This window comes from Pseudomonas sp. FG98, from assembly GCF_057808595.1.
In genome coordinates this window covers 1-113,794 of record NZ_JBMDIJ010000010.1, presented here as the reverse complement: position 1 = coordinate 113,794, position 113,794 = coordinate 1, and the positions used below count along the sequence as shown (strand labels likewise).

Genomic DNA, 113,794 nt, shown 5'->3' with positions numbered 1-113,794 from the left:
TGCTGGTGGGGAACAGCGAACCGTCGTGGATCGACAGGTTTTCCAGACGGTGATGCCGGCCGAGGCTGTCGCAGACGCTCTGTTCCGGGTCTTTGCCCATGGCGCAGCCACCCATCACATGGGCGCTGCCCAGGCGCGTGAGGAACGGTTCGAGGCTGAGTGCGTCGATCATGTCCCGTGCTTCGGCAAGGCTGCGGGCAGGGCGGCTAGCGGCATGCAGGGGCAGAACGCTTTCTGCACCGGCGGCAAACTGAATTTCCGCCATGCTGTGAAATGCCCGGCGCACACCCTCCCAGGCGTAGGCCGACACCGGGTAGTCCAGCACCGGCGAGCCATCGTCGCGCAATTCCACGCTGCCGCCACGGCTATCCGGGTGAAAGCCGTCGCGCAGCAGGGCCAGCATCACGTGGGTATGGGGCAGGTCGGCCATGCGCAGGGCGTTGTCCTCGCCGAAGCCGCCGAGCAGGGTGGCGGCCAGGGCCGGGTGCAGCGGCGGTACCTCCAGCTTGTAGCCCATGGGGCCACTGACGCCGTTGCGCCATTGGAAGTGGTCGCTGTAGATCGATTGCGGCGCGCCATAGAACGGGTTGACCGGCTCGGCGAAGCGCGCGGCGCTGAAGTTGACCAGGTGCAGGAAGGTGCGTTTGCCCACGTGCCCCTGCGGGTCCGGCACCTTCGAACGCAGCAGCAGGGCCGGGCTGTTGATGCCGCCGCCGGCCAGCACGTAGTGTCGCGCGCGGACGCGGATGCGGCGACCGGTCGGCGCCACGCAGTGTTTGTCCATGGCCACGCAATGCAGCTCGCCAATGCGCTGCCCGTCGTGCTCCAGACGCTCGGCGCGGGCCAGGTAGAGCAGTTCGCCGCCTTGTTCCAGGGCCGCCGGAATGCTGGTCACCAGCATCGATTGCTTGGCGTTCACCGGGCAGCCCATGCCGCAATAGCCGAGGTTCCAGCACCCGCGGACATTGCGCGGGATCACCTTCCAGTCCAGTCCCAGGGCCTCGCAGCCGCGGCGCAGCACATCATTGTTGGCATTGGGCGGCAGTTGCCATGGGGCGATGCCCAGGCGTTGCTCCATGCGTTCGAACCAGGGTGCGAGATCTTCCACGCCGTGACCTTCGACCCCGTGCTCTTTGGCCCAGTGACGCAGGGTCGGCTCCGGGGTACGGAAGCTGGAGGTCCAGTTGATCAGCGTGGTGCCACCTACGGCGCGGCCCTGGAGGATGGTGATGGCGCCGTCCTTGCTCAGGCGGCCGATGCCTTCCTGGTAGAGGCTGGCGTAGGCCTCGTTTTCCAGCATTTTGAAGTCGCTGCTGGTCTTCAGCGGACCTTCTTCGATCAGCAGCACGCGGAAGCCGGCAGCGCTGAGGATTTCCGCACTGGTGGCACCTCCGGCGCCGCTGCCGATGATGGCGATATCGGTTTCCAGGCTCAGGTCCTGGTCCAGGGTCGAGGCGTCGCGGGCTTTCCAGCCGCGGGCGAGGCCGTCGCGAAACAGGTCGGGTACGGGCATGGTCGGACTCTTGTTCAGATTTTCGGCGGACCGGGATAACCGCAGGCGCCCCAGGAGGCGGGCAGGCTGTACCAGGCCATCAGCAGCAGTTGCAGCAGCGAGGCATGGCCCTGGCGCAGCAGGTTCAACGAGCTGTCACTCCAGCGCAGGAGAAAGGCTTCGATGCGCTGAGCGGATGCCTGCTCCCAACTGCCCCAGACGCCGGTCAGTGGGCCGCGGGTGAAGGGCAGGGCGAGCACGTCGAAGAGTTGCCGGGTCAGCTTGAGCATCTCCGGGGACAGGCTGGCCAGGGCTTCATCGAGGCGGGCGAGCACGGCCTCGACGGGGGCACTGGTCCCGGCCAGCACCACCGGCGTCACCGCCCGGAGCATGGGCAGGTCGCCGTCGCGCAGGATGCGAAAGCCGTTGGCTGGCGTCTCGGCGCTACAACCGACCAGGCTGGCGCCACCGAGAAACAGCGTGGCGCCGAGACTGAACTTGAGCAGGCCGCGGCGGTTCAGCGCGGCGGCTTCGGGCAGGCGTGTTGTCATTGTTGTGGGCCTGTGCAGCGATCAGCGGATAAAGAAGCGGTACACCAGTTGTTGCAGACGCTTGCCGTAGGGCGGGTAGATCAATCGCGCCAGGTTCAGCCGTTGCTTGGCCAGCACGCCCTTGGCCTGGCTGAATGTCTGGAAACCCTCGAAACCGTGGTAATGGCCCATGCCGGACGGGCCGACGCCGCCGAACGGCAGATCGTCCTGGGCCACGTGCAGCAAGGTGTCGTTGAGGCAGGCGCCGCCGGAATGGGTGTTGTCCAGCACCAGGCGCTGTTCGCCGCGCTCGTAGCCGAAGTAGTACAGGGCCAGCGGACGCGGGCGCTGGTTGATGTAGGCGATGGCGTCGTCGATCTGTTCGTAGGGCACCACCGGCAGCAGCGGGCCGAAGATTTCGTCCTGCATCACCTGCATGGCGTCGCCGACGTTCTCCAGGACCAGCGGTGGCAGGCGGCGGTCTGGCGGGGTTTCGTCCGGGTACAGGCTGGTGATCCGCGCGCCCTGGCGGCGGGCGTCGTCGAGATAGCCGTTGAGCCGGGCCAGGTGGCGCGGGCTGATGATCGCGGTGTAGTCGGGGTTGTCGGTGATCCGTGGATAAAAGCGCCGTACCGCCTCGCGGTAGGCATCGATGAAGCCGGGAATGCGTTCGCGCGGTACCAGCACGTAATCGGGGGCGACGCAGGTCTGACCGGCGTTGAGGGTCTTGCCGAAGGCGATGCGCTCGGCGGCATCGGCCAGGGGTACGCTGTTCGAGACGATGGCCGGGGATTTGCCGCCGAGTTCCAGGGTCACCGGGGTCAGGTTGTCGGCGGCGGCGCGCATCACCTTGCGGCCGATGCTGGTGGCGCCGGTAAACAGCAGGTGATCGAACGGCAGGCTGGAGAAGGCTTCGCCGACCTCGGCCTCGCCGAGGACCACGCAGACCATGTCGGTAGGGAACACCGACTCCAGCAGCGACTTGAGCAGTTGGCCGGTGGCCGGGGTGGTTTCGCTGAGCTTGAGCATCACCCGGTTGCCGGCGGCGAGGGCGCCGGTCAGCGGGCCGATGGCGAGGAACAGCGGGTAGTTCCACGGCACGATGACCCCGACCACGCCCAGCGGCTGGTACTGCACCCGTGCGCTGGCGGGCTGGAAGGCCAGGCCGACGCTGCGGCGCCTGGGTTTCATCCAGCGCGCCAGGTGTTTTTCCGCGTGGGCCAGGCCCTGGACGCTGGGCAGCAGTTCGGCGAGGCGGGTTTCATCGGCGCTGCGGCCGTTGAAATCCTGATCGATGGCAGCGGCCAGTTCGTCCTGGCGGGCGACCAGGGCCTGGCGCAGGGCCTTGAGCCACTGTCGGCGCTGGGCCAGAGGCGGCATGGGCAGGCGGTTGAAGGCGTCGCGCTGTGCGGCGAACAGGGTGTCGAGCCAGTCCAGCTGGGACATCGGGACCTCCATGATTTGTTGTTTCGGCTAGAGCATATACTCTAAACCTGATTTTGTATGGGCTTCCAAGGCCTCATCGCTGGCAAGCCAGCTCCCACAGGGATCCGCGGACCCTGTGGGAGCTGGCTTGCCAGCGATGAATCCCCCCACGACTCCCATGGATGCAACCCACCCCCCAACGCCGTAAGATCAAGCAATCATTTCAGGCTCATGTATTTGGAGCTGAGTCATGGCCCCGCGCATCAAGACCCGCGAGCGCATCGTGCAAAACAGCCTGGAGCTGTTCAACCAGCAGGGCGAACGCAGTGTCAGCACCAACCACATCGCTGCGCACATGGAGATTTCGCCGGGCAACCTGTACTACCACTTCGCCAACAAGCAGGAAATCATTGCCGAGTTGTTCAGTCAGTATGAGGAACAGGTGGAAAGTTTCCTGCATCCGCCCAAAGGCCGTCTGGCCACGGTCGAGGACAAGCGCTTCTACCTGAAGGCGATCCTCGCGGCGATGTGGAACTACCGTTTCCTGCACCGCGACCTGGAGCATCTGCTCGACAGCGACCCGGAGCTGGCCGCGCGCTACCGGCGGTTTTCCCAGCGCTGCCTGCTCAAGGGCCAGGCCATCTACGAAGGTTTCGTCGAGGCCGGGATCCTGGAGATGAATGCGGTGCAACTCGAGTCGCTGACCCTCAACACCTGGATCGTCCTGACTTCCTGGGTGCGCTTTCTCTGCACCACCCGGGAAAATTCCGCGCACCTGAGTGAAGAAGCCATCAAGCGTGGTGTCTACCAGGTACTGGTGCTGGAGCTTGGCTACCTCACCGCCACCGCCCGCCCGGCGGTGGACGCGCTGTGTGAAGAATTCTACGTACCGCTGCAGCAGGCGCTGGAGCAGTAGCGTGCCCTTTCAATCGATATGGAGACTGTCATGCCCCTCGCGCAACTGATTGCACCCCAGCAACTGGCGGAGCGCCTCGGCGACCCGAAGCTGGTGATTCTCGATTGTCGTTTTGCCCTGGAGGACGTTGACTACGGTCAGCGCAGCTACGCCGAGGGGCATATTGCCGGGGCGCACTTCGCCGATCTGGAGCGCGATCTCAGCGGGCCGGTGGTCAAGGGCGTGACCGGGCGCCATCCGCTGCCGCAGCCGGGGCGCCTGATCGAGCGCCTGCAGCAGTGGGGTATCAGCAACGACAGCGATATCGTGCTGTACGACGACGGTCCCGGCGCGTTCGCCGCCCGCGCCTGGTGGTTGCTGGCCTGGTTGGGCAAGCGCAGCGGGGTGTCGATCCTCGATGGCGGCCTCAAGGCCTGGCATGCCGCAGGCCTGCCGTTGAGCCTGGACCCGGCGGAGCGCCGTGAAGGCCATTTCAGCGGCAAGCCGGATCCGGCCCTGCTGGTCAGCGCCGAGAAACTGCGCGAGCGCCTTGGCGACCCGGCCCTGACCTTGCTCGATGCTCGCGCCCTGCCGCGTTTCCGCGGGGAAGTCGAGCCGATCGACCCGGTGGCCGGGCATATCCCCGGTGCGCAGTGCGCGGCGTTCACCGACAACCTTGGTACCGACGGGCGCTTCCTGTCGGCCGATCAGCTCAAGGCGCGTTTCCAGGCCTTGCTGGGTGAGCGCAAGCCGCAGGAACTGGTGGCCTATTGTGGTTCTGGCGTCACCGCCTGCCACAACCTGTTCGCCCTGAGCCTGGCCGGCTACCCACTGGCGCCGCTGTACGCCGGCTCGTGGAGCGAGTGGATCACCGACCCGCAGCGCCAGGTCGCGACTGGCGACTGATCAACCCTGCCGCGCCAGCCACTCGGGAATCCGCCGTTCCAGGTAGTAACCCGGCTGGCGCAGGCTGCCATCGACGAAGCCGACATGACCGCCATGGGCGTGCAGTTCCAGGGTGGTGCTACTCGCCAGCTCTCTTGCCTCGGGCAGGCTGTGGCTGAACACGAAGGGGTCGTCGCTGGACTGGATGATCAGGGTCGGCGTGCGGTTCTCGCCCAGGTAATAGCGGCTGGACGAGCGCTTGTAGTAGTCGTGGACATCGCTGAAACCGTTGAGCGGCGCGGTAAAGCGGTTATCGAAATCCCAGAAGGTGCGCAGGTTGGTTAAGGGGCCGAGGCGGGACAGGGTTTCCAGGCCTTCATGATGGCCGCGCTGGAGAAAGTCCTCCTGCTTGGTCTTCACATAGCTGACCATCGCCTTGATGAAGTGCGCCTGGTACACCCGGGAAAAGCCCTGGCCTATGCGGTCGGCGCACTGGTCCAGGCGAAATGGCACCGACACCGCCACGGCGCCCTGCAACTGGCTGGCCGACCCGGCTTCGCCCAGGTGCTTGAGCAGCACATTACCCCCCAGTGAATAGCCCACGGCATACAGCGGCGCCGCTGGCCGCTGCGCGCGCAGGTGGGCGACCACTTCCGCCAGGTCTTCGCTGGCGCCGGAGTGATAGCTGCGCGGCAGCAGGTTCGGCTCGCCGGAGCAGCCGCGCCAGTTCACCGCCACGCTGGCCCAGCCCCGCGCCTGCAAGGCATGTTGCAGGCCGAGCACGTAATGGGATGAGGACGAGCCGGTCAGCCCGTGCAGCACCAGGACCAGCGGTGTGTCGTTGCGATGCGGGCCACTCCAGTCAAGATCGAGAAAGTCGCCGTCGGCCAGCCACAAGCGTTCGCGCTGGTGATCCAGCGGTACCGATTTGCGCCAAAGGGGACCCCAGAGGGTTTGCAGGTGGGGATTGCGCAAGCCCGTTGCGGGCTTGAAGGAGGACTTGGACATCATGGCGTTACCTGGGAGTGCGCGGCAGCTCTAACCAGCAGTGTAAGTGCTGGTTGCAGCGGCTGCCGCGCCGTATGACGGACAGATGACGATCAGCCGCGTTCCCACAGTGCGTAATGCACCTGGCCGGCTTTCTTTTCCCGGTGCAGGCGCCAGTTGCCCGGCAGGTTCAGGGACGATGGCGCGCTTTCGCTCTCGATGTAGATCCACGAATGCGCGGCCAGCCAGCCGCCGTTTTCCAGCAGCTCGCAGGCTTGCGGGAGCAGGTCCTGGTGGAAGGGCGGATCGAGGAAGACCACGTCGAACTGTTGTTTCGCTTCACCTTGCAGGTAGCGCAGCACGTCGCTCTGCACCACCTGACCACGCGGGCAGCGCAGCACTTCGAGGTTGTTTCTCAGGCTGGAAATGGCCGCCGGGTTGCTGTCCACGGCAACGGCATCGCCGGCACCGCGGGACAGGGCTTCCAGGTACAGGGCGCCGCTGCCGGTGAAGGCATCCAGCACCTTGGCCCCTTCGATATAGGGCGCGAGCCAGTTGAACAGGGTTTCCCGCACCCGGTCCGGCGTCGGGCGCAGGCCGGGGGCGTCGGGGAAGCTCAGGCGACGGCTGCGCCATTCGCCGGCGATGATGCGCAACTGGCCTTGGCCCGCTTGCGGCTTGGATGGACTGGCCATTAATGCTCCGGTACACCGAGCGGCTGCTCGGCGGGTTTGGCGAGGGGCGGTGGCAGCGGCTGCTGCGGCACGGTCGGCCCTGCGGTAACGATCACCAGCTTGTCCGCGGACAGGTGGCGATTCAGCGCATCCCGGACCTGCTCGACGGTCAGTTCCTGGGATTGGCGCATGTAGTCTTCAAGGTAGGTCAGCGGCAGATTATAGAAGCCGATGGCCCCCAGTTGGCCAACGATGCTCGCATTGCTGGCGTTGGACAGCGGGAAGCTGCCGGCCAGTTCACGCTTGGCGTCGTCCAGCTCCTGCTGGGTCGGGCCGCTTTTCAGGTAGTCGCGCAGCAGGTCCTGGACCAGCTTCAGGGTGCCTTCGCTGAGTTCGGCACGGGTCTGCAGGTTGATCATGAACGGCCCGCGCGCCTGCATCGGCACGAAGGTGGAGTACACGCCGTAGGTCAGGCCGCGCTTCTCGCGGACTTCGCTCATCAGACGGGTACCGAAGGCACCACCGCCGAGAATCTGGTTGCCCAGGGACAGCGCGGCGTAGTCCGGGTCGTTGCGGTCGATGCCCAGTTGCGCCAGCAGCAGGTGGGTCTGCTTGGACGGGAAGTCGATATGGCTAGGGCCCGCCTTGGGCTCGATCGGTTGCTCGACTTTGGCCAGCGCCGGGCCTTTCGGCAGCGCGGCGGAAACCTGGGCGGCGATGGCTTCGGCGTCCTTGCGGCTGAGGTCGCCGACCAGGGCGATCACCGTGTTGCCGGCGGCATAGGCCTTGGCGTGGAAGGCGCGCAGCTGTTCGACGGTGATCGGCGGGATGCTCTCGGCGGTGCCGTCGGCCGGGTGACCATACGGGTGCTTGCCATACAGGCGTTCGAACAGTTGCAGGCTGGCCAGCTTGCCGGGGTTCTGCTTCTGGTATTCGAAGCCGGCGAGGATCTGGTTCTTGATCCGGGCCATGGCGTCGGCGGGGAAGGTCGGCTTGCCGACCACTTCGGCGAACAGTTTCAGCGCCGGCTCGCGCTTGTCGGCAACGCTCAGGCTGCGCAGCGAGGCCACTGCCATGTCGCGGTAGGCGCCGTTGCCGAAGTCCGCGCCGAGGCCCTCGAAGCCCTGGGCGATGGCGTTGACGTCCTTGCCGGCCACGCCTTCGTTGAGCATGGCGTTGGTCAGCGAGGCGACACCGGGCAGGTTGTCGTCATGGCTGCTGCCGGCGGCGAAGGTCAGGCGCAGGTCGAACATCGGCAGCTCGTGGGCCTCGACGAACAGCACGCGGGCGCCTTCGGCGGTGTTCCAGGTCTGGATGTTCAGGGTGCGGTGGCTTGGCGGCGCCTTGCCTTCCAGTTCGGCGAGGGACTGCAGGGTGTTGGCGGGCTTGGTCTCGGCGGCGTGCAGCGGGCCGACGAGGGCGAAGGCCAGGACAGTGGCAGCGAACAAGCGGGTGGACGGCAGGATCATTTCGCCGGCTCCTCGGGCAGTACATGGGCAACGCTCAGGCGTTCACGGGTGAAGTAGGTGCGCGCGGCGTTCTGGATATCCGCCGGGGTCACGCTCTTCAGTTCGTCCAGTTCGTTGTCGATCAGTTTCCACGACAGGCCGACGGTCTCCAGTTGGCCGATGGTGGTGGCCTGGCTGCTGATGGAGTCGCGGTCGTAGACCAGGCCGGCGATGACCTGGGCGCGCACGCGTTCCAGTTCCTCGGCGCTTGGCGGCGTGGTTTTCAGCTCATCCAGGAGTTTCCAGATACCGGCTTCCACTTCGGCCAGGGTCTTTTTCTTCTGGGTGTTCGGCGTGGCCGAGAGCACGAACAGGCTGTCGCCGCGGGCGAACGGGTCGTAGCGGCTGGAAGCGCCGGCCACCAGTTCTTCGCCGCGCTCCAGGCGGCTGGCCATGCGTGCGCTGTAGCCGCCGTCGAGCAGGGCGGAGATCAGGCGCAGGGCGTGGACTTCTCGCGGGTTCTTGGCGGTGGCCAGGCCCGGTACGTTGAAGCCGAAGATCAGGCTCGGCAACTGGGTGCGCACATGCACGGTGAGCTGGCGCAGGCCCGGCTCGGCCAGTTCCAGCGGCAGCTTGCTCGGTGGCAGGGTGCGTTTGGGGATCTTGGCGAACCAGCGTTCGGCCAGCTTGCGCACTTCGTCCACGGTGACGTCGCCTACTACCACCAGGGTGGCGTTGTTCGGTGCGTACCAGGATTCGTACCAGTGGCGCAGTTCCTCGACCTTCATGCGCTGCAGGTCGGCCATCCAGCCGATGGTCGGGGTGTGGTAGCCGCTGGCCGGGTAGGCCATCGCCTTGAACAGCTCGAAGGCCTTGGCGCCGGGGTTGTCGTCGGTGCGCAGGCGGCGCTCTTCCTTGATCACCTCGATTTCGCGGCTGAACTCGTCGGCCGGCAGGCGCAGGCTGGCCATGCGGTCGGCTTCGAGTTCCAGGGCGACGTTCAGGCGGTCGCGGGCCAGCACCTGGTAGTAGGCGGTGTAGTCGTCGCTGGTGAAGGCGTTTTCCTCGGCACCGAGGTCGCGCAGGATGCGCGAGGCCTCGCCGGGGCCGAGTTTCTCGCTGCCCTTGAACATCATGTGTTCGAGGGCGTGGGAGAGGCCGGTCTGGCCCGGGGTTTCATAGCTGGAGCCGACCTTGTACCAGACCTGGGACACCACCACCGGGGCGCGATGGTCTTCGCGCACGACCACTTTCAGGCCGTTGTCGAGGATGAATTCATGGGTGGGTTGCGGGTCGGCGGCGAAGGCCGCGAGGGGCATGCAGATCGTGCCGAGCAGCAGGCCAGCGGCACGGCGGGCTAGAGCATTCATCAATGATTCAACCTGTTGGGCTGCCCGCTTGGCCTTAGCGTCGGCGGGCTAGGAGGTGCTAGGATACTGATCCGGTTGCCTGGCGACCATGCCTGTCGAGGATGTCGCCGCAAAGGCTCCCCCGACAAAATAGACGACGCGCACGAACGAGCCGGCTTCAAAGGAGTCTGTTCTGCGTTACAAAAGAATTCCGAGTGCGCCGCACTGGCGCATCGCCACCCTGAGATAGCCGTCTTCCATGTTTGGTTCCAACGACGACAAAAAAACGCCGGGCGCGCCCGGTGAAAAGAAAGGCCTGTTCGGCTGGCTGCGCAAGAAGCCCCAGCAACCTGTTGTCGAACAGCCTGAAACCCAAGCCCCAGAGCCTTCCGAACCCGCGCCTGCGGTAGTCGTGGAAGCGCCGCTCGCCGTCGCCCCGCAGGTCGCTCCCGAGCCGGTAGCGCCGGTTGTTATCGAGCCGCCAGCTGCGCCGGTATCCAGCCTGGTCCTGCCGGTGCCGGAAGAGCCGGTTGCGCTGGTTCCGGACCTGGAACCAGTAGCGCCGCCGGCGATTCCCGAGCTGCCTGTCGCTGTCGCCCAACCTGCCGTCGAACCTGCCCCGGTGGTCGAGCCTGCGCCGATCGCTCCGGTTGTCGTGGCCGAGCCGGTCATTGCAGCTCCGGTTCCTGCCCCCGCCCCCGCCCCGGCTCCTGTCGAAGAGGCCAAGACCGGCTTCTTCGCCCGTCTCAAGCAAGGCCTGTCGAAGACCAGCGCCAGCATTGGCGAGGGCATGGCCAGCCTGTTCCTCGGCAAGAAGGCCATCGACGACGACCTGCTCGATGAAATCGAAACCCGCCTGCTGACCGCCGACGTCGGCGTAGAGGCTACTTCGCTGATCGTGCAGAACCTGACCCAGAAGGTCGCGCGCAAGCAACTGGCCGATGCCGACGCCTTGTACAAATCCCTGCAGGACGAGCTGGCCGGCCTGCTCAAGCCGGTCGAGCAGCCGCTGCGCATCCAGTCGCAGAACAAGCCGTTCGTGATCCTCGTGGTCGGCGTCAACGGTGCGGGCAAGACCACCACCATCGGCAAGCTGGCGAAGAAGCTCCAGCTCGAAGGCAAGAAGGTCATGCTGGCCGCCGGTGACACCTTCCGCGCAGCGGCGGTGGAGCAGTTGCAGGTGTGGGGCGAGCGCAATCACATCCCGGTCATCGCCCAGCACACCGGTGCCGATTCGGCCTCGGTGATCTTCGACGCCGTGCAGGCCGCCAAGGCCCGTGGCATCGATGTGCTGATCGCCGATACCGCCGGTCGCCTGCACACCAAGGACAACCTGATGGAAGAGCTGAAGAAGGTCCGTCGGGTCATCGGCAAGCTCGATGCTGATGCACCGCACGAGGTCCTGCTGGTCCTCGATGCCGGCACCGGCCAGAACGCCATCAACCAGGCCAAGCATTTCAACCAGAGCGTCGAACTGACCGGCCTGGCCCTGACCAAGCTGGACGGCACCGCCAAGGGCGGGGTGATCTTCGCCCTGGCCAAGCAGTTCGGCCTGCCCATTCGCTATATTGGCGTAGGGGAAGGGATCGACGATCTGCGTCCGTTCGAGGCGGAGCCCTTCGTTAAAGCACTGTTTGCCGAGCAGGAGCATCCATGATCCGATTCGAACAGGTCGCCAAGCGCTATCCGAATGGTCACGTTGGCCTGCATGAGCTGAGTTTTCGGGTGCGCCGGGGCGAATTTCTGTTCGTGACCGGTCACTCCGGGGCCGGCAAGAGCACCCTGCTGCGCCTGTTGCTGGCGATGGAACGACCGACCAGCGGCAAGCTGCTGCTGGCCGGGCAGGACCTGGGCCAGATCAGCAATGCGCAGATTCCGTTCCTGCGCCGGCAGATCGGTGTGGTGTTCCAGAACCACCAGTTGCTGTTCGATCGCACCGTGTTCAACAACGTCGCCTTGCCACTGCAGATCCTCGGCCTGTCCAAGGTCGAGATCGCCAAGCGGGTCGATTCGGCGCTGGAGCGCGTGGCCCTGTCGGACAAGGCCCAGTTGTTCCCCGGCGACCTGTCCACCGGCCAGCAGCAGCGCGTCGGTATTGCCCGCGCCATCGTCCATCGTCCGGCCCTGCTGCTGGCGGACGAACCTACCGGTAACCTCGACCCGCGCCTGGCTGCGGAGATCATGGGTGTTTTCGAAGATATCAACCGCCTGGGCACCAGCGTGCTGATCGCCAGCCACGACTTGGCCCTGATCGCGCGTATGCGCCATCGCATGCTGACGCTGCAGCGCGGTCGCCTGATCGGCGATGGGGAGGCCGGGCAATGAGTGCGACACGTAGTCCCAAAGTATCCGAGCGGGTGGCGCCGAAGGCCGCCGATCCGCAGCCAGAGAAGAAAAAGAAGGGCGGCGACGAAGACGACGGCCCGGATTTTCGCACCCTGCTGCACGCCTGGCTGGAAAGTCATCGCTCCAGCCTGATGGACAGCTTGCGCCGCCTGGGCAAGCAGCCGATCGGCAGTTTCTTCACCTGCCTGGTGATGGCAGTGGCCTTGAGCCTGCCCATGGGCTTGTCGCTGATCCTCAGCAATATCGAGCGCCTTGGTGGTTCGTGGCAGCGGGCCGCGCAGATTTCCGTGTACCTGAAGCTGGATGCCAGCGTCCGTGACGGTGAGGGGCTGCGCGATCAGATCAAGGCCTTGCCGGGCGTGGCTGATGCCGAATATGTCAGCCGCGAGCAGGCACTGAGCGAGTTCCAGCAACAGTCCGGTCTCGGCGAAGCACTGCGCGAACTGCCGGAAAACCCGCTGCCTGGCGTGGTGGTGGTGACCCCGGCCGAAGTCGACAAGCCGGCACTGGAGGCCTTGCGCCAGCGTTTGTCGGAGTTGCCACGGGTCGAGCAGGCCCAGCTCGACCTGGTCTGGGTCGAGCGTCTGGCGGCGATCCTCAAGCTGGGTGACCGTTTCGTCTTCGGCCTGACGGTGCTGCTGGTGTCGGCCCTGTTGCTGGTGATTGGTAACACGATACGTCTGCATATCGAGAACCGTCGCACCGAGATCGAAGTGATCAAGCTGGTTGGCGGTACCGACAGTTATGTGCGTCGCCCCTTCCTATATATGGGCGCGCTGTACGGTTTTGGTGCGGGGATCCTGTCCTGGGGAGTACTGGCGTTCGGCTTGAACTGGCTGAACGACGCGGTGGTCGACCTGTCAGGACTGTATGGCAGCGATTTCGCCCTGGCTGGCGTGCCCTCTGCCGATGGTCTGTCGCTCTTGCTTGGTGCAGTGCTGTTAGGGTATATCGGTGCATGGATCGCGGTGGCCCGTCACCTGAGTGAGCTGGCGCCACGATAGTGTCTTTTTGCTGGTATTGACTATGTTGGGTTTTTGGGGAACTTGTTTCGCGGTTCCCGGTCAATGTTGGCAGTGCCTACGGGCACGAGTTCAGTGAGTCGGAGGTTTTTTCGTATGACCACTTCGTTGCAACCTGCTTACGCCCTGGTCCCGGGTGCAAACCTCGAGGCCTACGTGCACACGGTGAACAGCATTCCACTGCTGACCGCCGAGCAGGAGCGTGAACTGGCCGAGAGTCTCTACTATGAGCAGAACCTTGAGTCCGCTCGGCAAATGGTGCTTGCGCACCTGCGCTTCGTTGTACATATCGCCCGCAGCTACGCCGGCTACGGGCTGGCCCAGGCCGACCTGATCCAGGAAGGCAACGTAGGCCTGATGAAGGCGGTAAAACGCTTCAACCCGGAAATGGGCGTGCGTCTGGTGTCCTTCGCGGTGCACTGGATCAAGGCCGAGATCCACGAGTTCATCCTGCGCAACTGGCGCATCGTCAAGGTTGCGACCACCAAGGCCCAGCGCAAGCTGTTCTTCAACCTGCGCAGCCAGAAAAAACGTCTGGCCTGGCTGAACAACGACGAAGTTCATCGCGTCGCTGAGAGCCTGGGTGTGGAGCCGCGGGAAGTCCGCGAGATGGAAAGCCGCCTGACCGGCCAGGACATGGCCTTCGACCCGGCCTCCGAAGCCGACGACGACAGTGCTTTCCAGTCGCCGGCCAACTACCTGGAAGACCACCGCTACGACCCGGCTCGCCAACTGGAAGACGCCGATTGGAGCGACAGCTCGTCGAACAACCTGCACGAAGCTCTGCAGGGCCTGGACGAACGTAGCCGCGACATCCTCTACCAGCGCTGGCTGGCCGAGGAAAAGGCCACCTTGCATGACCTGGCGGCCAAGTACAGTGTCTCGGCGGAGCGCATTCGTCAGCTGGAGAAGAATGCGATGAACAAGGTGAAAGCCCTGATCGCCGCTTGATCGCTCCGGTAGCTGAAAACAGAAAACCCGACTCGCAAGGTCGGGTTTTTTATTGGCCGCAATTTATGGATTTGAGAACACTTGTGGGAGCGAGCTTGCTCGCGAAGGACCGCGACAGCGGTCCCAGATTGGTTTGTCCGGATTTGCGGCCGCTGCGCGCCCGTTCGCGAGCAAGCTCGCTCCCACAAGGATGTGGTTTATCTCGAAGTGTTCAACTGCTCCAGATAGCTATCCCCACCCAACTGGCTCATCTGCTGCCGAATCCACCCGGCCCGCCGCGCCACATAGCTGCTTGGCCGACTGGCACTCCAGTTCCTCGGATTGGGCAATACCGCCGCGAGCAGGCTGGCCTGTTGCCGGGTCAACCGGCTCGCATCCACGCCAAAGTGATGCCGCGCCGCCGCCTGGGCGCCGAACACGCCTTCATCCCACTCGGCACTGTTCAGGTAGACCTCGAGAATCCGCTCCTTCGACCACAGCAGCTCGATCAGCCCGGTAAACCACACCTCCAATCCCTTGCGCAGCCAGCTACGGCCGGACCAGAGAAACTGGTTCTTCGCCACCTGCTGGCTCAAGGTGCTGGCCCCGCGAATGGTTCCGCCCCGCTCGTTATGGGCCAGGGCGGCCTGGATGGCGGTGAAGTCGAAGCCCCAGTGGCTGGCGAACTTCTGGTCCTCGCCGGCAATCACCGCGACCTTGAGGTCATCGGAGATCTTCTCCCACGGCTCCCAGTCGCGCTGCAGGTCGATAGGCTCGCCGTCGATCCACGACTCGACCTTGCGCTCCACCATCAACGCCGTGCCCGGCGGTGGTACCCAGCGGAAGATCAGCACCAGCACGACGCTGCCAGCGGCGAACCAGAGCGCTGCACGAAACAGGCGGCGGAGAACGAGTGACAGCATGATGATGGCTTGGCCGCGGCGGATGAGCGGGCCATTATACAGACCCGTGTCTTTCAGGAGTTCTTCGCATGCTTCGCAGCTTTCTCTTGCTCGCGGCCTTCTTCGGCTTCACCGGCGTCGCCCTCGGCGCTTTTGCTGCCCATGGCCTGAAGGCCCGCCTCAGCGCCGAGTACCTGGCGATCTTCCACACCGGCGTCACCTACCAGTTGATCCACGCCCTGGCCCTGTTCGGCGTCGCCATCCTCAGCGTGCACCTGCCCGGCCGCCTGACCTCCTGGGCCGGCAGCCTGTTCGTCGTCGGCATCCTGCTGTTCTCCGGCAGCCTGTACATCCTCACCCTGAGCGGCATCGGCAAGCTCGGCATCATCACCCCGATCGGCGGCCTGGCATTCCTTGGCGGCTGGCTGTGCCTGGCCCTGGCGGCCTGGCGGATGGGCTGACTCGCGGGTCGAAAATCGTGACGAATGGTGTCGACCGGCCTTGGGTTCGGGCGCGGATCGGCGCTAGAATGCGGGCCCCTGAAAACAATGGCGGCCGTGCGCATGCGCATTCAACTGAACGGTGAACCTTACGAATTGCCCGACGGCGAGAGCGTCGCGGCCCTGCTGGGCCGGCTCGACCTGACCGGTCGCCGGGTGGCGGTCGAACTGAACCTGGACATCGTGCCGCGCAGCCAGCACGACAGCACCGCTCTCGCCGAGGGTGACCAGGTCGAGGTGGTCCACGCCATTGGCGGCGGCTAGAAAGCAGCCGTTGGCCACCCGCAAGTCCCTCCCCCCACAAGAGGATCAACGATGAGCAACGTTCGTAGCGACAAGCCCTTCACCCTGGCCGGCCGTACCTTCCAGTCGCGCCTGCTGGTCGGCACCGGCAAGTACCGTGACATGGAAGAAACCCGCCTGGCCATCGAGGCTTCGGGTGCCGAGATCGTCACCGTCGCCGTGCGCCGGACCAACATCGGCCAGAACCCGGGCGAGCCGAACCTGCTCGACGTACTGCCGCCAGACCGCTACACCATCCTGCCCAACACCGCCGGCTGCTATGACGCGGTCGAAGCCGTGCGCACCTGCCGCCTGGCCCGTGAGCTGCTGGATGGCCACAACCTGGTCAAGCTGGAAGTCCTGGCCGACCAGAAGACCCTGTTCCCCAACGTGATCGAGACCCTCAAGGCCGCCGAAGTGCTGGTCAAGGACGGTTTCGACGTGATGGTCTACACCAGCGACGACCCGATCATCGCCCGCCAGCTGGCCGAAGCCGGCTGCATCGCGGTCATGCCGCTGGCCGGCCTGATCGGCACCGGCCTGGGGATCTGCAACCCGTACAACCTGCAGATCATCCTCGAAGAAGCCAAGGTCCCGGTGCTGGTGGATGCCGGTGTCGGTACTGCCTCCGACGCCACCATCGCCATGGAGCTGGGTTGCGAAGCGGTGCTGATGAACTCGGCCATCGCCCACGCCCAGCAGCCGATCATGATGGCCGAAGCGATGAAGCACGCGATCATCGCCGGTCGCATGGCCTACCTCGCCGGGCGCATGCCGAAAAAACTCTATGCCAGCGCCTCGTCGCCGCTGGATGGCCTGATCAAGTAAGAGTCCCAGATGACCGAATCGCAAGAAACGCCTGTCAACGAAGAAGGCGAAGAGCGCCAGCACCGCCGCATCAAGAGTTTCGTGATGCGCGCCGGGCGCATGACCGAAGGCCAGCAACGCGGCCTGGAGCAGGGCGGCCCGCTGTACATCCTCAAGCTGGCCGACAGCCCGGTGGACTATGACCAGGTGTTCGGCCGCTCGGCACCGCGCACCCTGGAAATCGGTTTCGGCATGGGCCACTCGCTGCTGGAGATGGCCGCCGCTGCTCCGGAGCAGGACTTCATCGGTGTCGAAGTGCACCGTCCGGGCGTGGGTGCGCTGCTCAACGGCGTGCTGACCCAGGGCCTGAAGAACCTGCGGGTATATGACTGCGATGCCATCGAGGTGCTGAACAAGTGCGTCGCCGACGGCAGCCTGGACCGCCTGATGCTGTTCTTCCCCGATCCGTGGCACAAGAGCCGCCACCACAAGCGTCGTATCGTCCAGCCGGAGTTCGCCGAGCTGGTGCGACGCAAGCTGAAGGTGGGTGGCGTGTTCCATATGGCTACCGACTGGGAGCCCTATGCCGAGTACATGCTGGAAGTGATGAATGCTGCGCCGGGTTACCGCAACCAGGCGGCGGATGGCACCTATGTGCCGCGTCCTGAAGAGCGCCCGATCACCAAGTTCGAACGCCGCGGCGAGCGGCTGGGGCATGGGGTGTGGGATCTGAAGTACGAGAAGCTGGCTGATTGATCCGGCGATTCTGAGGGCCCTATCGCTGGCAATGCCAGCTCCCACAGGGACTGAGTCGAACACAGATCTTGTGGTCGGCAGAGAACCTTGTGGGAGCTGGCGTTGCCAGCGATAGGGCCCTCAAATCTTACCCCCGCCTATCAGCCACCACGCCGATCAACACCAGCACCACCAGCAGCACCGGGGCCAGCGCATAGTTGTTGAACTGGCTCAATCCCCTCACCACCCACGGGGTGGCATAGATCAGCGCAGCGCCGCTGCCGATCAGCACCAGCAGCGCCATGAACGGCACGCGCAGGGCGCCGGCCAGGTTGCCGAGGCGGCCCTCTACCCAGCTTTTGATATCCGTGCCGAACAGCACCAGCAGGCAGCCCACCAGCGCCAGCGAGATTTCCGAAAGGTTGCTGCGGCTCCAGCGGGAGATGGTCGAGAGCAGGTCGAGTACCAGGTCCATGCGCTTTCCTTAGGTCAAGAAGTACTGCAACAGGTCGTTGAGGAACAGCTGGCCCCGTGGTGTGGCGACCAGCCGCGTCGGTTCGACTTGCAAAAGCCCCTTTTGTTCGGCCTCGCGACGCGCCTCTTTCAGTTGCTCTATCGGCAGCCCGGTGCGGCGGCTGAATAGCGCCGCGTCGACACCTTCAGTCAGGCGCAGGGCGTTCATCAGGAACTCGAACGGCAGTTCGTCCACCGGCAGCAGCTTTTCTCCGGCCTTGAAGGCCTTGTCCGGGTTCAGGTAGTCCTTGGGCAGACGGGTCTTCCAGGTACGCAGGATGCGTCCGTCCGGGTGGCTGAGCTTGCCGTGGGCGCCGGCACCGATGCCGATGAAGTCACCGAAGCTCCAGTAATTCAGATTGTGTCGCGCCGACCGGCCCGGCTGGGCATAGGCGGAGATCTCGTACTGGCGATAACCGTGGCGGGCCATCAGCGCCTGTCCGGCCTCCTGGATATCCCAGAGGATGTCGTCCTCCGGCAGCTCCGGCGGCTGGTTCCAGAACACCGTGTTCGGCTCCAGGGTCAGCTGGTACCAGGACAGGTGGGTCGGGCCGAGATCGATGGCCTGTTGCAGGTCGCCCAGGGCTTCTTCCAGGGTCTGGTCCGGCAGGCCGTGCATCAGGTCGAGGTTGAAGTTGTCGAACCCGGCATTGCGCGCCATGTCCGCAGCACGAATCGCCTCGTCACCATTGTGGATACGGCCAAGCGCCTCCAGCTTGCTCTGCTGGAAGCTCTGGATGCCGATCGACAGGCGATTGATCCCCAACTGGCGGTAGGCCTTGAACTTCTCCTGCTCGAAGGTCCCGGGGTTGGCTTCCAGGGTGATCTCGATATCGCTGGCGAACGGGATGCGCTGCTCGACCCCGGCCAGCAGCCGGCCCAGGGCCCTGGCGCTGAACAGGCTCGGGGTACCGCCGCCGAAGAAGATCGTGCTGATCGGCCGGCCGTAGACTGCCGGCAGTTCCTGGTCGAGGTCGGCCAGCAGGGCGTCGACATAGGCCTCTTCAGGCAGGTTGGCGCTGGCGGTGTGGGAGTTGAAGTCGCAGTACGGGCATTTGCGCACGCACCACGGGATATGGATGTACAGCGCCAGGGGCGGTAGCTGCGGGAGTGCCGCCCGTGGTGCTTGAGTGGTGAAGCCTGCCTCGTCCATGTGCAGTGGCTGGGCCGGCGATTGTTCGGTCATGCCAGGCCCAGACGTTGACGCAGCAGGCTCATTGCACGGGCGCGGTGACTCAATTGGTTCTTGTCTGCCGGGGCCAGTTCGGCGCTCGAGCAGTTGGTTTCCGGTACCCAGAACAGCGGGTCGTAGCCGAAGCCGTGTTCGCCGCTGGCCTCGGTGAGGATGCGCCCGTGCCACAGGCCTTCGCAGAGGATCGGCAGAGGATCGTCGGCGTGCCGCACCAGGGCCAGTACGCAGACGAACTGGGCGCCGCGCTCGGCTTCCGGCACGTCCTTCAGCGCTTCGAGCAGCTTGGCGTTGTTCGCTGCATCACCCTTGCCGTCGGCATAGCGCGCGGAGTAGATGCCCGGCGCGCCGCCGAGGAAGTCCACGGCCAGGCCCGAGTCGTCGGCCAGCGCCGGCAGGCCGGAGATGCGTGCCGCATTACGCGCCTTGAGGATGGCGTTCTCGACGAACGACAGGCCGGTTTCTTCCGGCTCGACGCTGCTGAATTCACCGATGGAACGCAGTTGCACGGTGTCACCGAGCATGGCCTGCAGTTCCTTGAGTTTGCCGGCGTTGTGGCTGGCCAATACGAGTTGCTGGATATTCATCATTCGCCTGGGAATACGGTTTGAGTGAAGCTGAAGCTGTTATTGGTCTCGCCGGAGCCGACGCTGATCGCGAAGGTGCGGTTTTCTTCCTGTTCTACCGGGAACTGGGCCAGGTAGTACACGGCGCCCTGATCGGTGACCTGCTTGAACGACAGGTTGCTCTGCCGGCTGGTCAGGTCGGAAACGGTGCCGCTGACATTGGCCACGGCGGGTTTGCCGCCCTTGAGCACGGTGATGTTGATCACGCCCTGGTTCTTGCTGCGGACCAGCCCGGCGGCCTGGGCCGTGGCCGGCTGGACGAAGGTGGAGTTGAACACGCTGTAATGCACGGTGATGTCGCCGAACACTTCCTTGCGCTCCGGCTTGGCGGCATCGGCGGCCAGTGCCGGCACGGCCAGGCACAGGCTGAACAACAACAGGGCTAAGCGACGCATGATCCTATCCTCCGGGTTGACGATGGGTTACACCGCGACCTTGTGCTCCTGCAGGCCGGGGCTGCTGACGCGATAAATGCCGATTTCACCTAGAAGATTAGGCCACAGGCGCCCACCCCATCCGTTACGGTGACGATTGTCCACCGCCAGGCGGTTGAGCACCTGGGCGCGACGCTCGCTGCACAGCGCCTCGAAGTCCTCGAAGGTGCAGAAGTGGATGTTCGGCGTGTTGTACCAGGTATACGGCATGAAGTCGGAAACCGGCATGCGACCCTTGGTCGCCAGATACCATCGGCAGCGCCAGTGGCCGAAGTTGGGGAAGGTGATGATGCACTGGCGGCCTACCCGCAGCATCTCGTCGAGGATGCGGTCCGGGTACTCGACCGCCTGCAGGGCCTGGGTCATGACCACCACGTCGAAACTGTTGCTGGCGAAGTTGCCCAGGCCTTTGTCGAGGTCCTGCTCGATGACGTTGACGCCCTTGGCCACGCACTCGGCGATGTTGTCGGCGTCGATCTCCAGGCCATAGCCGGTGACCTGCTTGGTGTCGCGCAGCGAGGCCAGCAGTTCGCCGTTACCGCAGCCCAGGTCGAGGACGCGGCTGCCGGCGGGGATCCAGTCCTGGATGATTTCCAAATCGGCTCTCATGGGGTCCTCAGCAGGCAATGCGTTTCATGTAGTTGGTGAAGCCCTGGATGTAGCGCGGCGTCGGGATCAGGAAGGCGTCGTGGCCGTAGGGCGAGTCGATGTCCAGGTAGCAGACGTTCTTGCGTGCGGCGATCAGCGCGTCGACGATTTCCCGCGAGCGGGCCGGGGAGAAGCGCCAGTCGGTGGTGAACGACATCACGCAGTAGTCCGCCGTGACATGGGCCAGGCTCGCCGCCAGGTCGCCGCCGTGGCGGGCGGCCGGGTCGTAGTAGTCCAGCGCCTTGGTCATCAGCAGGTAGGTGTTGGCGTCGAAACGTCCGGAGAATTCTTCGCCCTGGTAGCGCAGGTAGCTTTCGACCTGGAACTCGACGCTGTGGAAGTCGTAGTTGAGCTTGTCGCTCTTCAGCTCGCGGCCGAATTTCTCGCCCATGGAGTCATCGGACAGGTAGGTGATATGCCCGACCATGCGCGCCAGCATCAGACCGCGCTTGGGGATCACGCCCTGGTCCTGGAACGAGCCGCCGTGGAATTCCGGGTCGGTGAGAATGGCCTGGCGGGCCACCTCGTTGAAGGCGATGTTCTGCGCCGACAGCTTGGGCGCCGAGGCGATGTCCACGCAGTGGCGCACCCGGTCCGGGTAGGTGATGGTCCATTGCAGCGCCTGCATGCCGCCGAGGCTGCCGCCGACCACGGCCGCCCACTGCTGGATGCCCAGGCGATCGGCCAGGCGTGCCTGGCTGTGCACCCAGTCTTCCACGGTCAGCACCGGGAAGTCGGCGCCGTAGGGCTTGCCGGTGGCCGGATTGACGCTGCTCGGGCCGGTGCTGCCGTTGCAGCCGCCGAGGTTGTTCAGGCTGACCACGAAGAAGCGGTTGGTATCGATTGGCTTGCCCGGGCCGATGCAGCTGTCCCACCAGCCCGGCTTGCGGTCTTCCGGCGTGTGATAGCCGGCGGCATGGTGGTGGCCGGACAGCGCGTGGCAGATCAGCACGGCGTTGCTGGCCGCGCTGTTGAGCGTGCCGTAGGTTTCGTAGATCAGTTCGTAGGCGGCCAGCGAACGGCCACAGGCGAGGGCCAGCGGTTCATCGAACCGGGCAATTTGCGGTGTAACCAGACCGACGGAATCTTCGGGAAGGACAGTGGACATCGACCCTGCTCACGCGTGAATGACGCGTCAGTCTAAAGAGGGCCATCCCCAGCGGCAAGCAAAGGCTCGCCGCCGGGGAAGAGGGGCTTCAGATCATCCGCCACAGCTCTGGAGGCATGCTGGCGTACTCGGCCAGCTTGGGCATCAGGAACGACTGGATCAGCTGGATCGCGATGAAAGCGAAGATCGGCGAGATGTCCATGCCGCCCAGGTTGGGCACGATGCGGCGGAAGGGTGCCAGCACCGGTTCGCTGATCTGCCAGGCCAGCTCGGCGGCCGGGTTGTGGCTGTTGGGCGCAACCCAGGAGACGATCACCATGATGATCATGGCGAACCAGAAGATCTTCAGGAACAGCGAGGTGACACCCAAGATCGCCCACAGCAGCAGGTGGAGGATGTCGCCGAAGGTGCCATAGATCAGCATCAGTACGAGGGCCATCAGCAACGCCTGGAGTACCACGGCCAGCAGCAGGGACGAGGTGTCGAGGCCGCCGATGCTCGGAACGATGCGGCGAATGGGTTTGAGCAGCGGCTGGGTGGCGCGCACCACGAACTGGCTCAGCGGGTTATAGAAGTCGGCACGGACCATCTGCAGGATGAACCGCATCAGGACCACCGCCAGGTACAGGCTGACCAGGGTTTGCACCACGAAGATCGCGGCGCCGGACAATCCACTCATTTGTTTCTCCTTAGTTGCCCAGTTGTTCGGCCATTTCCGCCGAGCGATGTGCCGCAGCACCCAGTGCCTTCTCGACCAGGGCTTCGAAGCCGTTAGCCTGGAAGGACTTGATCGCCGCTTCCGTGGTGCCGTTGGGCGAGGTCACGCGGCGGCGCAGCTCGGCGGCATCGACATCGCTGGACACGGCCATATGGGCGGCGCCGAGAGCGGTTTGCAGAGTCAGTTTCGAGGCGGTCTCGCGGGGCAGGCCGAGTTTCTCGCCGGCCGCGGTCATGGCTTCGATCAGCAGGAAGAAATACGCCGGGCCGCTGCCGGAGACGGCGGTAACCGCGTCCAGCTGGGCTTCGCTATCCAGCCACAGGGCGATGCCCACCGCCGACAGCAGTTGCTCGGCCTGCTGGCGCTGTTCGGCGCTGACTTCGCCGGTAGCGTACAGGCCGCTGACGCCCTGGCGCAGGAGTGCCGGGGTATTGGGCATGCAACGTACGATCGGCTGGGCGCCGAGCCAGTTGTTCATGCTCGCGCAGGTGATGCCGGCGGCGATCGAGACCACCAGCTGGCCCGGTTTCAGGCTCGGCTTGAGGGCTTCGCAGACGGCTTTCATTGCCTGCGGCTTGACCGACAGCACCACCACGTCGGCGCCTTCGATGGCGTCGGCATTGTTTTCGAACATGGCGATGCCGTACTCGGCGTGGATCTTCGCCCGTTGCTCGGCGCCCGGGTCGCTGGCGCGGATCTGCGCGGCTTCCAGGCCCTGGGCGCGCAGGCCGCCGATCAGGCTGGCGGCCATGTTGCCGGCGCCGATAAAGGCAATACGAGTCTTGCTCATGTCAGGTCCTTGATAGAAGAAGAGGAAAGAAGCATGGATCAGGCCTGGCCGTAGTCGCGGGCGCCGAACAGCGCGGTGCCGATGCGGACCCAGGTCGCGCCCTGAGCGATGGCGCTTTCCAGGTCATGGCTCATGCCCATGGACAGGGTGTCGAGGCCGAGTCCCAGGCTGTCCTGCAGCTCGCGCACGCGGGCGAAGGCGGCATCCTGGGCAGCGCGGTCGTCAGTCGGCTCGGGAATCGCCATCAGGCCACGCAGGCGCACGTTTGGCAGTGCGGCAATGGCCTGGGCCAGGGCCGGCAGTTCTTCTGCGGTGCAGCCGGACTTGCTGGCCTCGCCGCTGACGTTGACCTGCAGGCACAGGTTCAGCGGCGCCAGGTGCGCCGGGCGCTGTTCCGAGAGGCGTTGTGCGATTTTCAGTCGGTCCACCGAATGTACCCAGTCGAAGTGCTCGGCAATGGCGCGAGTCTTGTTCGACTGAATGGGGCCGATGAAGTGCCAGGTCAAGGGCAGGTCGGTCAATTCGGCCTGTTTGCCCAGGGCTTCCTGGAGATAGTTCTCGCCGACATCGCGGACTCCGGCAGCGAAGGCTTCGCGCACGGCGTCGGCGGGCTTGGTCTTGCTCACGGCGAGCAGCTGGATATCCGCCGGGTTACGGCCGGCTGCGGTGGCGGCGGCCTGGATGCGGGCGGCGAGGGTGGAAAGGTTGTCGGCAATGGTGGACATGGAATGAATGCCAGCAGCTTTTGGGTCCGGGGCATTCTACCCGCTTGGCGGGGTTTGGGGAGGTATGGCGTCAGGCCGGGTGGCAAGGTGCTACAGACGGCCTCATCGCTGGCAATGCCAGCTCCCACAGGGTTCGGCGGTGTACTCGATACCTGTGGGAGCCGGCGTTGCCGGCGATGGCGTCGGTCCAGACGATAGAAGCTTCGGGGGATCAGCGCTTGGCCAGGCGCAACTGCTGTTGCTGTTGCGGCAACACCCGCTTGGCCACCACGTAGTGCTTCTGCCAGTACGGCTTGTTCAGCGTATCGATGGTCACGTTCTTGCCCGTGCGCGGGGCATGGATGAAGCGATCGTTGCCGAGGTAGATAGCCACATGGTTGACCCGGCGGCTGCGGATATTGAAGAACAGCAGGTCACCCGGCTTGAGGTCGCTGCGGGCGACCTTGACCCCATGGTCGCCGTTGGCCATGGCGTTGGAGGTGCGCGGCAGGTCGACATCGTCGATGTCGTTGAAGGCGTACTTCACCAGCCCGCTGCAGTCGAAGCCCTTGCCCGGCGTGCTGCCGCCCCAGCGATAGGGCGTGCCCAACTGGTTGACGGCGCGGCTGAGCACGTTGCTGCTCTGGCTCGCCGGCATCTGTGCGACGGCCTGCTTTGCAGCGGCATTGGTGACCCGGCGGGAAGCATGGAGCTTGCCGGAGCTACTCTTGTTCGAGCGGACTGCGGTGGCGTTGGCGGTGTATCCAACATAACCGTTGGGAAGACGTTGCTCACGATTGGTGGCGTGGGCGGCCAGGGGTATCAATAGGCAAATAGTCAGCCATGTCTTGAAAAAAGAATGCATTAGGCAAGGCTCTTATGGGTGTTGGCGCGCAACTTTATAACAGCTTTCTGGTCAATTTCTGATCCGCTGGTCGTCTCGGAACTGTCATACGTCGGTAAGTTCCAAAAAAGTCACATCGTTTTTAGATATTTTTTTCCTAACCCGTCGAGGCTATGAATGAACGGTTATCAAAATGCAGGACGCCCCGATACCCACAGCAAGGTCATTGGCTACCTGCTGTGGATCTTCGGTTTTCTCGGGGCGCATCGCTTCTACTACGGCAAGCCTGTCACCGGCACCATCTGGTTCTTTACCCTGGGATTGCTGGGCATCGGCTGGATCATCGACCTGTTCCTGATCCCGGCCATGGACCGTGAAGCCGACCTGCGTTTTCACGATGGTCCGATCAATTACAGCGTCACCTGGCTGCTGCTGACCTTCCTCGGTGTGTTCGGGGTACACCGGATGTTCATGGGCAAGTGGATCACCGGCGTGATCTACCTGTTCACCGGCGGTCTGTTCGTGGTCGGAGTGCTGTACGACTTCTGGACGCTGAACACGCAGATCTCGATGAAGAACGCGCAAGAGCGCTACTGAAGCAAAAAGGCCCTGATTCTCATCAGGGCCTTTTCATTTGCGGCGGGGGTTACTGACGGGTCTGGCGTTGCTGCAACAGCAGGTTGTTGAAACCGCTGCCAGCCAGTTGCTTCTGCGCCACGGTCAGCTGTTCGCGGTTGCTGAACGGACCGACCAGCACCCGGTACCAGGTCTCTTCCTTCACCGTACCGGACTCCACCTGCACCGACTGACCGAGCAGGATGATCTGTGCCCGGACCTTGTCCGCATCCGCCTGTTTGCGGAACGAGCCGGCCTGCAGATAGAACTGCGTGGTGGCGGCCGGCTTGATCACTGGTGGCGCGGGTGGCGGGACTTCGCCGTTGAGCGCGGCCTGGGCACGGGCGGTGTCGATCTTCGCCGCTTCTGCCGGGGTCACCGGAGGCTGCGCCGGTACCGGCGGGGTTTTCTCCGGTACGGCTTCCGGCGGCACGATCACCTCCGATTCCGGTAGCAGGGTGTAGAAGTCGTATTTCGGCTTCACCGGTTGCTGCGGGCTGGGCGGCGTCTTGTTTGCCTCGGCGATCTTCTCGGCCTTCTGCTGCTCCGGTTTTTCCCGTTTCACGTCCTCGCGACCCGGTTCCAGCTTCATCAGAAAGACGATGAAGGCACCGATGGTGAGGCCGGCCGCCAGCCACATCCAGCCCGGAATCGGCGCCTTGGCCGCGGGCTGGTTGCGGCTGGCGCCGCGCTTGGGAGCAGGTTTTTTCTTGGCAGCCAACTTACATGCGCTCCAGGGTTTCCAGGCCCAGCAGTTCCAGGCCCTGTTTCAGGGTGCGGCCGGTCAGGGCAGCCAGGCGCAGGCGGCTTTGCTGTTGTTCCGGGGTGTCCGCGGCGAGGATCGGGCAGTTTTCGTAGAAGCTGGAGAACAGGCCGGCAACGTCGTACAGGTAGCTGCACAGGATGTGCGGGGTGCCTTTTTCGGCGACGTTGTTGAGGATCTCGGCGAACTGCGCCAGGCGCGCGGCCAGGTCCTGTTCCTGCTGGGCTTGCAGGACGATCTGGCCGTCGACTTCGCTGAAGTCCTTGCCCAGCTTGCGGAACACGCCGGCAACGCGGGTGTAGGCGTAGAGCAGGTAAGGCGCGGTGTTGCCTTCGAAGTTGAGCATCAGGTCGAAGTTGAAGCTGTAGTCGCTGGTGCGGTGCTTGGACAGGTCGGCGTATTTCACCGCGCCGATGCCCACCACCTTGGCGATGGCGCGCAGGTCGTCTTCCGGCAGCTCCGGGTTCTTTTCTTTCACCAGCGTATAGGCGCGTTCCTTGGCTTCGGTCAGCAGGTCGATCAGCTTCACGGTGCCGCCATCGCGGGTCTTGAACGGACGGCCGTCGGCGCCGTTCATGGTGCCGAAGCCCATGTGCTCGGTCTGCATCGGGTGAGTGATGAAGCCGGCACGACGGGCTACCTCGAACACTTGCTGGAAGTGCAGGGCCTGGCGCTGGTCGACGAAGTACAGGGCGCGGTCGGCATGCAGCACGTTGCTGCGGTAGCGCACGGCAGCCAGGTCGGTGGTGGCGTAGAGATAGCCGCCATCGGCCTTCTGTACGATCACCGGCAGCGGCTCGCCGTCGGCGGTCTTGAATTCTTCGAGGAACACGCACTGGGCGCCGTTGCTCTCGACCAGCAGGCCCTTGGCCTTGAGGTCGCTGACCACGTTGGCCAGGTCGTCGTTGTAGGCGCTCTCGCCCATGACGTCGGCCATGGTCAGCTTGACGTTGAGCAGTTCGTAGGTCTTCTGGCAGTGCGACAGCGAGATGTCCTTGAAGCGGGTCCACAGGGTCATGCACTCGGCATCGCCGGCCTGCAGCTTGACCACCAGGCCGCGGGCGCGGTCGGCGAACTCGGTGGATTCGTCGAAGCGCTTCTTCGCCGCGCGGTAGAAGTTCTCCAGGTCGGACAGCTCGTCGCTGGTGATCGGGTTCTCTTCCAGGTAGGCCAGCAGCATGCCGAACTGGGTGCCCCAGTCGCCGACGTGGTTCTGTCGGATCACTTCGTCGCCGAGGAACTCCAGGACCCGCGCCACGGCGTCACCGATGATGGTCGAGCGCAGGTGGCCGACGTGCATTTCCTTGGCCAGGTTCGGCGCGGACAGGTCGATGACCACCTTCTGCGCGGCACCGGCCTTGTGCACGCCGAGCTTGGCGTCGGCCAGGGCGGCATCCAGGCGCGAGGCCAGGGCCTGGGTGTTCTGGAAGAAGTTGAGGAAGCCCGGGCCGGCGATCTCGACCTTGCTCACCTGCGGGTCGGCCGGCAGTGCGGCGATGATCTTCTCGGCCAGGTCGCGTGGCTTCAGGCCAGCCGGCTTGGCCAGCATCATGGCGATGTTGCTGGCGAAATCGCCGTGGGTCTTGTCCCGGGCGTTCTCCACCTGGATCGCCGGCGCCAGCCCTTCAGGCAGCACACCGTCGGCGGTGAGTTGGGTCAGGGCTTGCTGGATGAGCTGGCGAATGGTGTCTTTCATGGGATTCTCTTTCGACCGCAAGCGCGGTGGCGCTTCGAGGCGCAGGTGGAAAAACTGGGCATTATCCGTTGCCGGGCGCGGGTTGCCAACCTTTTGGGGCCGGGGTCAGTACAGGTCCACCGGGTCCACATCGAGGGACCAGCGCACCTGGCGACCGCTGGGCAGCCCCTCCAACACTAGCAGCCACGCGGCGATCAGCCGGTGCAGCGGCGCACGCGCATTGGCCTGCAAGAGCAGTTGGGCGCGGAAGCGTCCGGCGCGGCGTTCCATCGGTGCCGGTACCGGGCCGAGCAATTCGATGCCATGCAGACCCTGTTCGGCGAGCAATCGTTCGGCGGCCGAGCAGGCTTCGTCGAGAAAACTTTCCGCCTGGCCCGGCTTGTGCGCCTCGGCGCGCAGCAGGGCGAGGTGGGCGAAGGGCGGCAGGCCGGCGGCGCGGCGCTCGCTCAGGGCCTGCTCGGCGAAGGCGAAGTAACCCTGTTCGGTGAGCTGCACCAATAAAGGATGGTCGGCCAGGTGGGTCTGGATGATCACCTTGCCTGGCTCCTCGGCGCGTCCGGCGCGGCCGGCAACCTGGACGATCAGTTGGGCCATGCGTTCGCTGGCGCGGAAGTCGCCGGAGAACAGCCCGCCATCGGCATCGAGGATGGCCACCAGGGTCACCCGCGGGAAATGGTGGCCCTTGGCGAGCATCTGCGTGCCTACCAGAATGCACGGTTGGCCGCGCTGGATGGTGGCGAACAACTGGTTCATCGCGTCCTTGCGCGAGGTGCTGTCGCGGTCCACGCGCAGCACCGGATAGTCCGGGAACAGGATGCTCAGGCGCTCCTCGGCGCGCTCGGTGCCGGCGCCGACCGGGCGCAGGTCGACATGGTTGCACTGCGGGCACTGGCGCGGCGTGCGTTCGTCATAGCCGCAGTGATGGCAGCGCAGCTCGCCAGAGCGCTGGTGCACGGTCATCCGCGCGTCGCAGCGCGGGCATTCGGACAGCCAGCCGCAATCGTGGCAGAGCAGGGTGGGGGCGAAGCCGCGGCGGTTGAGGAATACCAGTACCTGCTGACCGGCGGCGAGGGTCTGGCCGATGGCCTGTTGCATCGGGCCGCTGATACCGCTGTCCAGGGGCCGACTTTTCACGTCCAGGCGCAGGAAGCGCGGGGCTTGGGCGCCACCGGCGCGGTGATTGAGGCGCAGCAGGCCATAGCGGCCGGAATGGGCGTTGTGCAGGCTTTCCAGGGAGGGTGTCGCCGAGCCCAGCAGAATCGGGATGTTCTCTTGCCGCGCGCGCACCAGGGCCAGGTCGCGAGCGTGATAGCGCAAGCCTTCCTGCTGTTTATAGGAGCCGTCGTGTTCCTCGTCGATGATGATCAGGCCCGGGTTCTTCATCGGCGTGAACAGCGCCGAACGGGTGCCGATGATGATATCGGCCTCGCCATCGCGGGCAGCGAGCCAGGCGTCGAGGCGCTCGCGATCGTTGACTGCGGAATGCAGCAAGGCGATGCGCGCATTGAAGCGCTGCTCGAAGCGAGCCAGGGTCTGCGGGCCGAGATTGATCTCCGGGATCAGGATCAGCGCCTGCTTGCCGGCTTCGAGGGTTTCGCGGATCAGTTGCAGGTAGACCTCGGTCTTGCCGCTGCCGGTGACCCCGGCCAGCAGAAAGGCATGGAACGCACCAAAACCGGCGCGCACGGCATGGAAGGCAGCGCGCTGTTCATCGTTGAGTGGCAGTTCTGGTTGCGCCAGCCAGTGTTCGTGGCGCGCTTGCGGGGCGTGGCGGCGGACCTCCACCTGCACCAGCTCCTTGGCCAGCAGCAGGTCGAGGCTGTCTTTGCTCAAGCCGAGCTTGCCGAGCAGGCCGTGGGCCACGCCATGGGGATGCTGGGCCAGGGTGGCCAGGGCTTCGCGCTGGCGCGGTGCGCGGGCGATGCGTGGGTCGTCGAAGCGCGCGTTCGGCGCAATCTGCCAGAAGCGCTCCTGGCGCGCTTCGGCCGGTTCGCCCTGGCGCAGCAGCACCGGCAGCGCCCAGCTCAGGGTGTCGCCGAGGCTGTGCTGGTAGTACTGGGCCGTCCACAGGCACAGCTTGAACAGCGCCGCCGGCAGTGGCGACACCGGGTCGAGCAGGGCGATCGCCGGCTTCAGCTTGTCCGCCGGGACTTCACTGTGTTCGGCCACCTCCACGAGGATGCCGATCATCTCCCGACGGCCGAATGGCACGCGCACGCGCATGCCCGGTGTCAGCGCCTGGCGGGCCATGCTCGCGGTGGCCCTGTAGTCGAACAGCCGGCGCAGGGGCGAAGGCAGGGCAAGGCGAAGGATGACGTCGGACACGCGCAGTTTTCTCTGTAGGGATGATTCCAGGTGCCGGCGAGCCTAGCAGACGACGGTCGGTGCGAGCGACAACTTGCGTTGATGCTCGCCTCTGGTATTATTCGCCGCCTAATTACGTGCGGTATTCAACAATGGTGTTGGGTGGCGGCACGTCAGTCGAGGAGTTTCACCATGAAACCTGATGTTCACCCGAATTACGAAGTAGTCGCAGTGACCTGCTCCTGCGGCAACAAGTTCGAAACCCGTTCCACTTTCGCCAAGCCGATGCCGATCGACGTGTGCAACGAATGCCACCCGTTCTACACCGGTAAGCAGAAAGTCCTGGACACCGGCGGCCGCGTACAGAAGTTCGCCGACCGTTTCGGCATGTTCGGCGCCAAGAAGTAAGTTTGCGCGTGGGTTTACCCGCGTTGCTGAAGAAAGCGTCCCTTGTGGGCGCTTTTTTTATGGCCGCGATTTGGCACCTGCCGGCGCAAGCCTTCTGCCCGGTACCCAGCGGGCTCACCACGGTGAAGGTGCAGCATGTGGTGGATGGCGACACCTTGCGCCTCGTCGACGGTCGCAGTGTTCGCCTGATTGGCATCAACACCCCGGAAATCGGGCGCCGTGGCAAGCGCAGCGAGCCTCTGGCCGAGACCGCCCGTCGGCGGCTGGCGGCGCTGGTTCGGGAGAATGGCGGGCGTGTCGGCTTGCGCATCGGCCGTGAAAGCCACGACAGATACGGCCGCACCCTGGCCCAGGTGTACGGGCGCTCTGGCGACAATCTGTCGGCCCGACTGTTGCGCGAAGGGCTGGGCTATCGCGTGGCGGTGGCGCCGAACGTCAGCCTGGTGGCGTGTCAGCGCCAGGCCGAAAGGGCTGCACGCAAGGCCAGGCTAGGTCTCTGGAGCAGTTCGCGGGTGCCGGCGGCGCGGGATCTGCGCCGTCCCGGGTTTGCTCTGGTCAGCGGCAGGGTCAGCGCTATCCAGCGCAATCGCGGCGGCATCCGCATCGAACTTGACGGCTCCCTGGTGGTTCAGGTGCCGGCAAGGTTGCAGCGCGGGTTTTCGCCTTCCTTTACCTCCGGTCTCAAGGCGCGCCGCATCGAAGTACGTGGCTGGGTGCTGGATCGTTCTCGCCAATCTGCGCTGAAACCCGGTGAAAAACGCTGGTTGCTGACGCTTACCGACACGAGCATGCTGGAGAAGGTCGACAGCTAAAAAATTGTGAACATTTTTTATTGTCGATTGTACACACTGAAAGCCTTGAACTACGCGGGTCTTGGCTGAAAGTCGTAGGTTAAAGGCCTTGACACAAGTGACCGGGCAGTCTTGTCGGCCCATTGCTCTTTGCGTATCCTCGGCGGTCCGTCAGAACAGTAAACAAGCGGAATGCCCACCATGTCAGACCTGAAAACTGCCGCTCTCGAATATCATGCTCAGCCTCGTCCGGGGAAACTGAGCGTCGAGCTCACCAAACCAACCGCAACCGCACGTGACCTGGCGCTGGCCTACAGCCCGGGCGTCGCCGAGCCGGTGCGTGAAATTGGTCGCGATCCTGAGCTGGCATACCAATACACCGGCAAGGGCAACCTGGTCGCAGTGATCTCCGACGGTACCGCCATTCTTGGCCTGGGTAACCTCGGCCCACTGGCGTCCAAGCCGGTCATGGAAGGCAAGGGTGTTCTGTTCAAGCGCTTCGCCGGTATCGACGTATTCGACATCGAAGTCGACTCGGAAAGCCCACAGGCCTTCATCGACACCGTCAAGCGTATCTCCATCACCTTCGGTGGCATCAACCTGGAAGACATCAAGGCGCCTGAGTGCTTTGAGATCGAGCGCGCCCTGATCGAACAGTGCGACATCCCGGTCTTCCACGATGACCAGCACGGTACCGCGATCGTTACCGCCGCCGGCATGATCAACGCCCTGGAAATCGCTGGCAAAACCCTCGGCGACGCCAAGATCGTCTGCCTGGGCGCTGGCGCCGCAGCCATCTCCTGCATGAAGCTGCTGGTGAGCATGGGTGCCAAGGTCGAAAACATCTTCATGATCGACCGTTCCGGCGTGATCCACGCTGGCCGTGACGACCTGAACCAGTACAAGGCTGTGTTCGCCCACGCTACCGACAAGCGCACCCTGGCCGACGCCCTGGACGGTGCCGACGTGTTCGTCGGTCTGTCCGGCCCGAACCTGCTGAGCGCTGAAGGCCTGAACTCCATGGCCGCCAACCCGATCGTGTTCGCCTGCTCCAACCCTGATCCGGAAATCTCGCCAGAGCTGGCTCACGCCACTCGCAGCGACGTGATCATGGCTACCGGTCGTTCCGACTACCCGAACCAGGTCAACAACGTACTGGGCTTCCCGTTCATCTTCCGTGGTGCCCTGGACGTTCGCGCCAAGCGCATCAACGAAGAAATGAAGATCGCCGCCGCCAACGCCCTGAAAGACCTGGCCAAGCTGCCGGTTCCCAAGGAAGTCTGCGAGGCCTACGGCGTCGACGCGCTGGAATACGGCCGTGGCTACATCATTCCGAAGCCGCTGGACCCACGCCTGCTGAACGTGGTTTCCGATGCCGTGGCCAAGGCCGCCATCGAATCCGGCGTAGCGACCCTGCCGTATCCGAAGCACTACCCGCTGAACAGCGTGGATGAAGTGTTCAACGGCTGATCCGCTGAAGCAACACTAAAAAGCCCCGGCTCGTGAGAGTCGGGGCTTTTTTATTGGGCGGGGCTTTTTATGGTGTTCTTCAGGGCTCTATCGCTGCATGGGTATCTACACATCTCTGCCATGTTCAACGCGGTCCCTGTAGGAGCGGATTTACCGGAACGCCGGACCGCCACGATTGGGCGCGAAGCGGCCATAAAACCGGTGCTATCGGTGTGTCAGAAAGACCTGGAACTCAGGTTTTACGACGGCTTCGCCGCCGATCGCGGATAAATCCGCTCCCACAGGTACGCGGGACCCTGTCGTTTCGTGTTTGATCTGAAGTTGTGTAGATACCCATGCCTATCGCTGGCAAGCCAGCCCACAGGGGCCTGTGGCTGGCCTAGAACCCTGTGGGAGCCGGCGTTGCCGGCGATGAGGCCGGCACTCCCGGTGCAAGTCTCTGGATCAGAACAGATCCATCGGCGCCGCCTCATCCGCTGGCAGCGGGCTGCCAGGCGCTGCGCCATTGCCCATCTCGTTCACCGAAGGCGGCGTGTCCTCGGCCTTGAACAGTTCGAAGTAGGCATTCGGCGTGCTCGGCGTGGCCGCACGGCCGCTGACCGGATCGATGCGCAGGCTGAGGATGCCTTCCGGCTCCGGCAAGCGGTGCTCCGGCTTGTCCTTGAGTGCCGCACCCATGAAGTTCATCCAGGTCGGCAGCGACACGGTACCGCCGTACTCGCGGCGGCCCAGAGTCTCGGGCTGGTCGAAGCCGGTCCACACCGTGGTCACGTAGTCGGCGTTGTAGCCGGAGAACCAGGCGTCCTTGGATTCGTTGGTGGTCCCGGTCTTGCCCGCCAGGTCATTGCGGCCCAGGGCCATGGCCCGGCGGCCGGTACCGCGCTTGATCACGTCTTCCAGCATGCTGGTGAGGATGTAGCTGGTCCGCCCGTCGATGATGCGCTCGGCGATGACCGGGGCCTGGGGCTGCGTCGCAGCTGCCTGCTGACCGTCGATGGTGATCGGCTGCTCCTGCGGCGCGGCGATACCACCCTGGGCCTCGTGGCCGGTCGGCGTGCGCGGCGGGTTGGCGGTGAACAGGGTCTCGCCGTTACGGCTCTCGATGCGCTCGATCAGGTACGGATTGATCTTGTAGCCGCCGTTGGCGAAGGCGCTCCAGCCGGTGGCGATCTCCATCGGCGTCAGGGTCGCGGTGCCCAGTGCCAGGGACAGGTTGCGCGGCAGGTCCTGCTTGTTGAAGCCGAACCTGGCGATGTAGTCGATGGTGCTGTCCACGCCCATGCTTTGCAGCAGGCGGATCGACACCAGGTTGCGCGACTTGTACAGCGCCTCGCGCATGCGGATCGGGCCGAGGAAGGTGTTGGTGTCGTTCTTCGGCCGCCAGACCTTGTCCAGGTACTCGTCGACGAACACGATCGGCGCATCGTTGACCAGGCTGGCGGCGGTGTAGCCGTTGTCCAGCGCGGCACTGTAGACGAACGGCTTGAAGCTCGAGCCCGGCTGGCGCTTGGCCTGGGTGGCGCGGTTGTAGTTGCTCTGTTCGAAGGAGAAGCCGCCGACCAGGGCGCGGATCGCCCCGGTGTTCGGGTCGAGGGTCACCAGTGCGCTCTGCGCTCCCGGTACCTGGCTGAAGGCCAGACTGCCGTCATCCTTGCGTCGCAGCCGGATCAGGTCGCCGACCTGCGCCACATCGCTGGCCTGCTGCGGAGCGCGCCCCTGGCTGTTGGTGTTGAGGAAGGGGCGGGCCCACTTCATGGTGTCCCAGGCGACGCTGGCGTCTTCGCCGCTGCGGGTCAGCACGCGCAGGCCGCTCTTGTCGACCTGGGTGACGATGGCCGGTTCCAGGCCGCCCAGGGTGCGCTGCTTGGCCAGTTCCTGCAGCCAGGCCGCGCGGGTCTTGCCCGGCAGGCGCGATTCAGGGCCGCGGTAGCCGTGGCGCTGGTCGTATTCGGTGAGGCCGTCGAGCACCGCCTTGTTGGCGATTTCCTGCAGGTTGCTCGGAACCGTCGTAGTCACGCGGAAGCCTTCGGTGTAGGCATCGCTGCCATAGCGACCGACCATCTCGGCGCGAGCCATTTCGGCGATGTACGGCGCGTTCACTTCCGGCGTCGGCACGTGGTAGCTGGCATTCAGCGGCTCGGCGAGAGCGGCCTGGTAGCTGGCCTCGTCGATCTTGCCCAGCTTGTACATGCGCCCGAGGATCCAGTCGCGGCGCTCCTTGGCCCGGGCCGGGTTGGCCAGCGGGTTGAAGCGCGACGGCGCCTTGGGCAGGCCGGCGATCATCGCCATTTGCGCCAGGCTGATATCACGGATCGACTTGCCGTAGTACACCTGTGCCGCCGCCTCGATGCCGTAGGCGCGGTTACCCAGGTAGATCTTGTTGACGTACAGCTCGAGGATCTCGTCCTTGGTCAGCTCGCGTTCGATCTGCAGGGCCAGGAGGATCTCGTTGGTCTTGCGCGAGAAGCTGCGTTCGCTGGTCAGGAAGAAGTTCTTCGCCACCTGCATGGTGATGGTGCTGCCGCCGGTCTGGATATGCCCGGACTTGAGCAGTTGCGTGGCGGCGCGCATCAGGCTGCTGGGGTCGACACCGTAGTGATTGAGGAAATTGTCGTCCTCGGCTGACAGCAATGCCTGAATGAAGTGTGGGGGAATATCCGCGAAACGGATTGGAGACCGCCGCATTTCGCCAAACTCGGCGATCAGCTTGCCGTCACTGCTGTAGACCCTCAGCGGTATCTGCAACTGGATGCTTCGCAGCGCCTCGACCGACGGGAGGCTGGGACTAAGATACAGAAACGCGCCGCTCAGACCGAGGACGGCTGCGCAAATGACTGCGACGAAAGACCACCAGAAGAACTTCAGCAGGCGTATCAAGGCTTTGGGGTGTCCAGTAGGAGTTTTGGGTTGAGCGCAGGGCCCGTCGGGCCGGAAAAACGCTGCGCATTATAAGCAATTTTCACTTCCACGCGTGATTTGCACCGGGTGTCAAGGTGGCATGGCTGCCACCGTCGCCAGGACGGCGGCTTGCTGCCTTTTTTCAGGACGGAACGAGGAAAACAGGATGTTTGGACGCACAAGCCGGGATGCCGGTTCACTGCTGGGGGTGGAAATCGCCTCCGGTGCCGTCAGATTGCTGCAACTGGAGCGCCGACCGCGTGGCCTGGCGCTGCGTGGTTGGGCGGTCGAGCCACTGCCGTCCAGAGCCTTGCAGGACGGTCGGGTAGTCGCTCATGAGGTGGTGGCCGAGGCTTTGGGCCGGGCGCTGGTGCACAGCGCTGCCAGTGTTCGCGAGGCTGTGCTGGCGGTGCCGGCCGCCGCGGTGATCCAGCATGCGGTGGCAATGCCCCCAGGGCTGGATGACGAGGAAATCGACGAGCGGCTGCGGGACGAGGCCGAGCAGTTCATCCCCTTTTCGGTGGAAGAGGCGGCCCTGGACTATCGGGTCGTGTCCGGTACTCCGGGCATGCTCAATGTCGCCTTCACCGCTTGTCGCCAGGAGTGGCTGGACAGCCTGGAACAGGTCATGGACCTGGCCGGGATGCGTGCGCGGATCGTCGATATCGACAGTCATGCCTGGCAACGGGTGCTGGCCCGACAGGCACCGGGACTGTCCGCAGTATTGCTGCTGGAAGCGGATGGCTGGGTGTTTCATGGCTTTCGCGCTGACGGGGCGCTGTTGTTCAGCGAGCACCAGTTGCCGAAGGAGCCGCGTCTCGAAAGCCTGGTGGAGTTCGTCGACCAGTGCCTGTTGCGCGAGCCCGGCTCGATGCCGGATCGGCTCTGGCTGGCCGGCGCCGAGGCCGGTTGGCAAGGGCTCGCCGAGCAACTGCAGCAACGCCTGGGTGTCGTCACCCGGGCCCTCGATCCTCTGGCAGGGCTGTTGCCGCCACAGCGCGACCACGAGGGGCTGAAGCTGGCCGCGCCCCTGCTTGGTGTCGCGTGCGGACTGGCCCTGCGGGGTTACGACTGATGGCCGGGGTCAATCTGCTGCCGTGGCGCGAATGGCGCAGGCGGCGAGCGATTCGCTATTGGCAGGGGCTGCTGTTCGGCAGCCTGCTGCTGGGAGCATTGCTGTCGCTGCTGGGGATCGGCCTGCTGAATCAGCATCTTGACCGGAGTGGCGAGGCCAATGCCCGGCTGGATGAGCGTATCGCCGGGCTCGCCGATGGCCTTGAACAGGTTGCGGACTTGCGCAGCCGTTTCGCCGACTTGCAGGCGCAGTGGGACGAGTTGCAGGCATTGCGACGGCAGCAGTGGGCGAGTGGCGATCTGCTTTTTCGCTTGATGGAGATCGTTCCGGCAGGCGCCCGGCTGAGCGAACTGCACCTGGCGGACGGTGAGTTGCGACTGTCCGGGCTGGCGCGCAGCGGTGCCGAGGTGGCCCAGTTGTTGCGCAATCTGCAGCAGTCGTCCGGGTTGGGGGCGCCGGATTTACAAGAACTGGTGTCCTCTCCATCAGGCGAGCGCTTTCGGCTTGTGGTCAGCCTGCGTTCCCCGGAGTCGCCATGAATCTTTCGCTGATCGACGACATGCTGGACTGGCGCGCGCTGCTGCGCTGGCCGTGGTGGGCGAAGGGCGCTCTGCTGACGGGGTGTCTGCTGCTGGTCCCGGCATTGGCCTTCGGCTTCATGGGGCGTGGTCTGCTCGACTCGATCAGCCGGGAAGGGGCCCTGCATGATGAGTTGCAACAGCAATGGCGGGTGCAATCCGCCGAGGTGGAATCGCAGGCGGCCCAGCAAGCGCAGGTTGCCCGGCTGCAAGCCGACCTGCTGCGCAGCCACCGCGAACTGTTCGACGATGATGGCCTGGCGAGTCTGTTGCAGGGCCTTGGCCAGTTGGGGGCGGAGCTGTCCTTCGAGCAGGTCTCGGTGCTGGATCCGCACGCGGGCGCCAACCGTATCGAGTTGCCGCTGCAATTGCAGATGCTTGGTGAGTACCGCGCCTTGAAGCGTTTCATCGCCGGCCTCGCGAAGCTGGGCAAGCTGGTGACGCTGCACGAGCTGCAACTGAGCGCTGCGGAGGCGAATGAGCCCGGGACCCTGCGCCTGCAACTGCGGCTCCAGGCGTATCGGGTACTGCAACCGGAGATGGTGGTCGAGCAGGCGACAGCAGCGCCGGTCGAGGCGCGCAATCCATTCGAGGTGTCCGAGGCCTGGGCGGCGGGGGTGGCTGCCCTGGGGCTGGATCAGGCGCGGATGGTGGGCTATTTGCAAGACCGTTTCGGGCAGGCGGCACTGGTCAGCCTGGGCGATTCGGTACATCTGCTGCGCGAGGGTGACCATCTGGCGGATGCCCGGGTGGTGCTGGTCGAGGAAGGGCGTATCGAGTTGCTGCTGGGGGCAGAGGGTATCGCCGCTATCCCCAGGGTGCTGACGCTCGGCAACGGATAAACAAGGAGAAGGACTTGAACAGGATGTTCAAAAGGTGGCTGCTCTGCCTGTTGCTGGCAGCACCATTCGCCGGCGCGGTTCCGGCACCTGCCGGCCATGCGGGGCAAGCGTTGTCGTTGAATTTCCAGGACGTCGAGGTCAGGGCAGTACTACAAGTGCTGGCCGACTTCGTGGGCGTCAACCTGGTGGTCAGCGACGAGGTGCGCGGCAGTCTCACCCTGCGCTTGCAGGAGGTGCCCTGGGAGCAGGCATTGGATACGGTGTTGCGCAGCAAGGGGCTGGGCAAGCGTCTGGACGGCAATGTGCTGTGGGTGGCGCCGCTGGCAGAGCTGGAGAACTCCGGGCGTCCGCTCTCCGGGTTGCGCGAGCAGGCGCTGCTGCGGGTCAACCATGCACGGGCGGAGGATCTTGCCGCATTGCTCCAGCCGCTGCTGGAAACCGGCCCGGAAGAAGAGCCCTGGGGCGCGATCAGCGTCGACGAGCGCACCAACACCCTGATCACCAGCCAGCATCCGCAGCGTCTCGACCGGCTCCGGCAGTTGCTCGGGCAACTGGATGTGCCGGTCCGTCAGGTCCTGATCGAGGCGCGGATCGTCGAGGCCAATGTCGATTACGAGCGCAACCTGGGGGTGGCCTGGGGTGGCTCGCTGGGTGGCGGGCGACTCGCGGTGAAGGGAGCGGGAGTGGAGTCGCCGACCTTCGTCGACCTTGGGCTCGAACGCGCTGGTGGTCGCCTCGGCTTCGGTTTTGTCGGCGACAGCGCGTTATTGGATCTGGAGTTGAGCGCCATGGAAAAAACCGGCAACGGCGAAATCATCTCCCAGCCCAAGGTGCTCACCGCCGACAAGGAAACCGCGCGGATCCTCAAGGGCTCCGAGGTGCCGTACCAGGAGTCGGGGGTCAACGGCACCACGTCGATCACTTTCCGCGAGGCCTCGCTGTCGCTGGAGGTCACGCCGCAGATCCTGCCGGGCGGACAGGTGAGCATGCAGGTCAAGGTGACCAAGGACGAGCCGGACTACCTGAACATCCAGGGCAGCGTGCCGCCGATCCGCAAGAACGAGGTCACTGCCCGGGTGCGAGTGGGGGATGGCCAGACCATCGTGATCGGCGGTGTGTACTCCACCACTAAAAGTAATGTGCTGGATAAGGTGCCATTTTTCGGCGATGTGCCGTATGTTGGGCGGCTGTTTCGTCGCTCCACCGTCCAAGAGAAAAAATCCGAGCTGCTGGTCTTCCTGACACCGCGTATCATGAGCGACCAGGCGATTGCTGTGAGTCATTGATTCTGTGCGAAATTTGATACTTGTTGGGCCGATGGGTGCTGGCAAAAGCACCATCGGCCGCCTGCTTGCCAAAGAGCTGCGCCTGCCATTCAAGGATTCCGACAAGGAAATTGAACTGCGCACGGGCGCCAATATTCCGTGGATCTTCGATAAGGAAGGCGAGCCGGGTTTCCGCGACCGCGAGCAGGCCATGATCGCCGAACTCTGCGCTGCCGATGGCGTGGTCCTGGCTACCGGCGGCGGTGCGGTGATGCGCGATGCCAATCGCAAGGCGCTGCACGATGGCGGGCGGGTCATCTACCTGCATGCTTCCGTGGAGCAACAGGTGGGGCGCACCGCCCGCGACCGCAATCGTCCGCTGCTGCGCACCGCCAATCCCGAGGAGACCCTGCGCAACCTGCTGGCGCTGCGCGATCCGCTGTACCGGGAGATCGCCGACCTGGTGGTGGAAACCGACGAACGGCCACCGCGCATGGTGGTGCTGGATATTCTCGAGCGCTTGCAGAAGTTGCCGCCTCGCTGACGCATGACTATCCTCGGCGACCAGTCATGCCGTGACGAGGCACTTTGTTATCACGCGGACCGAAGCTTCGAGTCCGCGTCTTCGTTCTTTGTGGGGATACATGCAGACACTTAAGGTCGACCTGGGCGAACGCAGCTACCCGATCTACATCGGTGAAGGGCTGCTGGAACAACCTGAACTGCTGGCGCCGCATATTGCCGGCCGGCAGGTCGCCATCGTTTCCAACGAGACCGTCGCCCCGCTGTATCTGCAGCGTCTCACCCAGACCCTCGGTGCCTACTCGGTGCTGCCGGTGGTCCTGCCGGACGGCGAGGCCTACAAGAACTGGGAAACCCTGCAACTGATCTTCGATGCCCTGCTCACCGCCCGGCATGACCGCCGCACCACCGTGATCGCCCTTGGTGGCGGCGTTATCGGCGATATGGCTGGCTTCGCTGCCGCCTGCTACCAGCGCGGCGTCGATTTCATCCAGGTGCCGACTACCCTGCTGTCCCAGGTCGACTCCTCTGTCGGCGGCAAGACCGGCATCAACCACCCGCTGGGCAAGAACATGGTCGGCGCCTTCTATCAGCCCAACGCGGTGCTGATCGATACCGCCAGCCTGCGCACCCTGCCGCCCCGCGAGCTGTCCGCCGGCCTGGCCGAGGTGATCAAGTACGGCCTGATCTGCGACGAGCCGTTCCTCGGCTGGCTGGAAGACAACGTCGATGCCCTGCGCAATCTTGATGGCGCCGCCCTGACCGAGGCCATTCGTCGCTCCTGCGCGGCCAAGGCTGCGGTAGTGGGGGCCGACGAGCGCGAGTCCGGGGTGCGCGCCACCCTGAACCTCGGCCACACCTTCGGCCACGCGATCGAAACCCAGATGGGCTATGGTGTCTGGCTGCACGGCGAAGCGGTGGCGGCGGGTACGGTCATGGCCCTGGAAATGTCCATGCGCCTGGGCTGGATCAGCCAGCAGGACCGCGATCGCGGCATTCGCCTGATGCAACGTGCCGGCCTGCCGGTGGTACCGCCGCAGGACATGACGCCGGCGCAGTTCATGCAGCACATGTCGGTAGACAAGAAAGTACTCGATGGTCGTTTGCGCCTGGTCCTGCTGAGCAAGCTGGGCGAGGCGGTGGTCACCGACGACTACCCGCAAGAGATTCTTCAGGCCACGCTGGCGGCGGATTACCCTGCCATCGTGGCCCAGCTTTGAGGTCGATGAGAGCCCGATGACTAGTTTGCATGCCGATGAGGCCTTTCTCGGCCACTACCAGCTGAACCACGATCCCTTCGCCGCGCGCGTTCCGGGCTTCAAGTTCTTCCCTGCCCAGCGCAAGCCGGTCCTGGGGCAACTGCATCATCTCGCCCGCTACAGCCAGTTGCTGCTGGTGGTGACCGGCCCGCAAGGCAGTGGCAAGACCCTGCTGCGCCAGGCCCTGGTGGCCAGCACCAACAAGCAGTCGGTGCAGAGCGTGGTGGTTTCCGCCCGCGGTGCCAGCGATGCAGCAGGCGTGCTGGCCCAGGTGGCGCAGTCGCTCAACGTGGCCAAGGCCGAGGTCCAGGCGATCCTGTCCCAGGTTGTGCAGCTCGGGCTGACCGGCCAGGAAGTCTACTTGCTGGTGGACGATGCGGAACAACTCGGCGAATCGGCGCTCCAAGCGTTGCTGGAACTGGCGGCGGGTACTGCCGAAGGTCGTCCCCACGTGTTCCTGTTCGGTGAGCCCGAACTGATCACCAGCCTGGATGCGCTGGAGATCGAGGAAGAGCGTTTCCATGTCATCGAGCTGCAGCCCTACAGCGAAGACGAGACCCGGGAATACCTGGAGCAGCGTCTGGAAGGCGCGGGTCGTGGCATCGAGGTGTTCACCGCGGAGCAGATCGCCGATATCCAGCAAAACTCCGAAGGCTGGCCCGGAACCATCAACCAGGTCGCCCGCGATACCTTGATCGAAGCCATGATCGCCAGCCGTTCGACGGCGAAGCGACCATCAGTGGGGTTCTCTATGCCGAAGAAACATGTGCTGGCGCTGTCTGCCGTGGTGATCGTCGCCGTCGGCGCTGCCGTGCTGATGCCGAAGAAGGGCGACCAGCCGAAGACCGGTGCACCGGCCGAGCAGGCGCAACTGCCGCTGGGCCAGGGTCAGCCGAGCAATGCACAGTCGAACAATGGCGGCCCGGCGATCGAATTCGCTGGCTCGTCGCAGCCGATGCCGCTGCCGCTGGTGGGCCAGTCCCAGCCGGTGATGCGCGGTCCGCTGGCGGAAGCCGCCGGCATGAACGAAGGCGAGGAAGGCGGCCCGGCAGGCAACACCGCGCTGCAACCGCCAACCGTCACCACCATTGCCCCGCCCGATGGTGCCTCTGCCGGTCCTGCGCCGACCCCGGCCCAGCCCATCCAGCCGTCGCAGACCCTGGCCTCCGCGCAGCCGGTTGCACCGACTCATCAGCCTGTCGCGCCTGCGGCCAGCAAGCCGGTTGCACCTGCACCGAAGCCTGCTGAAGTCGCTGTTGCCAAGCCGGCCGCTCCAGCGGTCAAGCCTGCGGAAAAACCAGCGGCCAAGCCGGCTGCAGCAGCATCTGCCGGCGGTGCTGGCAGTGGCTGGTATGGCTCGCAGGCACCGGGCAACTATGTGGTGCAGATCCTCGGCACCAGCTCGGAAGCCACCGCCCAGGCTTATGTCAAAGCTCAGGGTGGCGACTATCGCTACTTCAAGAAAAACCTGCAGGGCAAGCCGCTGTACGTGGTCACCTACGGCAGCTTCTCCAGTCGCGATGCTGCACTGAATGCCATCAAAGCCTTGCCAGCCAAGGTCCAGGCTGGTAAACCTTGGCCTCGCACTGTCGCAAGCGTCCAACAAGAGCTCGCTGCGACGCGCTGATTAAAGCCTGACTCAGGTGGCTCCTACCCCCGCCACCTGATCAATCTCTGAATTCACAGGCAGCCTGCTGTGCAAATGCGCGGCAGGCTTTTCTGTCCCGGACTGCCGGCCACAAGCCCGTCTTGCAGTCATGGCTGAAACGCTTCAGACTCAAGCCAAGCCGTTACCACGGCACCCGCTTAAAAACATTCAAAAATGCGACATAAATTTTCACTGATGCGTCAGTAAATTTGTGAGCTTGTCTGTCGCTGTGCAACAATGGCACCCGTATTGCCCCCGCAAAGCTGGCGTTCGTTCGGCGTGGATGGTAAGTGGTTGAATTAAAAGAGATTTGCCTACTTGAGAGGCGAACCTGGTGAGAAAGTGTCTATGAAAACAGGTCTGTACCATCCCGAAGAGTTCAAGGACAACTGTGGATTTGGTCTGATCGCCCACATGACGGGCGAACCCAGCCACCACCTTTTGCAAACTGCTATCGAAGCCCTGACCTGCATGACCCACCGCGGTGGGATCAATGCCGACGGCAAGACCGGTGACGGTTGCGGCCTGCTGATGCAGAAGCCCGACCAGTTCCTGCGTGCCGTCGCCAAGGAGACCTTCGGCAACGAACTGCCAAAGCAATACGCAGTGGGCATGGTGTTCTTCAACCAGAACAGCGCCAAGGCCGAAGCCGCCCGCGAAAACATGAACCGCGAGATCCTCGCCGCCGGCCTGCAACTGGTGGGCTGGCGCCAGGTGCCGATCGACACCAGCGTACTCGGCCGCCTGGCCCTGGAGCGCCTGCCGCAGATCGAGCAGGTGTTCATCGGCGGTGAAGGCCTGAGCGACCAGGAATTCGCCATCAAGCTGTTCAGCGCCCGTCGTCGCTCCTCGGTGGCCAACGCCGAAGACAGCGACCACTACATCTGCAGCTTTTCGCACAAGACCATCATCTATAAAGGCCTGATGATGCCGGCGGACCTCGCCGCCTTCTATCCGGACCTGGGTGACGAGCGCCTGCAGACCGCGATCTGCGTCTTCCACCAGCGCTTCTCCACCAACACCCTGCCGAAGTGGCCGCTGGCGCAGCCATTCCGCTTCCTCGCCCACAACGGCGAGATCAACACCATCACCGGTAACCGCAACTGGGCCCAGGCCCGTCGCACCAAGTTCGAGAACGAACTGATCCCGGACCTGGAAGAGCTCGGCCCGCTGGTCAACCGCGTAGGCTCCGACTCGTCCTCGATGGACAACATGCTCGAACTCATGGTCACCGGTGGCATCGACCTGTTCCGTGGCGTGCGGATGATCATTCCGCCGGCCTGGCAGAACGTCGAGACCATGGACGCCGACCTGCGCGCCTTCTACGAATACAACTCCATGCACATGGAGCCGTGGGACGGCCCGGCTGGTGTGGTAATGACCGAAGGTCGCCACGCGGTCTGCCTGCTCGACCGCAACGGCCTGCGCCCGGCGCGCTGGGTCACCACCAAGAACGGCTACATCACCCTGGCCTCGGAAATCGGCGTGTGGAACTACAAGCCGGAAGACGTCATCGCCAAGGGCCGTGTCGGTCCGGGCCAGATCTTTGCCGTCGACACCGAGACCGGGCAGATCCTCGACACCAACGCCATCGATGACCGCCTCAAGTCGCGCCACCCGTACAAGCGCTGGCTGCGCCAGAATGCCCTGCGCATCCAGGCCGACCTCAGCGACGACCAGGGCGTGGCCAGCTACGACGCCGACCAGCTCAAGCAATACATGAAGATGTTCCAGGTCACCTTCGAAGAGCGTGACCAGGTCCTGCGTCCGCTCGGCGAGCAGGGCCAGGAAGCGGTCGGCTCGATGGGCGACGACACGCCGATGGCGATCCTGTCGCAGCGCGTGCGTTCGACCTACGACTACTTCCGCCAGCAGTTCGCCCAGGTGACCAACCCACCGATCGACCCGCTGCGCGAAGCCATCGTCATGTCGCTGGAGATCTGCCTCGGTGCCGAGCGCAACATCTTCCAGGAGTCCCCGGAGCACGCCTCGCGGGTGATCCTCAGCTCGCCAGTGATCTCGCCGGCCAAGTGGCGTTCGCTGATGAACCTCGACCGTCCCGGTTTCGAGCGCCACATCATCGACCTCAACTATGAAGAAAGCCTGGGTCTGGAAGCCGCGGTGCGCAGCATCGCCGACCAGGCCGAAGAGGCCGTGCGTTCCGGCAAGACCCAACTGGTGCTGACCGACCGTCATATCGCTCCGGGCAAGCTGCCGGTCCACGCGTCGCTGGCCGTGGGTGCCGTGCACCACCGCCTGACCGAAAAAGGCCTGCGTTGCGACAGCAACATCCTGGTCGAAACCGCCACCGCCCGCGACCCGCATCACTTCGCTGTGCTGCTCGGCTTCGGTGCTTCCGCGGTCTATCCGTACCTGTCCTATGAAGTGCTGGCCGACCTGATCCGCACCGGCGAAGTGCTGGGCGACCTGGACGAAGTCTTCAAGTACTACCGCAAGGGCATCTCCAAGGGCCTGCTGAAGATCCTGTCGAAGATGGGTATCTCCACCATCGCTTCCTACCGTGGCGCCCAGCTGTTCGAAGCGGTCGGCCTGTCGGAAGAAGTGGTCGGCCTGAGCTTCCGTGGCGTGGCCAGCCGCCTGAAGGGCGCGCGCTTCGTCGACATCGAGAACGAGCAGAGGCTGCTCGCCGCCGAAGCCTGGAGCGCGCGCAAGCCGATCCAGCAGGGTGGTCTGTTGAAGTTCGTCCACGGTGGCGAATACCACGCCTACAACCCGGACGTGGTCAACACCCTGCAAGCCGCCGTGCAGCAGGGCGACTACGAGAAGTTCAAGGAATACACCGCACTGGTGGACAACCGTCCGGTGTCGATGATCCGCGACCTGCTCAAGGTCAAGACCGCCGAGCAGGCCCTGGACCTGGCCGAAGTCGAGCCGCTGGAAGCCATCCTGCAGCGCTTCGACTCCGCCGGTATCTCCCTCGGCGCACTGTCGCCGGAGGCCCACGAAGCTCTGGCCGAGGCGATGAACCGCCTGGGCGCGCGCTCCAACTCCGGTGAGGGCGGCGAAGACCCGTCGCGCTACGGCACCATCCGCAGCTCGAAAATCAAGCAGGTCGCCACCGGTCGCTTCGGTGTCACCCCCGAGTACCTGGTCAACGCCGAAGTGCTGCAGATCAAGGTCGCCCAGGGTGCCAAGCCGGGCGAGGGCGGTCAGCTGCCAGGCGGCAAGGTCAACGGCCTGATCGCCAAGCTGCGCTATGCGGTTCCGGGCGTGACCCTGATCTCGCCACCGCCGCACCACGACATCTACTCGATCGAAGACCTCTCGCAGTTGATCTTCGACCTCAAGCAGGTCAACCCGCAGGCGCTGGTCTCGGTCAAGCTGGTGGCGGAAGCCGGTGTCGGCACCATCGCCGCCGGCGTGGCCAAGGCCTATGCCGACCTCATCACCATCTCCGGTTATGACGGCGGTACCGGTGCTTCGCCGCTGACCTCGATCAAGTACGCCGGCGCCCCGTGGGAACTGGGCCTGGCCGAGACCCACCAGACCCTGCGTGGCAACGACCTGCGCGGCAAGGTCCGGGTACAGACCGACGGCGGCCTGAAAACCGGCCTCGACGTGATCAAGGCGGCCATCCTCGGCGCCGAAAGCTTCGGCTTCGGTACCGCACCGATGATCGCCCTGGGCTGCAAATACCTGCGTATCTGCCACCTGAACAACTGCGCCACCGGCGTGGCCACCCAGAACGACAAGCTGCGCAAGGACCACTACATCGGTACCGTCGACATGGTGGTGAACTTCTTCACCTACATCGCCGAGGAAACCCGTGAATGGCTGGCCAAGCTGGGCGTGCGCAGCCTCGGCGAGCTGATCGGGCGTACCGACCTGCTGGAAATGCTCCCGGGTGAAACCGAGAAGCAGAAACACCTCGACCTCAGCCCGCTGTTGGGCAGCTCCCACGTGCCGGCCGACAAGCCGCAGTTCTGCGAGGTCGACCGCAACCCGCCTTTCGACAAGGGCACGCTGGCCGAGAAGATGGTCGACATGGCCCTGCCGGCCATTCGCGACCAGAGCGGCGGCGAGTTCGAACTGGATATCTGCAACTGCGACCGTTCCATCGGCGCACGGATCTCCGGCGAGATCGCCCGTCTGCACGGCAACCAGGGCATGGCCAAGGCGCCGATCACCTTCCGCTTCAAGGGCACTGCAGGCCAGAGCTTCGGCGTGTGGAACGCCGGCGGCCTGAACATGCACCTGGAAGGCGACGCCAACGACTACGTCGGCAAGGGCATGACCGGTGGCAAGCTGACCATCGTGCCGCCAGCCGGCAGCCCGTTCGCCACCCAGGACAGCGCCATTGTCGGTAACACCTGCCTGTACGGCGCCACTGGCGGCAAGCTGTTCGCCGCCGGTACCGCGGGCGAGCGTTTCGCGGTGCGCAACTCCGGTGCCCACGCCATCGTCGAAGGCACTGGCGATCACTGCTGCGAATACATGACCGGTGGTTTTGTCTGCGTCCTGGGCAAGACCGGCTACAACTTCGGCTCCGGCATGACGGGCGGTTTCGCCTACGTGCTGGACATGGACAACAGCTTCGTCGACAAGCTGAACCATGAACTGGTGGAAATCCAGCGGATCACCGGCGAGGCGATGGAGGCTTACCGCAGCCATCTGCACCGCGTGCTGACCGAGTACGTCGAAGAGACCGGAAGTGCATGGGGCCGTGAGCTCTGGGAAAACCTGGATGACTACGTCCGTCGCTTCTGGCTGGTCAAGCCGAAGGCGGCGAACCTGAAGAACCTGCTCTCCAGCACCCGGGCCAACCCGCAATAACGCAGTTGCAAGCGGCGACCTCGCCCAGCGCGAGGCTCGCCGGCTAAACGTGATCGTCTGGCAGCTTGCAGCTTGAAGCTAGCAACTGCGGTAAAGAGGTTTTGAAAAATGGCTGAACGTCTGAGTAATGACTTCCAGTTCATCGAAGTCGGGCGCAAGGATCCGAAGAAGAAGCTGCTGCGCCAGCGCAAGAAAGAGTTCGTCGAGATCTACGAACCCTTCAAGCCCCAGCAGTCGGCCGAGCAGGCCCACCGCTGCCTGGGTTGCGGCAACCCGTACTGCGAGTGGAAGTGCCCGGTACACAACTTCATCCCCAACTGGTTGAAGCTGGTTTCCGAAGGCAACATCCTCGCGGCGGCGGAGCTGTCGCACCAGACCAACACCCTGCCGGAAGTCTGCGGCCGCGTGTGCCCGCAGGACCGTCTCTGCGAAGGTGCCTGCACCCTCAATGACGGCTTCGGCGCCGTGACCATCGGCTCGGTGGAGAAGTACATCACCGACACCGCCTTCGCCATGGGCTGGCGTCCGGACATGTCCAAGGTCAAGCCGACCGGCAAGCGCGTCGCCATCATCGGCGCCGGCCCTGCGGGCCTCGGCTGTGCCGACATCCTGGTGCGCGGCGGCGTGACTCCGGTGGTGTTCGACAAGAACCCGGAAATCGGCGGTCTGCTGACCTTCGGCATCCCCGAGTTCAAGCTGGAAAAGACCGTGCTGAGCAATCGCCGCGAAGTCTTCACCGGCATGGGCATCGAGTTCCGCCTGAACACCGAGGTGGGCAAGGACGTGACCATGGAGCAACTGCTCGCCGAATACGATGCCGTATTCATGGGCATGGGCACCTACACCTACATGAAGGGCGGCTTCCCCGGCGAAGACCTGCCAGGCGTGCATGACGCCCTGGACTTCCTGATCGCCAACGTCAACCGCAACCTGGGCTTCGAAAAGTCGCCGGAAGACTTCGTCGACATGAAGGGCAAGAAGGTCGTCGTTCTCGGCGGTGGTGACACCGCGATGGACTGCAACCGTACCTCGATCCGCCAGGGTGCCAAGGCCGTGACCTGCGCCTACCGCCGCGACGAGGCGAACATGCCTGGCTCGCGCAAAGAGGTGAAGAACGCCAAGGAAGAGGGCGTCAAGTTCCTCTACAACCGCCAGCCGATCGCCATCATCGGCGAAGACAAGGTCGAAGGCGTGAAGGTGGTCGAGACCCGTCTCGGCGAGCCGGATGCCCGTGGCCGTCGCAGCCCCGAGCCGATCCCGGGCTCCGAAGAGATCATCCCGGCCGATGCCGTGGTCATCGCCTTCGGTTTCCGTCCGAGCCCGGCGCCGTGGTTCGAGCAGTTCGACATCCAGACCGACAGCCAGGGCCGCGTCGTCGCCCCGGAAAAAGGCAAGTTCAAGCACCAGACCAGCAACCCGAAGATCTTCGCCGGTGGCGACATGGTCCGCGGTTCCGACCTGGTGGTGACGGCGATCTTCGAAGGCCGCAATGCGGCGGAAGGGATCCTCGATTACCTGGGCGTCTGATTTGCCGCCCACTGGGTCCTACAACAAAAACTATTGACCTGAGGCATTCTGATAGACAAAAGGCACGGTAAGCACCGTGCCTTTTCTTTGTCCGTCTGAGAAAATGCCCGCACTTTTTTTCCGGATGCCGACATGACTGCCTTGAAGAATGATCGTTTCCTCCGTGCCCTGCTCAAGCAACCTGTAGACGTCACCCCGGTGTGGATGATGCGCCAGGCCGGCCGCTACCTGCCGGAGTACCGTGCCAGCCGCGCCAAGGCCGGGGATTTCATGAGCCTGTGCATGAACCCGCAATTCGCCTGCGAAGTGACCCTGCAACCGCTGGACCGCTACCCGCTGGACGCCGCGATCCTCTTCTCCGACATCCTCACCATCCCCGACGCCATGGGCCAGGGCCTGTACTTCGAGACCGGCGAAGGCCCGCGTTTCAAGAAAGTGGTCAGCAGCCTGGCCGACATCGAAGCCCTGCCGATCCCTGATCCACAAAAGGACCTCGGCTACGTCATGGACGCGGTCAGCACCATCCGCCGCGAACTGAACGGCCGTGTACCGCTGATCGGCTTCTCCGGCAGCCCATGGACCCTGGCCACCTACATGGTCGAAGGCGGCTCGTCGAAGGACTTCCGCAAGACCAAGGCCATGCTCTACGACAACCCGCAGGCCATGCACCTGCTGCTCGACAAGCTGGCGCAGTCGGTCACCAGCTACCTCAACGGCCAGATCCTGGCCGGCGCGCAAGCGGTGCAGATCTTCGACACCTGGGGCGGCAACCTGTCGGCGGCGGCGTACCAGGAGTTCTCCCTGGCCTACATGCGCAAGATCGTCAGCGGCCTGATCCGCGAGCACGAAGGGCGCAAGGTGCCGGTGATCCTCTTCACCAAGAACGGCGGCCTGTGGCTGGAAAGCATCGCCGAAGCCGGTGCTGACGCCCTCGGCCTGGACTGGACCTGCGAAATCGGCGACGCCCGCCGCCGCGTCGGCGACAAGGTCGCCCTGCAAGGCAACATGGACCCGACCGTGCTCTACGCCAAGCCCGAGGCCATCCGCGCCGAAGTCGCGCGCATCCTCGCCAGCTACGGCCAGGGCTCGGGTCACGTGTTCAACCTCGGCCACGGCATCACCCCGGAAGTCGATCCGGAGCATGCGGGTGTGTTCATCAATGCGGTGCATGAGCTTTCGGCGCAGTATCACCAGTAAAAGCGAAACGCCCGGCAAGTGCCGGGACTATTCGCCAAGCAAGAACGGCACTTCCCTTGAACGGGGCAGTGCCGTTTTTATTTTGGGCGTGTATACTTGAGCTTAATTAATAACGTTAAGCGTTACGAAATATGATTCGAAGCTTCGCATGTAACGACACGGAATTACTTTTTACCACTGGAAGAACGCGACGCTGGACGGATATCAAGTCTGTCGCCGAGCGCAAGCTCGCAGCCCTGGATGCTGCTGGCGAGTTGCGGGATCTACGTTCACCGCCAGGAAACAGGTTGGAGTCCCTTCGCGGTGATCGTGCCGGACAGCACAGCATCAGAATCAACGATCAATGGCGCCTGTGTTTCGTATGGACCGAAAACGGTCCTGAAAATGTCGAGATCGCCGACTACCACTGAGGTGAAGCATGTTCAAGAACGGCATGAGACCGGTACATCCCGGAGAGGTACTTCGGGAAGACTATCAGCGTGAAATGGGCTTCAGCGCTTCGGCCTTGGCGCGTGCCTTGGGCGTATCCGCCCCGACGGTCAACAACATCTTGCTGGAGCGAGGCGGCATTTCTGCGGACATGGCGCTGCGCCTCGCCATTTGTCTGGATACCACTCCGGAGTTCTGGCTCAACTTGCAGACGGCCTATGACCTGCGCAAAGCCGAGTTGGAGCACGGTGACGCCATTGCAGGATCGGTACAACGGTTACAGGTTGCTTGAGTCTGGATGCCCGGTCTTACAGGTGCCGGGCATTTTGCTTTGCGGATTAAGCTTCAATTCAGCGGCCCTCGGTAATCTGATCCCATCAACTCTTGAGAAGGATCAGCACCATGAAAGCCCGTTACCTCGCCCTTATCCTCGCCCCTCTGTTCAGCACCGCAGCCCTGGCGGCCAACACCGGCTACACCGGTCCGGGTGCACAATCGGTCACCACCGTGGCTGCCGCCAACGACGCTGCCGACGACACCCCGGTGGTACTGACCGGCTACGTGATCAAGAAGGTCAACAACGACGACAAGTACGAGTTCAAGGACAACACCGGCACCATCACCGTCGAGATCGACAACGAAGACCTGCCGCCGGTGGCGTTCAACGACAAGACCAAGGTCAAGCTGACCGGTGAGGTGGAGAAGCACCTGATGTCGCGGGAGATCGATGTGGACGTGGTCGAGATCGTTAACTGATCAGCAGTCCCAATGCATGCACAGAGCCTGTGGGAGATGGTCTATGTTGGCGGACAAGCAGATTGATGTTGTGACTGCTGGTCTCATCGTTGCATGGGTATCTACACAACTCAATCAGGCGTAACACAGACCCTGTGTGCGGCTGTTAGCCGCGATTGGGCGCGAAGCGGCCATAAAACCGGTGACCTCGGTGTGTCAGAAAGACTTGGGACTCAGGTTTTACGACGGCTTCGCCGCCGATCGCGGCTAACAGCCGCTCCCACACGTTCCGCGTTGCACCAAGCTAACGATGTGTAGATACCCATGCTCATCGTTGGCGAGCCGACTCCCACAGGGTTCTGGGCCAGCCACAGTATCTGGGCTCGGCGCAGTCCCTGTGGGAGCTGGCTTGCCAGCGATGAGCATGGGTATCTACACATCTTGAGCAAAGGCCGACGCGATCCCGGTAATTGGATGGACTCACCCCCGCCGAGGCATCACAGTGCCACGGTGGCGTTCCTAAAAAGCCAACGGCAGCGAGGGTGAGTCCATGAACAAGCATATGGCGAAATGCAATTCCGTGCCTCCAACTGATGTAGCGGTCTTGGCCGTTGATCTGGCCAAGAACGTTTTTCAATTGGCGGGCGAAGATAAGACCGGAAAGGTTATCTACGAGCACCGAATCAAGTCACGGCAAGCGTTTTACGAGTGCCTGAACGCACTGCCTTGCAGTGTGATGGTCTTGATGGAAACCGGACCAGGTGCACAAGCCTGGGCGCGTCAACTGCAGAGCAAGGGCAACCCCGTTCGCATTCTCCCGGCTCAATCTGTACAGATACACCGCTGCGGCCCCAAGAATGACCGCAATGACGTGCTTGCCATCTTGCGCGCGGGTCGAGATCAGTACATCTCGTCCGTACCGGTCAAAAGCACCACGGCCTTGGCTGTACAGGCTTTGCACCGTTCACGCCGGGGTTATGGGAAGCGCTGCACGGCACTGGGCAATCAGATACGAGGCCTGCTTATGGAACAGGGCATCACCTTGGCAAAAGGTGATTTACCGATCAGGCAAGGCGTTCCGCTGATTCTTGAGGATGCCTCTGTCCCCTTGCCTGAAATGCTGCGGGAATTGCTCGATGAACTGCTGACCGACTGGGAGTACCACAACCAACGTATCGAGCACCTTGATGCCAGGCTCAAAACCATTGCCCAGGAAGACGCCGTCGCGCAGAGATTGATGACGATACGCGGCTTTGGGCCAATCACGTCCACAGCACTGATCGCCAAGGAGACGCATCCTGAGCGTTTTGCCAATGCACGGCAGTTTGCCGCCTATTTCGGGTTGGTGCCCGATCAGCACAGCAGTGGTGAGAAAAACAGGCTCGGCAAGATGAGCAAGCGAGGTGATGGCTACATCAGGAGCATTGTGATCCAGGGGGCGCATGCCGTACTCAGGCAGGTTCGTCCTGACTCGGAGCATCCGGATGATTGTCGCCTGCTGCGCTGGAAGTCCCGCCTGGGCCCCAAGGAAGCTGCCGTCAGGTTGGCCAATCGCAACCTGCGTATTGCCTGGGTGCTGTTGCAAAGCGAACAGGTTTATCAGCGTAAACCGAATAAAAATCAGGAGGCATCCATGAACTCCTGATCAACAGAGTTCCGCCACCGGGGCGCTGAGCGCTCCACCCGCTGCTAACGAACATTGACCCTTGGTCAGACCGTCGCGGATTAGATGCCTTAGCTCCTACCGGCCCTTGAGGTCTATAAGTAATCGGCACTCCGCGGGCTTACCCAATGTTGGCCAGAAGCGCACAGCTTCCTCGTATAGGCCTGATACATAGATGCAACCGGGCAACTTTGTTCAAGAGCGGCTAGACAGTGTGGGTGAGTCCATACATAGACAGTGTGGGTGAGTCCATACATAGGAGCTGCTTCAGCTGCGAAGGACCGCACAGCGGTCCCAAATCCTGTCTACCCAGTGAGCCTGGAAAAACGCGGCGGACCGAGCACGGTGAATCCACGATGCTGCTTGGTCAAAGGCTCGTGCGGGATGGTTTTGGGACCGCTGGCGCGGTCCCAAATCCGGTCTATCCAGTGAGCCTGGAGAAACGCGGTAGACCAGGCACTGTGAGTCCATGATGCGGCTTGGCCAAAGGCTCGTGCGGGATGGTATTGGGACCGCTAGCGCGGTCCATCGCAGCTAAAGCAGCTCCTACCTGGACCGCGTCGCATGGATGGTTTGGGTAAACCCGAAGTTGTGTAGGTACCCATGCCCATCGCTGCGGTTCGACGCCCCGACAAGCCAGCTCCCACAGTGTTTTGCATCTACATCGTTTCAGCGGCAGCTTGCTGTTTTTGCCGGGAGGTCACCGCCGTCTGGTCATCCGGCGAGTAGCTGAAAATTTCCTTTTCATTCAGCGCGAGCTTGATGATCGGCAGCAAAATTCCTGTCGCGGCAAAGAAGCTCTGTTGCATCTTCTGCGCTTTGGCCAGGCCGTCATCCAAGTAGAACAGCGCTTGTATCGGCAGTTGCTCGGGGATGTCCTGCGGCCAGACGGCGACCACGATCTCGTTCCAGCGGCCGCGGTCGATGTCATCGTAGCGCTGGCGAACATCGATGCTGAACTGGAACCAATGTGCCGTTGGCTCCATATAGCAGAAAAAGCCCTCACCGACCTGTGAGGCATGCTCCACCCAGGCATGGACATCGGTGATGCCGTGATCGGGGCAGGGTTTGGGGAAGTCGTGGTTGCCGCAGCCATCGCGAATGTAGGAAAACGATATGGCATTACGCTTGATGTAGTCGCTGGTGGGGTTCCAGAACTTCGGGTCATCCCAGCGGCTGATCGCGCGGACCAGCACGCCGTTGCAGTTCAGGCCCGGACTGTCGTCGGCACATTCCCTGGCCGTATCGGCGTAGCGTGCCTTCAGGCTCTCGACGACGGCATAGCCGTCGTTCAAGGCCGGTGGGGTGGAAGGGGCTGACAGCACAGACAGCGCGAAAGTGAAAAGTACAACTCCGAGAGGCCAACGGATGTGCTGTTTCATGATCGTGGTCCAGAGAAGGGTGGCGGCTTCATCTGAACATGTGGTTTGCCGGAGCGCAGCCTGTCAGAAATAACAGGTAGCCGGTCTCAAGCCGTCTTCGGCGGCAGTTTGCTCAGGTGCAAGGCCACCCCGAGGGCGATCACCAACAGACTGCCGATAAACACCCCGATCCCGTTCCACCCGGCGTAATGCCAGGCCACCCCGCCCGCCGTCCCCGCCACGCTCGATCCTGCGTAGTAACTGAACAGGTACAGCGACGAAGCCTGCCCCTTGGCCTTGAACGCGCGCCGGCCGATCCAGCTGCTGGCCACCGAGTGGGCGCCGAAGAAGCCGAAGGTGAACACCAGCATGCCGACGATCACCAGCGGCAATGCTGTGAACAAGGTCAGCAGCATGCCGCTGAACATCAGCAGGATGGTGCCCCAGAACACCCGGCGCCGGCCCAGCTTGTCGGCCAGGGCGCCGATCTGCGCCGAGCTGTAGATGCCCGACAGGTAGACGATCGACAGCAGCCCCACCAGCGCCTGGCTCATGTGGTACGGCTCGGCCAGCAAGCGATAGCCGATGTAGTTGAACAGGGTGACGAACGCACCCATCAGCAGGAAGGCTTCGAGGAACAGCCACGGCAGCCCGGCATCGCGGAAGTGCAGGACGAAACCGTCCAGCAGGCTACGCGGGTTCATCGAGCGGGCGCGGAAGTTGCGCGACTCCGGCAGGATCTTCCAGAACACCGCCGCCGCGATCAGGGCCAGGCCACCGATCACCAGCATTGCCGTGTGCCAGCTGACGAAGTCGATCAGCACCCCGGTGATCAATCGCCCGCTCATGCCGCCAATGGCATTGCCGCCGATATAAAGGCCCATCGCCAGACCGATGTGCTGCGGATGAATCTCTTCGCTCAGGTAGGTCATCGCCACCGCCGCCAGGCCGCTCAGCGACAGGCCCACCAGCGCGCGCATCGCCAGCACCCCTTCCCAGGTCGGCATCAGCGCGCTGGCGATGGTGCTCAAGGCCGCGCAGAACAGGGCGAAGACCATCACCGGCTTGCGCCCGATGCGGTCCGAGATCGGCCCGGTGATCAGCAGACCGAACGCCAGCAGGCCGGTGGACACCGACAGCACCAGGCTGCTCTGCGCCGCATTGATGGAAAAGTCCTTGGACAGCAGCGGCATCATCGGCTGCACGCAGTAGAGCAGGGCGAAGGTGGCGAAGCCGCCGCAGAACAGCGCCAGCACCGTGCGCATGAAGGCCGGGGTGCCTTTTTCGATCCAGGTTTCAGTGAGCGTGGTGGCAATGTCGGCCACAGGTTCGGGGGGAATTTCGTGGGCGTGGGGCGCTACAGCAGTTTTCACGGGGACCTCGGCGGGATGGGCCTTGAGGGGTAACGAGAAAAATCATATAGCTGGCTAATGATTACTTCCAATATATTGTTCGACCTGTTTAAGAGGTTTTACGACCTATTGGAGCCTCCATGGAATTGCGCCACCTGCGGTATTTCATCGCCGTCGCCGAAGAACTGCACTTCGGCCGGGCCGCGCAGGCCCTGGGGATTTCCCAGCCACCGCTGAGCCAGCAGATCCAGGCCCTGGAACAGGAGCTGGGCGCGCGCCTGTTCGAACGCACCAACCGACGAGTGGAGCTGAGCGAAGCCGGCCGCTTGTTCCTCGAAGAGGCACGCCAGGTGCTGGCGCAGGTGGACAAGGCCGCCGATGTGGCGCGTCGCGCGCAACTGGGCGAGCTGGGCGAGATGAAGATCGGCTTCACCTCCTCGGCGCCGTTCAACTCCAGCATTCCCCGGGCGATCTACCGCTTCCGCCAGCGCTTCCCGGCGGTGCACCTGAACCTCAAGGAAATGAGCAGTCGCGACGTCGCCGACGCCCTGCTCGATGAAAGCATCGAAGTCGGCCTGATGCGGCCGTTGCCCCTGCCGGAGTCACTGGTGGCCACCGAACTGCTGCGTGAGCCGCTGGTGGCGGTACTGAACGCCGATCATCCGCTGGCCCAGGGCAACGAGCCGGGCATCCATATGGCGGCTTTGGCCCATGAACCCTTCGTGTTCTTCCCGCGCAGCTACGGCAGCGGCCTGCATGCCCAGTTGCTGAGCCTGGCGCGGCAAGCCGGGTTCACTCCGCATTTCGCCCAGGAGGCGGCGGAAGTCATGACCATCATCGGCCTGGTCTCGGCGGGATTGGGGGTGTCGGTGCTGCCGGCGTCGTTCCAGCGCATGCGCATCGATGGCGTGGTGTACCGCACCCTGCTGGACGAGGATGCGGTCACCGCGGTGTGGCTGGTGCAGCGCAGGGAGCAGGCGTCGGCGATGGCCGGGGCCTTCGTCGAGTTGCTCACCCGTAAAGGCTAGGACTCAGTCGACCTTGGACAGGTCGCCCTTGATCGCGACACCGCCGATGAATGCACCGGCGTGGCATTCGTAGGTGGTGGCGTCCTTGCGCTCGTTCTTCTTGTAGTAACTGACGATATTGGTCACGGCGTTGGCATTCACCTTGCGCGCGGCGTCCTGCATGGTTAGCAGCGCCCCTTGCAGGGCCCATTCGCAGGCTTCTTCATCGGACTTGTTGAAGGCGTTGGTCTTCTTGTTGGTGACCGCATTGGGGCTCAGCACGGTGACCTTTCCCTTGGGCTGCACGCCGGCCAGGTAGAACTTGAGCGACTTGTCTAGCTTGCCCTCGTTGTACATCTGCTGCACGACCTTCTCGAACGGCAGGTAGAGCGTAGTATCCCGGGCCTGGCTGATGCCAGGCAGGGCGCACAGCAGCAGGGCGGTGGTGGCGGTCCAGGTTTTCAGGCGCATGGATTCTTTCCTTAGAGCGGTCAGTAGTTGTTGGAGCGTTGTTCGTTGATGGCACGTTGCACCATCCGATCGGATTCGATGCGCTTCAGTTCCCGCATGATGCTTTTATCGAGGTTGTAGACCCAGCGGTTGTAGTTGCGATGGATCTTGCCGTCGTTGTAGTCGAGGCCGCGGCTGTCGCGGTAGTCGATGCGGAAGTTGCTCAGGCTGTAGTGGATATTGACGGCGGCGAAGAAGGTGTTGCGCACGGTGATATCGGCCTGGACCAGGCCCGGCGTGACGCTACGCGCGGTCCAGCCGCGCTCGGCCACGGCCTTGAGGATGGCCTGCTGGATTTCCTGGTCGGTGTAGGAGTGACCGACCACCAGCAACTCCTTGGGCACCATCACCGGCTTCGAGGTACAGCCCGCCACGAAGGCCAGCACCAGGCCCAGCAGGGCCGCGCGAATCATCGAAGACATTCCTTTCTCTCCTTTGTGCTTCAGGTCCAGCGGCGGAAGATCAACGAGGTGTTGACCCCGCCAAAGGCGAAGTTGTTGCTCATGACGTATTGGTTGCTGATGCTGCGGAACTCACCGCAAAGGTAGTCGAGTTCGCCGCAACGTGGATCGATGTTGTCCAGATTGAGGGTGTGCACGTAGCGGTCGCTGTTCATCATCTCGATGCTGAACCACGCCTCCAGCGCGCCGCAAGCGCCCAGGGTATGACCGAGGAAGCTTTTCTGTGAGCTGATTGGCATCCGCGCACCGAACAGGCTGCTGGTGGCCAGGGTCTCGGCGATATCGCCCTGCTCGGTAGCGGTGCCGTGGCCGTTGACGTAGCCGATGGCGTCCGGCGCCAGGTCGGCGTCTTCCAGGGCCAGTTCCATCGCCCGGCGCATGGTCGCCTGCTCGGGGCGGGTGGTGTGCTGGCCGTCGGCGTTGCTGCCGAAGCCGACGATCTCGGCATGGATATGCGCACCACGGGCCAGGGCATGTTCCAGCTCTTCGAGGACCAGCATGCCGGCGCCTTCGCCGATCACCAGGCCGTCGCGGCCACTGTCGTAGGGGCTCGGGGTCTTGTCCGGGGTGTCGTTCTTCAGACTGGTGGCGTACAGCGCGTCGAACACCATGGCCTCGGTCGGGCACAGCTCCTCGGCGCCACCGGCGAGCATCATCGGCAGGCGGCCGAACTTGATCGCCTCGTAGGCGTAGCCGATGCCCTGGCTGCCGCTGGTGCAGGCGCTGGAGGTGGGGATCAGGCGCCCGGTCAGGCCGAAAAAGATGCTGATATTGGCCGCCGTGGTGTGCGGCATCATGCGCACATAGGAGTTGGCATTGAGCCCCTCGGCCACCGAGTTCAGCAGCATGTTGCCGAACGCCTTGATCTCGTCGGTGCTGCCGGTGGACGAGCCGCAGGCCACGCCCATGCGCCCGTCGCGGATCGACGGGTCGTCGAGCAGGCCGGCATCGAGCAAGGCATTTTGCGAGGCGGCAACCGCCAGCCGCGACACCCGGCCCATGCTGCGCAATTGCTTGCGGGTCCAGTTGGCCGGCACGGCGAAATCATCCACAGGACCTGCCAGGCGGGTGTTCAGCTCTTCGAAGCGATTCCACTCGTCCATGCGGCGGATGCCGCTGCGGTTGGCGGCGAAGTTGGCGGCGATGGTCGGCCAGTCGCTGCCCAGGGAAGTGATGCCGGCCATGCCGGTGACGACCACACGCTTCATCAGCACAGGCCTCCGTTGACGGCCAGAACCTGGCGGGTGATGTAGGCGGCCTCGGCGGACATCAGGAAGTTCACCGCACCGGCGACCTCTTCCGGGGTGCCCATGCGCTGGGCCGGGATCATTTTCAGCAGTTCATCCACCGGCACGTGCTCGTCGAGCATCGCGGTGTCGATCAGGCCGGGGGCCACGCAGTTGACGGTGATCTTGCGCTTGCCCAGCTCGATGGCCAGGGCCTTGGCGGCGCCGATCACCCCGGCCTTGGAGGCGCTGTAGTTGACTTGGCCGCGGTTGCCGATCAGCCCCGACACCGAGGTGATGCAGACGATGCGACCCGGCGCGCGGCGGCGGATCATCGGCATCATCACCGGGTGCAGGACGTTGTAGAAGCCGTCGAGGTTGGTGCGCAGCACCTGGTCCCAGTCCTCCTCGGTCAACGCCGGGAAGGCGCCGTCGCGGGTCAGGCCGGCATTGCACACCACGCCGTAGTAGGCGCCGTGGGTTTCCACATCGTCGGTGAGGATGGCGGCGCAGGCAGCGCGGTCGGCCACATCGAATTGCAGGACCCGGGCCTGCGGGCCCAAGGCGCGGACTTCCTCGCCGACCGCATCGGCTTCGGCGCGGCCGCTGCGGCAATGCAGCACCAGGTCGAAACCGGCTTGGGCCAGGCGCAGGGCGATGGCCCGGCCGATGCCACGGCTGGACCCGGTGACCAGGATGGTCTCACTCATGTTGCGACTCCTCATCGCCCGCTTCGGCCAGGTACGCGGCGGCCTGTGGCGGACGGAAAACGTTCAGGCGGGCGGTGGCGTGCAGCCCCGGCCCATGCAGGTGGCACTCGAACACACCCATGCCGTTCTCGTCTTCCAGCGAGCGCAGGGCATGGATGCGCAACTGCGCACCGGCGGGAAAATGCTCGACATCGCATTCGAACTTGCGCGTGCCGAGCAGGAAGCCCAGTTCCACCGGCTTGCCCTGCTGGCGCGCGCGGCAGCCGGCATAGGCGGCCACGGTCTGGGCCATCAGCTCGATACCGACCCAGGCCGGCAGGCTGCCGTCCTCGCGGTTGAACAGGCCGCCGGGGCGCACGGTCAGGTGGGCGTGGATCTGCTCCTCGTCGAACGACTCGATCCCGTCGATCAGGATCATGTCGCCGGCATGGGGCAGCAGTTCGGCCAATGGCCAGGCAATCATGGGGTGTCTCCGAGAATCAGGCTGATGTTGTTGCCACCGAAGGCGAACGAGTTGCTCATCAGATGGTGCGGGCCGTCGCCAGCCAGGTGCTGGCCGGGGCCGATCAGGTTGAGGGGCGCCAGTTCCGGGTCGGCCTGGCCGTCCCACAGGTGCGGCGGCAACTGGAGGTGGGCCAGGCTCAGCCAGCAGAAGGCGGCTTCCAGGGCCCCGGCGGCGCCGAGGGTGTGGCCTGTCATCGACTTGCTCGACGAACAGGCCAGGGCCGGGCCGAACAGGGCGTTGACCGCCAGGCTCTCCATGGCGTCATTGTGCCGGGTGGCGGTGCCGTGGAGGTTCAGGTAATCGATCTGCGCGGCGCTCAGGCCGGCGTTGTCCAAGGCCTTTTGCATGGCCGCCAGGGCGCCCTTGCCACCGGGTTCCGGCGCGGAAATGTGGTGGGCATCGGAGCTGGCGCCGGCACCGAGCAGCGCGATGCTGGTGCCCTCGGCATTGGCTTCGCGGGTCATCAGGAACAGCGCCGCACCCTCGCCGATATTGATCCCGTCGCGGTTCACCGAAAACGGATTGCAGCGCTCGCCGCTCATGGCTTCGAGGGCGGTGAAGCCGTTGAGGGTCAGCTTGCACAGACTGTCCACGCCACCGCAGATCACCGCGTCGCACAGGTCCAGGTCGAGCAGGCGGCGGGCGCTGAGCAGGGCGCGGGCGCCGGAGGTGCAGGCGGTGGAAATCACATAGGCCGGGCCGCTCAGTTGCAGCCAGTCGGCGAGAAACACCGCCGGAGCGCTGAGCTCCTGCTGGGCATAGTCGTACGAGGGCGGGAACTGCCCCTCGTGCAGGTACTCGGCGATACCCTGGCTGGCTTCCTCGATGCCCGAAGTGCTGGTGCCAAGCACCACGCCGACCCGTCCGGCGCCGAAGCGCGCGATGGCGGCACGCAGCGGCGCCTCGATCTGCACCGCGGCGGCGTGCAGCAACTGGTTGTTGCGGCTTTCGCCGGGCAGCGGGTCCAGCTCGCCGGGCACGGCACCGACTACCACGCGCTTTTCCGGCACCCAGCCATCGGCCGCGAGCATGCCGGAGCAGTCGCCGGCAAACAGGCGGCGGGCGACTTCGGCCTGGTCGCGGCCAAGGGCACAGACCAGGCCCAGGGCATTGAGGTAAGCGGTCATGGAGCGTTCTCGCCGGGCAGGGGGGTGACTAGATAACGCAGGCCTTGCTCTAGATTCAAGGTGAAGTCGTCGGGCTGTCGGTAGCTGACATGCCAGCGTTCGCCGAGCCAGCGCTGATTATCCTGCTGCCGCGCGGCTGGATACAGTGCCGTCAGGCGCTCGGCCGGGGTCAGGGCAAAGAGCAGCGCGGCGAACAATTCCCGCGCCGCCGGGTTGGGCGGCAGCAGCCCATCGGCCTGCCATTCGCCGTTGTCCAGCAACTGGCGGGCCTGGGGAATGCCCAGCAGGTCCATCAGCGACCAGCGCAGGCGCTGGTCCTCGCGCTGGATCACCAGCAGCCAGTCCTGGCGCTGCTCGGCCTGCTCGCGCTGCACATGCAGGGTCATCGGCAAGCTCAGCGGCGGCAGTTGCTCAGGCAACGGCGGGCGCGCCGCGCAGGCGGCGAGGATCAGGCAGGCGACCAGCAGCACTAGCCGTTTCATGCAGCATCCAATGGCTTGCGCGCCACCACGTTGACCAGGGTTTCCTCGCGCTGGCCCGGCGGTGGCGGTTTGCGCAGGCCGAAGCGTTCGAGCAGGCCGAAGTCCTTGGAACGGCTCCACCACAGGTACGGATAGGACACGTTCTTCTCGCTGAATTCGAAGCCCTGCCCGCGCAGCATGTCCAGATAGCCCTCAGCGCTCTTCTGCACATGCATCGGATGGCGGAACAGCCAGCGGATCACCCAGGTGTCGATATAGGCCTCGGTGGACTCGGCGAACAGCAGGTAGCCACCGGGCTTGAGCACCCGCCAGAACTCGGCCAGGGCCTTTTCCTGTTCCACCAGGTGGTGGAAGGTCTGGTGGCAGAACAGCAGGTCGATGCTGTTGTCGGGGAATTGCAGGTTGGCGCAGTCGCTGCCCTTCAGTTCCACGCTCAGGCCCAGGTTCACCGCCTCGGCCTGGCTCAGCTCGATGCTGTGCGGGTCGGCATCGGTGCCGAGCAGCTTGCCCGGCTTGAACACCTGCTGCAGGTGCTTGAACGAACGGCCCTGGCCGCAACCGACATCCAGCAGCACCGGCGCCTGCGGCGGCTCGCCGTCGAACAGGCGGCGCAGGTCGTTGATCGCTACCCGCAGCACATGGTGCTGCCAGGTATGGCTGCGCAGGAACCAGAAGCCGAACTTCGTCTCCTCGACATAGGTATCGCTGAAGAAGCGCTGCTCGCTCATGCCTCTTCCCTCGCGCAGATCTCGGCGAGCATGCGCAGGCGCCGCTTGGGTTCGCTGACGAACGGGTTGCGCTCGTCCCAGGCGTAGCCGGCGAGGATCGAGGCGATCATGGCGCGGATTTCGTCGGAGGCCTCGGGGTGGTAGATCACGTCCTGGAAGCTGCCGTTGTACCAGCCCTCGACATAGGCGCGGAAGGTATCGACGCCGCGCTTGAGCGGGGTGGCGAACTCGCTTTCCCAATCGACGCTTTCACCGTTCAACTGCCGGTGCAGCACGGCGGCGGCCATGCTCGCCGAACGCATGGCGATGGTCACGCCGGAGGAAAACACCGGGTCGAGGAATTCCGCCGCATTACCGAGCAGGGCGAAGCCCGGGCCGTGCAGGGTCTTTACGTTGGCCGAGTAGCCGCCGATGGTCCGCGCCGGGGTATCCCAGACCGCGTTTTCCAGGACCTTGGCCAGGCTTGGGGTTTGCGCCACGAAGCCCTTCAGGCAGGCGTCCAGGTCATCGGTGATGCCTTCGTAATGCTCGGCGGCGGCGACCACGCCGAGGGAGCAGCGGCCATCGCTGAACGGGATGGTCCAGAACCAGATATCGCGGTGCTCGGGATGGGTGGTGATGAGGATCTTGTTGCGGTCGAAGCCCTGATGATCGATGCGGTCCTCGATATGGGTGAACACCGCCTGGCGCACCGGGAAGCTCGACGGCGCCTCCAGGTCCAGCAGGCGCGGCAGCACCCGGCCATAACCGCTGGCATCCAGCACGAACTGCGCTTCCACCGAATACTCGCTGCCGTCCAGGCGCCGCACGCGAACCTGCGGACGCTCGCGCTCGAAGTCGGCGGCGATGATCTCTTCTTCGTAACGGATTTCCACACCCTGGGCAGCAGCTTCGTCAGCCAGCAGCTTGTCGAAACGCGCGCGCTGCACCTGGAAGGTGCTCGGGCGGCCGTTGCTGAAGGTCTTGCCGAAGTCGAACGCACTGTATTCCTCGCCCCAGGCAAAGGCCGCACCGTTCTTGTACTGGAAGCCCGCCGCTTCGAGGGCGGGCAGCATGCCGGCCTCCTCGACGAAGTCGATGCAGTGCGACAGCAGGCTCTCGCCGATGGAGAAGCGCGGGAACTGCTGGCGCTCGATGATCAGCACGTCGTGGCCCTGGCGCTTGAGCAGGGCGGCGGCGATGGCGCCGGACGGGCCGGCGCCGATGATCAGGACCTGGCGTTGTTGCACATCAGTGTTCGGCATAGGGCCTCCTTGCCGCTGAAAGGTGGGTAACAGGAAGACGGTGCAGCCCGGCGAGGGCGGGCATCAGGGTGGCAACCAGGCTCATCAGCATCAGGGCGAAGTACAGCGCCGGGCTGATCAGTTGCTGTTGCAGGAGAAGATTGAGGAAGACAATTTCGCTCAGGCCGCGGATGTTCAGCAGCAGGTTTTCCCGCCAGCGACTGGCGCCGGGGAAGGACAGCGTGGCCCAGCGCAGGCCCAGCCAGTTGCCGGCCATCTTGCTGAGGATCGGCAGCAGCACCAGCACCGCCAGTTGCAGCAGGTCGAGGTTTTGCACCAGGTGGGCAAAATCGATCTGGACGATGCCGAAGGTGATGATCAGCGGGATCGCCACGCCCTGTTGCAGGCGTTTGATCCACGCAGCGGAAAGCGGCAGGCGCAGCGGCAGCTTGAGCCAGGCCAGGCAGGCCATGTAACCGATGCCGAAGATCAGCGCATTGAGCTTGTAGTGCTCGGCAACGAACAGCAGGGCGAGGAAGGTCAGGCCGTACAGCCACGGCTTGCGCAGCCCCAGCAGGTACATCGGTAGCGGCACGCAGGCAGCCAGCAGCGGCCAGACCAGGCTCATCGGCGCCAGGCTGCCCTTGCCCAGGCCGAACAGCAGCCAGCACAGCACGTCGATGCTGATCGCCACCTGCATCAGACGGCGGGTGGCGGCGGGCGGGTAATCGATATTGCGCAGGTACAGGTAGAGCACCGGCACCGCAGTGATGGCGAACACCAGGCCGAGGGCCAGGGAGGTCAGCCAGGGTTGTTCCGGCAGCAGCAGGAACCCGCAGGCCAGGCCACAGGCGAAGGGCACCAGGAAGCTCGGCAGGGCGATCTTCAGGCTCTGCCGGTCGAGCTTCAGGTCGATCACATCGGAGAGGATGTGCCCCAGCAGCAGGGCGAAGCTCAGGCCGTACAGGGTCTTCAGCCAGCCCGGCGCGATCAGTTGCGCGCCGCTCAACTGCCAGTGCGGTTCGACCCAGAACAGCATCAGCAGGGGCAGGCCGAGGATCGCCAGCAGCAGATGGCTGACGATGCTGATCAGGCCCAGGCGCCGGCCGATCTCGCCGGCGATCAGGAACAACGACAGGGCCAGGGCCCAGAACAGCACGACACTCATGCCGACTTCTCCATGTGGCGGGGCGCGGCCCAGGGGGCCAGGGCGAAACTGAAGGCCAGGCCGAGACTCACGGCCAGACCGAAATTGCTCACCGCCGGAGTGCTCGATACCGCCAGCAGGCCGAACGACAGCCAGGTGGTGGTGGCCGCCAGCAGGGTGCCGAGCAGGCTCACCGCTGCGCCACCGATCTGTTCGTGCATGAGGATCGCGTAGTCGACGCTGATCGCCGTCACCAGCAGCAGCCCGAACAGGCTGAACAGGGTCAGCGGCTGCCCCAGCCAGCCGAGGCTGGCCAGGCTGCACAGCGCTGCCAGCAGCGGCAGGGCGACGATACGCAGCGCAGCACCGGGGCCGAACGGGAACAGCAGCAGGACGACGATCAGCACGCAGGACAGCAGCTTCAATTCCGCAGCACTGACCTGGGTGGCGGCGAACAGGTGGTTGAGCTCGCCGAGGCGATCCACCAGTTGTACACCGTCCAGCCCTTCACTTTGTTGACGCAGCACAGCCGGATCGCTAGCCCCTTGCAGGCTGACCACGGCGGCCACGCCATCACCGTCCCGGCCCAGCCACAGCGAGCGCCAGGCTTCGCCCAGCGGACCGGCCAGCACCTGGTCGATATCGAGGCTCGGCAGGGCGCGCAGGCGGGTCAGTTCGGCTTGCAGGGTTTCCTGCGGGACGCCCGTCGCCAACAGCGGCTGCCAGTGTTGCGGCAGGGCTTCCAGCGCCTCGCGCAAGCGGGCCTGGTCGGCATTGCTGGCCAGCAACTGGTTCAGGGCCATGTAGCCCTTGAGATGGCCTTCGGCGACCTGGGTATCGAGGCGTTGCCCCAGTGCTGCCAGGCGTTCCAGCAACTGTTGCTGGTCGGCGGCGCGCACCAGGTAGAACTGGCTGGTGGGCTGGTAGCCGGTGATCCGCGCCACGGCTTTCGCCTCGTCCAGCAGCACCGGCGAGCTGCCGACCCACTGGCGCACATCATTGCGGTTTTCCAGATGCCACAGCCCCCCGGCGCAGAAGGCCAGGAGCAGCACGGTCAGCACCGGCGTCGGCACTCGCTTGAGCAAGCGCAGGCGCAGGTTCACCAAGGTCTCGGCAATGCGCAGCGGCCATTGCGCCGGTTGCAGCTCGACCTTGCCGAGCAGCGCCGGCAGCAGGCACACCGAGCTCAGGTAGGCACCGATCAGCCCGGCGGCGGAGAAGGCGGCGATCTGGGTCAGCGCCGGGAACGGCGTGAAGCCCAGGGCCAGGTAGCCGATGCAACTGGTGGCCAGGCTCAGGCTCAGCCCAGGCAGGGTCTTGCGCACCGCCTGCCAGGTGTTCCACGGGCGCAGGCTCCAGCTCTTCGACAGGAAATGCAGCGGGTAGTCCACCGCCACGCCGATCAGGCTGGAGCCGAGCACCAGGGTCATCACATGCATCTGGCCGAACAGGGCGATGCAGGCGGTGGCGCCGAACAGCATGCCCACCAGCACCGGAACGAAGGCCAGCAGCACGCGGAAGCGGCGGAAGGCGAGGAACAGCAGGGCGAGGATGCCGAGGGTGGCACCGCCGCCGATCCAGGTCATTTCCCGGCTGGCCTGGCGCTGGCCGTCGGCGGCGTAGAGCAGGCCGCTGGCGGCGAGCAACTGGCCGTCCTGTTGCGCGGCTTCGTTGCGGGCTTGCTGCAACAGGTCGGCGACCCGCACCGGCAGCTTCATGTCGAAGGCGTTGCCTTGGGTGCGGGCGCGCAGCAGCACCCAGTATTTATCGTCGGCTTTCGCCAGCAGCGCGCCGCTGGCGGTATCCAGCTCGACCGCGACCGGCCGTGGCTGGCTGTTCTGGATGCGCCCGGTCAGGCCCAGCCAGTCGTCCTGGCTGGACACCAGGCTGAAGCCGGCGAAGGGATCGAACAGGCTTTGCAGGCGCTGCTGGACGAAGACGTCGGGGTGTTCGATCAAGGTGTCGCGATCGGCCTTGGCCAGCATCGCCAGACGCCCTTGCAGCAGTTGCTCGCGCACCGCCTGCAGGTCGGTCTGCAAGCTCCACTGGACCTTCTCGAACAGCCCGCTGGCCTGCCACTGCTGGCCCAGTTGTGCGGCCAGGGCGATGGCCCGGTCGCGCTCGGCATGGCCCACCAGCACCAGCATTTCCCGGTTCAGCGGCTCCTGCATGCGCTGTTCGGCGCGCTTGACCAGGGCGTCCTCGGTGGCGCCGGGGACCAGGGTCATCAGATCCGCCGACAGCGCGCCGCCACGGCTCCACTGCCAGCCGGCCAGGGCCATGACCCCGAGCAGCAAGAGCAGGAACAGGCGTGGCAGCAGGCGCTCAATCGACAAGGTCGTGGCGCTCCGCGTCGCTCAGGCTGGCGCTGATACTGGAAGGCATGCGCAGCACAGTGCTGTCGCCCTGGGTTTCCTTCAGCTCGATGCGATCGACGAACTGGCCGCCATGGATCTCGATGCGCTCGAAGATCTGCTTGAGCACCAGCGAGCGCGGGGTCAGGTCAAGTTTCCAGTCCTTGGCGTCGCCTTGCAGGGCCAGCTCGAAATCCCGCTCCAGGCCGCTGCTGTCGCCTTGCAGCACGGCGAAGAACAGCTTGTTCTGTTCGGTCCCGGCGGTGCGCGTCGGAATGACCTGCCAGCCGGAGGCATCGCGGCGGGCAATGCCGGTGGCATTGAGGCGGTAGTCCTGTTTCAGCGGGGTTTGCAGCAGCCACAGCAGGCCGTGGTCGCGGGCGAGGACGAACTGGCCGTTGCTGACCAGCGGCTGGGGCAAGGCGCGCAGGTGCTTTTCCTGGATAAACGGGCCCTTGATCACCTCCGGTTCGCTCAACTGCTTGCGCAGCTCTTCCAGGCCGAAGGCGTGGGCCAGCCCGCAGCACAGCATCAGGCCGAGGGACAGCAGCAGGCGACTCATGGCAGCACCTTCTGTACGGCGTCGAGCATCACCTGGGGCGAGGCCAGCTGCATCTCGCGGCTGGCGATATGCACGGCGACCTGCACCGAGCTGGCCCGGGTCATGCGTTCGCCGGTGACCGCGTCGCTGATCAGGTAGTTGATCTTCAGGCGGTTCTCCCACTCCACCAGGCTGGCGCGCACTGTCAGACGCTGGCCGAAGGTGGCGCCGCGGATGTAGCGCAGTTGCAGGTCGATCACCGGCCAGGCATAGCCGGACTCCTGCATCTGCACGTAGTTGTGGCCGAGGTGGTCGAGCAGGGCGCAGCGCGCCACTTCCAGGTACTTGACGTAGTGCCCGTGCCAGACCACCAGCATGCTGTCGACGTCGAAGAACGGCACCAGCACCTCGGTATCGACGTGGAGAACCCCCTGACTACGCATGCAGCCTCCAGTGTTGTTCGGCGATGCGTTGCAGGCAGTGGCGCAGGTCGCGTTCCAGGGCGCGGTCCTCGATAACCGGAGCGAAGTCGTCGAGCAGGGCGCGGTGCATCTCGTCCAGGGCCGGCGGCAGCGGCCGCGCATCGGCTTCGCGGCTGCGCAGCCAGACACCCTGGTTGGCCGCCAGCAGGGTCGCGGCGGCGACCTGTTCGGTCAGCTCCAGCACGCGCAGGGCGTCGCGGGCGGCGATGGTGCCCATGCTCACCTTGTCCTGGTTGTGGCACTCGGTGGAGCGCGAGAACACGCTGGCCGGCATGGTGTTTTTCAGGGCCTCGGCGGTCCAGGCGCTGGCGCCGATCTGCACGGCCTTGAAGCCGTGGTTGATCATCGCCCGGTCGGCCGGGGCGCCGGACAGGTTGCTCGGCAGGCCGTGGTTGTAGCGCACGTCCACCAGCAGGGCGAGCTGGCGGTCGAGCAGGTCGGCAACGTTGGCCACCAGGTTCTTCAGGCTGTCCATGGCAAAGGCGATATGCCCGCCGTAGAAGTGCCCGCCGTGCAGGACGCGCTCGGCATCGCCGTCGATGATCGGGTTGTCGTTGGCGCTGTTCAGCTCGGTCTCGATAAAGCCGCGCAGCCAGCCCAGGCTGTCGGCCAGCACGCCCAGCACATGGGGCGCGCAGCGCAGCGAGTAGCGGTCCTGCAGGCGGTGCAGCGGTGCGGTCGGCGCATCGATGGCCAGGTCCTGGCGCAGCCAGGCGGCGACCTGGGTCTGCCCCGGGTGCGGCTTGGCGGCGAACAGGCGCTCGTCGAAGTGCTCCGGGTTGCCTTGCAGGGCCACCACGTTCAGCGCGGTGATCCGCGTGGCCAGCTTCAGCAGGTAGTCGGCGCGGGTCCAGGCCAGGCAGGCCAGGCCGGTCATTACCGCGGTGCCGTTCATCAGTGCCAGGGCCTCTTTCGGGCGCAGCACCAGCGGCTCCCAGCCCAGCTCGCGGTGTACATCGGCGGACAGCCGACGCTCGCCGCGATAGACCACTTCACGCTCGCCGGACAGGGTCGCGGCCACATAGGACAGCGGCGTCAGGTCGCCGCTGGCGCCCACCGAGCCTTCCTCCGGGACCACCGGCAGGATGTCGTGCTCGATAAAGGCGTGCAGGCGCTCCAGCAGCTCGACGCGCACCCCGGACACGCCGTGGCACAGCGACTGCAGGCGGGCCGCCAGCAGGGCGCGGGTGGAGGGCGCATCGAACACCCGGCCCAGGCCGCAGCCGTGGAAGGTGAACAGGTGCTTGGGCAGTGCCTCGACATGCTCCAGCGGCACTGCGACCACGCAGGAATCGCCGTAGCCGGTGGTCACCCCGTAGATCACCCCTTCCTTGTCCAGCAGGGTGTCGAGGAACTGCGCGCCACGGGCGATGCGCGCGCGGTAGTCGGCGTCGTCCTGCAGACGGGTCCCGACCTGGCGCTGGGCCAGGGCGTGGATGGCTTCGATGGAAAGCGGCGACTCGCCGAAGGTTACGGACTCACGCGGTTGCATCGTCATCGGTCTTCCAGAAAGGGTAGAAGTTGAACCATTGCTGCGGCGCTTGCAGGCAGTAATGGCCGAGGCGCTCGGCGTAGCGCGCGGCATGCTCGGCGATCACCTGGTCGCGCTGGCTGCGGCGCCACTCCACGGCGGCGGTGAAGGGTTCGAGGGTGACCTGGTAACGCCCCTGGCGCTTCAGGCAGAACAGCAGATTGACCGGGCACTTGAGCAGCCCGGCCAGCAGCCATGGCCCCTGCGGGAAGGCTGCCGGGTGGCCGAGGAAGTCCACGGTCACGGTGCGCGCGCCGTGCAGCGGCACGCGGTCGCCGGCGATCGCCAGCCACTCGCCGCGCTCCAGGCGCTGGCTGAGCTGGAGCATGGTCGCCGGATCCAGCTCGCTGACCTGGATCAGCCGCAGGTTGGTCGCCCCGGCCTCGCCGAGCAGGCGGTTGAAACGCTCGGCATGGCGGGTGTGCACCAGCACGTTCATGGTCACCTGCTGGCCCATCTCGGCCAGGGCCCGGCACACCTCGAGGTTGCCCAGGTGCGCGCCCACCAGCATCTGCCCGCGCTCGGCGCGCAACTGGCTGTGCAACTGGCCGGGGTCGTTGATCTCGATCTGGTCCAGGCCGAGCTTGCCATTCCACACGTCGAGCTTGTCCAGCAGGGCGTCGGCGAAAGCCATGAACTGGCCGAACACGCGGCGGGTGGTCGGGCGCAGCGCCGGCTGGCCGCTCCACTCGGCGAGGTTGTGCTGGTAGGTACGCGCCGCGTCACGGGCACGGCGGCCGAACAGGAAAAAGTACAGGACGATGCCATACAGCACCGGGCTGAGCAGGCGCCGGCCGAGCAGCTTGATACCGAACGCGGTGAGCTTCATCAGCATGAAGCTGCCGCGCTCCTCGTGCGCTGCCCAGTGTTGTTCCTGGTTGCTCATGCCGTCAGCCGCCGCCAGAGGATCGCCGGGGCGCGCAGCAACATGCCGAAGAACAGCTTGGTGTGCATCTTCGAGATCAGCGCGTTGTCGTGGAACAGGCGGAAATGCGAAAGGCCGTCCTGCGGGTAATGCACCTTGGTCGGCAGCCAGCGCATCGGCTGGTTGCGCCACGACAGGCGCACCAGCACCTCGGGGTCGAAGTCCATGCGCTTGCCCAGGTCCACCCTGTCGATCAGGGCCAGGACCGGCGGCAGCGGGTAGACGCGGAAGCCGCACATCGAATCGGGAATCTTCAGCGACAGGCTGTTGATCCACACCCACACGTGGGTCAGGTAGCGGGCATACAGGCGGCCCTTGGGCACGCTGGCGTCGTACTGCGGATAGCCGCAGATCAGCGCCTCGGGGTGCGCGCGGGACTGTTCGAGGAAGCGGGCGACATCGGCCAGGTCATGCTGGCCGTCGGCGTCCACCTGCAAGGCGTGGCTGAAGCCGAGGCGGGATGCCTCGCGCAGGCCGGCCATGACCGCGCCGCCCTTGCCCTGGTTGACTGGCAACTGCACCAGCCAGGTGTCCGGCTGCTCCGCCAGTTGGCGCAGCACCGCCGCGCAGGACGGGCTGCTGGCGTCGTCCACCAGCACGCAGGGCAGCCCGGCGGCGCGCAGGTCGGCGACCACCGCAGGCACCGCCAGTTCGTGGTTGTAGACCGGGATCACTGCACAGGGCTTGTTCATTGCGCCGCCTCCAGCAGGATGCGGCCACTGGAGCAGGGTGCGCCGTCGCAGGTGTAGGCGAAGTACAGCTTGCCGCGCTCGACGTCGAAACGCAGGGTCAGCAGCAACTGGTCACCGGGGCGTACCAGTTGCTGGAACTTCAGCACTTCCATGCCGGCGAAGCGCCGCGGCTGGTCGAGCAGCGGCTGGCCGAGGGCGATGGCCCAGTCCACCTGGACCACGCCGGGCAGCACCGGGGTCTTGGGGAAGTGGCCGTTGAAATAGGCGAGGTCGCCGGAAATGACCAGGTCCAGGTGCAGTTCGCCGTCCACCTGCTTCTCGCCGATCACGTCCGGGCCGGTCGGGCGCGGTGCCATCAGCAGGCTGTCCACCAGCGATTGCGGCAGCTTGCCTTGCGCGGTGTACGGCAGTTGCCGCAGCAGGCGCCAGCGGCGCGGCAGGGCCAGGGCTTCGCAGTGTCCGGCCAGATGCCCGCGCAGGGCTTCGGTGACGGCGCGGCGGCCCTGGTTGCGCAGGGCATGCAGGCCCTTGCCGCTGAGTTGCAGCAGGGCGCCGATGGAGGCGCGGTTGCCGTGGATCACGCCGAGGCGCGCGTCTTCTACCCAGGGGTGTTGCACCAGGGCCTGTTCCAGCATCGGCAGGGCGATGCGCTTTTCTTCCAGCTTGACGATGCGGTCGAGGCGACCGAGCAGGCGGAAGTGGCCATTGCCGTCGAAGCTCACCGCGTCGGCGCTTTCTTCGATATGCCCGGCGGGCAGGTAGGGCGACTCGATGCACAGCGCGCCGTCGTCGTTCTGGCTCAGGCGGATCCCGGCGAACGGCTGCCACAGGCTGTCGCCCTGGCGCCAGGCGATGCCGCCGGTTTCCGAGCTGCCGAGGATTTCCGTCGGCCACTGGCCAAGGCGCTGGTGCAGCTCGCGGGCGGCCTCGGCGGGCAGTTCGCCGCCGGAGGAAAACACCCGGCTGACTTGGCTCAGGGCCGGCCAGTCGAGGTTGTCGCCCATGCGCTTGAGCAGCGCCGGGCTGGCCACCCAGGCGAAGGCCGGGTGTTCGCGGCTGGCCCGTTGCAGGTCCTCGGGGAAGGGCAATTGGCGGCGCACGAAGCTGCGCCCGGCGCACAGCGGCCAGAGCACGCGGAACAGCAGGCCGTAGATATGCTGGGTAGCGACGCTGCCGATGATGCAGGCATTGCCCAGTTCCGCGCCCCACAGGGCTTCGAGGTTGTTGACCTCGTTGGCCAGTTGGCGCAGGCACTTGTCGATGCGCTTGGGCGCGCCGGTGGAGCCGGAGGTGCACAGGCTCAGGCGGCAGGCGTCGAGGTCCAGGTCGGCCGGGGCCAGCGGTGCGGCGAACAGCTCGGCCGGGCGCTGGTCCTGCTCGCTCAGCCACAGGTCGACCTCGGCGTCCCAACGCTGGCGGGTCTGGGCTTGCAGGTCGGCCGGCAGCAGCACCTCGACCCCGGCACGCCAGGCGCCGAGCAGGGCCACCGCCAGTTCGGCGGCGTCTTCCAGGTAGATGGCCAGGCGCTTGATGCCGCGCGCCTGCAAACCAGCGGCCAATCGAAGGGCCTGTTCGCCAAGTTGCCGATGATCCAGCGCCGGGGCGTGGCTGACCAGGCGCGCGCCCTCGGTCGGCCACAGCATCTGCTCAAGGTTGATCCATTTCATGAGCGTCCTCGCACGCGTTGTCTTATCAGCCATTCGATGGCGAACAGCAGGCCCATCACGCCGTAGGCGATCAGGCCGTTGTAAAGGGTCCACCAGGCCAGCGGCGCCCACAGGGTCAAGGCGGCGGCGACCAGGCCGTTGGCCAGGAAGAAGGCGCACCACGCCTGGGTTACCCGGCGCGTGTAGCGCACCGCCCTGGGCGGCAGGTCCGGGTCCGTCAGGCGCGCCAGGCGCTCGGCCACCGGCATGCCGAACTTCAGGCTGGAGCCGAACAGCGCGAGCATGAAGGCGCTGATCAGCACCGGGTACCAGCGCAGCAGGGCCGGGTCGTCGAACAACGCCAGCAGCACGCAGAAGGCGATGGCCACCAGGGCCATCCAGCGTCCGCCGGGGTTGCGCGGCTGGGTCAGCGCCCGGGCCAGCCACAGGCCGCCGAGCAGCAGGCCGAACTGCCACGGCTTGAAGTGGGCCATGCCGAAATGCACCGCGAACGGGTAACCCAGGCCGGCCACAACCAGCCCGAGCCCGATCAGCCGTTTCATGCCGCGGTGTTGACCAGGCGGAATACCGCTTCGACCACGTCGTTGACGGTACGCACGGCCTTGAATTCCTCGGCGGCGATTTTCTTGCCGGTCTGGCGCTTGATGTGGTCGATCAGGTCGACGGCGTCGATGCTGTCGATTTCCAGGTCGTCATACAGATTGGCGTCGAGGGTGACGCGTTCGGCGTCCAGTTCGAACAGTTCGACCAGGGCGTCGCGCAGGGTGTTGAAGATGTCTTCGCGGGTTTGCATGGGGCGTGTCTCAGGCGGCCTGTTTGGCGGTAACGAAGGCGGCGAGGCTCGCCACGTTGGTGAAGTGCGAGCGGGTGTCCTTGGCGTCGGCGTCGATCTTGATGCCGTAGCGCTTCTGGATCGCCAGGCCGAGTTCGAGGGCGTCCACCGAGTCGAGGCCCAGGCCTTCGCCGAACAGGGTCTGCTCGTCGCCGATATCGTCCGCGCTGATGTCTTCCAGGCCGAGGGCCTCGATGATCAGGTCCTTGATGTCATGGTTAAGTTGGGGATTGCTCATCTGCTGCGAGCTCCTTGATGAAGTACTGGTGCAAGTGGTCGTTGAGTTTGCGCGAGGCCTGCGGGGCCGGGCCCTGGCTGGCGAAGACCTGTGGGTCGATATCGCCGCCGACCCGCAAGGTGAAGTGCACGCGGCGGTCGGGGATGCGGTACCAGGGCTCGCATTTGGTCAGGGTGGTCGGGTTGACCTTGATCGTTACCGGGGTGATCACCCGTGCGCCGCGCAGGGCGATGGCCGCCGCGCCACGGTGGAAGGACGGCGCCTGGCCCGGGTCGGTGCGCGTGCCTTCGGGGAAGATCACCAGGGTCTGGCCGCTTTGCAGCGAATCGACGGCGGCGTCGAGCATGTCCATGCTGCCGTCGTTGCTGATGTACTGCGCCGAACTCACCGGGCCGCGGGTGAAGGGGTTGCGGAACAGGCTCTGCTTGACCACGCAGTTGCTCTGGCGCACCAGGCCGATGAGAAACACCACGTCGATCAGCGACGGGTGGTTGGCGATGATCATCTGCCCCGGCCGGCCCAGGCGCTCGGCGCCTTCGACTTCATAGGTGAGCACGCCGCAGGCGGCCATGAAGCGGATAAAGCGCCAGAACAGCCAGCTGATGGTGTAGCGCGCCCGTTGTCGGTGACGCAGGCTATCGCCGGGCAGGCAGGCGAGCAGGGGGAACACCAGCAAGCGCAGGCACAGCCCGCCGAGCCCGAACAGCAGGAAGCTCAGGGCGGTGGCCAGCAGACGCCAGAGCCAGGCGTCGCGCCGGGGGCGGCTCAGGCCTTGCGTTGCCAGTTCCATGTGCGGTCCTTCAGGGTGTGGGTCCAGGTCGAACGCTCGTCGAGCAGGTTGCGCAACCAGCTCAGGGCGTGGGGTTCGGTGGCGGGGGCAGCCTTGTCGCCATCCAGGGACAGGCACCAGTCATCGCCAGGGGTCAGCAGCAGGCCGAGGGCGTAGTCGCAGGGAACGTCGTCGATCCACGGGCTGTAGACGTCGGGCGGGGATTCTTCGGCAACGATCAACAGCACCGCCGGGGCGCCATCCTGGAGCAGGCCGGCTGCTTCCACCACGGCGTGCTCGAAACCGTCGCCTTCGGCGGCGATCGCGGTCATTTCGGCGGTTTCGCCCCGCAGGATCGACCACAAGCCGATCACCGCGTTGTGCACCGACAGGCTGAACTGGGTAGGCGAGAGCGGCTGGGCGGCGGCGAGGTCGCTGAGGATCTCGAAGGTGCGCGGGGTCTCGCCATGACGGGAGACGAACACCAGCGGCAGTTGTTCCAGTCCCTCGGCCAGCGGCCAGCCCACGGCAAAGGCCATGCGTGCCAGGCGGCTGAGGCGGCGGCGCTGCATGGCGGGCAGGAACGAGACATCCGGCGACGCTTCGCCTTCATCGATCCGGCACTCGCCCTGACTCCACTCGCGCCATTGCGCAGCCGTCTGGAGGCCAGGCGCCCAAGCGCGCCACTGACTGATATTGAATGTGATCAAGATGTGTATCTCGCCCTGAGGGACTTCCATGCCGAGGGGGACTCGGAGCAACGGCCTGCGGGCGAAATCGCCGAGTACCGGGCATTATCCCGGTGCAAGGGGGCCGTCGTAAACAAAGTATTGCTATTGATTACGGAACCGGATGCGTGCAGCAGACCTCTGATTGGCCCGCGCATTTCGCCTGGCAGTGCTTTCCCGATAAACGGTGTGCACCTGTTGTCGGTCGCTTTTGCCAACACTTGAGCTTTTCAGCGCTGGTCAATCCTGCGGGGTGAACACATACTCGGTCATTCTTTGAAACACGGAGGTCTTGCCATGCGGCGCGTGGTGTTCAATCAGAAAGGCGGCGTCGGCAAGTCCAGCATCGCCTGCAATCTCGCGGCGGTCAGTGCCAGTGAAGGCTACCGCACCCTGTTGATCGACCTGGATGCCCAGGCCAACTCCACCCAATACCTCACCGGGCTGACCGGCGAGGACATCCCCATGGGGATCGCCGACTTCTTCAAGCAGAGCCTGTCGTCCGGGCCGTTCGCCAAGAAGAACAAGGTGGACATCTACGAGACCCCGTTCGACAACCTGCACGTGGTCACCGCCACCCCGGAGCTGGCCGACCTGCAGCCCAAGCTCGAGTCCAAGCACAAGATCAACAAGCTGCGAAAGTTGCTCGATGAGCTGGACGAGGATTACGACCGGATCTACATCGACACCCCGCCGGCGTTGAATTTCTATGCGGTTTCCGCGTTGATCGCCGCTGATCGCGTGCTGATTCCCTTCGACTGCGACAGCTTCTCGCGCCAGGCGCTGTATGGCCTGCTCTCGGAAATCGAAGAGCTGAAGGACGACCACAACGAAGAGCTCAAGGTCGAGGGCATCGTGGTCAATCAGTTCCAGCCCCGTGCCAGCCTGCCGCAGCAGATGCTCGACGAACTGCTCGCCGAGGGCCTGCCGGTGCTGCCGGTGTACCTCAACAGCTCGGTGAAGATGCGTGAGTCACACCAGGCCAGCCTGCCGCTGATTCACCTGGAACCGCGGCACAAGCTGACCCAGCAGTTCGTCGAACTGCACTCGCTGCTCGAAGAAAACGCCTAGATCCCCTGCGTGCGCAGCCACTCCAGCAACTGCTGGAGTGGGAAGGCGCCGCTCTGCCGCGCGACTTCCCGGCCGTTCCTGAACAGGATCAGGCTGGGGATCGAGCGGATATTCAATTGGCCAGCCAGTTCGCGGTTGGCTTCACTGTCCAGTTTCGCCAGCCGGCAGCGCCCGGCCAGTTGTTTCGCCGCCTGTTCGAAGATTGGCGCGAAGGACTTGCACGGTCCGCACCAATCGGCCCAGACATCGATCAGCAACGGCAGATCGCCCTTGATCTGGCTGGCGTAGTCGGCTTGTTTCAATTCGAAGGGTTTGTCCAGCAGGACGGCTTGCTTGCAGCGGCCGCATTTCGGGCTGTCGCCGAGGCGCTCGGCGGGCAGGCGGTTGAGGCCGTTGCAGTGGGGGCAGGGGATCAGCAGTGGGTCGGTCATGGGGATTGGGTCCGGGAGCGGTGGTGACTGGGTATGTGGCGGTGTGCCTTGATCTTTTCAATGGTATCGAGGGCCTCATCGCTGGCAACGCCAGCTCCCACAGGTACCGAGTGCACCGCCGATCCTTGTGGGAGCCGGCGTTGCCGGCGATGAGGCCCGGAAGGGCACCACATCAGCCAGGGCTCTTGTACAAAATGTCAAATAAACCCAGGAAAGTTCACCGATCTCCGACTTTCTTGTAGGCAATTTCCCAAGCATACTCCGCCACCGTGCCAGCTGTTGCGCCCTATGGAAACGCTGCCTACTCTTCGGCGGTCGTTGATTCCCAACGATCGGCTTTGACAGGCCGGAAAGATACGGTGCGCGGCTGTGCTTATGGCAGCTGTGCGCGTGGGCACCTATTGGTGCGCCGGGTTCTCCGTATCCCTGGTCTGTCAACCCGCGTACAGCTGCCACCCATTTGTTTGACAGCAAATTCGTGGCGGCTCCACCGATACGGAGTAATCATGAAAAAGCTCGTCCCCGATCCACCCGTCCTCTGCGTCGGCCCCGGTCTCTCCCATGAAGAAGCCATCCGCAGGGCTGAAGAACACCTCAAGAAAGCCATCACCAACATCTGCTACCTGCCGTGCCATGCCAGCCTGGAGCACCAGGGCATGCTCAGCGGGGCGATGCTGGATCTGAAGATATCCAGGGCATTGCTGACCGTTGCACTGGCCAAGTCACCGGTGACTGTTCCGGTTTGACCTTGAGGGCCTCATCGCTGGCAAGCCAGCTCCCACAGTGACCGCGTCAGGCGCAGATTTCATGGTTGGCCCAGAAACCTGTGGGAGCTGGCATTGCCAGCGATGAGGCCCGCAAGATAGATGTTGAGGCAGATGGCCTCATCGTCGGCAATGCCGACTCCCACAGGGTCCCGGGTCAGTCACATTATCTGTGCTCGGCGCGATCCCTGTGGGAGCTGGCTTGCCAGCGATGGCGGCCGAAAGAACTCAGGAGGAACAACTGATCTCCAGATGTTTCCCCCACTCCGGCGGCCGCTCGGCATAGGCCTGCATCCCGTCCTGTTCCTCGAATGGCCGGGTCAGCATCTGGTGCAGCCGCCGCACTTCGGAGAAGTCCCCACCCTCTGCCGCTTCGATGGACCGCTGCGCCAGGTAGTTGCGCAGCACATACAGCGGGTTGACCGCATGCATCCGCTCCCGCCGCCCATCAGCATTGCCCGGCTCGCGCTGCACCCGCGTCAGGTAGTCCGCCGCCCATTGGTCGAAACCACCCAGTTCGACGAAATCATCCCGCACCACCCGCAATGCCTGCTCCACCGCCTGGTCACCCAGCTTGCGGAAGAACAGGTTGTAGTCCACCGCCCCCGGCTGCATCAGGCTGAGCAGGCGCTGGATCAGTACCTTGTCGCCATCCTCCGCCGTGGTCAGGCCGAGGCGGCGGCGCATCAGGTCGAGGTAGTGGGCTTCGTACAGCGGCAGGAACAGGCCGAGGCTTTCCTGCAGCGCCTCGACACTGATGAACGGTGTCAGCGCCTGGGCCAGGGCGCTGAGGTTCCAGTGGGCGATCGGTACCTGGTTGCTGTAGCTGTAGCGCCCCTGGTCATCCGAGTGGTTGCAGATGAAGCCGGCGTCGAAGTCGTCGAGGAAGGCATAGGGCCCGAAGTCGAAGGTGATGCCGAGGATCGACATGTTGTCGGTGTTCATCACCCCATGGCAGAAGCCGTAGGCCTGCCATTTGCCGATCAGCTCGGCATTGCGTTCGACGATGGTGCGGAACATCGCCAGGTACGGCTCGTCAGCCTCGCGACACTCGGGGAAATGCAGGTTGAGCACATGCTCGGCAAGAATGCGCTGCTGCTCCGGCTGACGGGTGTAGTAGAAGTATTCGAAATGACCGAAACGGATATGGCTCGGCGCCATGCGCAGCAGCATGGCGGCGGTTTCCTTGCGTTCGCGCCATACCGGCGTGCTCGACCCGATCACGCACAGCGCACGGCTGCTGGGAATGCCCAGGGCGTGCAGGGCTTCGGAAGCGAGGAATTCGCGGATCGACGAGCGCAGCACCGCGCGGCCATCGCCCATGCGCGAGTAGGGCGTCTGCCCGGCGCCCTTGAGGTGCAGGTCCCAGGACTGGCCGGCGTCGTTGCGCACTTCGCCCAGCAACAGGCCACGGCCATCCCCCAGGCGCGGGTTGTAGGAGCCGAACTGATGCCCGGAATAGACCATCGCCCGCGGCTCGGCCTCGGACCATAGCTTGTGCCCGCCGAACAGCTCGGCGAATACCGGCGACTGCGCCTCGGTGGGCTCCAGGTCGAGCAGGGCCATGGCCGATTCGCTGGCCACCACCAGTTGCGGGTCGTCGATCGGCTCCGGCAGCACCGAGGTGGAGAACGCGTCGCCCAGGCGGGCGAAGCGGTTGTCGAAGGTCAGTTCGTCGAGGCCTTTCACGGGCGACTCCTTACGGCTTGGACGTGTCGTCGGGTTTGGGCAGGACGAGGGCGTCCGATGGGATCAGCTGCTTCTTGTTACCCGCGGTGTCCATGATGAACACCTCCACCTGGCGCACGGAGATCTTGATGTTGTGCGCCTTGAACTCACGGTTGATATAGCGGTTGAGCTCGTCGAGGGTCGGGTTGCGGTCGCCGAGGTCGCGCACGTGCATGCGCAGCTCATGGTCCAGCGAGCTTTCGCCGAAGTTGAGGAAGTACACGATCGGCTCCGGATCCTTGAGCACCCGCGGGTTTTCCCGGGCGCCCTTGAGCAGCAGCTCGCGCACCAGGTCGAGGTCCGAGCCGTAGTCGATGCCGAGCTTGAGGGTGACCCGGGTGACCGTATCGGTCAGCGACCAGTTGATCAACTGGCCGGTGATGAAGGTCTTGTTCGGGACGATGATGTCCTTGCGGTCGAAGTCGGTGATGGTGGTGGCGCGGATGCGGATCTTGCTCACCGTGCCCGACAGGTTGCCGATGGTGATGGTGTCGCCGATCCGTACCGGGCGCTCGAACAGGATCATGATCCCGGAGATGAAGTTGGCGAAGATCTCCTGCATGCCGAAGCCGAGGCCCACCGACAGTGCGGCCACCAGCCACTGCAACTTGTCCCAGCTCACCCCGAGGGTCGACAGGGTGGAGACGAAGCCGACCCCGACGATGATGTAGGAGAGCAGGGTGGTGGTGGCGTAGGCGCTGCCCTGGGCCAGGTCGAGCTTGGACAGCACCAGCACTTCCAGCAGGCCCGGCAGGTTGCGCGCCAGGGCCAGGGTGATGCCGACGATGACCAGGGCGCCAAGCAGGTCGCCGAGGCTGATCGGCACCATGCTGGCGGTGGCGCCGGTGCCGCTGGTGTATTCGTACAGGGTGAAGTTGTTCAGGTACGAGAACACGCTGATCAGGTCGGACCAGACCCAGTACAGGGCGACCAGGAAGCCGCCGAGCAGGGCCAGGCGGATCAGGCGCAGGGATTGCTGGTTGACCTGCTCGATGTCCAGGGTCGGCTCTTCCACCGGCACTTCGCCGTCCAGCCCTTCCTTGGCCTGCTGGCGCTTGGCCAGGGCGCGCTGGTAGGCCAGGCGCCGTGCGGCCACGGCCAGGCCGCGGACGAAGGTGGCTTCGATCACCAGCCAGAACATCAGCAGGTACAGGGTGTCGATCAGGCGGTCGGTGAGTTTCAGCGCGGTGTAGTAGTAGCCGAAGCACACGGCGACGAACAGGGCGATCGGCAGCGCGGTAAAGGCCACGCCCACCGCCTTGCGGAACAGCGAGGTGTTGCGGTGGGTCGGGCTGCTCAGCAGCAGGCGGCTGAGCAGCCAGGCCATCAGCGCGTAGCAGGCCAGCACCACGCCGATGCCGAGCACGTCGTCGGCCAGCGCCGACGGCTGGTGTTCGGCCACCGCGACCACGCCGACCAGGGCCAGCACCACCGCACCCAGGCGGCGGATCCAGCGACGCAGGAACTCCACCTGCGGCTTCTGCCAGCGGAAGTGCAGCTCGGCCACGCCACCCGGGGCCAGTACCCGGTAAGCGGTGTAGAACACCAGCCAGGCCTGGGCGATCTGCCATAGGGCGGCGCCGAGGTTGGCGTTCTGCCCGCGGGCGTCGATCTGCAGGGCGTAGCTGCACAGGGCCAGGAGCAGGGCCAGCGGCAGGGCCAGGAGGATATTGATCAGGATCGCCTGGGGCGTGTGCCACTGGCTGTCGCGCTTGAAGTGACCGACATCGCTGTGCACCTTGCGCAGCTGCGTGTACAGGTAGGTGCGCCGCCAGAGCAGGGCGCCGATCATCAGCAGCAACGGCAGGAACAGCAGCGGTCGCTCCAGCAGGCCGTCGGCCAGCTCGGCGATGCCCGAGCCCCAGGGCAGGCTGGTGACCTGCTTCTGCAAGCGATCGGGCATGGTCCGCAGCCATTCCAGGTCCAGCGGCTTGTTGCTGGGGATCCAGAACATCTGCTCGTCGAGGGTCGCGCGCAGGTTTTGCGCGGTGCTGACCAGTTGCTTCTGGTTCAGTTGCAGGGTGATCGATTCGTTGAGCAAGGCGCTCAACTCGCGGTTCAGCCGCTCCAGCAGGTCGGCGCGGGTGATCGCCACTTCCAGCAGGGCCTTGCGCAGTTCCGGGGTGGCCTGGTCGGCGGTCTGGTTTTCCAGGAGCTTGTCGACGTACTGGCTCGGGCTGCTGATCAGCTCGCGCTGCTGGTTGACCTCGAACTGGTACAGGCGGATATCGGCGATCTGGTCGGCCAGGTCGCGGTCCAGCTTCAGGTGCGGCAGGGCCTGCTTCTGTTTGTAGAGGATCTTCGACAGCAGCAGGCTGCCCTTGAGCACGTTGATCTGCTCGTCCAGGGCCTGGTCGGCCTGGGTCAGGCTGTCGAGTTGCTGCTTGGCCTTGAGGTTCTGCTGGGTGACTTCGTTGAGACGGTCGGTGCTGCGCAGCAGGTAGTCGGAGAGCTTGAGGTTGGCCGCGCTTTCGGTGGCCAGGAGGGTGCTGCCACCGGCCTTCTGCGCTTCCAGGGACTGCTCGGTGACAGTCTTCTGCGACTGGGCCAGGCGCTTTTCGTTGATCAGGGTCTGCAGGTCCTGGATTTCCTGTTCCAGGCGCGCGGCGCGTTCCATCAGCAGGTCGTGCTGGGCGTTGCCGAGGTCTTGCAGCAGGCTGTTGCCGGCCAGTTCCTGGCGGCGCAGCAGGGTCAGGGCGTTGAGCGAGGCCAGTTCGGCGTTGAGCTGGTTGCGCTGGTCGGCGGAGAGGGCCTTGCTGCCGTCCTTGCCGAGCTTGAGGGTGGTGTTGATCTGCTGGGTGCGGGTCTGGTTGATGCCGATCTCGGACTGCGCCCGTTCGGGGCGGGTCTGGGAATTGATGATCAGGCTGTTGGCTTCGGACAGGGATTTTTGCAGTTCGCCCTGTTCGGTGGTGCGTTCGGAGAGCAGTTGCTCCAGCTGCGGCACGCTCTGGCTGGCGTAGCGCTGGGCCACCGGCGCCGGCTTGGTGGCCAGCAGGCGGGCCAGTTCGCGCTGGCTCTCGGTGGTCAGTTTGGGCGCGTCGGCCAGTTGCTGCTTCAGCGCGGCGAGGCGCTTGCTGTAGTCATCACGGCTGGCGAGGAAGCCGAGGGTCTGCTCCAGCACCTGTTGCAGCGCCTTCTGGTCGGCTTCCGGCAGCTTGCGGTCGGCGATCTTGTCGAGGCTTTGCTGGACGCTCTCGGTGCTGGGTGGCTCCGCGGCGAAGGCGGAGGTGAACGACAGGCACAGCCCGAGAAGGGCTGTGCAGGCAAGTGTGCGCAGGGACATAGGCAGAAAGTTCGTACAACCGCAGAGGAAGTTGGAATGAAGTTTAGAGGAACAACCCAGGGCCTGGACGGCTACCTTCGGGGAATTTGATCCCCACTTTCTGAATCTTGTTCCCTTCCATAAGTGCAACAGTCCATGTCGTGTTGTTCCACTCGATCTGGTCACCGACGACTGGCGCGCCCCCGACCTTCTGCTGGATGAAGCGGGCCAGCGGCATATGCGGATCCTGGCCGTCCAGCTGCAGGCCGTACAACGCGGCTACGGCGCCCAGTTCAGCGTCACCTTCGAGGACGAAGTCGCCGAAGAAGCGCAGGTCCAGGCCACGTTGCGGCGCCTGGCTGAACAGCTTGCCGAGGGCCGGCAGGTTGTGTTCGTGGCCGATCACGCAGAGCAGATCGCCCACTTCCAGCACCGTACTACCCGACGGATGGAGCAGTTGCTGGCCACGGAACAGGGCGGCGATACGGGTGCCTTCGGGCATTTTCAGCTCGCGCAGGGCAGCGCCGATGCACCATTTCTCGGCGCCGAGGCGATAGACGAACAGCTCCCACTCGCTGGTGACATGGACTTCCAGGGCCGAACGGGAGATCGGCGCCGGGTCCGGCGGTACGGTCACTTTCAGCAGACGTGCGACCCACGGCAGGCTGGTGCCCTGCACCAGCAGCGAAACCAGCACGATGAAGAACGCCAGGTTGAAGTACAGCTGGGCCTGGGGCAGCCCGGCCATCAACGGGAACACGGCAAGAATGATCGGTACCGCGCCGCGCAGGCCGACCCAGGAAATGAACGCCTTCTCGCGGCCGTGGAAGGCCTTGAATGGCAGCAGGCCGGCAACCACCGACAGCGGCCGGGCGACGAGGATCATCCACAGCGCCAGGGCCAGGGCCGGCAGGGCGATCGGCAGCAGGTCGTGGGGGGTGACCAGCAGGCCGAGGACCAGGAACATGCCGATCTGTGCCAGCCAGGCCATGCCGTCGAGCATATGCAGCATGCCGTGGCGGCTGCGGATCGGCCTGTTGCCGAGGACCAGGCCGAACAGGTAGACGGCGAGGAAGCCGCTGCCGTGCAGGGCGTTGGTCAGGGCGAAGATGACCAGGCCGCCGGCGATCACCAGGATCGGATACAGGCCGCCGGCCAGGTTCATGCGGTTGACCAGTTGCAGCATCAGCCAGCCGCCGCCAAGGCCGAGTACGCCACCGATGCCGAACTCGCGCACCAGGTGCAGCAGCAGGCTCCAGTGCAGGCCGGTCTGGCCGCTGGCGATCATGTCGATCAGGGTCACGGTGAGGAACACCGCCATCGGGTCGTTGCTGCCGGATTCGATCTCCAGGCTGGCACTGACCCGTTCGTTGAGGCCCTTGCCGCCGAGCAGGGAGAACACCGCAGCGGCGTCGGTGGAGCCGACGATGGCGCCGATCAGCAGGCCCTGGATCAGGTTCAGGTCGAACAGCCAGGCGGCGGCCATGCCGGTCAGGCCGGTGGTGATCAGCACGCCAACGGTAGCCAGCGACAGCGCCGGCCACAGTGCCACGCGGAAGCTCGCGACGCGAGTACGCATACCGCCGTCGAGCAGGATGACGGCGAGGGCGAGGTTGCCGACCAGGTAGGCGACCGGATAGTTGTTGAAGATGATGCCGCCACCATCGACCCCGGCGACCATGCCGACGGCGAGGATGATGACCAGAATGGGGATGCCCAGACGCGACGACAGCGAGCTGACCAGGATACTTGCGCCTACCAGCAATGAGCCGATGAGGAACAGGCTGTTGATGGTGCTCGCATCCAAAGGCAGTACTCCGGGGGGACATCGCGGAAAGGAGACCTGATTGATAAGCAGGTCGCGTGCCAACCGATTCTAACCTGATGAATTGGCAGGCTGTAAAGCGTTTCCGCAGATGTAAAAAAGGCACCTGGGTCAGGTGCCTTTTGATGTGTTGCCTGTGCTGGCCTCATCGCCGGCAACGCCGGCTCCCACAGTGACCGCGTGCACCGCAGAACCTTGTGGGAGCTGGCATTGCCAGCGATTAGGCCGGCACTGCCACCATCACACTTCGCGCATGGCCTTGCCCTTCACCGGCGCACCATTGGCGACATAGTACTTGGCAGTACTACGCGCCAGCGGCTGGCGATTGCGGATCTTGTCGGCGATTTTCTCGGCGATCATGATCGTCGTTGCGTTGAGGTTGCCGGTGATGATGATCGGCATGATCGACGCATCGACCACCCGCAGACCTTCCATCCCGTGCACACGGCCCTGGCCATCGACCACCGCCATGTCGTCCTCGCCCATCTTGCACGAGCAGGACGGGTGGAACGCGGTCTCGGCGTGTTCGCGGATGAACTTGTCCAGCTCTTCGTCCGTCTGCACGTGCTCGCCCGGGCTGATCTCGCGGCCGCGGTAGGCGTCCAGCGCCGGCTGGGCCATGATTTCGCGGGTCAGGCGGATGCCGTCGCGGAATTCCTGCCAGTCCTGCTCGGTGGCCATGTAGTTGAACAGGATGCTCGGGTGCTGGCGCGGGTCGCGGGACTTCAGCTGGATCCGGCCGCGGCTTGGCGAACGCATCGAACCCATGTGTGCCTGGAAGCCGTGTTCCTTAACGCCGTTCGAGCCGTTGTAGTTAATCGCCACCGGCAGGAAGTGGTACTGGATGTTCGGCCATTCGAATTCCGGACGGGTACGGATGAAACCGCCAGCCTCGAACTGATTGCTCGCGCCGATGCCGGTGCCGTTGAACAGCCATTCGGCACCGATGGCCGGCTGGTTCCACCACAGCAGCGACGGGTACAGCGACACCGGCTGGGTGCAGGCGTATTGCAGGTACAGCTCCAGGTGGTCCTGGAGGTTCTCGCCGACGCCCGGCAGGTCATGCACTACCGGGATGTTGAAGCTTTCCAGCAGGGCGCGGGCGCCGACGCCGGAGCGTTGCAGCAGTTGCGGCGAGGCGATGGCGCCGGAGCAGACGATGACTTCCTTGCGCGCACGGGCTTCGACGCGCTCTTCGCTGGAGCCGACCAGGTAGGTCACGCCAACGGCACGCTTGCCTTCGAACAGCACGCGGTCGGTCAGGGCGTGGGTGACGATGGTCAGGGTCGGACGCTTCTTGGCAGTGTCCAGGTAGCCGCGAGCGGTGCTGGAGCGGCGGCCGTTCTTGGTCACGCTGCGGTCCATCGGGCCGAAGCCTTCCTGCTGGTAGCCGTTGAGGTCTTCGGTGCGCGGGTAACCGGCCTGCACGCCGGCCTCGACCATGGCGTGGAACAGCGGGTTGTTGCCGGCTTTGGGCGTGGCCACGCTGACCGGGCCTTCGCCGCCGTGGTAGTCGTTCGGGCCGATGTCACGGGTTTCCGCCTTGCGGAAATACGGCAGGCAGTCGAGGTAGGTCCAGTCTTCCAGGCCTGGCAGCTTGGCCCAGCCATCGAAGTCCATGGCGTTGCCGCGGATGTAGCACATGCCGTTGATCAGCGACGAGCCACCCAGGCCCTTGCCGCGACCGCATTCCATGCGGCGGCCGTCCATGTGCGGCTCCGGATCGGTCTCGTAGGCCCAGTTGTAGCGGCGGCCCTGCAGCGGGAAGGCCAGGGCGGCGGGCATCTGGGTACGGAAGTCGGCGCGGTAGTCCGGGCCGCCGGCTTCCAGCAGCAGGACGGTGACGCCTTCGTCTTCGGTCAGGCGGGTGGCCAGGGTGTTACCGGCCGAGCCGGCACCGACGATGATGTAGTCGAAAATATGCGAGGACATGTTCTGTTCCCTCTTGGGCGGGCAGGTGGGAAAGCGGGGAGGCGCCCGGTCGGCAGGGACCGGGCGCGGCTACAACGGGCGGCTTAGAACACCGAGTTGTAGTTGCCCAGCTCGACCTGGACCGACTTGATGCGGGTGTACTGGGCCAGCGAGCTGACGCCGTTCTCGCGGCCGACGCCGGATTGCTTGTAGCCACCGACCGGCATTTCCGCCGGCGACTCGCCCCAGGCGTTGATCCAGCAGATACCGGCTTCCAGCTTGTGGATGATGCGGTGGGCGCGGGCGATGTCGTTGGTGCACACGCCGGCGGCCAGGCCGTATTCGGTGTCGTTGGCGCGGCGGATCACTTCTTCTTCGGTTTCGTAGCTGAGGATGCTCATTACCGGGCCGAAGATCTCTTCCTTGACGATGGTCATGTCGTCGCGGCAGTCGGTGAACACGGTCGGCGCAACGAAGGCGCCCTTGGCGAATTCACCTTCGGTCAGACGCTCGCCGCCGCACAGGACGCGGGCACCTTCTTCCTTGCCCTTGGCGATGTACGACAGGACGCTTTCCATGTGCGGGAAGCTGACCAGCGGGCCGAAGTTGGTGTTCTCGTCTTCCGGGTTGCCGACGCGGATGCGGGCGACACGTTCAACGATCTTCGCTTCGAAAGCAGCTTTCATCGATGCCGGAACGAACACGCGGGTGCCGTTGGTGCAGACCTGACCGGAGCTGTAGAAGTTGGCCATCATGGCGATGTCGGCCGCTTTATCCAGGTCGGCGTCTTCGCAGATGATCAGCGGCGACTTGCCGCCCAGTTCCATGGTCACTTCCTTCAGCGACGAGCTGGAGGCGCTGGCCATGACCTTCTTGCCGGTGGTGGTGCCGCCGGTGAAGGAGACTTTCTCGATGCGCGGGTGCTCGGTCAGCCAGGTGCCGACTTCGCGGCCGCTGCCGGTCAGGACGTTGAACACGCCGTCCGGCAGGCCGGCTTCGGTGTAGATCTCGGCCAGTTTCAGGGTGGTCAGCGAGGTGACTTCGCTCGGCTTGAAGATCATCGCGTTGCCGGCGGCCAGGGCCGGGGCGGATTTCCACAGGGCGATCTGGATCGGGTAGTTCCACGCGCCGATACCGACGGTGACGCCCAGCGGCTCGCGGCGGGTGTAGACGAAGGACGATTCGCGCAGCGGGATCTGCTCGCCTTCGATGGCCGGGATCAGGCCGGCGTAGTACTCCAGCACGTCGGCGCCGGTGACGATGTCGACGTAGCGGGTTTCCGAGTAGGACTTGCCGGTGTCCAGGGTTTCCAGGGCGGCCAGTTCGTCGTTGCGCTCGCGCAGGATGTCGACGGCGCGGCGCAGGATGCGCGAACGCTGCATGGCGGTCATCGCGGCCCAGACTTTCTGGCCGCGCTCGGCGCTTTCCACGGCGCGTTCGACGTCGGCCTGGGTAGCGCGTTGCACATGGGCGAGGACTTCGCCGTTGGCCGGGTTGATGGCTTCGAAGGTGGCATCGCTGCCAGCGTCGACATAACCACCATCAATGTAGAGTTTTTGCGTTTCGAAACGGGCCATAGTGTCCTCGCAAGTGCAATGTGATTTGGCTAGCCGGCGGTCGCTCCCGAATGCTTGCGGGAGGCGGTGCGCGGGGTGGCAGAGGCCTGGGTCTGTGTGTCCGGGCTCGTCTGTTTCGCCAGTTGTAGATCCATGTATTCGTAAGCGATTTGCTGCGCCTGGTTGGTATCGAAGGCGTCTCCCGACAGCGCACCGCGCAGCCACAGACCGTCGATCAACGCTGCCAGGCCGCGGGCCGCGCTGCGTGCTTCGGGCAGCGGCAGGGCACGGCGGAACTGGCAGCACAGGTTGGAATACAGGCGGTGATCGTTGATCCGCTGCAACCTGTGCAAGGACGGCTGGTGCATGCTGGTGGCCCAGAACGCCAACCAGGTTTTCATTGCCGGGCCGTTGACCTGGCTGGCGTCGAAGTTGCCTTCGATGATCACCTGCAGGTGGGCGCGCGGGCTGTTGTCCGTGAGTGCCTGGCGACGGGCGGCGACGCCCTCGCTCAATACCGTCATCAAATACTGCATGGTCGCTGCGATCAGGCCGTTCTTGTCCCGAAAGTAGTGACTGATGATGCCATTCGACACACCGGCCAAACGGGCGATCAGCGCAATGCTGGCGTCCCCCATGCCGACCTGGTCGATAGCCGTCAAGGTGGCTTCGATCAACTGCTGGCGGCGAATGGGTTGCATACCGACCTTGGGCATCTTGCAAATCTCCTCAGGCCTGCGAGCAGACGACAAGCGGCTGACTCGGCGAAGGCCAGTCTATTTTGTTTTGATTGAACGTTCAATCAACAAAGAATAAGCTCTGCGACAATTTGTACCATTGACGGGATTTTGGGCCGGTCAGCGGACACGAATTGGCACCCCGAAAAGACGTTCACCCCCGTAAAACAAGGTTGTTTCACGCGCACAGACGCAACGTTGCACAAATCCTGCCCACGCCTGGAACCGCGTGGCAGAGCCCTCGAGCCGGGGCTTTGGATTGGTGTTCAACGGCATTCGATTAGGGATCACGGTTTTTCAAGGTGCTTTTATAACACCTGTCGCAATAGGGCTATTGCACCAATTGCGCGGGTGGACAGGTCGTTTCACTTTTTCTCACGCACCGCCTGGAGCATCCGTGCAATGAGTTCTGCCTCCCTGATAAAGACCCCCGCCGAGAGGGTCCGGGTCAACAGCGTGGTGTTTTTCACCTCGACGCTGCTGATCCTGTTGTTGACTGCCTTGCTGATCGCAGTTCCCGAAACCGCCGGCCAAGTGCTCGGCCAGGCCCAGGCCTGGCTGTCGCGCAGCTTCGGCTGGTACTACATGCTGGTGATCGGCGGCTACCTGCTGTTCGTCATCGCCATCGCCTTCTCCCGCTACGGCAACCTCAAGCTGGGCGGCAAGGACGACAAGCCGGACTTCAGCTACGGCGCCTGGGCCGGCATGCTGTTTTCTTCGGGCATCGGTATCTCGCTGCTGTACTTCGGCGCGTCCGAGCCGCTGGATCACTACTTCAACCCGCCTGAAGGCGCCCCGGCCAGCCTGGAATCGGCGCGTCACGGCCTGCAACTGACCTTCCTCCACTGGGGCCTGCATGGCTGGGCGATCTACGCCCTGGTCGGCCTCGCCGTGGCTTACTTCGCCTACCGTCACAACCAGCCGCTGGCCCTGCGCTCGGCGCTGTATCCGCTGGTCGGCGAGCGTTGGGTCAAGGGCGCGGCCGGGCACATGGTCGATATCTTCGGCATGTTCGTGACCCTGCTCGGCCTGGTGACCAACCTCGGCATCGGCTCGATGCAGGTATCGTCCGGCCTGGAATACCTGTTCGGCATGGAGCACAACAACACCAACCTGTTGATCGTGATCCTGGTGATGAGCACGGTGGCGACCATCGCCGCGGTGTCCGGTGTGGAAAACGGCATCCGCCGCCTGTCCAACCTGAACATCCTGCTGTTCAGCGGCCTGCTGCTGTTCGTCCTGCTCAACGGCCCGACCCTGCACCTGCTCAACGGCTTCGTGCAGAACATCGGCGACTACCTCAACGGCGTGGTGCTGAAGACCTTCGACCTCTACGTCTACGAAGGCGACGGCGCCAAGTCCGAGCGCTGGCTGGGCCTGTGGACCGTGTTCTACTGGGCCTGGTGGATTTCCTGGGGCCCGTTCGTCGGCATGTTCATCGCGCGGATTTCCCGTGGCCGTACCGTCAAGGAACTGGTCGCTGGCGTCCTGCTGATTCCGCTGGGCTTCACTCTGGCCTGGCTGTCGATCTTCGGTAACACCGCGCTGGACCTGGTGATCAACCAGGGCGCCGTGGAACTGGGCCGCACGGCCCTGGAACAGCCGTCGATGTCGATCTACCAACTGCTGGAGCACTTCCCGGCGGCCAAGATCGTGGTCGGTGTCGCGGTGTTCGTCGGCTTCGTGCTGTTCCTCACCCCGGCCGACTCCGGTGCAGTGATGATGGCCAACCTGTCGTGCAAGGGCGGCAACGTCGACGAAGACGCGCCGCACTGGCTGCGGATCCTCTGGTCGGCAATCATCACCCTGGTCACCGTCGGCCTGCTCTTCGCCGGCAACTTCGAAGCCATGCAGACCATGGTGGTGCTGGCCGGCCTGCCGTTCTCGGTGGTGCTGGTGGTGTTCATGTTCGGTCTGTACAAGGCTATGAAGCAGGATGCCCAGGTCGAGCAGGAGCAGGCCGAACTGGCCGCCCGTGGTCGTCGCGGCTTCAGCGAGCGCCTGAGCCAGCTGGATTTGCAGCCGACCCAGGCGATGGTCCAGCGCTTCATGGACAAGCAGGTCAGCCCGGCACTCAAGGAAGCTGCCGAGCAACTGCGCAGCATGGGCCTGGAAGTGGAAACCCGGGTGGGTCAGTCGCGTTCGTCGATGGGCCTGCGGGTGACCATGGAAGAGGGCAACCCGTTCGTCTATGAAGTCAGCCTGGACGGCTACCTCGCCGCGCCGAGCGAAGCGCCGGTGGAAGGCGAAAGCGACGTGCGCCAGCGCTTCTACCGCGCCGAGGTGTACCTGCACAACGGCAGTCAGGAATACGACCTGATGGGCTTCACCCCGGACCAGATCACCCGGGATGTGCTGGATCAGTTCGAAAGCCACCGGCAGTTGTTGGGTCGGGTTTACAGCTGATGTGAAGAAAGGGCCGATTCAGGCCCTTTCTTTTTGTGTTGGTGCTGCTGGCCTCATCGCCGGCAACGCCGGCTCCCACAGGGATTGCGTGCACCGCAAAATCTGTGGGAGCTGGCATTGCCAGCGATGAGGCCAGTGAACCCAGAAAATCATTCAGAGCAGCACCCGGGCTATGCCCTCCTGAATCTCCAGGCGAGTTTCATAGCCCCGAGACAACGCCGCAAACCGCTCCAGAATCCCCACCGCCTGCTCCCCCTCGGCCAGCCTCGGCCGCCCGCGCCGGTGAATCGCCTCACCCAGCCCCAAACTCACCGGATGCAACTCGATCCCGGTCAGCTTCCTCCCCTCGAACGTGCACACCGGCACGATGCTCTCCCAGAACCGCGAATCCGACGGGAAGCTGCGGGTGTCGTTGCGCGTGCGTTGCAGGAACACCTTCGATGGCGTCTGCTGCCGGTCCACGCGGAACTGGTCATAACTGTCCACCGGCAACCGTTCGACCAGCTCGTTCTGCCCGATGAAATTGCCCAGGCTGTAGAAGATCGGCTTGCCCTGGTACAGCTCCATGCCGCGCAGCAGATGCGGACCATGGCCGACCACGATATCGACCCCGGCATCGATCAGCCTGCGCGCCACCGGCTGGATGAATTCCGCCGGCGCTTCCAGGTCCCATTCGCCCTGGTCGTTGTAGCCCAGTTCGTGGGCATGCAGGCTGACCATGACGATGTCCGAGGTCAGCCGCGCTTCCTCGACCCAGCGCAGGATGCCGTCCATGTCCTTCTTGCGCGCCAGGGTGCGCAGGCGAGTGTGCGCGCCTTCGCGGAACAGCAGCGGGGTGAAGGGGCCGAACACCTGCAACGACGGGTCGGGCAGGGGATGGGCGAAGCCGAGGTCGACCGCGCCCTGGTACAGCCTGTCCAGGCCGAGGTCGGCGATCAGCCGGCGCACCTGCTCCATCTGCTCGGTGCTGACTTCGTGCAGGGTGTCGTAGCCCAGCGGGTTGAGGCCCGGGCGGCCGGGCATGTCGCGGCTCTGGTCGCTGGCTTCCTGGCCCTTGCCGTAGGTGGAACTGCACGCCAGCAGGGCCACGGTGCCCGCCGGCTTGGTGCAGTACACCGGACGCCGCGCTTCTTCCAGGTTGCGCCCGGTGCCGGCGAACAGCAGCTCGCGCTTGCGCAGTTGTTCGTGGGCCGCGTGCAGGCCGCTGATGCCGTAGTCGAGGCTGTGGTTGTTGGCGGTGGAAAACAGGTCGAAACCGCCCTCGACCAGTTCGTCCAGCACCCAGGCCGGTGCGCCGAAATGCGAGCCGCCGCTTTCCAGGGCCGGGTCGCCAGCGAAGTCGTTGGGCAGCACTTCAAGGTTGGTGAAGCTGACATCCGCCGCGCGGATCAGGTCGAACAGCGGGCTGACGGTCTGGTCGGCACGGCTGTGCAGGCGGCGTTGCAGGATGCTGTCGCCGGTCAGGGCAATTTTCATGGGGGATCTCGCCAGGGAGGAAACTGCCGGGACTCTAGGGCAAGCCCCGCCGCGTCCCGTACTGAATCCGCTTCATCGCCATAGCCTGCGGTTATCGGCCCGGCGCCACCTGTGCATTTGGCTATGGGCATCACTTTTTTTCAGAGGCCGGCGTTGTGACTCGCTGCTTACCATGCATCCCGCCCGGCGTCCGGCAACGGCGCGCCGCGGGGATGGCTTTCACATGAACAGCAGGTTCAAGGCGCAGAGCACCATGAAAAGAACAACAAACCACACCGCGGTCCTGCGGCCTCGTGCAGTGCCACTGGCCGTCAGCCTGGCACTCGGCGCAGCCAGCGCCCAGGCCGCCACTTTCAATATCGGGGAAATCGAGGGTCGTTTCGATTCGACCCTGTCCATCGGCGCCAGCTGGGGCATGGCCAATCCGGACAAGGCCTTTATCGGCAGCCGCAACGGCGGCACTGCGTCGACCCAGACTTCGGACGACGGCCGCCTGAACTTCAAGAAGGGCGAGACCTTCTCGAAGATCTTCAAGGGCATCCACGACCTGGAGCTGAAGTACGGCGACAGCGGCGTGTTCCTGCGCGGCAAGTACTGGTACGACTTCGAGCTCAAGGACGAACACCGCCCGCTCTACGACATCGACGACAGCCATACCGACAACGCCGCCAAGTCCTCGGGCGTGCAATTGCTCGACGCCTTCGTCTACCACAACTACAGCATCAGCGACCTGCCCGGCACCGTGCGCGCCGGTCGCCAGGTGGTCAGCTGGGGCGAAAGCAGCTTTATCCAGAACGGCATCAACAGCATCAACCCGGTAGACGTCTCGGCCCTGCGCCGGCCCGGCTCCGAGGTCAAGGAAGCGCTGATCCCGGTGAGCATGCTGTATTTCAACCAGGGCCTGACCGACAACCTGTCCATCGAGACCTTCTACCAGCTGCAATGGGAAAAGAGCGTCGCCGACAACTGCGGCACTTTCTTCAGCAGCGATGTGGCGGCCAAGGGCTGCGACACCAACATGGCGATCAACGGCAGCGACTTTGACCGCGATATCAACGGCACCGGCGTGCTCGGCGGCTACGGCTACGTGCCGCGGCTGAACGACAAGGACGCGCGTGACGGCGGCCAGTTCGGCGTGGCCCTGCGCTGGATGGTGCCGGAACTGAACGACACCGAGTTCGGTTTCTATGCCATGAACTACCACAGCCGCACCCCGACCAGCACCTGGACCGTCGGTCGTGGCGCGCTGGTCGACCCGGTCGGCGGCCTGGCCGGGCGCGGCGGGGTCAGCACCGCCCGCTATTACCTGGAATACCCGGAAGACATCCGTCTCTATGGCCTGAGCTTCAGCACCACGATGGGCGCCACGGCGGTAGCCGGGGAAATCAGCTACCGGCCGAACATGCCGATGTCGCTCAACGCCAGCGACGTATCGGCGGCGGCGACCCTCGGCGCCGCCGCCACCAACCCGCTGGTCAACGCCGGCCTGCCGATCTTCTCCACCGGCTTCGCCAGCTCGGCCTACGGCTCGCAGATCAACGGCTATGTGCGCAAGCCGTTCACCCAGGCCCAGGTCACCTTCACCCGCACCATCGACCAGTTGACCTTTATCGGCGCCGACCGCCTGACCCTGGTGGGCGAGATCGGCTACAGCCATATCGCTGACCTCGGCGCCACCGACGGCTCCGACCTGCGCTTCGGCCGCAGCAGTGTCTACGGCAACGGCCAGTTGGCCAGCGCCGGCAGTGCACCGCTGCTGGGCGGGATCTCCGGCAATGCCCTGTGCACCCAGACGGCCAACTCGGCCAACCCCGACCAGTGCACCAGCAAAGGCTTCTACACCGCCGACTCCTGGGGCTACCGCCTGCGCGCCGGGCTGGAATACGCCGACCTGATCGGTGGCGTGGTCCTGCGTCCGAACCTGTCCTTCGCCCATGACGTGGAAGGCTACGGCCCGACCTTCAACGAAGGCGACAAGTCGGTCAGCGTCGGCGTCGATGCCGAATACCTGAGCCGCTACAACCTGAGCGTCAGTTACACCGATTACTTCGGCGGCGACTTCAACACCAACACCGACCGCGATTTCCTCGCCGTCAGCCTGGGCGTGAGTTTCTGACGCCCGCAGTTCCGGAGGTAGAACATGATTCGCAATTCGTTGATCCGTGCTGGCGGCCTGGTCCTCGGCCTGCTGGCCAGCCAGGTGATGGCGGCGGTGTCCGAGCAGCAGGCTGCGCGCCTGGGCCAGGACCTCACCCCCATCGGTGCCGAAAAAGCCGGCAATGCCGACGGCAGCATCCCGGCCTGGAACGGCGGCCTGCCGGCCAGCACCGGCGCGGTGGATGCCGGTGGTTTCATTCCCAACCCGTACGCCGCTGAAAAGCCGCTGTTCGTCATCACCGCGCAGAATGCCGAGCAGTACAAGGCGCGCCTGACCCCCGGCCAGCTGGCGATGTTCAAGCGCTTCCCCGAGACCTACCGCATCCCGGTGTACACCACCCACCGCAGCGTCACCCTGCCGCCCAAGGTGTTCGCCGCGGTCAAGGAAAACGCCACCCGCACCACCCTCGCCGAGGGCGGTAACGGCCTCAAAGACTTCAATATGTCGATTCCCTTCCCGATCCCGCAGAGCGGCCTGGAAGTGATCTGGAACCACATCACCCGCTACCGCGGCGTGTCGATCCTGCGCAACACCGCGCAGATGAACCCGCAGGACAACGGCACCTACACCGTCAGCATGATGAAGGAGCAGTTCGCCTTCCCCTTCGGCCTGAAGGACTACGACGCGCAGAAGATGCAGAACATCCTGTTCTACTTCCGCCAGGAGATCCTCTCGCCGCCGCGCCGGGCGGGCAGCGTGATGCTGGTGCTGGAAACCCTCGACCAGGTCGCCGAGCCACGCATGGCCTGGATGTACAACGCCGGCCAGCGCCGCGTGCGCCGTGCGCCGCAAGTGGGCTACGACAGCCCCGGCGCCGAAGGCATGCGCACCTACGACGACTTCGACATGTTCAACGGCGCGCCGGACCGCTACGACTGGCAACTGGTGGGCAAGAAGGAGATCTACATCCCCTACAACAGCTACGCCCTGGATTCGCCGACGCTCAAGTACGACGACATCATTCGCCCGGGCCACCTCAACCCCGAGCACACCCGCTACGAGCTGCACCGGGTCTGGCACGTGGTGGCGACCCTCAAGGAAGGCAGCCGGCATATCTACAGCAAGCGCGACCTGTACATCGACGAGGACAGCTGGCAGATCGCCGAGGCCGATGCCTACGACGGGCGTGGCAACCTGTGGCGGGTCTCGGAAGGGCATGCGCGGTTCTTCTATGACCAGCAGTTCCCCTGGCTGACCGCCGAAACCCACTACGACGTGATCAGTGGCCGCTACACCGTCTCGGGCCTGCGCAACGAAGAGAAGAAGGACAGCTACGACTTCTCGCAGAACGCCAGCAGCAAGGACTTCACCCCGAATGCCTTGAGGGCTACCGGGATTCGTTGAGGCTGATGGCCTCATCGCTGGCAACGCCAGCTCCCACAGGGTTCTGGACCAGCCATAGCATCTGTGCTCGGCGCGGTCTCTGTGGGAGCCGGCGTTGCCGGCGATGGGGCCAGCACAAACACCACCACCCGACAGCCGGGCCTTTGCTTTCCGCCCTGATCCTTGCTCTAGTGCGCCCCTTCCCGTTTCTGGTGAATGCCCATGAAGTTGCATCAACTGCGTGCCATCGTCGCCATCTGCGAAAGCGGCAGCATCCAGGAGGCCTCGCGCCTGCTGCATATCTCCCAGCCGGCCCTGTCCAAGAGCATCAAGGAACTGGAGTCGGAACTCGGCGTGCCGCTGCTGGTGCGCTCCAATCGCGGCATCACCGCGACCTCCTACGGCGAACACCTGGTGCGCCGCGCCCGCCTGGTGGTGGAGGAAGTGCGCCGCGCCCGCGACGAAATCGAAACCCTCAAGGGCACCATGGACGGCCAGGTGACCATCGGTGTTTCACCGGTCACCCCCAGTCAGCAGTTCGCCGCCTGCATCCTCAGCTACCGCAAGCGCTACCCCAAGGTGCAGTTGCAGATCCACGAGCTACGTCCGGCCAAGCTCCTCGAAGGATTGCGCGAGGGCCTGCTCGACCTGGCCCTGACCTCGCACCCGCCGTCGCGCAGCGTCGAAGGCTTCGAATGGCATGAACTCTACGCCCAGCCCACCACCCTGGCGGTGCGCAAGGGCCATCCGCTGTCCAAGGCACGCTCCCTCGGTGACCTGCTCGATCTCGAATGGCTGCTGCCCGACGCCCTGGAAAGCTCCCTGGCCGGGCGCATGTTCGAGGAATACGGCATCACCCCGCCCAAACGCATCCTGGTCTGCGCTTCGGTGGTGCTCTACGCGGAACTGGCGGCCACCACCGATGCGGTGAGCTCCTGGTCGCGGCGGGTGTTCGACCTGCCGGTGGTCTCGGGCAACCTCGACATGCTGTCGATCGCCGAACACGTGCCGGGCACCGATATCTCCCTGGTGTGCCGCCCGCCCGAGCTGATGACCCGGGAAACCCAGATCATGGTCGACGACATCCTCTACGCCTTCAAACACCCGAGCACCCTGCGCTCGCCCCTCGATAACCAACCCTGATAAGCATGCCCATAGATCATTATTCAGCGCCCGGTGCCTGCGGCATCCTGCCCGCCTGACCACTGGAGGAACCCCTGCATGCCGTTCTCCCGACGTAACCTCGTATTGGTGCTGCTGATGAGCGTGATGGTCATCAGCGTGCTGGACAAAAGCATCTTCGCCTTCGCCGGCGCGCAGATCATCGAAGAGCTGAAACTGACCCCGGCCGAATTCGGCTTTATCGGCAGTGCGTTCTTCTTCCTGTATTCGCTCTCCGGCGTCGCCGTGGGCTTTCTCGCCAACCGGTTCCCCAGCCGCTGGATCCTGGTGGGCATGTCGCTGGTGTGGATGGTTTCGCAGCTGCTGGTCAGCGTCAGCAGCACTTTCATGGCCCTGGTTGCCAGCCGCCTGCTGCTCGGTGCCGGCACCGGGCCGGGCACGGCGGTGACCCAGCACGCCTGCTTCAAGTGGTTCGGCCCGACCGAGCGGGTAATGCCGTCGTCGCTGATCCAGGTGTCGATCATGCTCGGCGCCATTCTCGCCGCCGTCAGCCTGCCGTTCATGATCGCCCAGGTCGGCTGGCGCATGGCCTACCTGGCCCTGGCGGCACTCGGTCTGGTGTGGATGCTGCTGTGGCTGGCGTTCGGTCGCGAGGGTTCGCACAGCGATGCGCCGGCCGCGGCTCCCGACGGCCCGCTGCCTGGCTATCGTCGCCTGCTGCTCAACCGCACCTTCCTCTGCATCACCCTGGTCGGCTTCGTCGGCTACCTGCCCAATGCCCTGGTCTACAGCTGGGTACCGGTGTACCTGCAAAAGGGCCTCGGCCTGACCCCGATGCAGGCCGGCTACACGGTGATGTGCGTCACCCTCGCGGTGATCCTGTGCAACCTGCTGGTCTCGGCCCTGTCCCAGCGCGCCCTGAAGCGCGGCGCCTCGGTGCAGCAGGCGATGGTGGCGCTGCCGCTGGCCTGCTGCCTGGTCGCCGGGCTGGCCTTCGTGCTGATGAGCCAGGCCCACGGCCACCTCGCTGCGACCCTGGCGCTGTACGCCGTCGGTGCGGTGCTGATCAACCTGCTGCCGACCTTCGCCAACACCATCGTCGCCTACATCGCCCCCGAGGCCCGGCGCGGCTCGATGCTGTCGATCCATATCGGCGGCCTGACCAGCGCCGGCATGCTCGCGCCCTGGATGGTGGGGCAGATGATCGCCAGCAAGGGTGGTGATATCGCCCATGGCTTCGAGGCGTCGCTGGCGCTGATCGGCGTGGCGATCCTGATCTCCAGCCTGCTGGGCCTGTGGCTGGTGCGCCCGGCCTGGACCCGCGAGCAACTGGAAGCGCTCGAGCCTCGCCCGCAAGCGGTGCCGCAACCAGGCTGACCTGCGGCCTTTTCCCCTTTGACCTTCCCCTGCGGGCCTGCCTTGTGCGCTGGCCTGCCGGGCACCCTCATCCCGCGAAAAATGACTGGAGCCGTCATGACGTCCGCTGCCTGTTTCTCCCAGACCTACGCCCAAGCCCGGCAGACCTTCCTCAAGGCCTGTGCCGAGCTTGGTTTGCCTGTCGAATCGCACTTGCATCCGCTGCCGGGCGCGGAAGGCGAACAACTGGCGCTGGACGTGGCCCGCAGCGGTCCCGCCGATGCCGAGCATGTTCTGTTGATCACCAGTGGCTGTCATGGGGTGGAGGGGTTTTGCGGGTCGGCGGTGCAGATCGCCCTGCTGCGCGACGCCGAGTTCCAGCGCCAGGCCCGGGAGGCACGCTGTGCGGTGGTCTACCTGCATGCGGTCAACCCGTACGGGTTTTCCTGGTTGCGCCGCTGGACCCACGAAAACGTCGACCTCAACCGCAACTTCCGCGATTTCAGCCAGCCACGCGGGCACAACCCGGACTACGCCGAACTGCACCCGGTCATGGTCCCCAAGCGCTGGCCGACCTCGTTCGGCAACCGGCTGCGGCTCTATTCGTTCTTGTTGCGCAAGGGGCGCAAGCGCCTTCAGAAAGCCATTTCCGGCGGCCAGTTCAGCCACCCCGACGGGCTGTTCTACACCGGCGTGGCGCCGACCTGGAGCAACCAGACGGTGCGCGAAGTAGTGCGCCGCCATGGCAGCGCCTGCGAGCATCTGGTCTGGCTGGATATCCACACCGGCCTCGGTCCGAAAGGCCATGGCGAACGCATCTACTCCGGCCCTGGCGACTCGCCGATGCTGACCCGCGCCCGGCGCTGGTGGGGCGACGGGGTGCGCTCGTCGCAGGACGGCGAGTCGGTATCGGTGCCGCTGACCGGGCTGATGGTCTACAGCGCCCTGGAAGAATGCTCCCCAGCGCAGTTCACCGGCCTGACCCTGGAATACGGCACCTTGCCCGGCCAGCAGGTGCTCGACGCCCTGCGCGCCGAGCAGTGGCTGCACAACAATCCTCAGGCCGGGGCGGCGCAGCGCAAGCGCATCAAGCGCCAGTTGCGGGATGCCTTCTACGTCGATGAGCCGCAGTGGAAGGACGATGTGCTGCGCCAGGGGCGTGAGGTGGCCGGGCAGGCCCTGCGCGGCCTGATGGCCTAGGCCACCACGCGGTTGCGCCCTGTCTGCTTGGCCCGGTAGAGGTTGTCGTCGGCCTGCTTGAGCACCTGGGTGGCGCTGTCCAGTTGCGGGCTACGGCAGGCGATGCCGATGGACAGGGTGATGCGGCCGACGCCATCGATGGCCGCCGCTTCAATGCTGGCGCGGATGCGCTCGGCAATGGCCTGGGCGTTGGCCACATCGGTGTCTGGCAGCAACAGCACGAACTCCTCGCCGCCGGCACGGCAGGCCAGGTCGCCGCTGCGGGAATGGCGGGCGATGGTCGCTGCCACTTCCTTCAGGGCCAGGTCGCCGGCGTCGTGCCCGAAGCTGTCGTTGACCCGCTTGAAGAAGTCGATATCCAGCGCCAGCGCGGCGTAAGGCTGCCCGGTCTGGTCGTAGCGGGCGAGGGTGGCGTCCAGTGCGCGGCGGTTGGCCAGGCCGGTCATCGGGTCGCTCTGCGCCTCTTCGCTGAGTCGGCCGATCTTGTGCTGGATCATCCGCACGCTGGCGATCAGCGCCTGGCGGATGGCGGCAGGCTCCTTGTACCAGGCCTTGATCCGGCTCAACTGATCGATGGTCTCGGGCTGCGACAGGTGGGTGGCGTTGTCCGCCAGTTGTTGCAGTGGGCGGGTGATCCAGCGGGCGCCGATCCACAGCAGCAACAGCCCGACGATGCTGGCCGGCAGCAGGTCGAGGAACATGTCGCGCATCAGCCGGCCGAGGGTCGACAGGGCGATGCTGCGCGGCTGTTGCGCGACCACCGCCCAGTCGGCATTGGTCACCGGTGCGTAGCCGGCCAGCATCGGTATGCCCTGCTGGTTGTTCACCGCCATGCTGCCGTTCTCGCCGCGCAGGGCGGCGTCGACCGTGGCGCTGGTGTCGAGCACTTCGCCGATGCGCGTGTCATCCGGGTGATGGAGCAGGCGGCGGTGCTTGTCGGCGACGAAGGCGAAGGTGCCGTCGTGGTGGAAATGGCTGGAGATCAGCGTGCTCAGCGCGCTGTCCTGGCGGATGAACACCGCGCCGCCGATCACCCCGAGAAATTGGCCGTCGCGGTCGAATACCGGATGGGAAATGAACACCATCATGCGTCCCTGGGACGAGTGGTAGGCATGGCTGACCAGCGGCCTGCGCTGTGCCACGGCGCGCTGCATCTCCTCGGAGTCGAGGCTGCTGCCGACCGTCATCAGGCTGTGCGGATGGCTGTGCAGCACGGTGCCCTGGGCATCGGTGACCACCAGGGTGTTGAAGTCATCGTCCTGGGCTTGCAGGCGCTCGGCCTCGGCGTGCAGCAGGTGGGGGTCGCCGAAGTCGTTGGCCAGTTGTTGCGCGCTGTAGCCGAGATGGGCGTGGGCCGATTTGAGAAAGGCCTCGATGCTTGAGGCGACCTTGGCCGCGTAGGCGTGGTTGGCTTCGAGGGTGGCCTGGATCAGCGCATCGCGTTGCACGCCATAGGCTACCGCCAGGCTGTTGGCCAGGGTGGCCAGGGCCGAGAACAGGGCGAAGGCCAGCATCAGGCTGCGCAGGTCGAGGCGCCAGGAGGAGGGGAGTTTCATCGCGTGCGGGTCGTCCTGAGAGGGGGCACGCGATTCAGGATAGGCGGGATTTTATGTGTTGTGCTTCAGGGCCTCATCGCTGGCAAGCCAGCTCCCACAGGTATGGCATGCACCGGACCTGTGGGTGCTGGCTTGCCAGCGATGAGGCCCCAATGATCAACCGTGGTTCTTGCCCCGCAACGCGTGATACAGCTCGCTGTCGCCAAGGATCCCGACCACCTTGTTGTCATCCTGCAGCACCAGCTTGTTGCCGGTCTGGTAACGGATCTGCAAGGCATCGCGCATGCCGATGCTGGCGCTGACCAGGGTCGGCTTGCGCCCGAGGTCTTCCACCGCCTGCCCCGGCGCCCAGTTTTGCAGATCCAGGCCATTGGCACCCTGGCGCGCACCCTTGATCACGCCGTCGGCGAGGTCGAGCCAGGAGTCGCCACCCGGGTCGATGCACACCGAGCCATTGACCCGCTTGCAGTTGTCCAGGCTGCGCATCAGGCTGCGCCCGCACAGCACGTTGAGCGGGTTGGTGTGGGCGACGAAGGTGCGCACGTAGTCGTCCGCCGGGTTGAGCACGATCTCTTCCGGCTTGCTGTACTGGATGATCTTGCCGTCCTTCATGATGGCGATGCGGCTGCCCAGCTTCAGCGCTTCGTCGAGGTCGTGGCTGACGAAAACGATGGTCTTGCTCAGTTTCTTCTGCAGGTCCAGCAACTCGTCCTGCAGGCCCTGGCGGATCAGCGGGTCGAGGGCGGAGAAGGGTTCGTCCATCAGCAGGATATCGGCGTCCATGGCCAGCGCACGGGCCAGGCCGACGCGCTGCTGCATGCCGCCGGAGAGCTCGTCGGGCTTCTTGTTGCGCCACTGGGTCAGGCCCACCAGCTCAAGTTTCTCGTCCACCAGCTTGCGCCGTTCCTTTTCCGGCCGGCCCTGCATTTCCAGGCCGAAGCTGATGTTCTCGCGCACCGTCAGCCAGGGCATCAGGGCGAACTTCTGGAACACCATGGCGATGCGCTTGGTGCGCATCATCTTCAGTTCCGCCGGGGTGCAGTGGGCGATATCGATGTGGCTGCCTTCGTGCTCGACGAACAGCTTGCCGCGGCTCACGGTGTTGAGGCCGTTGATGCAGCGCAGCAGGCTCGACTTGCCCGAGCCGGACAGGCCCATCAGCACGCAGATCTCACCCTTGTTGATATCCAGGTTGGCCTTTTCCACGCCGACCACCAGCCCGGTTTTCTTCAGGATCTGCTCCCGCGAAAGGCCCTGGTCAAGCAGGCTGAGGGCCTCACGCGGTCGATTGGAGAAGATGACGTCTACGTCTTCGAAGCGAATGATGCTCATGCCTCACCCCTTACCTTTACATCGGGTTGTTTGCAGATACGGTCGAGCATGATTGCCAGCAGGACGATCGCCAGCCCGGCTTCGAAGCCCAGGGCGATATCGGCGGTGTTCAGTGCGTTGACCACGGGTTTGCCCAGGCCGTCGGCACCCACCAGCGCGGCGATCACCACCATCGACAACGACAGCATGATGCACTGGGTGACACCGGCCGCGATGCTCGGCATCGCATGGGGCAGTTCGATACGGGACAGCAGTTGCCGGCGCGAGCAGCCAAAGGCCTTGCCGGCGTCGAGCAGTTCCTGGGGCACGTCGCAGATGCCCAGGTAGGTCAGGCGGATCGGCGCGGCGATGGCGAACACCACCGTGGAAATCAGCCCGGGAACCACGCCCAGCCCGAACAGGGTCAGGGTCGGGATCAGGTAAACGAAGGTGGGGACCGTCTGCATCAGGTCGAGGACCGGGCGCATGGCGGTGTAGAACATCGGCTTGTGCGCGGCGAGGATGCCCAGCGGTACGCCGATGGCCACGCAGACCAGGGTGGCGAACATCACCTGGGCCAGGGTCTCCATGGTTTCCTGCCAGTACCCCAGGTTGAGGATCAGCAGGAACGAGGCGACGCAGAACGCGGTCAGTGCCCACTTGCGCTGGATCAGGTGTGCGCCCACCGCGATCAGGCCGATGAGGACGAACGGGTTGAACCAGGTCAGGGCCCCGGTAAAGCCGTGGATCATCCATTCCAGCGCCGCGGCGAAGGCATCGAAGTAATTGGCCCCGTGTTGCGTCAGCCATTCAACGAAGGCCGCGATGTGCTGGCCCAAGGGTATTTTTTGATCGATCAGCATGATAGCGAGCGTCCACCTGCAAGGAATCGGAAACACCCCGCGGCGGTCATGGCCGCCGCGGGGACGTGCTTACTGCGTGAGTTTGGCCTTGGCGGCTTCCAGGCCGGGCTTGCCGTCCACGGTGGTAACACCGGCCAGCCAGGTGTCGAGCACCTGCGGGTTTTTCTTCAGCCAGGCTTTCGCCGCGGCGTCGGGCTTCATCTTGTCGTCGAGCACGTTGCCCATCAGGGTGCTTTCCATGTCCAGGGTGAAGGACAGGTTTTTCAGCAGTTGGCCGACGTTGCTGCATTCCTGCACATAGCCCTTGCGGGTGTTGGTCAGGACGGTGGCCTTGCCGAAGTCGGGACCGAAGTAGTCGTCGCCTCCGGTGAGGTATTTCATCTTGAAGCGGGTGTTCATCGGGTGCGGTTCCCAGCCGAGGAAGACCACCGCCTTGTCGCGTTTCACCGCGCGGTCGACCTGCGACAGCATGCCGGCCTCGCTCGACTCGACCACCTTGAAGCCGGCGTCCTTAAGGCCGAAGGCGTTCTTGTCGATCATGCTCTGGATGGTGCGGTTGCCGTCGTTGCCCGGCTCGATGCCGTAGATCTTGCCGTCCAGGTCGCCCTTGAACTTGGCGATGTCGGCAAAGTCCTTCAGGCCCTTGTCATACAGCGCCTGGGGTACGGCGAGGGTGTACTTGGCGTTTTCCAGGTTGGCGCGGACGGTTTCCACGGTGCCGGCATCGCGGTACTGCTTGATGTCGTTTTCCATGGTCGGCATCCAGTTGCCGAGGAACACGTCCATGTTCTTGCCGTCGGCCAGCGACTTGTAGGTCACCGGTACGGAGATCATGGTGGTGCGGGTCTTGTAGCCAAGGGATTCGAGGACGGCACTGGTGACCGCAGTGGTGACGGTGATGTCGGTCCAGCCGACATCGGAGAAGTTGACCGTATGACATTGCTCGGGCTCTGCAGCCTGGGCCAGCGCGGGGATGCTCAGTAGCGCGGCCAGCAACAACGAGGGTGAACCTTTCATGAATGGACTCCTGGGTGTTTTTGTCGGATGTCCCGGGGACCGCCGTGCTTTATTAGGTGCATCGGTCGGTCCTGCTGCCTGACGACAGCGGGACGAGTGCCGTGCAATCGAGTCGATAACGATCATCCACCAGGGAAAAACAAACGCCTACAGGGTGCGTCGTAACCAGTACAGGCAGGGTCGCATCCAGTGCCGATGAGGTCGTTTATGGATTCATTGGCCCCGAGAAACCCCCGTTCAGCTGGCCGGGAACGCGAAAAACGGCGCTTTTCGACCACCGCCCGGGGGCGGCGTTGCTGGACAAGAGTGAGTCGGTTGCAGACGTCAGGGGTGCCGCCAAAAGCCTGATGATGCGCGGAATCGGCGGATCGCCGCCCAGTCAGCGTAGCAGCTGTGGCTCCCGTGTCCGGGGGGCGCGCACCTGCCCAATCAGGAGGTTCGTGGCCATGGCCATCAGTGTGTTCGACCTGTTCAAGATCGGTGTCGGCCCGTCCAGTTCCCATACCGTCGGGCCCATGCGCGCCGCGGCTTTGTTCGTCCAGGGGCTGCGTGAGCGCGGCGAGCTGGAGCGGGTGCGGCGCATCGAAGTGCGCCTGTATGGCTCGCTGTCCGCCACCGGTGTCGGACACGGCAGCGACAACGCGGTGATCATGGGCCTGATGGGCGAATGGCCCGACGCGATCGACCCTTCCACCATCGGCCAGCGCATCGCTGAACTGCGCGAAACAGACACCTTGCAGCTCGATGGTCGGCTGCCGGTGGAGTTCATCTGGAAGCGCGATATGCGCCTGCTGGACGAGAACCTGCCCTACCATCCCAACGCCATGACCCTGGTTGCCGAGCACGCCGAAGGCGAGCTGCACCAGGACACTTACTACTCGGTCGGCGGCGGCTTCGTGGTCGATGCGGCGCAGGCCGCCAGCGGCGTTCTGGACAGCGACAACACCGTATTGCCCTACGATTTCAACAGCGCCGCGGAGCTGCTCGAACGCTGCAAGCAAAACGACATGCGCGTGTCGCAATTGATGATGGAAAACGAGAAGACCTGGCGCAGCGAGGCGGAAATCCGTGCCGGTTTGATGAAGCTCTGGCGGGCCATGCAGGACTGCGTGGACAACGGCCTGAAATACGAAGGCATCCTGCCCGGCGGCCTCAATGTGAAGCGCCGCGCGGCCAAGCTGCACCGCAGCTTGCAGGAGCTGGGCAAGCCCAACGTGATCGGCTCGACCCTGAGCGCCATGGAGTGGGTCAACCTCTACGCCCTGGCAGTCAACGAAGAAAATGCCGCCGGCGGACGCATGGTTACCGCGCCCACCAACGGCGCGGCGGGGATCATCCCGGCGGTGCTGCACTACTACATGCGCTTCAGCGACAAGGTCAGCGAAGCCTGCGTGGTCGACTTCTTCCTCGGTGCGGCGGCGGTGGGGATCCTGTGCAAGAAGAACGCATCGATCTCCGGCGCCGAGGTGGGCTGTCAGGGCGAGGTCGGCTCGGCCTGCGCCATGGCTGCGGCAGGGTTGGCGGAGGTGCTTGGCGCCACTCCGGAGCAATTGGAAAACGCCGCCGAGATCGGCCTGGAACACAACCTCGGCCTGACCTGCGACCCGGTGGGCGGGCTGGTCCAGGTGCCATGCATCGAGCGCAACGCGATCGCTGCGGTCAAGGCCATCAACGCGGCGCAGATGGCCCTGCGTGGTGACGGCGAGCACTTCATCTCCCTCGACCGGGTGATCCGCACCATGCGCGATACCGGCGCCGACATGCACGACAAATACAAGGAAACCTCCCGCGGCGGCCTGGCCGTCAGCGCCATCGAGTGCTGATTTCGCTGCGCCTTTTTCGCCCATCCCTTCGAGTCAGCGCTGCCTTTTGGCGCGCTGACTCAGACGCCTCTCTCGACCTCTGTCACCATTTCCCACACTACTTGCGGTGACACTCCGGGGTGTCGTTTCTGGGCATCCCGTATCCGGGTGCTACCGAACTGCTCACGAAACATTCGGACATGCTTTGCGCCGCGCCTCTCCGCGCAGATTTCATGTCAATAAAAGCCGCTTTTTAGACATGTCGCGAGGTCGCTTTCAGGATTTATTGAATGCGCATTCAATTTCAGGCACGGCATTTGCGAGAGGAAATGCCATGCCCTGCAATCGAGTCGACAGGGTGCATAACAACAATGAGCCCAATGCCTGGGGCGCAACCTGCTTTGTGTGAGGAGAGATCGCGATGACGTCGTACAACTCCGGGACCCAATCCCAGACCCGCACACCCCAATCCATCGGCTTCCTGCTGCTGGACAACTTCACCCTCATCTCGCTGGCGTCTGCGGTCGAGCCGCTGCGCATGGCCAACCAGCTGTCCGGCCGCGAGCTGTACCGCTGGCACACCCTCAGCGTGGACGGTGGTCAGGTGTGGGCCAGCGACGGCTTGCAGATCACCCCTGACGCGGCGATGCACAAGGCGCCAGCGATGGACACCGTGATCGTCTGCGGCGGCATCGGCATCCAGCGCACCGTCACCCGGGAACACGTGACCTGGCTGCAGAGCCAGGCCCGCCAGTCGCGCCGTCTTGGCGCGGTGTGCACTGGCAGCTGGGCGCTGGCTTGCGCCGGGCTGCTCGACGGCTTCGATTGCAGCGTCCACTGGGAATGCCTGGCGGCGATGCAGGAAGCCTTCCCGCGGGTGAGCATGAGCACCCGTCTGTTCACCCTCGACCGCAACCGTTTCACCAGCTCCGGCGGCACCGCGCCGCTGGACATGATGCTGCACCTGATCAGCCGCGATCACGGCCGCGAGCTGTCGGCGGCGATCTCGGAAATGTTCGTCTACGAGCGCATCCGCAACGAGCAGGACCACCAGCGCGTGCCGCTCAAGCACATGCTCGGCACCAACCAGCCGAAGCTGCAGGAAATCGTCGCGCTGATGGAAGCCAACCTGGAGGAGCCAATCGACCTGGACGAGTTGGCGGTGTACGTGTCGGTGTCGCGTCGGCAGCTGGAGCGGCTGTTCCAGAAGTACCTGCACTGTTCGCCGTCGCGCTACTACCTGAAGCTGCGCCTGATCCGCGCCCGGCAACTGCTCAAGCAGACGCCGATGTCGATCATCGAAGTGGCCTCGGTGTGCGGCTTCGTCTCCACGCCGCACTTCTCCAAGTGCTACCGCGAATACTTCGGCATTCCGCCGCGTGACGAGCGTGTGGGTTCGAATACCGCGCAGCAGGTGGCGATGATGCCGATTCCGCAGGCGCTGGTGCTGTCGCCGATGGCCGGGCCGATGGCCGCGTTGAGCCAGGCGCGCAATGAGTCGACCTTTGCCAGTGTGAGGTTGTGATCGCAGCCTTGTAGTGCATTTGAGGGCCTCATCGCTGGCAAGCCAGCTCCCACAGGTTTTGTGTGCACCACGACCCTGTGGGAGCTGGCTTGCCAGCGATGAGGCCTTTTGGGTTTCTACTGATGAGTGGCCTTGAACTCGGCCAGTGCAGGCAACAACTGCTGCTCGATGGCCTGCCGCACCGCCGGCAGAATGGTTGCGCTACCGGTGTACATCTGCTCCACCATCCCTTTCAGCGCTTTCGCCTGTGGCGCATCCAGGCCGCGCACCGCGTGCTCGCACGCCTGCTCGGCACTGACGCCGGAAGGGGTCTGGAAACCCAGGGCCCGCAGGTGGCCCACGAGGTCTTCCTGATCGATCAAATCCGCATGCATCATGGCTGTTGTCCTTGTGGCATTTAGAAGTCGTGGGTCGATTCTGGAAGCGCCCGGCAGAGGGGGCAAGGACAGTTTGTCGCGATGGCCGCTTTACCTATGAACAGGTCGTTTTCGGCAAAATCGAGTGACGCGGGAGTGTGCAAACTGGGCTCATGTACAGATCAAGGGCGGTTTGGTCACCCCCTCTGGCACAGGTAGGTTGCTCGCTCTTTGCCCCGGCTGCGTCACGGCTTGCCGGGGCAATTTTTTTGTCTGATAGGGCCCAATCGCTGGCAAGCCAGCTCCCACACGCAACCTGTGGGAGCTGGCTTGCCAGCGATGAGGCCCTCAAGAACACCTACTTCGGTAATCCGATCACCCGCCCGACAAACTCCGCCGCCGGCAGATCCGCCTGCTTCGCGACAATCTCCTGCAACCGCTCGGCTACCTGCGGCGTGAACGGCGCCGATTTCGGCCCCGCCAGATCCACATGCAGGAGCATCTGCTCACTGGCCGCCAGCGCCTCGTCGAAGTCCTCGCGGTGCAGGCTGTGATACAGGTGCAGGCGCTTGCGATCAAAACCGATCACCTGGGTATTCACCCACACCTGCGTGTCCAGCTTCACTTCATGCAGGTAATTCAGGTGGCACTCCAGGGTGAACAGCGAATGCCCGCTGGCCTCGCGGTTGGCGCCGTCCAGGCCGATGCGCTCCATGAACGCATCGGTGGCATAGCTGAAGATCAGCAGGTAGAAGGCATCGCGCAGATGCCCGTTGTAGTCGACCCAGTCCGGCAGCACCGGGGTGCGGTAGGTGGTCAGCGCAGGCATCGCGGTCTCCTTAGTCGCTGAAGTTCAGGCCATGGCGGGCCTTGGTGGTTTTCACCGCGTCGAGCACTGCCAGCAGGCAGTCATCACGATAGCGCTCCAGCGAGGCGATGCTGCGTTCGCCGCGTTGCTCGCTGGTGCCGTCGACCACCGCGTCGATCAGCTCATCGGTCAGCTCGGGTGCTGGGAGGTAGGTCCAGGGCAACTGCAGCGCCGGGCCGAACTGGGCCATGAAGTGACGCATGCCCGCGTCGCCTCCAGCCAGGGTGTAGGTCAGGAAGGTGCCCATGAACGACCAGCGCAGGCCGGCGCCAAAGCGGATCGCGTCGTCGATCTCGCCGGTGGTGGCCACGCCGTCGTTGACCAGGTGCAGCGCCTCGCGCCACAGCGCTTCGAGCAGGCGGTCGGCGATGAAGCCGGGGACTTCCTTGCGCACGTGCAGCGGCTGCATGCCGAGGGCGCTGTAGACCTGTTTTGCCGCCTCGATGGCCTCTGGCGCGGTGTTCTTGCCGCCGACGATTTCCACCAGCGGCAGCAGGTACACCGGGTTGAACGGGTGGCCGACGATGCAGCGCTCGGGGTGGCTGGACGACTCGTAGAATTCGCTCGGCAGCAGGCCCGAGGTGCTGGAGGCGATCAGCGCGTTGGGCTTGGCCGCCGCGCTGATCTTGCCGTGCAGGTCGAGCTTCAGTTCCAGCCGCTCTGGCGCGCTTTCCTGGATGAAATCGGCGTCGCGCACGCATTCCTCGATGGTCGCCACGAAGCGCAGGCGCGATTGAGCTGCGCCGGGTTTCAGGCCCTGTTTCTCCAGGGCCGGCCAGGCGTTGGCGATGCGCTTGCGCAGCGCTTCCTCGGCGCCGGGGGCCGGGTCCCAGGCGACCACGTCGAGGCCGTTGGCCAGGGCGCGGGCGACCCAGCCGCTGCCGATCACACCGCTGCCGAGGGCGGCGAAGGTCTTGATATCAGTGATAAAGCTCATGAAATGCTCCAGGGATCAGCGACGGGTCAGGTTCATTTTGGCGCGGCCTTCGGCGGGGCTGAGCACCCTGGCGCCCAGGCGGTGAAGGATTTCGGCGGCGCGTTCGACCAACTGGCCGTTGCTTGCCAGCACGCCTTTTTCCAGCCACAGGTTGTCTTCCAGGCCGACCCGCACGTTGCCGCCGAGCAGCACCGCCTGGGCCGCCATCGGCATCTGCATGCGACCGATGCCGAAGCCGGCCCAGGTCACGTTCGGCGGCAGGTTGTCGACCATGGCCTTCATGGTCGCGGTATCCGCCGGGGCGCCCCACGGGATGCCCAGGCACAGCTGGAACAGCGGGTCGTCGAGCAGGCCCTCTTTCATCATTTGCTTGGCGAACCACAGGTGGCCGGTGTCGAAGATCTCCAGCTCGGCTTTCACCCCCAGTTCGGTGATGCGCTTGGCGCCCGCCCGCAGTTGGGTCGGGGTGGACACGTAGATGCTGTTGCCGTCGCCGAAGTTGAGGGTGCCGCAATCCAGGGTGCAGATTTCCGGCAGCAGTGCCTCGACGTGGGCCAGGCGCTCCAGCGGGCCGACCAGGTCGGTGCCGGCGCCGAATTCCATGGGCATCTCGCCGGGACCGATCTCCAGGTCGCCGCCCATGCCGGCGGTGAGGTTGACGATGATGTCCACGTCGGACTCGCGGATGCGCTCCATCACCTCGCGGTACAGGTTGACGTCGCGGCTGAAGCGGCCGGTCTCGGGATCGCGGACATGGCAGTGGACCACGGTGGCCCCGGCCTTGGCCGCTTCCACGGCGGCCTCGGCGATCTGTTTCGGGGTGACCGGGACGAAGTGGCTCTTGCTGGCGGTGTCGCCGGCGCCGGTGAGGGCGCAGGTGATGATGACGTCGTGGTTCATTGCGGTTTCCTTCAGGCGTGTCTGGGCTTCGTTGCCGTGATTGGCATCGAGGTCTTGTGGTGTTTGGGAGGGCCTCATCGCCGGCAATGCCGGCTCCCACAAGGTTTGCGGTGCATGCAATTCCTGTGGGGGCCAGGTCTCACACAAGGTCTGCGCTGCATGCAGTACCTGTGGGAGCCGGCGTTGCCGGCGATAGCGGTCTGTCAGTTAGCGGTGAGCTTGAGATTGTCGGCAGCCGGCTGGCCATCGAAGGTAGTCACCCCTTCAAGCCAGCGCGCCTTGTCCTGGGGATGGTCCTTGAGCCACTGCCGCGCCGATTCCAGCGCGTCCTTGTGATCCAGCAGCGGCTGCATCATCCGGCTCTCATCCTCGGCGCTGAAGGTCAGGTTGGTCAGCAGCCGGCTGACGTTCGGGCAGCGCTGGGCGTAGTCCGGCGCGGTCACCGTCCACACCGTGGCGCGGCCTTCGTCCGGGCCGAGGGCGCCTTCGCTGCCGCTGAGGTATTGCATGTCGACGTTGACGTTCATCGGGTGCGGCGCCCAGCCGAAGAACACCACCGCTTCCTTGCGCCGTACGGCGCGGTCGACGGCGGCGAGCATGCCGGCCTCGCTGGACTCCACCAACTGGAACTTGCCGAGGCCGAACTGGTTCTTGCTGATCATCGCCTTGATCTGGGTGTTGGCGCCGGAGCCCGGCTCGATGCCGTAGATCTTGCCGCCCAGCTCCTTCTCGAATTTGTGGATGTCGGCGAAGGAGGTCAGGCCCTTGTCGGCCAGGTACTTGGGCACGGCGAGGGTGGCGCGGGCGTCGTTCAGGCTGGGCGCGTCGAGCACCTTGACCTGGCCGGCGTCGACGAAGGGAGTGATGGTCTGGGTCATGATCGGGTTCCAGTAGCCGAGGAACATGTCCAGGCGCTGGTCACGGATGCCGGCGAAGATGATCTGCTGCGAGGCACTGGTCTGTTTGGTCTGGTAGCCGAGGCCGTCGAGCAGCACCTGGGTCATGGCGCTGGTGGCCATCACGTCGGTCCAGTTGACGACGCCCAGGCGGACGTTCTTGCACACGGCTGGCTCGGCGGCCATCACGTTGCTGCTGAGGATTGCGGTACCGACGAGCATCAAGAGCGAACGACTGATCGATTGCATGGTGGCTCCTCCAACGGCAGTTCTAATTGTTATGGGGGGCGGCTTCTGCGAGCCGTGAAGCACAAATTACGCGGGGACGGCCCGGTGAAATCGCACTGTGGCGACCGGCACTTGCACAGTGGCGACCTGGGGAGTATTAACCGATGTTTCCCGGCCAGCGAGTCGCCCGCATGCTTCAGGAATTCCACTTTCTGCTGTTACCCGGTTTCTCCGCCCTGGGCTTCATTTCGGCGCTGGAACCGCTGCGGGTGGCCAATCGCTTTCGCCCCGGGCTGTACCGCTGGCGGGTGCTGAGCCTGGATGGCGGGGCGGTGCTGGCAAGCAATGGCATGTCGGTCAACGCCGACGGCCCGCTGGAGCCGCTGGGCAAGGGCGCGACGCTGCTGGTGGTGGCCGGCTTTGAGCCGTTGCAGCATTACGGCCCGGCGCTGACGCACTGGCTGCGCAAGCTGGATCACGAAGGCGTGGTGCTCGGCGGTATCGACACCGGCACCCTGATCCTCGCCGAGGCGGGCCTGCTCGACGGCCACCGGGTCACCTTGCACTGGGAGGCGCTGGAAGCCTTCAAGGAGCGCTACCCGCGTCTGGAGGCGACCCAGGAGCTGTTCGAAGTGGACCGTCGGCGTATCACCTCGGCGGGCGGCACTGCGTCCATCGACCTGATGCTCGACCTGATCGGCCAGGCCCATGGTGCCGAGCTGGCGATCCAGGTCTCGGAGCAGTTCGTGCTCGGCCGCATCCGCCCGCGCCAGGACCACCAGCGCATGCAGATAGCCTCGCGCTACGGCATCAGCAACAGCAAGCTGGTGCAGGTGATCGGCGCCATGGAGCGCAACACCGAAGCGCCGCTTAATACCCTGGAACTGGCCGAATCGATCCAGGTCAGTCGGCGCCAGCTGGAGCGCCTGTTTCGCCTGTACCTGAACGACACCCCGAGCGGTTTCTATCTGCGTCTGCGCCTGGACAAGGCGCGGCAGTTGCTGCGCCAGACCGGGATGAGCGTGCTGGAAGTGAGCATTGCCTGCGGCTTTGATTCGCCGTCGTATTTCACTCGGAGTTATCGGGCGCGGTTTCAGTGTTGTCCGCGGGAGGATAGGCGGGCGCTTGGGACTGGTTAGGGGCCCTTCGCGACGAGAACGATTCCGAGAGCGGCAAGGACCCTGTGGTAGCAGGCAAGCAGATTGATGGTGTGACTGCTGGCCCCATCGTCGGCAACGCCGACTCCCACAGGGTTCCGGTCCAGACACTACACCTGTGCTTGACGCGGTCTCTGTGGGAGCTGGCCTTGCCAGCGATGAGGCCGGCAAGAACAACACAGATCAGCA

The 113,794-nt window shown here is 64.6% G+C and carries 103 protein-coding genes (1 of these 103 cut by a window edge); 40 read left to right on the top strand and 63 right to left on the bottom strand.

Features of this window, described 5'->3' with window-relative positions; all coding sequences use genetic code 11:
- The 3 genes in view from ACODSK_RS10075 to ACODSK_RS10065 are tightly spaced (at most 51 nt apart) and all read right to left on the bottom strand, a layout consistent with a single transcriptional unit that may run on beyond the window.
- Positions 1-1,513: the 5' portion of a GMC family oxidoreductase gene (locus ACODSK_RS10075; RefSeq protein WP_489015777.1), read on the bottom strand. It extends 116 nt beyond the left edge of the window; the window shows 1,513 of its 1,629 coding nt (coding positions 1-1,513); the start codon lies at positions 1,511-1,513; the stop codon falls past the left edge of the window.
- A gap of 14 nt (positions 1,514-1,527) precedes the next feature.
- Positions 1,528-2,013, bottom strand: coding sequence for a twin-arginine translocation pathway signal protein (locus tag ACODSK_RS10070; RefSeq protein WP_489015811.1), 486 nt, complete (start codon positions 2,011-2,013; stop codon positions 1,528-1,530).
- Between the two features lie 51 nt (positions 2,014-2,064).
- Positions 2,065-3,480 (bottom strand): coniferyl aldehyde dehydrogenase, encoded by a 1,416-nt coding sequence (locus tag ACODSK_RS10065; protein WP_489015776.1) that lies wholly within the window; start codon positions 3,478-3,480, stop codon positions 2,065-2,067.
- Between the two features lie 217 nt (positions 3,481-3,697).
- Between ACODSK_RS10065 and ACODSK_RS10060 the strand changes: the two genes are divergently transcribed.
- The gene (locus ACODSK_RS10060) at positions 3,698-4,363 is read left to right on the top strand and encodes a TetR/AcrR family transcriptional regulator (RefSeq protein WP_489015774.1); all 666 of its coding nucleotides are present in this window, start codon (positions 3,698-3,700) and stop codon (positions 4,361-4,363) included.
- A gap of 30 nt (positions 4,364-4,393) precedes the next feature.
- Complete coding sequence (locus ACODSK_RS10055; RefSeq protein ID WP_489015773.1) at positions 4,394-5,248, top strand: sulfurtransferase; 855 nt, start codon at positions 4,394-4,396, stop codon at positions 5,246-5,248.
- Here ACODSK_RS10055 and ACODSK_RS10050 read toward each other — a convergent pair whose 3' ends face one another.
- The 4 genes from ACODSK_RS10050 to ACODSK_RS10035 form a co-directional block, all read right to left on the bottom strand.
- Positions 5,249-6,235, bottom strand: coding sequence for a hydrolase (locus ACODSK_RS10050; protein WP_489015771.1), 987 nt, complete (start codon positions 6,233-6,235; stop codon positions 5,249-5,251). It lies immediately after the preceding gene.
- Between the two features lie 92 nt (positions 6,236-6,327).
- Positions 6,328-6,909 carry a 16S rRNA (guanine(966)-N(2))-methyltransferase RsmD gene (gene rsmD, locus ACODSK_RS10045; protein ID WP_489015770.1) on the bottom strand — a complete coding sequence of 194 codons (582 nt, stop codon included), beginning with the start codon at positions 6,907-6,909 and terminating at the stop codon, positions 6,328-6,330.
- Complete coding sequence (locus ACODSK_RS10040) at positions 6,909-8,357, bottom strand: M16 family metallopeptidase (RefSeq protein ID WP_489015768.1); 1,449 nt, start codon at positions 8,355-8,357, stop codon at positions 6,909-6,911. The genes rsmD and ACODSK_RS10040 overlap by 1 nt, the downstream gene beginning before the upstream one ends.
- Positions 8,354-9,706 (bottom strand): M16 family metallopeptidase, encoded by a 1,353-nt coding sequence (locus ACODSK_RS10035; protein ID WP_489015767.1) that lies wholly within the window; start codon positions 9,704-9,706, stop codon positions 8,354-8,356. Before ACODSK_RS10035 ends, ACODSK_RS10040 begins: the two co-directional genes overlap by 4 nt.
- A 238-nt stretch (positions 9,707-9,944) precedes the next feature.
- On the opposite strand from ACODSK_RS10035, the gene ftsY reads away from it, so the two are divergent.
- The 4 genes from ftsY (at position 9,945) to rpoH (ending at position 14,004) form a co-directional block, all read left to right on the top strand.
- Positions 9,945-11,342, top strand: a complete 1,398-nt coding sequence (gene ftsY / locus ACODSK_RS10030) for a signal recognition particle-docking protein FtsY (RefSeq protein ID WP_489015766.1) — start codon at positions 9,945-9,947, stop codon at positions 11,340-11,342.
- Positions 11,339-12,010: a cell division ATP-binding protein FtsE gene (ftsE, locus tag ACODSK_RS10025; protein WP_116551618.1), complete on the top strand. Its 672-nt coding sequence runs from the start codon at positions 11,339-11,341 to the stop codon at positions 12,008-12,010. The genes ftsY and ftsE overlap by 4 nt, the downstream gene beginning before the upstream one ends.
- Positions 12,007-13,035, top strand: a complete 1,029-nt coding sequence (ftsX, locus tag ACODSK_RS10020; RefSeq protein ID WP_489015764.1) for a permease-like cell division protein FtsX — start codon at positions 12,007-12,009, stop codon at positions 13,033-13,035. Before ftsE ends, ftsX begins: the two co-directional genes overlap by 4 nt.
- A gap of 114 nt (positions 13,036-13,149) precedes the next feature.
- Positions 13,150-14,004 carry an RNA polymerase sigma factor RpoH gene (rpoH, locus tag ACODSK_RS10015; protein ID WP_009396783.1) on the top strand — a complete coding sequence of 285 codons (855 nt, stop codon included), beginning with the start codon at positions 13,150-13,152 and terminating at the stop codon, positions 14,002-14,004.
- Positions 14,005-14,201: 197 nt separating this feature from the next.
- Here the strand turns inward: rpoH and mtgA are convergent, their stop codons facing one another.
- Positions 14,202-14,906, bottom strand: a complete 705-nt coding sequence (gene mtgA, locus ACODSK_RS10010) for a monofunctional biosynthetic peptidoglycan transglycosylase (RefSeq protein WP_489015763.1) — start codon at positions 14,904-14,906, stop codon at positions 14,202-14,204.
- A gap of 68 nt (positions 14,907-14,974) precedes the next feature.
- Between mtgA and ACODSK_RS10005 the strand changes: the two genes are divergently transcribed.
- From ACODSK_RS10005 to trmB, 4 genes are all read left to right on the top strand, one after another.
- A complete protein-coding gene (locus ACODSK_RS10005) occupies positions 14,975-15,346 on the top strand; it encodes a DUF423 domain-containing protein (RefSeq protein WP_489015761.1) in 372 nt (123 codons plus the stop codon).
- Positions 15,347-15,448: 102 nt separating this feature from the next.
- The gene (gene thiS, locus ACODSK_RS10000; RefSeq protein ID WP_489015760.1) at positions 15,449-15,649 is read left to right on the top strand and encodes a sulfur carrier protein ThiS; all 201 of its coding nucleotides are present in this window, start codon (positions 15,449-15,451) and stop codon (positions 15,647-15,649) included.
- Between the two features lie 51 nt (positions 15,650-15,700).
- Positions 15,701-16,495 carry a thiazole synthase gene (locus tag ACODSK_RS09995; RefSeq protein WP_075805203.1) on the top strand — a complete coding sequence of 265 codons (795 nt, stop codon included), beginning with the start codon at positions 15,701-15,703 and terminating at the stop codon, positions 16,493-16,495.
- Between the two features lie 9 nt (positions 16,496-16,504).
- Positions 16,505-17,230 carry a tRNA (guanosine(46)-N7)-methyltransferase TrmB gene (gene trmB / locus ACODSK_RS09990; protein WP_489015759.1) on the top strand — a complete coding sequence of 242 codons (726 nt, stop codon included), beginning with the start codon at positions 16,505-16,507 and terminating at the stop codon, positions 17,228-17,230.
- A gap of 127 nt (positions 17,231-17,357) precedes the next feature.
- On the opposite strand, the gene ACODSK_RS09985 is transcribed toward trmB, so the two are convergent.
- The 10 genes from ACODSK_RS09985 to ACODSK_RS09940 form a co-directional block, all read right to left on the bottom strand.
- Complete coding sequence (locus tag ACODSK_RS09985) at positions 17,358-17,684, bottom strand: DUF3392 family protein (protein ID WP_009396795.1); 327 nt, start codon at positions 17,682-17,684, stop codon at positions 17,358-17,360.
- Positions 17,685-17,693: 9 nt separating this feature from the next.
- The gene (hemW, locus tag ACODSK_RS09980) at positions 17,694-18,908 is read right to left on the bottom strand and encodes a radical SAM family heme chaperone HemW (RefSeq protein WP_489015757.1); all 1,215 of its coding nucleotides are present in this window, start codon (positions 18,906-18,908) and stop codon (positions 17,694-17,696) included.
- A complete protein-coding gene (rdgB, locus tag ACODSK_RS09975; RefSeq protein ID WP_489015755.1) occupies positions 18,905-19,501 on the bottom strand; it encodes an RdgB/HAM1 family non-canonical purine NTP pyrophosphatase in 597 nt (198 codons plus the stop codon). The genes hemW and rdgB overlap by 4 nt, the downstream gene beginning before the upstream one ends.
- Positions 19,498-19,932: a DUF4426 domain-containing protein gene (locus ACODSK_RS09970; protein WP_489015753.1), complete on the bottom strand. Its 435-nt coding sequence runs from the start codon at positions 19,930-19,932 to the stop codon at positions 19,498-19,500. The genes rdgB and ACODSK_RS09970 overlap by 4 nt, the downstream gene beginning before the upstream one ends.
- Before the next feature lie 27 nt (positions 19,933-19,959).
- Positions 19,960-20,580, bottom strand: a complete 621-nt coding sequence (gene metW / locus ACODSK_RS09965) for a methionine biosynthesis protein MetW (protein WP_075802163.1) — start codon at positions 20,578-20,580, stop codon at positions 19,960-19,962.
- Between the two features lie 7 nt (positions 20,581-20,587).
- On the bottom strand, positions 20,588-21,727 hold the full coding sequence (gene metX / locus ACODSK_RS09960) for a homoserine O-succinyltransferase MetX (protein WP_489015752.1): 1,140 nt from the start codon (positions 21,725-21,727) through the stop codon (positions 20,588-20,590).
- Positions 21,728-21,815: 88 nt separating this feature from the next.
- Positions 21,816-22,406, bottom strand: coding sequence for a YggT family protein (locus tag ACODSK_RS09955; protein ID WP_489015750.1), 591 nt, complete (start codon positions 22,404-22,406; stop codon positions 21,816-21,818).
- Positions 22,407-22,416: 10 nt separating this feature from the next.
- Positions 22,417-23,235 (bottom strand): pyrroline-5-carboxylate reductase, encoded by an 819-nt coding sequence (proC, locus tag ACODSK_RS09950; protein ID WP_489015748.1) that lies wholly within the window; start codon positions 23,233-23,235, stop codon positions 22,417-22,419.
- Positions 23,236-23,273: 38 nt separating this feature from the next.
- Entirely contained in the window at positions 23,274-23,960 is a 687-nt protein-coding gene (locus ACODSK_RS09945) for a YggS family pyridoxal phosphate-dependent enzyme (RefSeq protein ID WP_489015746.1), read from the bottom strand.
- Between the two features lie 211 nt (positions 23,961-24,171).
- The gene (locus ACODSK_RS09940; RefSeq protein ID WP_489015744.1) at positions 24,172-24,804 is read right to left on the bottom strand and encodes a C40 family peptidase; all 633 of its coding nucleotides are present in this window, start codon (positions 24,802-24,804) and stop codon (positions 24,172-24,174) included.
- A 156-nt stretch (positions 24,805-24,960) separates the two neighbouring features.
- Here ACODSK_RS09940 and ACODSK_RS09935 point away from each other — a divergent pair, with 156 nt between their 5' ends.
- On the top strand, positions 24,961-25,380 hold the full coding sequence (locus ACODSK_RS09935) for an NINE protein (RefSeq protein WP_489015743.1): 420 nt from the start codon (positions 24,961-24,963) through the stop codon (positions 25,378-25,380).
- A 49-nt stretch (positions 25,381-25,429) separates the two neighbouring features.
- Here ACODSK_RS09935 and ACODSK_RS09930 read toward each other — a convergent pair whose 3' ends face one another.
- From ACODSK_RS09930 to ACODSK_RS09920, 3 genes are all read right to left on the bottom strand, one after another.
- Positions 25,430-26,119 carry an SPOR domain-containing protein gene (locus ACODSK_RS09930; RefSeq protein WP_489015742.1) on the bottom strand — a complete coding sequence of 230 codons (690 nt, stop codon included), beginning with the start codon at positions 26,117-26,119 and terminating at the stop codon, positions 25,430-25,432.
- Position 26,120: 1 nt separating this feature from the next.
- Positions 26,121-27,857, bottom strand: a complete 1,737-nt coding sequence (gene argS / locus ACODSK_RS09925; RefSeq protein WP_489015740.1) for an arginine--tRNA ligase — start codon at positions 27,855-27,857, stop codon at positions 26,121-26,123.
- Between the two features lie 105 nt (positions 27,858-27,962).
- A complete protein-coding gene (locus ACODSK_RS09920; RefSeq protein WP_489015738.1) occupies positions 27,963-30,182 on the bottom strand; it encodes a primosomal protein N' in 2,220 nt (739 codons plus the stop codon).
- 171 nt (positions 30,183-30,353) lie between these two features.
- Here ACODSK_RS09920 and rpmE point away from each other — a divergent pair, with 171 nt between their 5' ends.
- The 3 genes from rpmE (at position 30,354) to ACODSK_RS09905 (ending at position 32,830) form a co-directional block, all read left to right on the top strand.
- Entirely contained in the window at positions 30,354-30,569 is a 216-nt protein-coding gene (gene rpmE, locus ACODSK_RS09915) for a 50S ribosomal protein L31 (RefSeq protein ID WP_489015736.1), read from the top strand.
- A 59-nt stretch (positions 30,570-30,628) separates the two neighbouring features.
- A complete protein-coding gene (locus ACODSK_RS09910) occupies positions 30,629-31,381 on the top strand; it encodes a thermonuclease family protein (RefSeq protein ID WP_489015735.1) in 753 nt (250 codons plus the stop codon).
- A 180-nt stretch (positions 31,382-31,561) separates the two neighbouring features.
- The gene (locus ACODSK_RS09905; protein ID WP_489015733.1) at positions 31,562-32,830 is read left to right on the top strand and encodes a malic enzyme-like NAD(P)-binding protein; all 1,269 of its coding nucleotides are present in this window, start codon (positions 31,562-31,564) and stop codon (positions 32,828-32,830) included.
- 444 nt (positions 32,831-33,274) lie between these two features.
- On the opposite strand, the gene ACODSK_RS09900 is transcribed toward ACODSK_RS09905, so the two are convergent.
- Complete coding sequence (locus ACODSK_RS09900; protein WP_489015809.1) at positions 33,275-35,704, bottom strand: penicillin-binding protein 1A; 2,430 nt, start codon at positions 35,702-35,704, stop codon at positions 33,275-33,277.
- A gap of 190 nt (positions 35,705-35,894) precedes the next feature.
- Here ACODSK_RS09900 and pilM point away from each other — a divergent pair, with 190 nt between their 5' ends.
- From pilM to ACODSK_RS09830, 14 genes are all read left to right on the top strand, one after another.
- The gene (gene pilM / locus ACODSK_RS09895) at positions 35,895-36,803 is read left to right on the top strand and encodes a type IV pilus biogenesis protein PilM (RefSeq protein WP_489015731.1); all 909 of its coding nucleotides are present in this window, start codon (positions 35,895-35,897) and stop codon (positions 36,801-36,803) included.
- The gene (locus ACODSK_RS09890) at positions 36,803-37,342 is read left to right on the top strand and encodes a PilN domain-containing protein (RefSeq protein ID WP_489015729.1); all 540 of its coding nucleotides are present in this window, start codon (positions 36,803-36,805) and stop codon (positions 37,340-37,342) included. Before pilM ends, ACODSK_RS09890 begins: the two co-directional genes overlap by 1 nt.
- On the top strand, positions 37,339-38,223 hold the full coding sequence (gene pilO / locus ACODSK_RS09885) for a type 4a pilus biogenesis protein PilO (protein WP_489015727.1): 885 nt from the start codon (positions 37,339-37,341) through the stop codon (positions 38,221-38,223). The genes ACODSK_RS09890 and pilO overlap by 4 nt, the downstream gene beginning before the upstream one ends.
- A gap of 23 nt (positions 38,224-38,246) precedes the next feature.
- The gene (locus ACODSK_RS09880; RefSeq protein WP_489015725.1) at positions 38,247-39,509 is read left to right on the top strand and encodes a type IV pilus secretin PilQ; all 1,263 of its coding nucleotides are present in this window, start codon (positions 38,247-38,249) and stop codon (positions 39,507-39,509) included.
- Between the two features lie 4 nt (positions 39,510-39,513).
- The gene (gene aroK / locus ACODSK_RS09875; RefSeq protein ID WP_075802147.1) at positions 39,514-40,032 is read left to right on the top strand and encodes a shikimate kinase AroK; all 519 of its coding nucleotides are present in this window, start codon (positions 39,514-39,516) and stop codon (positions 40,030-40,032) included.
- 100 nt (positions 40,033-40,132) lie between these two features.
- Positions 40,133-41,230 (top strand): 3-dehydroquinate synthase, encoded by a 1,098-nt coding sequence (aroB, locus tag ACODSK_RS09870; protein ID WP_489015723.1) that lies wholly within the window; start codon positions 40,133-40,135, stop codon positions 41,228-41,230.
- A 16-nt stretch (positions 41,231-41,246) separates the two neighbouring features.
- Positions 41,247-42,896: an SPOR domain-containing protein gene (locus ACODSK_RS09865; RefSeq protein ID WP_489015721.1), complete on the top strand. Its 1,650-nt coding sequence runs from the start codon at positions 41,247-41,249 to the stop codon at positions 42,894-42,896.
- A gap of 369 nt (positions 42,897-43,265) precedes the next feature.
- Positions 43,266-47,711, top strand: coding sequence for a glutamate synthase large subunit (gene gltB / locus ACODSK_RS09860; RefSeq protein ID WP_489015720.1), 4,446 nt, complete (start codon positions 43,266-43,268; stop codon positions 47,709-47,711).
- Positions 47,712-47,819: 108 nt separating this feature from the next.
- The gene (locus tag ACODSK_RS09855; RefSeq protein WP_489015718.1) at positions 47,820-49,238 is read left to right on the top strand and encodes an FAD-dependent oxidoreductase; all 1,419 of its coding nucleotides are present in this window, start codon (positions 47,820-47,822) and stop codon (positions 49,236-49,238) included.
- A gap of 132 nt (positions 49,239-49,370) precedes the next feature.
- The gene (gene hemE / locus ACODSK_RS09850; protein WP_489015716.1) at positions 49,371-50,435 is read left to right on the top strand and encodes a uroporphyrinogen decarboxylase; all 1,065 of its coding nucleotides are present in this window, start codon (positions 49,371-49,373) and stop codon (positions 50,433-50,435) included.
- A gap of 131 nt (positions 50,436-50,566) precedes the next feature.
- Positions 50,567-50,845 carry a type II toxin-antitoxin system RelE/ParE family toxin gene (locus ACODSK_RS09845; RefSeq protein ID WP_489015714.1) on the top strand — a complete coding sequence of 93 codons (279 nt, stop codon included), beginning with the start codon at positions 50,567-50,569 and terminating at the stop codon, positions 50,843-50,845.
- Between the two features lie 8 nt (positions 50,846-50,853).
- Positions 50,854-51,156 (top strand): HigA family addiction module antitoxin, encoded by a 303-nt coding sequence (locus ACODSK_RS09840; RefSeq protein WP_489015713.1) that lies wholly within the window; start codon positions 50,854-50,856, stop codon positions 51,154-51,156.
- A 110-nt stretch (positions 51,157-51,266) separates the two neighbouring features.
- Entirely contained in the window at positions 51,267-51,620 is a 354-nt protein-coding gene (locus ACODSK_RS09835; protein WP_489015711.1) for a NirD/YgiW/YdeI family stress tolerance protein, read from the top strand.
- 541 nt (positions 51,621-52,161) lie between these two features.
- The gene (locus tag ACODSK_RS09830; protein WP_489015807.1) at positions 52,162-53,244 is read left to right on the top strand and encodes an IS110 family RNA-guided transposase; all 1,083 of its coding nucleotides are present in this window, start codon (positions 52,162-52,164) and stop codon (positions 53,242-53,244) included.
- Positions 53,245-53,921: 677 nt separating this feature from the next.
- Here ACODSK_RS09830 and ACODSK_RS09825 read toward each other — a convergent pair.
- Together ACODSK_RS09825 and ACODSK_RS09820 are read right to left on the bottom strand one after the other, a co-directional pair.
- Positions 53,922-54,644, bottom strand: coding sequence for a hypothetical protein (locus ACODSK_RS09825; RefSeq protein ID WP_489015709.1), 723 nt, complete (start codon positions 54,642-54,644; stop codon positions 53,922-53,924).
- A gap of 86 nt (positions 54,645-54,730) precedes the next feature.
- On the bottom strand, positions 54,731-55,963 hold the full coding sequence (locus tag ACODSK_RS09820) for an MFS transporter (RefSeq protein ID WP_489015805.1): 1,233 nt from the start codon (positions 55,961-55,963) through the stop codon (positions 54,731-54,733).
- Positions 55,964-56,115: 152 nt separating this feature from the next.
- On the opposite strand from ACODSK_RS09820, the gene ACODSK_RS09815 reads away from it, so the two are divergent.
- Entirely contained in the window at positions 56,116-57,003 is an 888-nt protein-coding gene (locus tag ACODSK_RS09815) for a LysR family transcriptional regulator (RefSeq protein ID WP_489015707.1), read from the top strand.
- 3 nt (positions 57,004-57,006) lie between these two features.
- On the opposite strand, the gene ACODSK_RS09810 is transcribed toward ACODSK_RS09815, so the two are convergent.
- Genes ACODSK_RS09810 through ACODSK_RS09705 form a run of 22 tightly spaced genes read right to left on the bottom strand, consistent with a single transcriptional unit; the run spans position 57,007 to position 75,842 of the window.
- Positions 57,007-57,453 carry an excinuclease gene (locus ACODSK_RS09810; RefSeq protein ID WP_489015706.1) on the bottom strand — a complete coding sequence of 149 codons (447 nt, stop codon included), beginning with the start codon at positions 57,451-57,453 and terminating at the stop codon, positions 57,007-57,009.
- 20 nt (positions 57,454-57,473) lie between these two features.
- The gene (locus tag ACODSK_RS09805) at positions 57,474-57,914 is read right to left on the bottom strand and encodes a hypothetical protein (RefSeq protein ID WP_489015704.1); all 441 of its coding nucleotides are present in this window, start codon (positions 57,912-57,914) and stop codon (positions 57,474-57,476) included.
- Positions 57,915-57,934: 20 nt separating this feature from the next.
- Positions 57,935-59,161: a beta-ketoacyl-ACP synthase gene (locus ACODSK_RS09800; RefSeq protein ID WP_489015702.1), complete on the bottom strand. Its 1,227-nt coding sequence runs from the start codon at positions 59,159-59,161 to the stop codon at positions 57,935-57,937.
- Positions 59,161-59,889: a 3-oxoacyl-ACP reductase FabG gene (gene fabG, locus ACODSK_RS09795; protein ID WP_489015700.1), complete on the bottom strand. Its 729-nt coding sequence runs from the start codon at positions 59,887-59,889 to the stop codon at positions 59,161-59,163. The genes ACODSK_RS09800 and fabG overlap by 1 nt, the downstream gene beginning before the upstream one ends.
- Entirely contained in the window at positions 59,882-60,352 is a 471-nt protein-coding gene (locus ACODSK_RS09790) for a hotdog family protein (RefSeq protein ID WP_489015699.1), read from the bottom strand. Before ACODSK_RS09790 ends, fabG begins: the two co-directional genes overlap by 8 nt.
- On the bottom strand, positions 60,349-61,521 hold the full coding sequence (locus ACODSK_RS09785; RefSeq protein ID WP_489015697.1) for a beta-ketoacyl-[acyl-carrier-protein] synthase family protein: 1,173 nt from the start codon (positions 61,519-61,521) through the stop codon (positions 60,349-60,351). Before ACODSK_RS09785 ends, ACODSK_RS09790 begins: the two co-directional genes overlap by 4 nt.
- Complete coding sequence (locus tag ACODSK_RS09780; RefSeq protein WP_489015696.1) at positions 61,518-62,003, bottom strand: hypothetical protein; 486 nt, start codon at positions 62,001-62,003, stop codon at positions 61,518-61,520. The genes ACODSK_RS09785 and ACODSK_RS09780 overlap by 4 nt, the downstream gene beginning before the upstream one ends.
- Positions 62,000-62,731, bottom strand: coding sequence for a class I SAM-dependent methyltransferase (locus ACODSK_RS09775; RefSeq protein WP_489015694.1), 732 nt, complete (start codon positions 62,729-62,731; stop codon positions 62,000-62,002). The genes ACODSK_RS09780 and ACODSK_RS09775 overlap by 4 nt, the downstream gene beginning before the upstream one ends.
- Positions 62,728-63,975: an NAD(P)/FAD-dependent oxidoreductase gene (locus ACODSK_RS09770; RefSeq protein ID WP_489015693.1), complete on the bottom strand. Its 1,248-nt coding sequence runs from the start codon at positions 63,973-63,975 to the stop codon at positions 62,728-62,730. The genes ACODSK_RS09775 and ACODSK_RS09770 overlap by 4 nt, the downstream gene beginning before the upstream one ends.
- Positions 63,962-65,122 carry a cation:proton antiporter gene (locus ACODSK_RS09765; RefSeq protein WP_489015691.1) on the bottom strand — a complete coding sequence of 387 codons (1,161 nt, stop codon included), beginning with the start codon at positions 65,120-65,122 and terminating at the stop codon, positions 63,962-63,964. The genes ACODSK_RS09770 and ACODSK_RS09765 overlap by 14 nt, the downstream gene beginning before the upstream one ends.
- On the bottom strand, positions 65,119-67,437 hold the full coding sequence (locus ACODSK_RS09760) for an MMPL family transporter (RefSeq protein ID WP_489015689.1): 2,319 nt from the start codon (positions 67,435-67,437) through the stop codon (positions 65,119-65,121). The genes ACODSK_RS09765 and ACODSK_RS09760 overlap by 4 nt, the downstream gene beginning before the upstream one ends.
- Complete coding sequence (locus ACODSK_RS09755) at positions 67,427-68,017, bottom strand: outer membrane lipoprotein carrier protein LolA (RefSeq protein WP_489015687.1); 591 nt, start codon at positions 68,015-68,017, stop codon at positions 67,427-67,429. Before ACODSK_RS09755 ends, ACODSK_RS09760 begins: the two co-directional genes overlap by 11 nt.
- On the bottom strand, positions 68,014-68,439 hold the full coding sequence (locus ACODSK_RS09750) for an acyl-CoA thioesterase (protein ID WP_489015686.1): 426 nt from the start codon (positions 68,437-68,439) through the stop codon (positions 68,014-68,016). Before ACODSK_RS09750 ends, ACODSK_RS09755 begins: the two co-directional genes overlap by 4 nt.
- A complete protein-coding gene (locus tag ACODSK_RS09745) occupies positions 68,432-69,976 on the bottom strand; it encodes an HAL/PAL/TAL family ammonia-lyase (protein WP_489015684.1) in 1,545 nt (514 codons plus the stop codon). Before ACODSK_RS09745 ends, ACODSK_RS09750 begins: the two co-directional genes overlap by 8 nt.
- Positions 69,957-70,895 carry a lysophospholipid acyltransferase family protein gene (locus tag ACODSK_RS09740; protein WP_489015682.1) on the bottom strand — a complete coding sequence of 313 codons (939 nt, stop codon included), beginning with the start codon at positions 70,893-70,895 and terminating at the stop codon, positions 69,957-69,959. The genes ACODSK_RS09745 and ACODSK_RS09740 overlap by 20 nt, the downstream gene beginning before the upstream one ends.
- Positions 70,892-71,626 carry a glycosyltransferase family 2 protein gene (locus tag ACODSK_RS09735; RefSeq protein WP_489015680.1) on the bottom strand — a complete coding sequence of 245 codons (735 nt, stop codon included), beginning with the start codon at positions 71,624-71,626 and terminating at the stop codon, positions 70,892-70,894. Before ACODSK_RS09735 ends, ACODSK_RS09740 begins: the two co-directional genes overlap by 4 nt.
- Positions 71,623-73,293, bottom strand: a complete 1,671-nt coding sequence (locus tag ACODSK_RS09730; RefSeq protein WP_489015678.1) for an ApeI family dehydratase — start codon at positions 73,291-73,293, stop codon at positions 71,623-71,625. Before ACODSK_RS09730 ends, ACODSK_RS09735 begins: the two co-directional genes overlap by 4 nt.
- Positions 73,290-73,835, bottom strand: a complete 546-nt coding sequence (locus tag ACODSK_RS09725) for a COG4648 family protein (RefSeq protein WP_489015676.1) — start codon at positions 73,833-73,835, stop codon at positions 73,290-73,292. Before ACODSK_RS09725 ends, ACODSK_RS09730 begins: the two co-directional genes overlap by 4 nt.
- Complete coding sequence (locus ACODSK_RS09720; protein ID WP_489015674.1) at positions 73,832-74,086, bottom strand: acyl carrier protein; 255 nt, start codon at positions 74,084-74,086, stop codon at positions 73,832-73,834. Before ACODSK_RS09720 ends, ACODSK_RS09725 begins: the two co-directional genes overlap by 4 nt.
- Before the next feature lie 10 nt (positions 74,087-74,096).
- A complete protein-coding gene (locus ACODSK_RS09715; RefSeq protein ID WP_042121270.1) occupies positions 74,097-74,363 on the bottom strand; it encodes a phosphopantetheine-binding protein in 267 nt (88 codons plus the stop codon).
- Complete coding sequence (locus ACODSK_RS09710; protein WP_489015673.1) at positions 74,344-75,153, bottom strand: lysophospholipid acyltransferase family protein; 810 nt, start codon at positions 75,151-75,153, stop codon at positions 74,344-74,346. Before ACODSK_RS09710 ends, ACODSK_RS09715 begins: the two co-directional genes overlap by 20 nt.
- Positions 75,129-75,842: a beta-ketoacyl synthase chain length factor gene (locus ACODSK_RS09705; protein ID WP_489015671.1), complete on the bottom strand. Its 714-nt coding sequence runs from the start codon at positions 75,840-75,842 to the stop codon at positions 75,129-75,131. Before ACODSK_RS09705 ends, ACODSK_RS09710 begins: the two co-directional genes overlap by 25 nt.
- A gap of 315 nt (positions 75,843-76,157) precedes the next feature.
- Here ACODSK_RS09705 and ACODSK_RS09700 point away from each other — a divergent pair, with 315 nt between their 5' ends.
- A complete protein-coding gene (locus ACODSK_RS09700) occupies positions 76,158-76,931 on the top strand; it encodes a ParA family protein (protein ID WP_489015669.1) in 774 nt (257 codons plus the stop codon).
- Here the strand turns inward: ACODSK_RS09700 and trxC are convergent.
- Complete coding sequence (gene trxC / locus ACODSK_RS09695) at positions 76,928-77,362, bottom strand: thioredoxin TrxC (RefSeq protein WP_489015667.1); 435 nt, start codon at positions 77,360-77,362, stop codon at positions 76,928-76,930. The genes ACODSK_RS09700 and trxC overlap by 4 nt on opposite strands.
- A gap of 506 nt (positions 77,363-77,868) precedes the next feature.
- Here trxC and ACODSK_RS09690 point away from each other — a divergent pair.
- Positions 77,869-78,108: a hypothetical protein gene (locus ACODSK_RS09690; RefSeq protein ID WP_489015665.1), complete on the top strand. Its 240-nt coding sequence runs from the start codon at positions 77,869-77,871 to the stop codon at positions 78,106-78,108.
- Positions 78,109-78,354: 246 nt separating this feature from the next.
- Here ACODSK_RS09690 and selO read toward each other — a convergent pair whose 3' ends face one another.
- The 6 genes from selO to betI form a co-directional block, all read right to left on the bottom strand.
- Positions 78,355-79,815, bottom strand: coding sequence for a protein adenylyltransferase SelO (selO, locus tag ACODSK_RS09685; protein WP_489015663.1), 1,461 nt, complete (start codon positions 79,813-79,815; stop codon positions 78,355-78,357).
- Between the two features lie 10 nt (positions 79,816-79,825).
- On the bottom strand, positions 79,826-83,140 hold the full coding sequence (gene mscK, locus ACODSK_RS09680; protein WP_489015661.1) for a mechanosensitive channel MscK: 3,315 nt from the start codon (positions 83,138-83,140) through the stop codon (positions 79,826-79,828).
- Between the two features lie 43 nt (positions 83,141-83,183).
- Entirely contained in the window at positions 83,184-84,926 is a 1,743-nt protein-coding gene (locus ACODSK_RS09675; protein ID WP_489015660.1) for a potassium/proton antiporter, read from the bottom strand.
- A gap of 258 nt (positions 84,927-85,184) precedes the next feature.
- The gene (betA, locus tag ACODSK_RS09670; protein WP_489015658.1) at positions 85,185-86,876 is read right to left on the bottom strand and encodes a choline dehydrogenase; all 1,692 of its coding nucleotides are present in this window, start codon (positions 86,874-86,876) and stop codon (positions 85,185-85,187) included.
- 83 nt (positions 86,877-86,959) lie between these two features.
- Positions 86,960-88,432, bottom strand: coding sequence for a betaine-aldehyde dehydrogenase (betB, locus tag ACODSK_RS09665; protein WP_489015656.1), 1,473 nt, complete (start codon positions 88,430-88,432; stop codon positions 86,960-86,962).
- Positions 88,433-88,461: 29 nt separating this feature from the next.
- Positions 88,462-89,127, bottom strand: a complete 666-nt coding sequence (betI, locus tag ACODSK_RS09660; RefSeq protein ID WP_489015654.1) for a transcriptional regulator BetI — start codon at positions 89,125-89,127, stop codon at positions 88,462-88,464.
- Positions 89,128-89,607: 480 nt separating this feature from the next.
- Here betI and ACODSK_RS09655 point away from each other — a divergent pair, with 480 nt between their 5' ends.
- Positions 89,608-91,554, top strand: coding sequence for a BCCT family transporter (locus ACODSK_RS09655; protein WP_489015803.1), 1,947 nt, complete (start codon positions 89,608-89,610; stop codon positions 91,552-91,554).
- A gap of 153 nt (positions 91,555-91,707) precedes the next feature.
- On the opposite strand, the gene ACODSK_RS09650 is transcribed toward ACODSK_RS09655, so the two are convergent.
- Entirely contained in the window at positions 91,708-93,030 is a 1,323-nt protein-coding gene (locus tag ACODSK_RS09650) for a CapA family protein (RefSeq protein WP_489015652.1), read from the bottom strand.
- Positions 93,031-93,283: 253 nt separating this feature from the next.
- On the opposite strand from ACODSK_RS09650, the gene ACODSK_RS09645 reads away from it, so the two are divergent.
- The 5 genes from ACODSK_RS09645 (at position 93,284) to ACODSK_RS09625 (ending at position 100,189) form a co-directional block, all read left to right on the top strand.
- Positions 93,284-95,146: a DUF1302 domain-containing protein gene (locus tag ACODSK_RS09645; RefSeq protein WP_489015651.1), complete on the top strand. Its 1,863-nt coding sequence runs from the start codon at positions 93,284-93,286 to the stop codon at positions 95,144-95,146.
- 24 nt (positions 95,147-95,170) lie between these two features.
- A complete protein-coding gene (locus ACODSK_RS09640; RefSeq protein WP_489015649.1) occupies positions 95,171-96,532 on the top strand; it encodes a DUF1329 domain-containing protein in 1,362 nt (453 codons plus the stop codon).
- Positions 96,533-96,733: 201 nt separating this feature from the next.
- Complete coding sequence (locus tag ACODSK_RS09635; protein ID WP_489015647.1) at positions 96,734-97,654, top strand: LysR substrate-binding domain-containing protein; 921 nt, start codon at positions 96,734-96,736, stop codon at positions 97,652-97,654.
- Between the two features lie 78 nt (positions 97,655-97,732).
- Positions 97,733-99,010: an MFS transporter gene (locus ACODSK_RS09630; protein ID WP_489015645.1), complete on the top strand. Its 1,278-nt coding sequence runs from the start codon at positions 97,733-97,735 to the stop codon at positions 99,008-99,010.
- Positions 99,011-99,106: 96 nt separating this feature from the next.
- Positions 99,107-100,189 carry a M14 family metallopeptidase gene (locus ACODSK_RS09625; RefSeq protein WP_489015644.1) on the top strand — a complete coding sequence of 361 codons (1,083 nt, stop codon included), beginning with the start codon at positions 99,107-99,109 and terminating at the stop codon, positions 100,187-100,189.
- On the opposite strand, the gene ACODSK_RS09620 is transcribed toward ACODSK_RS09625, so the two are convergent.
- The 4 genes from ACODSK_RS09620 to ACODSK_RS09605 all read right to left on the bottom strand — a co-directional run bounded on the left by ACODSK_RS09620 (position 100,186) and on the right by ACODSK_RS09605 (position 104,936).
- Positions 100,186-101,745, bottom strand: a complete 1,560-nt coding sequence (locus ACODSK_RS09620; protein WP_489015643.1) for a diguanylate cyclase — start codon at positions 101,743-101,745, stop codon at positions 100,186-100,188. The genes ACODSK_RS09625 and ACODSK_RS09620 overlap by 4 nt on opposite strands.
- Before the next feature lie 156 nt (positions 101,746-101,901).
- The gene (choV, locus tag ACODSK_RS09615) at positions 101,902-103,077 is read right to left on the bottom strand and encodes a choline ABC transporter ATP-binding protein (protein WP_489015642.1); all 1,176 of its coding nucleotides are present in this window, start codon (positions 103,075-103,077) and stop codon (positions 101,902-101,904) included.
- Positions 103,074-103,922, bottom strand: coding sequence for a choline ABC transporter permease subunit (gene choW / locus ACODSK_RS09610; RefSeq protein ID WP_489015801.1), 849 nt, complete (start codon positions 103,920-103,922; stop codon positions 103,074-103,076). The genes choV and choW overlap by 4 nt, the downstream gene beginning before the upstream one ends.
- A 66-nt stretch (positions 103,923-103,988) precedes the next feature.
- Complete coding sequence (locus ACODSK_RS09605; protein WP_489015640.1) at positions 103,989-104,936, bottom strand: choline ABC transporter substrate-binding protein; 948 nt, start codon at positions 104,934-104,936, stop codon at positions 103,989-103,991.
- A gap of 446 nt (positions 104,937-105,382) precedes the next feature.
- On the opposite strand from ACODSK_RS09605, the gene ACODSK_RS09600 reads away from it, so the two are divergent.
- The gene (locus tag ACODSK_RS09600; RefSeq protein WP_489015638.1) at positions 105,383-106,759 is read left to right on the top strand and encodes an L-serine ammonia-lyase; all 1,377 of its coding nucleotides are present in this window, start codon (positions 105,383-105,385) and stop codon (positions 106,757-106,759) included.
- A gap of 400 nt (positions 106,760-107,159) precedes the next feature.
- On the top strand, positions 107,160-108,263 hold the full coding sequence (gbdR, locus tag ACODSK_RS09595) for a choline metabolism transcriptional regulator GbdR (protein WP_489015637.1): 1,104 nt from the start codon (positions 107,160-107,162) through the stop codon (positions 108,261-108,263).
- A 116-nt stretch (positions 108,264-108,379) separates the two neighbouring features.
- Here the strand turns inward: gbdR and ACODSK_RS09590 are convergent, their stop codons facing one another.
- The 5 genes from ACODSK_RS09590 to choX all read right to left on the bottom strand — a co-directional run bounded on the left by ACODSK_RS09590 (position 108,380) and on the right by choX (position 112,469).
- Entirely contained in the window at positions 108,380-108,640 is a 261-nt protein-coding gene (locus ACODSK_RS09590) for a hypothetical protein (protein WP_489015635.1), read from the bottom strand.
- A gap of 337 nt (positions 108,641-108,977) precedes the next feature.
- Positions 108,978-109,448, bottom strand: coding sequence for a thioesterase family protein (locus ACODSK_RS09585; protein ID WP_489015634.1), 471 nt, complete (start codon positions 109,446-109,448; stop codon positions 108,978-108,980).
- Positions 109,449-109,458: 10 nt separating this feature from the next.
- Positions 109,459-110,424: an L-carnitine dehydrogenase gene (locus ACODSK_RS09580; protein WP_489015633.1), complete on the bottom strand. Its 966-nt coding sequence runs from the start codon at positions 110,422-110,424 to the stop codon at positions 109,459-109,461.
- Positions 110,425-110,439: 15 nt separating this feature from the next.
- Positions 110,440-111,324, bottom strand: coding sequence for a 3-dehydrocarnitine:acetyl-CoA trimethylamine transferase CdhC (gene cdhC / locus ACODSK_RS09575; protein WP_489015632.1), 885 nt, complete (start codon positions 111,322-111,324; stop codon positions 110,440-110,442).
- Between the two features lie 203 nt (positions 111,325-111,527).
- Positions 111,528-112,469 carry a choline ABC transporter substrate-binding protein gene (choX, locus tag ACODSK_RS09570; protein WP_489015630.1) on the bottom strand — a complete coding sequence of 314 codons (942 nt, stop codon included), beginning with the start codon at positions 112,467-112,469 and terminating at the stop codon, positions 111,528-111,530.
- 170 nt (positions 112,470-112,639) lie between these two features.
- Between choX and ACODSK_RS09565 the strand changes: the two genes are divergently transcribed.
- Positions 112,640-113,587, top strand: a complete 948-nt coding sequence (locus ACODSK_RS09565; protein WP_489015629.1) for a GlxA family transcriptional regulator — start codon at positions 112,640-112,642, stop codon at positions 113,585-113,587.
- The last annotated feature ends 207 nt before the right edge of the window (positions 113,588-113,794 follow it).

Coding starts and splice junctions, on each gene's coding strand:
- ACODSK_RS09800 (WP_489015702.1), bottom strand. CDS start 59,161: ATGAAGCGTGTGGTCGTCACCGGCATGGCCGGCATCACTTCCCTGGGC.
- ftsE (WP_116551618.1), top strand. CDS start 11,339: ATGATCCGATTCGAACAGGTCGCCAAGCGCTATCCGAATGGTCACGTT.
- mtgA (WP_489015763.1), bottom strand. CDS start 14,906: ATGCTGTCACTCGTTCTCCGCCGCCTGTTTCGTGCAGCGCTCTGGTTC.
- argS (WP_489015740.1), bottom strand. CDS start 27,857: ATGAAAGACACCATTCGCCAGCTCATCCAGCAAGCCCTGACCCAACTC.
- ACODSK_RS09725 (WP_489015676.1), bottom strand. CDS start 73,835: ATGAAACGGCTGATCGGGCTCGGGCTGGTTGTGGCCGGCCTGGGTTAC.
- ACODSK_RS09690 (WP_489015665.1), top strand. CDS start 77,869: ATGAAAAAGCTCGTCCCCGATCCACCCGTCCTCTGCGTCGGCCCCGGT.
- rdgB (WP_489015755.1), bottom strand. CDS start 19,501: ATGATGAATATCCAGCAACTCGTATTGGCCAGCCACAACGCCGGCAAA.
- ACODSK_RS09910 (WP_489015735.1), top strand. CDS start 30,629: ATGGCCGCGATTTGGCACCTGCCGGCGCAAGCCTTCTGCCCGGTACCC.
- ACODSK_RS09715 (WP_042121270.1), bottom strand. CDS start 74,363: ATGAGCAATCCCCAACTTAACCATGACATCAAGGACCTGATCATCGAG.
- metX (WP_489015752.1), bottom strand. CDS start 21,727: ATGTCCACTGTCCTTCCCGAAGATTCCGTCGGTCTGGTTACACCGCAA.
- hemE (WP_489015716.1), top strand. CDS start 49,371: ATGACTGCCTTGAAGAATGATCGTTTCCTCCGTGCCCTGCTCAAGCAA.
- ACODSK_RS09605 (WP_489015640.1), bottom strand. CDS start 104,936: ATGAAAGGTTCACCCTCGTTGTTGCTGGCCGCGCTACTGAGCATCCCC.
- ftsX (WP_489015764.1), top strand. CDS start 12,007: ATGAGTGCGACACGTAGTCCCAAAGTATCCGAGCGGGTGGCGCCGAAG.
- ACODSK_RS09640 (WP_489015649.1), top strand. CDS start 95,171: ATGATTCGCAATTCGTTGATCCGTGCTGGCGGCCTGGTCCTCGGCCTG.
- ACODSK_RS09625 (WP_489015644.1), top strand. CDS start 99,107: ATGACGTCCGCTGCCTGTTTCTCCCAGACCTACGCCCAAGCCCGGCAG.
- ACODSK_RS10005 (WP_489015761.1), top strand. CDS start 14,975: ATGCTTCGCAGCTTTCTCTTGCTCGCGGCCTTCTTCGGCTTCACCGGC.
- ACODSK_RS09775 (WP_489015694.1), bottom strand. CDS start 62,731: ATGAGCGAGCAGCGCTTCTTCAGCGATACCTATGTCGAGGAGACGAAG.
- ACODSK_RS09970 (WP_489015753.1), bottom strand. CDS start 19,932: ATGCGTCGCTTAGCCCTGTTGTTGTTCAGCCTGTGCCTGGCCGTGCCG.
- ACODSK_RS09840 (WP_489015713.1), top strand. CDS start 50,854: ATGTTCAAGAACGGCATGAGACCGGTACATCCCGGAGAGGTACTTCGG.
- aroB (WP_489015723.1), top strand. CDS start 40,133: ATGCAGACACTTAAGGTCGACCTGGGCGAACGCAGCTACCCGATCTAC.
- ACODSK_RS09740 (WP_489015682.1), bottom strand. CDS start 70,895: ATGAGCAACCAGGAACAACACTGGGCAGCGCACGAGGAGCGCGGCAGC.
- ACODSK_RS09630 (WP_489015645.1), top strand. CDS start 97,733: ATGCCGTTCTCCCGACGTAACCTCGTATTGGTGCTGCTGATGAGCGTG.
- ACODSK_RS09995 (WP_075805203.1), top strand. CDS start 15,701: ATGAGCAACGTTCGTAGCGACAAGCCCTTCACCCTGGCCGGCCGTACC.
- ACODSK_RS09710 (WP_489015673.1), bottom strand. CDS start 75,153: ATGGAACTGGCAACGCAAGGCCTGAGCCGCCCCCGGCGCGACGCCTGG.
- betA (WP_489015658.1), bottom strand. CDS start 86,876: ATGTCCTCGCATATTTTCGACTACATCATCGTCGGTGCCGGCTCGGCC.
- ACODSK_RS09985 (WP_009396795.1), bottom strand. CDS start 17,684: ATGGACCTGGTACTCGACCTGCTCTCGACCATCTCCCGCTGGAGCCGC.
- ACODSK_RS09945 (WP_489015746.1), bottom strand. CDS start 23,960: ATGTCCACCATTGCCGACAACCTTTCCACCCTCGCCGCCCGCATCCAG.
- ACODSK_RS10050 (WP_489015771.1), bottom strand. CDS start 6,235: ATGTCCAAGTCCTCCTTCAAGCCCGCAACGGGCTTGCGCAATCCCCAC.
- ACODSK_RS09805 (WP_489015704.1), bottom strand. CDS start 57,914: ATGTCTTCGATGATTCGCGCGGCCCTGCTGGGCCTGGTGCTGGCCTTC.
- ACODSK_RS09765 (WP_489015691.1), bottom strand. CDS start 65,122: ATGAGTGTCGTGCTGTTCTGGGCCCTGGCCCTGTCGTTGTTCCTGATC.
- ACODSK_RS09835 (WP_489015711.1), top strand. CDS start 51,267: ATGAAAGCCCGTTACCTCGCCCTTATCCTCGCCCCTCTGTTCAGCACC.
- ACODSK_RS09940 (WP_489015744.1), bottom strand. CDS start 24,804: ATGCATTCTTTTTTCAAGACATGGCTGACTATTTGCCTATTGATACCC.
- ACODSK_RS09600 (WP_489015638.1), top strand. CDS start 105,383: ATGGCCATCAGTGTGTTCGACCTGTTCAAGATCGGTGTCGGCCCGTCC.
- ACODSK_RS10035 (WP_489015767.1), bottom strand. CDS start 9,706: ATGAATGCTCTAGCCCGCCGTGCCGCTGGCCTGCTGCTCGGCACGATC.
- betI (WP_489015654.1), bottom strand. CDS start 89,127: ATGCCCAAGGTCGGTATGCAACCCATTCGCCGCCAGCAGTTGATCGAA.
- ACODSK_RS09905 (WP_489015733.1), top strand. CDS start 31,562: ATGTCAGACCTGAAAACTGCCGCTCTCGAATATCATGCTCAGCCTCGT.
- rsmD (WP_489015770.1), bottom strand. CDS start 6,909: ATGGCCAGTCCATCCAAGCCGCAAGCGGGCCAAGGCCAGTTGCGCATC.
- ACODSK_RS09825 (WP_489015709.1), bottom strand. CDS start 54,644: ATGAAACAGCACATCCGTTGGCCTCTCGGAGTTGTACTTTTCACTTTC.
- ACODSK_RS09730 (WP_489015678.1), bottom strand. CDS start 73,293: ATGAAATGGATCAACCTTGAGCAGATGCTGTGGCCGACCGAGGGCGCG.
- choX (WP_489015630.1), bottom strand. CDS start 112,469: ATGCAATCGATCAGTCGTTCGCTCTTGATGCTCGTCGGTACCGCAATC.
- ACODSK_RS09935 (WP_489015743.1), top strand. CDS start 24,961: ATGAACGGTTATCAAAATGCAGGACGCCCCGATACCCACAGCAAGGTC.
- ACODSK_RS10065 (WP_489015776.1), bottom strand. CDS start 3,480: ATGGAGGTCCCGATGTCCCAGCTGGACTGGCTCGACACCCTGTTCGCC.
- ftsY (WP_489015766.1), top strand. CDS start 9,945: ATGTTTGGTTCCAACGACGACAAAAAAACGCCGGGCGCGCCCGGTGAA.
- ACODSK_RS09855 (WP_489015718.1), top strand. CDS start 47,820: ATGGCTGAACGTCTGAGTAATGACTTCCAGTTCATCGAAGTCGGGCGC.
- ACODSK_RS09620 (WP_489015643.1), bottom strand. CDS start 101,745: ATGAAACTCCCCTCCTCCTGGCGCCTCGACCTGCGCAGCCTGATGCTG.
- ACODSK_RS09810 (WP_489015706.1), bottom strand. CDS start 57,453: ATGCGCCTGAAAACCTGGACCGCCACCACCGCCCTGCTGCTGTGCGCC.
- ACODSK_RS09700 (WP_489015669.1), top strand. CDS start 76,158: ATGCGGCGCGTGGTGTTCAATCAGAAAGGCGGCGTCGGCAAGTCCAGC.
- ACODSK_RS09650 (WP_489015652.1), bottom strand. CDS start 93,030: ATGAAAATTGCCCTGACCGGCGACAGCATCCTGCAACGCCGCCTGCAC.
- ACODSK_RS09580 (WP_489015633.1), bottom strand. CDS start 110,424: ATGAGCTTTATCACTGATATCAAGACCTTCGCCGCCCTCGGCAGCGGT.
- ACODSK_RS09720 (WP_489015674.1), bottom strand. CDS start 74,086: ATGCAAACCCGCGAAGACATCTTCAACACCCTGCGCGACGCCCTGGTC.
- thiS (WP_489015760.1), top strand. CDS start 15,449: ATGCGCATTCAACTGAACGGTGAACCTTACGAATTGCCCGACGGCGAG.
- ACODSK_RS09830 (WP_489015807.1), top strand. CDS start 52,162: ATGGCGAAATGCAATTCCGTGCCTCCAACTGATGTAGCGGTCTTGGCC.
- pilM (WP_489015731.1), top strand. CDS start 35,895: ATGTTTGGACGCACAAGCCGGGATGCCGGTTCACTGCTGGGGGTGGAA.
- trxC (WP_489015667.1), bottom strand. CDS start 77,362: ATGACCGACCCACTGCTGATCCCCTGCCCCCACTGCAACGGCCTCAAC.
- ACODSK_RS09780 (WP_489015696.1), bottom strand. CDS start 62,003: ATGAAACGGCTAGTGCTGCTGGTCGCCTGCCTGATCCTCGCCGCCTGC.
- proC (WP_489015748.1), bottom strand. CDS start 23,235: ATGAGCAAGACTCGTATTGCCTTTATCGGCGCCGGCAACATGGCCGCC.
- trmB (WP_489015759.1), top strand. CDS start 16,505: ATGACCGAATCGCAAGAAACGCCTGTCAACGAAGAAGGCGAAGAGCGC.
- ACODSK_RS09585 (WP_489015634.1), bottom strand. CDS start 109,448: ATGCCTGCGCTGACCACCTACCGCACCCCGGTGCTGCCGGACTGGGTC.
- pilO (WP_489015727.1), top strand. CDS start 37,339: ATGAATCTTTCGCTGATCGACGACATGCTGGACTGGCGCGCGCTGCTG.
- ACODSK_RS09750 (WP_489015686.1), bottom strand. CDS start 68,439: ATGCGTAGTCAGGGGGTTCTCCACGTCGATACCGAGGTGCTGGTGCCG.
- ACODSK_RS10060 (WP_489015774.1), top strand. CDS start 3,698: ATGGCCCCGCGCATCAAGACCCGCGAGCGCATCGTGCAAAACAGCCTG.
- mscK (WP_489015661.1), bottom strand. CDS start 83,140: ATGTCCCTGCGCACACTTGCCTGCACAGCCCTTCTCGGGCTGTGCCTG.
- cdhC (WP_489015632.1), bottom strand. CDS start 111,324: ATGAACCACGACGTCATCATCACCTGCGCCCTCACCGGCGCCGGCGAC.
- metW (WP_075802163.1), bottom strand. CDS start 20,580: ATGAGAGCCGATTTGGAAATCATCCAGGACTGGATCCCCGCCGGCAGC.
- ACODSK_RS09755 (WP_489015687.1), bottom strand. CDS start 68,017: ATGAGTCGCCTGCTGCTGTCCCTCGGCCTGATGCTGTGCTGCGGGCTG.
- ACODSK_RS09865 (WP_489015721.1), top strand. CDS start 41,247: ATGACTAGTTTGCATGCCGATGAGGCCTTTCTCGGCCACTACCAGCTG.
- ACODSK_RS09785 (WP_489015697.1), bottom strand. CDS start 61,521: ATGACCGCTTACCTCAATGCCCTGGGCCTGGTCTGTGCCCTTGGCCGC.
- ACODSK_RS09845 (WP_489015714.1), top strand. CDS start 50,567: ATGATTCGAAGCTTCGCATGTAACGACACGGAATTACTTTTTACCACT.
- rpmE (WP_489015736.1), top strand. CDS start 30,354: ATGAAACCTGATGTTCACCCGAATTACGAAGTAGTCGCAGTGACCTGC.
- ACODSK_RS09955 (WP_489015750.1), bottom strand. CDS start 22,406: ATGAGTGGATTGTCCGGCGCCGCGATCTTCGTGGTGCAAACCCTGGTC.
- betB (WP_489015656.1), bottom strand. CDS start 88,432: ATGGCCCGTTTCGAAACGCAAAAACTCTACATTGATGGTGGTTATGTC.
- rpoH (WP_009396783.1), top strand. CDS start 13,150: ATGACCACTTCGTTGCAACCTGCTTACGCCCTGGTCCCGGGTGCAAAC.
- gltB (WP_489015720.1), top strand. CDS start 43,266: ATGAAAACAGGTCTGTACCATCCCGAAGAGTTCAAGGACAACTGTGGA.
- ACODSK_RS10040 (WP_489015768.1), bottom strand. CDS start 8,357: ATGATCCTGCCGTCCACCCGCTTGTTCGCTGCCACTGTCCTGGCCTTC.
- fabG (WP_489015700.1), bottom strand. CDS start 59,889: ATGAGTGAGACCATCCTGGTCACCGGGTCCAGCCGTGGCATCGGCCGG.
- hemW (WP_489015757.1), bottom strand. CDS start 18,908: ATGACCGAACAATCGCCGGCCCAGCCACTGCACATGGACGAGGCAGGC.
- ACODSK_RS09735 (WP_489015680.1), bottom strand. CDS start 71,626: ATGAACAAGCCCTGTGCAGTGATCCCGGTCTACAACCACGAACTGGCG.
- ACODSK_RS09770 (WP_489015693.1), bottom strand. CDS start 63,975: ATGCCGAACACTGATGTGCAACAACGCCAGGTCCTGATCATCGGCGCC.
- ACODSK_RS09890 (WP_489015729.1), top strand. CDS start 36,803: ATGGCCGGGGTCAATCTGCTGCCGTGGCGCGAATGGCGCAGGCGGCGA.
- ACODSK_RS09645 (WP_489015651.1), top strand. CDS start 93,284: ATGAAAAGAACAACAAACCACACCGCGGTCCTGCGGCCTCGTGCAGTG.
- choV (WP_489015642.1), bottom strand. CDS start 103,077: ATGAGCATCATTCGCTTCGAAGACGTAGACGTCATCTTCTCCAATCGA.
- ACODSK_RS09745 (WP_489015684.1), bottom strand. CDS start 69,976: ATGACGATGCAACCGCGTGAGTCCGTAACCTTCGGCGAGTCGCCGCTT.
- ACODSK_RS09880 (WP_489015725.1), top strand. CDS start 38,247: ATGTTCAAAAGGTGGCTGCTCTGCCTGTTGCTGGCAGCACCATTCGCC.
- ACODSK_RS09790 (WP_489015699.1), bottom strand. CDS start 60,352: ATGATTGCCTGGCCATTGGCCGAACTGCTGCCCCATGCCGGCGACATG.
- ACODSK_RS09565 (WP_489015629.1), top strand. CDS start 112,640: ATGCTTCAGGAATTCCACTTTCTGCTGTTACCCGGTTTCTCCGCCCTG.
- ACODSK_RS09815 (WP_489015707.1), top strand. CDS start 56,116: ATGGAATTGCGCCACCTGCGGTATTTCATCGCCGTCGCCGAAGAACTG.
- ACODSK_RS09635 (WP_489015647.1), top strand. CDS start 96,734: ATGAAGTTGCATCAACTGCGTGCCATCGTCGCCATCTGCGAAAGCGGC.
- gbdR (WP_489015637.1), top strand. CDS start 107,160: ATGACGTCGTACAACTCCGGGACCCAATCCCAGACCCGCACACCCCAA.
- ACODSK_RS09590 (WP_489015635.1), bottom strand. CDS start 108,640: ATGATGCATGCGGATTTGATCGATCAGGAAGACCTCGTGGGCCACCTG.
- ACODSK_RS10055 (WP_489015773.1), top strand. CDS start 4,394: ATGCCCCTCGCGCAACTGATTGCACCCCAGCAACTGGCGGAGCGCCTC.